The sequence below is a fragment of the Salipiger sp. H15 genome (assembly GCF_040409955.1).
Classification (GTDB): Bacteria; Pseudomonadota; Alphaproteobacteria; order Rhodobacterales; family Rhodobacteraceae; genus Salipiger.
The window spans coordinates 2090308-2201971 of record NZ_CP123384.1; the positions used below are offsets into that span (position 1 = coordinate 2090308).

Genomic DNA, 111664 nt, shown 5'->3' on the forward strand with positions numbered 1-111664 from the left:
CTGGCCAGCCGGCTGATCGAGGACCTGGACAATGACCAGGCCTTCACCAGCCGCCTGATCACCTTCGCTCCCGATGGTTCGGTGCTTGGCTCCGAGGTGGTCTGGGATGTGATCGGCTGAGCCTTCGGAGAAGTCCCGGCGCGGCCCCCGCAGGGGCCGCGCTCAACCTTCGGCGCGCAACGCGTCACATCGGTCGCTGGGCAGCTCCCGCTGCGGACGGCCGGCGCACCTCGATGCCCGGAGTTCTGACAGAGTCGTGGCCGCGGCGATGATCCGACCCCAGCGAGTGATCCCGGTTGAATGCTGATGCATGGGCAGGGTTCGACCTGGCGGGATGACGACCTCGGGCGCCGGCACCCGAAATCCGAGAGCACTCTGCGGCCGGTCCATGTTGTCGTGCTTGCGCCGTCTTTCGATGAGGATTTGCGCCTTCCTCAGCGAGTTGAAGACTTCGCAATAGGCGTTCTCCCAAGGTGACCCCGGCTCGATGTCGGCGGTCTTTGCTCCCACCGATGCGATCCGGACGCGGACCTGCTGCGCGACGAACTCGGGACCATTGTCGGATCTCGTGTACCGCGACGGGCGGTGCTGGATGACGAGATCGCTCAGGGCATCCAGGACATCGGTGGAGTTCAGCGGCCTGTCGACACGGATCGATATTGGCAACCCCAAGGATTGCGGCATGATCGCATCGGAGCAAGACCTCGAGCATTTTACCGCACGCGGAATACGCTCGACCGGCGGCAGCGCCATGCCGCTGGCGCTATGATACAAGGCACAGTCCGCCATGGTGCGGGAGGGTCTGCTCAACTCGCTCCCGAACGCCCCGTTGCCTGGGGAGCAGCGCATCCGCCCGAGCAGCGTAGCCCGTGTCACCAAGCCACACGCCTCAGCGCAGCGTGAGCGCGAGGACCATGCTGATGGTGACGAAGGATGCCACGGTCATCAGGAACAGGGCCAGCGAGGCGGATCGTTCCTCGCCTTGCGCTGCGCCTCGACCTTCCGCCGCCCCGGAAATACCCCGCGAGGATCAGCACGCGCGGGACCATGACCAGGTTCTCGACGATCATGTCGAGGGCGAGCGCCGTCTAGGCCACCTCCGGCAGGGCCATCAGCAGCACGGAATAGCCCACGAACCCGCTTTTGGCGCAGGACATGCCCATCGCGCCGAAGGTGCTCGCCAGTGGCGTCTCGCCCGCCACGCGCCGGGACCAGAGGTCGCCCGGTGCGAAGACCGGCAGCGAGCCGAAAAGCACGGCGCCGAGATAGCCGAAGTCGGCGATCTCGCCGAGCGGATGGGACGAGACGGCGCGGAAGATCAGCGCCGGAGGCGCGAGGTTCACCACGACCTTGCCGAGCGCGGCGGTATCGACCGCGGTGAAGACGCCGCGGCGCAGCGCGGCGAACCCCGTGCCGATGAGTAGGAAGATCACGCCGGTGATCGAGAGAATATCAACCCTGCCGTCCCACCACCGCGCCCCGGTTCGCCCCCGAGCGCGAGGGTTCCTTATGGACCCGGCCCGCCGGGGGCCAGCCCGAATCCGAGGCTACGGGGCAGGCCCGGGGCCGGATCAGCGGACCCCGACAGGTTTCGTGAAGAGGATCCACTCGCTCGCGTCGACGGCCCAGTCGCCCTTGACCACCGGGCGGCGGGCGATCTCCCGGTACCCCTTCGCCGCGTAGAGGCGCAGCGCCTCCTCGTGCGAATCCTCGGCGATCAGGCTGATGCTGTCGTGCCCCGCGGCGGCGGCGATGGTCTCGGCATGGGCGAGGAGCGCGCTGCCGAGGCCCTTGCCGCGAAATTCCTCGTAGGTGGCAAGGACGTTGAGGTACCACGAGCCGGGCGCCAGCGCCTCGAGCTCGAGCAGCGGCACGAAGATCGGCGGCGTGTCCGGGTCGATCGGGCCGGGCTCGGTCTCGGCGGCATAGCCGAGCAGGCAGGCCCCGACGGCGCCCTCCACCTCGGCGAGCCAGGCATTGCGATAGGAGAAGTTCCCCGTCTCGCGCGCCGCGCGCTCCTCTCCGTAGGCCCAGGGATCGCCCTCGGGGCCCACGGATTTTCGCCAGAAATGCAGCGGCAGGTCGTCCGCCGCCATGTTGATGAAGCGCACAAGATGCGCGGCATCCGATGCCTCGGCCCTGCGGATGTCCATGCTCGTTCCCCGTTCCAGATCGCGCCCGTCGCGCGCGCAAGTCATGGGCGATTTCGCGGTCGCTCGCCAGCCTCTTCGGTGATTGCGCACCCGCGCCCTTCGTCCGGCTTGCGCGGCGCCCACGGGCCGCCTACCAAGTGCGTGACCCAACGAGGCGCCTTGCGAGGACAGACATGAGCACCACGGTTTTCCGCTTTCCCGAACCGGGCCCCGAGCCCATCACCACCGATCTCGAGGGCTGGGTGAAGACCGAGGGGGAGCCCACCATGCGCTACTGGGTGCAGCACAGCTCGCTCGACGGCAGCATGATCTCGGGCACCTGGGAGGCGACGACCGGCACCTGGCACGCGACCTACCAGTTCTACGAGTTCGTCCACCTGATCGAGGGCCGCATCACCATCACCCCCGACGGCGGCGCGCCGGTGACGCTGACCCCCGGCGACGCCTTCGTCGTCGAGCCGAGCTTCCGCGGCACCTGGACCATCGAGGAACCGGTGCGCAAGCACTTCGCCATCAAGCTGAAATAGCCACGGACCCTGCCGCGGTGGCCCGCCCGGCCCCCTGACCGGGGCCGGGGGCGGCGCCGCGGCGGCCCCTCCCGGGATACGCCCATGACGACCGCCGACCTGACGACCGCCGACCTGATCCTGACCAATGCCCGCGTCCTGACCATGGACCCGGATCATCCGCGGGCCGAGGCCGTGGCGCTTTCCGGCGACCGCATCCTCGCCGTGGGCAGCGCCGCGGAGATCGCCGCGCTCGCCGGGCCGGACACGCGGATCCTCGACGCGGGCGGGCGCACGGTGCTGCCCGGCTTCTTCGAGGGGCACCTGCACGTCGGGCTCGGCGGCGCCGACCTCACGCACCTGCACATCGGCCATCTGCACGGGGCCGAGGCGGTCGGCGCGGCCTTCCGCGGCTTTGCCGGGGCGAACCCGGACATGCCGCTGCTCATGGCGCAGGAGGCGCATTACGGCATCCTCGACAAACCCGCGACGCGCCACGACCTCGACGCGATGATCGCCGATCGGCCCATCGCGATGATGTCGCCCGACCTGCACACGGTCTGGGCCAATACCGCCGCGCTCGAGGCCGCGGGGCTGCTGCACGGCGCCGAGATGCCGCATGGCCACGAGGTGGTCATGGGCGCGGACGGGCTCGCCACCGGCGAGTTGCGCGAGTTCGAGGCCTTCGGCCCGGTGATCGCCTTTGCCGGGGAGGGGCGCATCAACCTCGGCATCGCCACCGGCGAGGAACCCGACCCTCGGCCCGGCGCGGCCGAGCGCGCCGCCGACAAGGCGCTCCTGCTGAAGGGCATGCTGCACTGCGCCGCCCATGGCGTGACCAGCCTCGTCAACATGGACGGCAACCGTTACACGCTCGAGCTGCTCGCCGAGATGCAGGCCGAGGGCGCGCTGCCGCTGCGGGTCAAGGTGCCGTTCCACTTCAAGCCGCACATGGATCTGGACGCGCTCGAGCGCGCCTCGGCCATGGCGGAGGATTTTGGCGATGACTGGATCAGCTCCGGCTTCGTCAAGATGTTCATGGACGGGGTGATCGACAGCCGGACGGCCTACATGCTGCGGGATTACCCCGACCAGCCCGGCCACCGCTCCGAGCCGCTCTTCGCGCCGGAGCGCTTCGCCGAGATCGCCACCGAGATCGACCGGCGCGGCCTGCAGATCGCGGTCCATGCCATCGGCGACGGCGCGGTGCGGGCGGTGATCGACGGCTACGAGGCGGCCCGCGCCGCCAACGGGTCGCGCGACAGCCGCCACCGCATCGAGCATATCGAGTTGATCGACCCGGCCGACATTCCCCGGCTCGGCGCGTTTGGCATCACCGCCAGCCTGCAGCCGCCGCACGCGCCGGGGGCGATGGACTTCCCGCTGCAGCCGACGCTGTCGCGGATCGGCGCGGCGCGCCTTGCCGATGCCTTCAACTGGCGCAGCCTTGCCGAGGCGGGCGCGCCCATCGCCTTCTCGAGCGACTGGCCGGTGGCCGACGTCTCGGTGCTGCGCGGCATCGCGGCGGCCCTGACGCGCGCGCCCTTCGAGGGGGCCCGCGACGAGCGGCTCTCGCTGGCCGAGACGCTGCACGCCTACACGGCCGGCGGCGCCTGGGCCGCGCATCGCGACCACGTGACGGGGACGCTGCGCCCCGGGCTCGCCGCCGACCTCGTGATGCTGGGCGGCGACATCGAGGCGACCGAGCCCGCGCGGATCGCCGACCTCGGCGTGGTCCTGACGATCTGCGGCGGCCGCGTCATCCACGATGCGGAGGCCGGGGCCGGAACCGCCGCCGCGTCCTAGGCGCCGGATCCTTCCTGCAGGCCGGCCAGTACCCGCAGCGCCGCATCGCAGTGCTCCTCGGGCACGAAGACATGGTCGTGGTGACAGGCCGCGACCATGTTGCAGGGGATGCCCTGCGCCGCGAGCGCGCCCGACACCGCCGCCGTGAGCCCGACGCCCTCGAGCGAGGAATAGACGTTGAGCGTGATGCAGCACATCGGAACGATCTGCGGAACGGCCTGCGCCGGGCGATCCGCCAGAACCCGCTCCACGATCTCCAGCGGCAGGATCAGCGACAGCCCCTCGCGCTCGCGGAAGAGGCACAGCGCGTCCCGGATAAGCGCCTCGCCGAGGGCGGGGTCTTCGGTGCTGAAATAGGCGAAGCGCCCGGGCCTTTTCTCGGGCGACATGCCGGCAATCATCTCGGAGGCGGAGGCAACGACTTTCGGCATGGGGTCTCCTCGGGCGGCGTCACGTTGCGATGTGCTGATCTTCAGCGGAGCGGGCGCCACGCAGGGGCGTCCGCAGGCAGACCGAACCTTGGCAGCATCGGCCCCGGAAACAAGCGCCTCGATGCAACCGGTCCGCCGTCTGGCCCTCGGAAGCGCCACGGAACCCTGTCGCACCGGCGCTCCGCCGGGCGGCGATCATGTAAGCCAGAGTTTACCGCTTCGATCTTCATGCCTCGCGCCGCAGCCCCGCGATTCCGCCGGCAACAAACCGCCGAGCCTTTCGAAAAGGCAGTCCGGGCGCGTGATTTCCGTTCCAGATGACGTAGTTATGCCAAGAATGCCTGCTCAATGGGCAAGGATGAAAGCTGACCCAGCGGCCTGCTTCCAGGGTCGACCGCAAGGAGACAAGACATGCTGAAGTTTCTGAAAATTGGCGTTTCCACGCTTGTTCTGTCCACCTTCGTCGTGGCCCCGGTGGTCATGGTCGTGACCGCCGATCACGCCTACGCGAAGAATGATGGCAACAACGGCAATGGCGGCGGCAACGGCGGCGGCAAGAGCAGCAGCAGCGATCGCGGCAACGGCGGCGGCAACGGCATGTCGGCCTCGGCGCGGGACAATGCCGGGCAGGGCGGCAAGAGCCTCGGCCAGGGCATCAAGGGCGATGTCGCCAGCCTCGGGCGCAGCCTCAAGGCCGGGATCGGCGGCATCTTCGGCGAGCCGGCGAAGGGCAACTCCGCGACACGCCGCGCGACCGAGACGGGCGTCCGGGCGACCGGGACCGGCAGCCGCCGCGTCTCGCGCGCGCCCACCGAAGAGGCGCCGGTGACCTCGGTCCGTCCGCCCGAGCAGGTCGCCTCGCGGCTGAAGGGTCCGATGCATCCCAGCAACCTCGGCAAGCTCAACGGCGCGCTCAACTCCAGCCCGCGGGCGAAGGAGGCGCATATCGCCAACGGCAACTATGGCATCGGGGCAGGGCCTGTGGGGCTCGCGGCGGCGCTCGCCGTGGCCGATTACGACCTTGACCGGGCGCTGGCCTCGCGCGACGCGATCGTTGCGGCAGAGGACACGCTGGCGCTGGCCGAGGCCTTCGACCTCGTGGCGAACCGGCCCACCGAGGCAGAGATCGCCGACGCGCAGGACGTGCTCGCCGATCCCGAGGCGACCGACGAAGCGAAGGCGCTGGCGCAGGAGGTGCTCGACTACCCCGACACGAGCGCCGCGGAGGCGGTGATCGACGGGCAGGAGCAGCCCACCGAGGCCGAGCTGGCCGCGGCGCGCGAGGTGATCGACGCGGGCGTGACCACCGGGCCGGATTACGACACCGCCGCGCTGTCGGTGCTCGAGATCGAGGACGCGATCCTGTCGGGCACGGGCAGTGAGCTGACCGGGGAGGAGGCGGGCGCGCTTCTCGACGCCATCCGCGCCTCCAACCCGGACCCCGAGACCGTCGGCGCGGCGCTCGAACGCCAGGCGGCGCGGGGGACCGGGATCGGGGGCGAGGTCGAGCCCGAGGACGAGCTCGTGCCGGACGAGACCGAGGCGCCGGTGGTGATCATCGTCGACGACGCCGAGGCGCCCGCCCCCGACGAGGCCTCCGACGAGGACACCGTCGCCGGGCTCTGACCGGCACGGCGGCACCCCGGAGGCGTTGCCCTCGGAGAGACCAGCAAGGGCGCCCACCGGCGCCCTTTCTTTTTGCGCCGGTCGGTTTCCAATTGGGTTGGAATTTGGATCGTGTTTCGTTTTGGCTTTTAACGACCCTGCGCGTCGAATTGGCAGCCGCGCACCGGGCCCTGCCGGAATTGAATGGAGATTTGCGTCTCGACTGGAATGTGCAAACATCCCGGTATCTTGGCCTTCGCGCGCAGCGCGCTATTTGGGGATGCGGCAGATTTCCAGAATTTATGTTCCGACCACAGGGTCCGAAGACTGGCGGCAATTCCTCGCGGATCCCGCGACGCAATGGCGACGCGGCTATTCCGCGATGGCCGCGGCTCTTTCCTGGGAGGCGGCCGGCGGCGCATTGCCCGGCGAGATTTCAATGCTCCTTGGCGGCAATGCCGAACTCCTCCTCGCCCTGCCGGAACACAAGGTCTCCCTGCCCGGCGGGGGGCGCGCGAGCCAGTGCGATGTCTTCGCGCTGGTCAGGGCTTCGGGGGAGACCGTCGCGCTCGCGGTCGAGGCCAAGGTCGACGAGCCCTTCGGCCCGACGGTCGGCGCGTGGCTGGACGGGGCGAGCGCGGGCAGGCTCGGGCGGATGGCGTTCCTCTGCGAGTTGCTCGGCCTCGAAAATCCGCCGCCTGACCGGCTCCGCTACCAGCTGCTGCACCGGACCGCGGCGGCGGTCGTCGAGGCAGGGCGCTTCAAGACCGACCGGGCGGCGATGATCGTCCAGTCCTTCTCGCCCGAGCGCCGCTGGTTCGAGGATTTCGCCGCCTTCTGCGAGGCGCTGGGGCAGCCCGTGGACCCGTCCGGGGCCGCGCGCGTCACCCTTCCGTCGGGACTGCCGCTCCTGCTGGGCTGGGCGAGCGGATCGGAAGCCTTTCTCTAGCGCCTGCATCGCCGGGCAGAGCGGCTCCCCGTCCCGCGGGCCGCCGCCTCAGCCGTCGCGGTCCGGCGTCGCGAGGTCGTTGATCAGCAGCAGCTCTGCGGTGATGCAGATCCGGTTCTCGTGCGGCCGCAGCACGCCGCTCATCGGCGCCCCGTCGAAGCCGACAGAGGCGGCGTTGAGGATGACGCTGTCTCCGGTCAGCCGCCCGCAGCGCAGCAGCACCTCGGTGGCGTAGCTCTCGAGCCAGCCGGCCTCGAAGCTGGTGTTGACGAGGCTGCCGATGCCCTCGATCCGCGCCCGGCCCAGCGTCTCGCCCGCCGCCACCAGCAGCGCGTGCGGATCCTCGTTCGGGCGCAGCGTGCAGAGAAGGGCGGGATGGCCCTCCGCCTCGATGCCGCAGGGCACCGGGGTGAAGAGATCGAAGCCGGTCTCGGGATCGGGCCGCACCTCGAGCGCGGCGCCCGTGAGGCCCCAGCCGGTGGCGACGGTCTCTTCCGCCAGCACCGAGTCCGGGGCCAGCAGGTGACCCATGCGCAGCGGCTCCTCCCCGGCGGACCAGAGCCCGTGGCAGTGCAGGAAGGGCGCGCCGTTCTTCGTGCCGAGATGCAGTCCGGCCTCGGAAAGCCGGGCGTGCTGCAGCCGGTGCGTCGCGCTGTACCAGGCGGCGCGCCCGTCGCCGGGGGCGGGGGCGGGGATGACGTAGTCGAGCCGCTCGAACGCCGCCCCCGCGAGCCGCAGGTAGCCGGCGCTGAACCCCGCCTCGGCAAAGCCCTGCACCACCGCCTGCTCGAAGCTGACGCCCGCCGCCAGCCGCAGCTGCACCGGCGCGGCGCGGCAGGGCCGGGCGGCAAAGCGCGCCTCGGCGCGCGGGCCGGGATGGCCGAGGCGCTGGATCGGGCTCATCGCGCGGCGCTCTTTTCCGGCGCCTGCGGCACCGGCAGGTCGCCGCGCGCCAGAAGCTGCTCGCGGATCATCTTCTTGGTGATCTTGCCATAGGCGCTCTTCGGCATCTCGTCCCAGAAGACCACGTGGCGGGGCATCTTGTAGCGGGCGATCTTCGGCCCCAGCCAGTCGAGCAGCGCCTCGGGGGCCACGCCCCGGCCGCGTGCGACGCAGACGGCGACGCCGATCTCGCCCCAGACCGGGTCGGGCATACCGAGCACCGCGACCTCCGAGACCTCGGGGTGCAGCAGGATCTTCTCCTCGATCTCGCGAGGGTAGATGTTGGACCCGCCCGAGATGTACATGTCCGAGGCGCGGCCCGTCAGGTAGACGAAGCCCTCGGCATCCATGTGGCCCAGATCGCCGGTCAGGAACCAGCCGTTCCGGAAGCTCTTGGCATTGGCCTCGGGGTTGTCGAAGTACCCGGCAAAGACGGCGGGGCCGATGACGGCGATCTCGCCGGTCCCGCCCGGCGCGACCTCGCGGCCCTCGGCGTCCTGGATCTGCACCTGCATCCCTGTGCGGGCAAAGCCGCAGGAGCCGATGCGCATCGCGGCATCGTCCGCCGAGTGATGCGCGGGCGGCAGCACGGTGATGTTGCCGGTGACCTCGCCAAGGCCGAAATACTGCACCAGCTTCGGCCCCAGCACCTGAAGCGCGCGCACCTGGTCGGCGCGGTACATCGGCGCGCCCGCGTAGATCATGTAACGCAGGCTCGAATGGTCGTGCTGGTGGACGGACGGGTGCTCGACCAGCAGCTTGACGATGGTCGGCACGGTGAAGAGGTTGCTGACCTTCCACTTCGCCACCAGCCCCCAGATCTCGTCGGGGTCGAACTTGGCGCCAGCGGGCAGGATCGTCTTCACCCCGTGCGCCACCTGCGCCAGCTGGTGGATGCCCGCGCCGTGCGAGAGGGGCGCCACGACGATCGAGGCGTCCTCGGGCCCGGTGCCGGGCATCAGGTCGCAGAGGTGGTTGGTCACGACAAAGGCCATCTGGCCGTGCGTCAGCACCGCCGCCTTGGGCCGCCCGGTGGTGCCGGAGGTGAAGAAGAACCAGCAGGGATCGTCGCGGTGCACCTCGGCGGCGGCCGGGCGCTGTCCGAAGTGCTCGGCCACCAGCGCCTCGTAGCTCTCGCCCAGCCCTTCGCCGATGCCGACGGTGAAGCCGAGCCCGTCGCAGGCCGCCGCGTGTTCGGGGAACTCGGTGCCGCAGAGCATGCCCTTGGCCTGCGAGCTCTGCGCGAGGAAGGCGATGTCCTCGGGCGACTGGCGGAAGTTGGCGGGCACCCAGACCGCGCCGATGCGCCAGCAGGCGAACATCGCCTCGAACATCTGGTTGTTGTTGGCCGACTGCACCAGCAGCCGGTCGCCCTTCTTCAGCCCGTACTTGCCGGAAAGCGCGGCGGCAAACGCGGCGGAGCGCGCCTCCATCTCTTCCCAGCTCCAGGTCTGCGCGCCCCAGACGAAACCCACGTCCCGCGGATGCCGCCGGGCGCTTTCGGTCAGGAAGTTCGCGAGGTTCATCACCCGCGTCGAGGCGGGGGGCAGGCCCCCCGAGAGGTCGATGGTCATTTCACCCGCTCCAGGATCGACACGTAGTTGGTCACCGCCGCGCCGCCCATGTTGAAGACGCCGGCGATCTCGGCGCCGGGGATCTGCATCTCGCCCGCCTCGTTCGCCAGCTGCATCGCCGCCATGACGTGCAGCGACACGCCCGTGGCGCCGATCGGGTGGCCCTTGGACTTCAGCCCGCCCGAGGCGTTGACCGGCAGCTTGCCGTCCCTGGCGGTGATGCCCTCGCGGATCACCCGCCCGCCCTGGCCGCGCTCGGCAAGGCCCATGGCCTCGTATTCCAGCATCTCGGCGATGGTGAAGCAGTCGTGGGTCTCGACCAGCGAGAGGTCATCGAGGGTCAGTCCCGAGGTCTCGAAGGCCTGCGCCCAGGCCCGGCGGGCGCCGGCGAATTCCAGCACGTCGCGGCGCGACAGGGCCATGATCTCGTTGACGTGGCTGCGCGCGCGGAAGGCGATGGCGCGCTGCATCCCGGCGGCGGTCTCGGCATCCGCCAGCACCAGCACCGCCGCCCCGTCCGAGACCAGCGAGCAGTCGGTGCGGCGCAGCGGCCCCGCGACGATCGGGTTCCTGTCCGACACGGTGTTGCAGAAGGCGGTGCCGAAATCCTTGCGCATGTGCGCAAGCGGGTTGGCCATGCCGTTCGAATGGTTCTTCGCGGCGATCATCGCAAGCTCTTCGCTCTTGTCGCCGTAGCGCTGGAAGTAGCTGCCGGCGATCTGGCCGAAGAGCCCGGCGAAGCCGCCGCTGATCCCCGCCTCTTCCTTGCAGTAGCTGGCACCCAGAAGGATGTCGCCGACCTCCACCGTGGGCGTCGCGGTCATCTTCTCGGCCCCGACGACCAGCGCGATGCGGCCGCGCCCGGCGGCGATGAAGTCCATCGCGCCGTGCAGCGCGGCGGAGCCGGTGGCGCAGGCGTTCTCGTAGCGCGTGGCGGGGGTATGGGCGAAACGCTCATCCCCCATGGCAACCAGCGCGCCCTGGAAATCCTGCTGCGAGAAGCCGTTGTTGAACACGCCGACGAAGATCCCGTCGACGTCCTCGGCGCTGATCCCGGCGTGCTCGAGCGCCTCGGCCACGGCGGCGGCCATCAGGCTCTCGGTGTCGGGATGCTCGGACTTGCCGAAGGGCGTGTGGCCCCAGCCGACGATCTGTGGGTCTTGCATGATGTCCTCCTCAAATGCGGGTCCGCGCGGCGTAGAGCTGCGCGAGGGTTGTCTCGATGGTGCGCGCCGCGTCGCGGAGCTGCGCGACCAGCTCCTCGCGGCGCGGCTGCTGCATGCGGCTTTCGATGGCGGCGAGCGAGAGCGCGCCCACCAGCGCGCCGTCGGGGCGGCGCAGCGCGACGCCGAGGCCCCAGGAATCGGGGATCACCAGCCCGGGGTTCAGCGCGTAGCCGCTCGCCCGGGTCTGCGCGACGCGGGTGCGAATCTCCTCGGGCTGCAGCATCGGGTAGTCCTGCGCCAGCCGCCCGGCATTGGCGTCGAGCGCGGCATCGACCTCGGCATCGGGCAGGGCCGCGAGCATCGCAAGCGAGCCCGCACCTACGCCGAGAGGGTGCAGCCGCCCGGTCATCAGCGCGTAGGTGCGGATCGGGTAGGTGCCCTCCTCGCGGTGCAGGCAGAGCGCCGAGAAACCGCGCCGCACCGACAGGAAGGCGGCGTCGCCGGTGGTCTGCGCCAGCCGCGCCAGCGTCTCGTAGGACAGCTCCAGCAGCCCGTGCCGATGCGCCGCGAAGGTCCCGAGAATGTAGGATTCTTCGCCGAGGAAGTAGCGCCGGGTCGCGGCGTTCTGCTCGACCATGCCGTTGCGGATCAGCGCCAGCATCAGGCGGCGCACGGTGGGCTTGTTGAGCCCCGATTCCGCCACCAGCTCGCCGAGGCTCGCGCCCTCCAGCGGGCGGCGTCCGACCATGCCGAGAAGCGCCAGCGCGCGGTCCACGCTCTGGCTTCCGGCGAGGGTACCGGGGCTGCTGTCTGACTTGGGGTGTTCCATAATATGGACCATGTAGGTCCGTCTCCTCCCACGAGACTTCGAAAAGTTGCTGTGCAATATTTTGTTCCTTTCGGAATATTGCAAGTTCTTCTTGTCCGTGGCAATGAAACTGTTCCATGATGTGGATCGTCGTGCGGGGCAGGGAGGTCGCGCAGGGCGGGGCCGACGGCGGCCCGAGACTCCTGGGAGGACAGAATGACTTTCGCGAAACTGGGCACCACCGCCCTCGCAACCGTGCTCGCGGGCGCGCTGATGGTCGGCGCAGCCGCCGCCGAGACCCTGCGCCTGTCGCACAACACCGGCGACACCACCACCTGGCAGAAGGGCGCCGACAAGTTCGCCGAGCTGCTCGCCGAGGCGACCGGCGGTGACATCACCGTGCGCGTCTTCCCGAACGCGCAGCTCGCCGGCGGCGACCAGATGCGCCAGGCCGAGATGGTCGGCCGCGGCGCGCTCGATCTCGTGGTGACCTCGGCGATCAACGTGACCCCGCTGGTGCCCGAGATGGCGGCCTTCTCGCTGCCCTATCTCTATGCCGACTACGACCAGGTTGACGCGACCACCCAGGGCGAGCCCGGCGCCAAGCTGGCCGAGATCCTCAAGGGCAAGGGCATCGTCGTGCTCGCCTGGGGCGAGAACGGCTTCCGCGAGGTGACCAACAACACCCGCCCGATCCACGGCCCGGACGACATGAAGGGCCTCAACATGCGCGTCGCCGGCCCGATGTACATCGACGTGATGAACGCGCTCGGCGCCAACCCGCAGCAGATGCAATGGGGCGAGACGATGACCGCGCTGCAGCAGGGCGTGGTCGACGGCCAGGAGAACCCGATCGGCGCGGTGATCATCCCGCAGCAGGTCTACGAGGTGCAGAAGTACCTGACGACGTGGCATTATTCCTACGACCCGATCTTCATCGGCATCAGCCAGAAGAAATGGGACAGCTACGACGCCGAGACCCAGGCCAAGCTGAAGACCGCCGCCGAGGAGGCGATGACCTACCAGCGCGAGATCAGCCGCGAGGCCACCGCGACGGGCATCGACTTCCTGCGCGAGAAGGGCATGGAGGTCTACGAGCCCTCCGCCGAGGAGCTGGCCGCCTTCAAGGCCGCGACCCAGCCCGCCTTCGACGCCTGGGCCGAGAAGGTCGGCCCCGAGCTGGTGCAGAGCTTCCAGTCGGCGATCAACGGCAACTGATCCGAACCTTCCAAGGCGTGTCCCCGCGGGGACACGCCTTTTCCTCCGTCCGATCCAAGGGAGGGGCAATGGCCTTCATCCTGCGCGAGGCCGAGAAGATCATCTGCGCGGTGCTCTTCCTGGCCATGACCTTTCTCGGCTTTGCCAACGTGGTGGTGCGCTACGGCACCCATTACTCGCTGGCCGCCACCGAGGAGCTGCTGACCAACGGCTTCCTGCTGCTGACCATCTTCGGCGCCGCCATCGCCGCGCGGCGCGGCGAGCACCTCGCCGTGGGGCTGGTGCATGACATGCTGCCGCGCCCGGCGCGCCGCGTGGTCTTCGCGCTCTCGGTGCTGGCCTCGGCGCTGCTGCTGCTGCTCTCGGCCTGGTTCTCCTGGCAGGCGATGACCAACCTCATGGGCAACGGGATGCGCTCCTACGGTCTGCAGATCCCGGCGTGGTACTACCAGGCCGCCGTGCCCTTCGGCTTCGCACTGGTGCTGATCCGCTACCTGCAGCACGCATGGGTGGTCTGGCGCACCGGCGAGGACCACGAGGTGATCCCCGATGTTTGACCTCTTCCCCGGACTTCCCGCAGGCACCGAGATGGTGATCCTGTTCTTCATCCTGCTGGCGCTGCGCGTGCCGGTGGCCTTCTCGCTCGGCCTCTCGGCGATCTACGCCATGTGGCAGATCGGCTTCGGCCTCGAGCTGGCGGGCGACCTCATCGCCACCGGCATCACCAAGTTCTCGCTGCTGGCCATTCCCTTCTTCATCCTCGCGGGCACGCTGATGGGCTCGCTCGGCATCGCCGAGCGGATGATCCGCTTCTTCCGCGTGCTGATCGGCGCAACTCCGGGTGGCATGGGCGTCGTCGGTACAACCGTCTGCCTCTTCTGGGGCGCGGTGAGCGGCTCGGGCCCGGCCTCGGTCGCCGCCATCGGCCCGATGATCATCAAGGGCATGGAAGAGGACGGCTATCCCAAGGCCTATGCCGCGGGCCTCGTCTGCACCGGCGCGGCGCTGTCGATCGTCATCCCGCCCTCGATCGGGCTGGTGATCTACGGTGTGATCGCCGAGACCTCGATCTCGCAGCTCTTCCTTGCCGCGATCGTGCCGGGGATCTTCCTCGGGCTGATGATGCTGCTGACGCTGCCCTTCGCCAAGCCGCAGTCCGGCCGCGCCGCCGCGCTCGAGAAGCTGAGCCCGATGCCGCACGCGGACAAGCCCTATGGCCAGCGCCTGTGGCTGTCGTTCAAGGACAGTTTTTGGGGGCTGATGACCCCGGTCGTCATCCTTGGCGGCATCTACTCCGGCGTCTTCACCCCCACCGAGGCGGCGCTGGTCGCCACGGTCTACGCGCTGCTGGTCGGCGGGCTGATCTACCGCACGTTGACCCTGAGCGGGCTCTACACCTCGCTCACCAATGCCGCGGCCTCCTCGGCGACGGTGATGCTGGTCGTCGCCTATGCCAGCCTCTTCGGCTGGGTGGTGACGGTCGAGGATCTCGTCGGCACCTATTCGCAGGCGCTGCTGGGCCTTTCCGGCAACGAGGGCGTGATCCTGCTGGTCATCATGGTCATCCTGCTGATCGCGGGCATGTTCATGGACGCAGTGACGGTCATGTTCATCTGCCTGCCGATCTTCATGCCGGTGGTGCGCGAGCTTGGCTGGGACCCGGTCTGGTTCGGCGTGCTGGTGATGGTGAACCTTGCCATCGGCCTCATCACGCCGCCGGTCGGCATCAACCTCTACGTCGCCGCCAACGTCACGCGCCTGCCGATCGAGCGGGTGGCCCGCGGTGCCATGCCCTTCCTGCTGGTCTGCCTGATCGGGCTGGCGGTGATCGGCGCTTTCCCGCAACTTTCGCTCGGCCTGCTCGGCCCCGCCAACTGAGGAGCATTCCATGTCCCAGAAGACAGCCCCCAAGACCGCGATCGTCACCGGCGCCGCGCGCGGCATCGGGCTTGCGACCACGAAGCAGTTCCTCGCCGAGGGCCGAAAGGTCGCGATGATCGACCGCGACGCCGAGGTTCTGATGGCCGAGGCCGGGCAGCTCGAGAACGTGCTGCCGGTGGTCTGCGACGTCTCGCAGCCCGAACAGGTGGCGGCGATGATCGCCGAGGTGGCGAAGGAATTCGGCCGCATCGACGCGCTGGTCAACAACGCCGGCGTCGCCGATTTCGGCCCGATCGAGGAGACCACCTTCGAGCGCTGGCGGACAGTCATGTCGACCAACCTCGACGGCGTGTTCCTCTGCTCGCAGGCGGCGATCCCGCACCTCAAGGACGTGCAGGGCGCCATCGTCAACATCGCCTCGATCTCGGGCCTGCGCGCCTCGACTCTGCGGGTGGCCTACGGCACCTCCAAGGCGGGGGTGATCCAGCTGACGCAGCAGCAGGCGGCGGAACTCGGGGAATACGGCATCCGCGCCAATTGCGTCGCGCCGGGCCCGGTTCGGACGAAGCTTGCCATGGCGGTGCATTCCCCCGAGATCATCGCCGCCTACCACGACGCGATCCCGCTCAACCGCTACGGCTCGGAGGACGAGATCGCGAGCGTGATCGTCTTCCTCTGCTCGGACAAGGCGAGCTACGTGACCGGGCAGACCATCGCCTCGGACGGCGGCTTCCAGTCGACCGGCGTCGGCCTTCCGGCGCTGCGCAGCTGACCCAGCGCCTGCCCCGCGGGACGCGCCGCGGGGCAGGGTGCTCTTACTCTGCGGTCTCGTGCGGCGCGGCGACTTCCTCCGCTCTGCCGCCGATCACCGCCTGCCGCCTGAGCGCGCGCAGCTGCGCCTCGGAATAGCCGAGCTTCTCGCGCAGCACCTCGGCGGTGTCCTCTCCCAGCAGCGACGGCGCCCGCGCGCCCGAGGGTCCGGCCCCGTCGAAACGGATCGGGCTGGTGACGAGCCGCAGCGGGCCGATCTCTGGGTGCTCCACCGTCTCGATCAGCCCGTGCGCCGCGACATGCTCCTGCTCGAGCGCCTCGGCGATCGAAAGGATCGGCGCGTTCGGCACGTCGAATTCCGACAGCCGGTCGAGCCAGTGCGCGGTGCTCTCGCGGCCCATCTCGGCAAGGATGATCGGCTCGAGCGCCGCGCGGTTCCTCAGCCGCGCCTCGTAGGCCGCGAAGCGCGGATCCTCGATCAATTCGGGCCGCCCGATGCAGCGGGCGAAGTTGTGCCAGAACCGCTCGGTCAGGCAGGCGACGATGACATGCCCGTCGGCGGTGGCGAAGGAGCCGTAGGGCACGATGCTGGGGTGCTGCGTGCCCACCGGCTGCGGGCTCTGGCCGCTGACGAAGTAGATCTGCGACAGGTACCCCTGCATGGCGATGAGGCTGTCGAGCATGGCAACCTCGACATGCCGCCCGTGGCCGGTGACGTGCCGCTCGTGCAGCGCCGCCAGCACCCCGAAGAGCGAGAAGATGCTCCCCGCCATGTCGCCGAGCGGCAGGCCGAGCTTGTTCGGCGCCTGCCCGGGCTCGCGGTTCACGCTCATCACGCCGGACAGCGCCTGCGCCACGATGTCGAAGGCGGGCTTGTTGCCATGCGGGCTGTCCTTCCCGAAGCCGGTGATCGAGCAATAGATCAGCTTGGGGTTGTCAGCCTTCAGCGCCGCGTAGCCGAGGCCGAGCCGGTCCATCACGCCGGGCCGGAAGTTCTCGAGCAAGATGTCGCTCTGCGCCGCCAGTTCCTTGGCGATGCGGATGCCCTCGGGGCTCTTGAGGTCGAGCGCGACGCTCTTCTTGCTGCGGTTGAGCGCGATGTAGTAGTGGCTCAGCCCCCCGACGAAGGGCGGGAAGGCGCGGGTCTCGTCGCCGCGTTCCAGCGGCTCGATCTTGATCACCTCGGCGCCGAGATCGGCCAGCACCATGCTGGCATAGGGCCCCGACAGGATGCGCGAGAAGTCGAGCACGCGGACGCCGGCAAGCGGGCCGCTGCGGGTGTCGGTCTGGGGGGCGCTCATGCGTCTGCTCCTGCTCTTGCGGATATCTTCATCACCGCCGTGGCGGTCGCGATCGGAGTGTCGCCGCGCAGCACCTCGCCGTCGACGAAAATCAGCGAGCGGGTCTGGTGGCGGATCTCGGCGCGGGTCTCGAGGAAATCCCCGGCCTTTGCCGCGCCGAGAAAGCGGGTGTCCATCTGCACGGTGACCGTGGGCTGGCGATCAGCGGCGTTCCAGGCGGCGATGGCGATCACCTGGTCGAGCAGCGTGGTCAGCACGCCGCCATGGATGGAGCCGATCGGGTTGGCGTGCATCTCGTTGGTCTGCAGGCCGAAACGGGGGCGGGCGTCGCGCACCACCGGCCGCAGTAGCGGGCCGACGAGGCTGGCGAAACCCTTGATCTTCACGATCTCCCAGTCGTCGAGGGACAGCGGGGCGTCAGCCATGGCTCAGGCTCCCACCGCGATCTGCGTATGCTGCAGCTCGTCGCGGATCTGCTGCATCGCCCGCACGAGGCGCGGCACCTCGCCGTCCTTCAGTCGCTCGGAGATGCCGATGGCGACGAGCGAGCGGATCATCCGCCCGTCGGCGCCGAAGACCGGCACCGCGACGACCGTCACGCCCGAGATGTAGAGGCCCTGGTCGACGGCAAAGCCCTGCGCCTTCGCCTCGGCCACCTGCGCGCGCCAGTCCTCGAAGCTGGGCGGGTGATCCCAGACGAGGCGCGAGAATTTTTCCCGCAGGCGCTCCTCGGGCATCTCGGCATAGGCGGCGAAAAGCCGGCCGGTGGCGCTGATCAGCGCCGGGAAGCGGCTGCCGAGGTCGACCTGCAGGCGGAAGGGCATCGACGACTGCGAGAGCGCGACCACCACCATCTGCGACGGCTCGGCGAGCTGCGTGGCGATGCCGGTGACCCCGAACTCCTGCGACAGGGCCGAGAGCCGGGGCTGCACCAGCGCCGAGAAGCTGTTGCGCTGAAGCGCGGCGCGGGCCAGCGGCAGGATGCCGATTCCGATCGAGTAGCGCTTCGTCGCCGAATCGAAATCCACCAGCCCCTCGTCCTGCAGCACGCGCAGGATGTGCAGGCAGGTGGAGGGGATCAGCCCCAGCTCGCGGGCGATGGGATTGACCCCCACGGGCTCGGGCGAACGGCCAAGAAACCTCAATATTGCAATGGCTCGGGTGACGGCGGGCACCTGCCTCTTGCTGCTTGTCTTGCTGTCGTCCTCGGCCATCTGACCCTCCCGTTTCGGCGGCATTTTGTTGTCTATATACAATAAGAATAGCGTATTGACAATAATTCGTCCCGATCCCTACCCTTGTCAACGAGGGGGACGCAAAAAGCGCGGCCCGCTCGGAGGAGAGGCTGGGAGGCAGGATCGGATGACCCGACTGACGGATTTCACGTCCTACGCGGACGCTCAGGCGCAGTACTCGAAAGCGGGTCTGTGGGAGCTGTTCGACGGCACGCGGGAGCGGTTCAACATCGCGCATGAGTGCATCGACCGGCACATGACCGGCGAGGCAGTGGCGCTGCGGATCGCCCATGCGGATGGCCGGGACGAGATCGTCAGCTTTGCCGAACTCTCCCGCCGCTCGTCGCAGATCGCGCATTTCCTGACGGCGCGCGGCGTGAAGAAGGGCGAGCGGGTCGCGGTGATGATCGAGCCCTCGCTGCCCTTCTACTGCGCGCTTTTCGGCGCGATGAAGGCCGGGGCGGTGGCGGTGCCGATGTTCACGCTCTTCGGTCCGGACGGCATCCGCCTGCGGGTCGCCGACTGCGCGCCGACGGTGTTCTTCACCAATGCCGAGAAGGCCCCCGAGGCCGAGGAGGGCGGCGCGCGGAACGTCATCGTCGCGGACGCGGCGTTCCTCGACAGCCTCGAGGGTCTGCCCGGGACCTTCGACTGGGACACGGCGGGAGACGATCTGGCGGTGCTGCAATACACCTCGGGCACGACCCGGCTGCTGCCCGCGGCGGTGCATCACTCGCACCGATCCATCGTCACGCTGATGGTCGCGGCGCTCTATGCCACCGGCATCCGGCCCGGCGACCGCTTCTTCTGCCCGTCCTCTCCGGCATGGGGCCACGGGCTCTGGCACGGCACGCTGGCGCCGCTCGCCATGGGCGTCTCGACCGGCACCTTCTCGGGCAAGTTCGACCCGGTGCGGCTGCTGAAGGCGCTGCAGGATTTCCGCATCACCAACCTCACCGCCGCCGCGACGCATTACCGAATGATGCGCAACTCGGGCGAGGCGGAGAACTACACCTACGCCTTCGAGAAGCTCTCGTTCACCGGCGAGCCCATCGACAGCGAGACCGCGGCCTATGTCGAGCGCGTCTTCGGCACCAAGGTCCGCTCGATGTACGGCACGACCGAGATCGGCGTGATCATCGCCAACTATCCGGGCGCCGACGATCTCGAGGTGCGCGACGGGGCCATGGGCAAGGCGGTGCCGGGGGTCGAGGTCGAGGTGCAGCGGGGCGACGGCACGCGCTGCGATCCCGGCGAGACCGGCGAGTTGATGGTCAGGAAGGGCGGGCAGTGGTTCCCGACCAAGGACCTCGGCCGGGTCGATGCGGACGGCTATTTCTACCACGGCGGCCGCGCCGACGACGTCATCATCTCGGCCGGCTGGACCATCGGTGCGATCGAGGTCGAGGACGCCATCCTCAGCCACCCGGCGGTGGCCGAATGCGGCGTCATCGGCGCGCCCGACAGCCTGCGCGGGCAGGTGGTCAAGGCCTACATCATTCTCAAGGGCGCCCCCGAGGAGGGGCTGGCGAAGGCCATCCAGGACCATGTCCGCGCCCGGCTCGCCCGCCATGAATACCCGCGACAGATCGAATTCGTCGCCGAGCTGCCGAAGACCCCGGCCGGCAAGGTGAACCGCAAGATCCTCAGGGATCTTCAGGCCAGCACGCTCGCGGCCGCCGGCTGACCGGCCCGCCGCGCCCATTTTTCTAGGAGGAACAAGATGAACGACATGACCCGCAAGTTTCCGAAGATCACCGAGGAGGGCCTCGACGATCTGCGCAAGCGCATCGGCGTGAAGATCGAGAAGACGGTCGAGCCCTGGTGCTACGAGGCGACCCGCGACAACATCCGCCACTACGCCCATGGCATCGGCGACGACAACCCGCTGTGGTGCGATCCCGAATATGCCAGGACCACCAAGTATGGCGACGTGATCGCTCTGCCGAGCTTCCTCTTCTCCACCAGCCGGATCATCTCGGGCTACGTCGGCGGGCTGCCGGGCGTGCACGCCATGTGGTCGGGCGCGAACTGGACCTGGCACAAGGTCATCCCGCGCAACACCGAGTTCCGCACCGAGGCCTACCTCAAGGACCTCGTCGAGCATGACACGCGCTTTGCCGGCAAGGCGGTGCAGCAGATCTACCACGTCGATTTCTACGACGCGAAGACCGGCGACATGCTGGCCGAGGCCGACAGCTGGTGCTTCCGCACCGACCGCGACGCCGCGCGCGAGAACGGCACCAAGTACACCGAGGCCAAGGCCAAGGGCCGCCGCGTCTACACCGAGGAAGAGCTGCGCGAGTACTACAAGTACTACGAGCAGGAAGAGATCCGCGGCGCCGAGACCCGCTACTGGGACGACGTGGCCGAGGGCGACGAGCTGCCGACCATGGTCAAGGGTCCGATGACCGCGACCGGCTTCATCGCCTATGCGCAGGGCTGGGGCGGGCTTTATATCCGCGCCAACAAGCTCGCGTGGCAGTTGCAGCAGAAGCACCCCTCGGCCGGGATCAAGAACCGCTTCGGCATTCCCGATTGCCCCGAGCGCGTGCATTGGGAAGAAGAGTTTGCGCTCGAGGTCGGCGCGCCCGGTGCCTATGACTACGGCCCCGAGCGGACCTCGTGGCTGACGCACCAGGTGACCAACTGGATGGGCGACGACGGCTTCCTGCGGCAGGCGAAATGCCAGGTCCGCCGGCACAACCCCGAGGGCGACATCATCCTGATCCACGGCTCGGTGGTGCGCAAATACGAGGAGGACGGCCGCTACCTGCTGGAGATCCAGCAGCGCGCCGAGCAGCAGGACGGCGAGATGTCGGCGATCGGCTCGGCCGTCGTCGAGCTGCCGAAACGCTAAGGGGCCCGCGCCCCCGCCGGGACACCCGGTGCGTCAACCATCTGGGAGGCAAGGTTGAACGTCATTGGCACCATCCTGAGAAAACTCGAGGACACCCTGCACCTGCTGGGGTGCCTCGGCCTGCTGGTCGTGGTCGCGCTGATCAACGCGGACATCCTGATGCGGCTGGTCCTGCACAAGCCCGTGCAGATCCAGTTCGAGCTCACCGAGCTCTACCTGATGCCCGCGCTCGCCACGCTCTCGCTGTCGCGGGTGTTCCGCGACGGCGGGCACCTGGCGCTCGACTTCGTGCCGGAACACCTGCCCGGACTGCTGGGGACCGTCATCGACAAGCTGCGCCTGCTGCTGCCGGCGCTGTTCTTCGGCCTCGTCACCTGGATGTCCGGGAAATTCGCGCTGCATGCGTTCCAGAGCGGCGAGGTCGAGTACGGGGTGGTCGATTGGCCCCTCGGCTGGGCCTACGCCATCGTGCCGCTTGGCTGCGGCGTGCTGGTGCTGCGGCTGATCTACGATGCGCTGTCGCGGGAGGCGGCGGCGCAAATCTGATTTTGTCATAGGGAGGAGGACAAGATGAAGATGACCAACAAGGTGGTGGCTGCCATCGTCGGGGCGCTTGCGCTGGCGGGCGGTCATGTCAGCGCCGAAACGCTGCGGCTCGGGGACTTCCAGTCCACCAGCCACATCGTCTCGGTCGAGGGGACGACGAAATGGATGGCCGCGGTCGAAGAGGCGACCGGCGGCAAGCTGTCGTTCGAGCATTTCCCCGCCGAGCAGGCGGCGAAGTCGAAGGCGCAGCTCGACGCGGTGAAGAGCGGCATTCTCGACGCCGCTCTGCTCGGCACGACCTACCATACCGACGAGCTGCCGCTGAACTCGGTGGTCGGCCTGCCGGGCTATTACGGCACGGCCGAGCAGGGCACCCGCGCGGTGCAGGCGATGCTGGCCGAGGGGCCGATGCGCGACGAGCTGCTGGCCGCCGGCGTGACGCCGATCTTCGGCTTCGTGCTGCCGCCCTATCAGGTGCTGGCCAAGCAGCGGCTCGGCATGCCGAGCGACTGGGAGGCGCTGGACGTGCGCACCTCGGGCGCGACGCAGGCGATGACCGCGCGCGGCCTTGGTGCCGTCGGCATCTCGATCCCCGGGCCGGAAGTCTACACCGCCGTCGAGCGCGGCCGTCTCGACGCCGTCCTGTTCCCGCTCGCCTCGGTGCCGGGCTACAAGCTCAACGAGGTGGTGAGCCACATTTCCACCAACGGCTCCTTCGGCGGCTACAGCTTCGTCATGGTGGTCCGCAGCGATCTTTATGACAGCCTCGCCCCCGAGGTGCAGGACGCCATGAAGACCGCCGGCGACGAGATCGCCCTGCACGTCGCCAAGGCGCAGGACGACAGCGTCGGCGAGCTGATCGCCACCTGGAAGTCCGAGGGCATCGACACCTACGAGTTCACCGACGAGGAACTCGCGGCGCTGCGTGCCGGCATGGAGCTGGTGACCGAGGACTGGGTGGGCCGCATGGGCGGCGAGAAGGGGCAGGAGGTGCTGGACCGGTACACCGAGCTGACCAGCCAGTAACCGCTTCGCATTTCCCGGAACGACCGGGGCGGCCGGCCAAGGCGCCGGCTGCCCTTCTCAGGAGCCCGTGCCCGCTTCATGCTGACCTTCCTTGCCATCCTCGTGCTGCTGGCCCTGTTCATGGCCATGCGCATCCCGATCGCCTTTGCCATGGGGCTGAGCGGCTTCATCGGGCTTGCCCTGCAACTCGGGCTGCGCCCGGCCATGGCGGTGCTCGAGCGCACCTTCTTCGACAGCTCGTCCTCCTTCATCCTCGTCGCCATTCCGCTCTTCATCCTGATGGCCGAGCTGCTGACCGCCGGCGACGTGACGCGCCGCGCGATCCTTGCCTGCCAGGGCTGGATCGGCCACGTGAAGGGCGGGCTTGCGATGGCCACGGTCGGCGCCTCGGTGATCCTTGCCGCGCTGGTCGGCAGCTCTACCGCCTCGACCGCCGCCATGGCCGCCTCGGCCTTTCCCGAGATGCGCAGCCACAACTACTCGCAGCGGCTTGCCGCCGCCGTCGTCTCGGTTGGCGGCACGCTCGCGGTGGTGGTGCCGCCCTCGATCGTGCTGGTGGTCTACGGCGTGCTGACCGAGACCTCGATCGGCAAGCTCTTCATCGCCGGGATCATCCCCGGCCTGCTGACCGCCTGCGGCCTTGCCGTGGTCATCAAGCTCATCGCCCACACCACCGACCAGGCGCCGAAGGGCGCGCCCTTCGAGCTTGGCAAGGCGGTGAAGGCCAGCCGCCACGTGCTGCCGATGATCCTGCTGATGGTGCTGGTGATCGGGGCGATCTACGGCGGCATTGCCTCGCCCTCGGAGGCCGCGGCGCTGGGCGTCATGGGCTCGCTGATCATCGTGATCTTCCAGCGCTCGCTGTCCTTCGTGAACTTCAACCGCTCGGTCTCGGGGGCGATCCGCGCGACGGTGATGATCGTCGCGATCGTCGCCTGCTCGGCGATCTTCTCGAACTACCTCGCCTTCACCCGCATCACCCATGCGCTGCTGGAATTCGTCGCGACGACGAGCCTGCCGCCCGCGGCGATCATGGCGATCATCGTGCTGATCCTGCTGGTCATGGGCATGTTCATGGACCAGCTGGCGATCCTGTCGCTGGCGATGCCGCTGGCCTTCCCGACCGCCATGGCGCTCGATTTCGACCCGGTGTGGTTCGGCATCGTGGTGACCAAGACGGTGGAGATCGGGTTGCTGACCCCGCCGTTGGGGCTCAACGCCTATGTCGCGGCAGCGCAGACCGGGGTGCCGCTCGGCAAGATCTTCCGCGGGCTCCTGCCCTTCCTCGCGATGGAGATCGTGATCCTGCTCGTTCTGCTCTGCTTCCCGCAGATCACCCTCTGGCTGCCGGGCCTGATGCTGCGCTGAGTGCCTGCCGCGCGGCGACCGATGGACGGTGCCGCGCGGCAGGGCCGGGAAGGTGGGCCCGGCGTCAGGCTGGAATGCTGGCGCCGGCTTCCCGATCCTGCGGGCTCTGGGGCAGGCGGGCCTCGATCCAGGCGACGATGTCGCCCAGCACCTCCTCCTTGCCGATGTCGTTGAGCAGGTCGTGGTAATGGCCCTCGTAGAGCTTCAGCGTCTTGTCCGCCGAGCCGGCATGGGCGTGGAAATACTCGCTGCCATGGCAGACGGTCGCGTGGTCGTCGGTGCCGTGCAGGATCAGCACCGGCAGGGTGATCTGCTCGAAACTGTCGTGCAACCGCTCGTCGGCGCGCACCAGCGCCGCCACGGTCGCCGCGGGCTGGGTCTCGCCCCTGGTGAGCGGATCGGCCTCGAGCACGGCCAGCGCGTCCGGATCGCGGGTGAAATCCTGCATCTTCAGCTTCAGCACGCCGAGCTTCGGCGACAGGTGGCTGAGCCCCTTGATCGCCGAGAGCACGAAGCCGGGGGCGGGCACCTGGAAGGCGAAGCTCTCGCAGATCAGACCGTCGATCTCGTCCTGGTGGTCAAGCGCGAAGCTGCAGGAGATGACGCCCCCGGCGCTGTGCCCGAGCAGGAAGAGCGGCAGCCCCGGATGGCGCTCGTGCGCGATGTGGATGAGCCCGCGCAGGTCGGCCACGTACTCGGCGATGTCCTCGACATAGAAACGCTCGCCATCGGAAAGCCCGCGCCCGCGCAGGTCGAGCGCGTGGACGGTGAAGCCGAGCGCCGCGAGCCGCTCGCCGGTCCAGCCGTACTGGCCGCCGTGCGAGTTGACCCCGTGGCAGATCACCACGATGGCGCGCGGCGGGCCGCCCGCCTCCCAGGTGCGCATGTGGATGCGCAGCCCGTCCGTCGATGCGAAGTCTTCCTCGGTCATTCGTCCCTCTCCCTGATGCGTGGCCGGCCGGGGTTCCCGGGGCCTGTCCTCTGCCGGTCAAGCGCCTCTCGGGGCCCGGCGCGGGCGTTCCGGGAATCGGCGGAACGCGGTTGCGCCACAGGGTAGGCAGGCCGAGGCGGGCCGTATTGAAGGCTTGTCCGCGTGCTATCACGCGGCCTTGCCGGGGTGGCGGGAGCGCCCGTGCGCGGCATTTTCCGATGGAAATCCCGCAACCCATGCTACCCTGCGCGCGGCGGCTCCGGCGTGAACCGGGCCCCGCACCTCCCCGTGCCGCGCCCGCGGCGCACGAAGACCCCCGAACTTCGCAGCGACTTCCGACCCTTCTTCCGCATGCCGCCCCGCACCGCCCGCTTTTCGGTCGCGGCTGCGCGGCGGGCGGCGCAGACACGAGGCAGAGATGACCGGACCGGCGACAGGATTGACGACTGAGCGACCCCGCGAGGGCGCGCCCTCAGGCCCGAAGGGCGCGTGATGGACACGCTCGGGCAGGACCTGCGGCAGATGCAGCGGATGCCGCTGCACGCCGAGCACGTCGCCGCGTTGCGCGCCACCGGGGACGAGGTGCATTTTGCCGCCGGAGAGATCGTCGCCGCGCTCGGCGCGCCCGCCGACCTCTTCCTCTACGTGCTCGAGGGCGAGATCGAGGTGCTCGACCCCTATGCCGAAACCCGGCTCTTTGCCTCGACGATCGGCGCGGCGCAGTTCACCGGCGAGATTTCCTTTCTCGGTGGCGGGGTGCACGCGCTGCCGATGCGCGCCGCGCGGGACACCCGGGCGATCGCGGTGAAGCGCGAGGCCATGCTGCGGCTGATGGCCGAGGTGCCCGAGCTGTCGGACATCGTGATCACCGTCTTCGCCGCGCGGCGCAGGCTGCTGCTCGAGCAGAAGGCGACCGGGCTCACGCTGATCGGGGCGGACCGCGACGACACGCTGCGCCGGATCGAGGAATTCGCCGGGCGGAACCGCATCCCGGCACGCTCCTTCGACCTTGGCTGCCCCGATGCCGAGGCGGTGGCCCGCGACTGCGGCATCGCGCCGGGTGTTCCGGCGGTGGTCTTCGGCAAGGGCGAGGTCATCGAGGATCCGACCCCGCTTAGGGTCGCGCAGCGGCTGGGGCTCGACCTTCAGGCGGACCCCGGCGAGGTTTTCGATATGCTGATCGTCGGCGGCGGCCCGGCCGGGGTCTCGGTGGCGGTCTATGCCGGGGCCGAGGGGCTGCGGGCGCTGGTGATCGAGGATCTGGCGGTGGGCGGGCAGGCGGGCACCTCGAGCCGGATCGAGAATTACATGGGCTTTCCCACCGGGATCAGCGGCGCCGACCTCGTCTGGCGCGGCGAGGTGCAGGCGCTGAAGTTCGGCACCCGCTTTGCCATGCCGCGCCGGGTCGTGGGGATCGAGCGGCAGGAGGACGGGCAGTTCTGCGTCACGCTCGACTGCAGGACGCGGATCTGCGCCCGGGCGGTGGTGGTGGCGACGGGGGTGCAGTACCGCCAGCTGCCGGTGCCGGGCCTCGCGCGCTTTGCCGGGCGCGGCGTCTACCACGCGGCGACCGAGATCGAGGCCCGGCACTGCCGCGGCGCCGCGGTCGTGGTCATCGGCGGCGGCAATTCCGCCGGGCAGGCGGCGATGTTCCTGTCGCGCGCCGCCAGCCACGTGCACGTGCTGGTGCGCGGACCGTCGCTGGCGGAGTCGATGTCGGACTACCTGTCGAGCCGCCTTGCCGCCGATCCGCGCATCACCGTGCATCTCGGCGCCTCGCTCTGCGGCATCCACGGCGAGGAGCGGCTGGAAGAGGTCGAGGCGGATTGCCGCGACAGCGGGCGCTGGCGCATCCCGGTCTGCGCCGTCTTCGTCATGGCGGGGGCTGCGCCCAACTGCGAATGGCTGGGCGAGATGGTGACGCTCGACCCGCGCGGCTTCATCGTGACCGGGGCGGCGGCGGGGCGCGAGCTTTCCTTCGAGACCTCGCAGCCCGGGGTCTTCGCCGTCGGCGACATCCGCGCGGGCTCGGTCAAGCGCGTGGCCTCGGCGGTGGGCGAGGGCTCGGTCGTGGTCTCCGAGGTCTGGCGCTACCTCGCGGCGGAGGACGGCGCGGCGGGCTGAGGCCTCGGAGGCCGTGCCGCGCGGGGCGGGTTCGCATTTGGCCGTCAGGTGGTCGCGGCGGTCGAGAGGGGCGCCATGTCACCCTGGCAATGCAGCGGCATGGCCCGGCCGGTGCAGCGTTTGGGTCGACCCGCAGGGAGGAGGAGAGCAGGCCGACCCGGTCGCAAAACGAGGCCCGTGGAGGGCCCCGCGTCGACTGGTCCGGTGCCTCGGGAGGAGGAGTGAGGCGACCGGATGGGTGCTATCTACAAATCGCGCGGGCGTCTTCAACCTCCGCGGGCAAGAATTCACCAATCTGTCATGAATTCCGTAGGGTTGCCCCGCGGAAACGCGCAAACTTTGGGCATTCGCGGCGCGCCCCGGCGGGGCAAGGACGGCGAGGCGCCGGTTTCAGGCGGCTTTCCACTTGATCGAGCAGCCCATGGAGGGGATCTGCTCGATCGGACCGGCGCCGGTGCGGGCCACCTGAAGCATCGCCTCGTAGAGGTCGCGGCGGGTGTCCCCGGGCGCGGCCTCCTTGCGCGAGGCGTCGAGCCGGCCGCGGTACTGAAGCCCGAGGTGAGCGTCGAAGCCGAAGAAGTCCGGGGTGCAGGCGGCGCCGTAGGCACGGGCGACCTGCTGGCTCTCGTCATGGAGATAGGGGAAGGGAAAGTCCTTCTCCCGCGCCATCTTCCGCATGTTCACGAAACTGTCGGCGGGGTAGCTTTGCGCGTCGTTGGAACTGATCGCGACGACGCCGATGCCCTGTTGCTGCAGATCGCGCGCGTCGCGCAGGATGCGATCCAGAACCGCCAGCACGTAGGGGCAGTGGTTGCAGATGAACATGACCAGCGTGCCCTTCGGGCCCCGGATGTCCTCGAGGCCGTAGGTCCTGCCGTCGGTGCCGGGCAGGGAGAAGCCGGGCGCGACCCAGCCGAAATCGCAGACGGGCGGAGAGACGGGCATGGCGAGGCTCCTCGGATCAGGCGGCGTCCTGCGCCCCGGTCGCGGCGGCGCGGATGGCGCGGATGTTCTGACCATATGGGGCGGGGTTGGCCACCGATCCACCCCGGAACACCGCCGAGCCCGCCACCAGCACGTCGGCCCCGGCCCGGGTCACCAGCGGCGCGGTCGAGGGATCGACGCCGCCGTCGATCTCGATGTGGATCTCGCGATCACCGATCATCTCGCGCAGCTTGCGGACCTGCGCGACCTGGCTGTGGATGAACTTCTGCCCGCCGAAGCCGGGGTTCACGGTCATCAGGCAGACGAGGTCGCAGAGGTCGAGCAGCGGCGCGGCGGCCTCGACCGGCGTGCCGGGGTTGAGCGCGAGGCCGGCTTTCGCTCCGCTGGCGCGGATCGCCTGCAGTGTGCGGTGGGTGTGCGCCCCGGCCTCGAGATGGGCGGTGATGACATCCGCGCCCGCCTCGGCAAAGGCCTCGATGTAGGGATCCACCGGCGCGATCATCAGGTGCACGTCCATCACGGTCGAGATGTGCGGGCGGATCGCCTTCACCAGCGGCGGGCCGAAGGTGAGGTTGGGCACGAAATGCCCGTCCATCACGTCGACGTGGATCCAGTCCGCGCCCTGCGCCTCGACGGCGCGGATCTCGGCGCCGAAATTGGCGAAATCGGCGGAGAGGATCGACGGGGCGATCTTCACGGTGCGGTCGAAGCTCATCGGGCGGTTCCTTCTGCTGCGGGGTCGGGGGGCGCTGCCCCCGTCCGCGTGCCGCGGACTCCCCCGGGATATTTCCGACATGTGGAAGCCGTCATTCGGCCGCCTGTTGCAGGCGGCGGTCACTGCCCAGCCCGCCGCGGAACACGCGCGAGCCGCGCAGGTCGGCCTCGGTGATGGTCGAGAGCTCCTCGGCGCCGAGCGGGCCCTTCGCCTCGTTGAAGAGCCGGTTGGCCTGGCGCAGCCGGGCGCGGTCGAGCGCGTTGCGGATCGAGCGGGCATTGGCGAAATGCGGCTGGTGGCGGCGGGCGGCGATGTACTCGGCCATGGCGGCGCGGGCGGGCGCGTCGAAGCCGTAGTTCTGCGCGCCGAGCATAATCCCGGCGATGCGCAGGAGCTCGTCGTCGCTGTAGTCGGGGAACTCGATGTGATGGGCGATGCGCGAGCGGAAGCCGGGGTTGCTCTCGAAGAAGCGGTCCATGCGGTCGGCGTAGCCGGCGAGGATCACCACGAGGTCGTCGCGGTTGTTCTCCATCACCTGCAGCAGGATCTCGATCGCCTCCTGGCCGTAGTCGCGCTCGTTCTCGGGGCGGTAGAGGTAATAGGCCTCGTCGATGAAGAGCACGCCGCCCATGGCCTTCTTCAGCACCTCCTTGGTCTTGGGGGCGGTGTGGCCGATGTACTGGCCGACGAGATCGTCGCGGGTGACGGTGACGAGGTGGCCCTTGCGCACGTAGCCGAGCCGGTGGAGCAGGTCGGCCATCTTCAGCGCCACGGTGGTCTTGCCGGTGCCGGGGTTGCCGGTGAAGGACATGTGCAGGGTCGGCGTCTCGGTGGCGAGGCCCATCTGCCGGCGCGCCTTGTCCACGAGGAGCAGCGCGGCGGTCTCGCGGATGCGCGCCTTGACCGGGGCGAGGCCGATCATCGCCGCGTCGAGCTCGGCCAGCACCTCGCGCACGCCGCTTTCCTCGAAGGCGGCGGCAAGGTCGACGGTGGCGGGGCGCGCGGGGGCCGGGGTGGCTGCGGCCACGGTGTCGGGGGCGGTCTGCGGGGTCTCGGTCATCTCGGGCTCCGGGCTGAGGGGACGGCGGGAGGGGGGCGCCCCGGCATGGGGGGACGGGGCGCCCGGGCACCGCACCCGGGGAGAGGTCCCGGGCGCGGGGATGGCTCAGGCGTAGCGGCGGCCCTCGGGTTCGCGCATGGCGTAGCTCTCGATCGTGTAGCGCACGATCCGGCCCTCGCCCTCCTGCCGCACGACGCGGAAGCCGGGCTCGTCGGCGGGACGGTTCACGATGAAGCTCATGCGGATCGACTCCCAGCCGGCGGTGCTGTCGAAGGCGATGACGCGGATGTATTTCCCGCCATGCTCCTTGCGGCACTCATTGACCTCGAAGACCACGGCGGCGGCGTCGCGGTTGTCGAACATCGGGTGGCCCCACATCTCCCAGTAGGTGTTCCTCGGGTGCGGATCGTCGGTGTACTCGACCGACACGGCCCAGCCCTTGTCGATGGCGTATTGGGCCTGCGCGTGGATGTCGTCATCCGTCAGGTCGGGCAGGAAGCTGAACTGTCCTTGTCTCAGGCGCATCGGGTCTCTCCTTTGGCGGTCTGGCTCTGCCGGGGCGGCAGCGTGGCGGGGTTCGGGGCCGAGGGCGCGTGCGCCAGCGGCAGGGGCGGGGCGGCGCCCGGGGCGAGGGGCAGGCGGCTCATGCCGAGACCTCGGGGGTGGGCGCGAAGTCGGGCGCGTCGGTGGAGGCGTAGTTGAAGCTGACGTCCTTCCAGGTATCGAGCGCCTGCTTGAGCGGGGTGCAGGTGCGCGCGGCGTCGCGCAGGATGTCCGGCCCCTCGTTCCAGATGTCGCGCCCGGCGTTGCGGGCGAAGACCATCGCCTCGAGCGCGACGCGGTTGGCGGTGGCCCCGGCCTCGATCCCGTGCGGGTGGCCGATCGTGCCGCCGCCGAACTGCAGCACCACGTCCTCGCCGAGATAGGTCAGCAGCTGGTGCATCTGCCCGGCGTGGATGCCGCCCGAGGCGACCGGCATCATCTTGTTGAGCGAGGCCCAGTCCTGGTCGAAGAAGATGCCGTTCTCGAGCGCCATCGGGTTCCGCTCCTCGCGGAAGATGTCGTAGAAACCCTTGGTGGTGGCGGGATCGCCCTCGAGCTTGCCGACGACCGTGCCCGCGTGCAGGTGGTCGACCCCGGCAAGGCGCATCCACTTGGCGATGACGCGGAAGCTGACCCCGTGGCTGCGCTGGCGGGTGTAGGTCGAGTGCCCGGCGCGGTGCAGGTGCAGGATCATGTCGTTGTCGCGCGCCCATTTCGCCATGGACTGGATCGCGGTGTAGCCGATGACGAGGTCGATCATGACGATGACGCTGCCCAGCGACTTGGCGAACTCGGCGCGGGCGTACATCTCCTCCATCGTGCCGGCGGTCACGTTGAGGTAGGTGCCCTTCACCTCGCCGGTGGCGGCCGAGGCGCGGTTCACCGCCTCCATGCAGTAGAGGAAGCGGTCGCGCCAGTGCATGAAGGGTTGCGAGTTGATGTTCTCGTCGTCCTTGGTGAAGTCGAGCCCGCCCTTCAGCGCCTCGTAGACGACGCGGCCGTAGTTGCGGCCCGAGAGGCCGAGCTTGGGCTTGACGGTGGCACCCAGCAGCGGGCGGCCGTAGGCGTTGAGCCGCTCGCGCTCGACCACGATGCCGGTGGCAGGGCCCTGGAAGGTCTTCACGTAGGCGACCGGCAGGCGCATGTCCTCGAGGCGCAGCGCCTTCAGCGGCTTGAAGCCGAAGACGTTGCCGATGATCGAGGCGGTGAGGTTGGCGATGCTGCCCGGCTCGAAGAGGTCGAGGTCGTAGGCGATGTAGGCGAAGAACTCGCCCTCGGAATTCGGCACCGGATCGACGCGGTAGGCCTTGGCGCGGTACTTCTCGCAGGCGGTGAGCCGGTCGGTCCAGACCACGGTCCAGGTGGCGGTGGAGCTCTCGCCGGCGACCGCGGCGGCGGCCTCGACCGGGTCCACGCCCTCCTGCGGGGTGATCCGGAAGAGCGCGATGATGTCGGTGTCGCCGGGGGTGTAGTCCGGCTCCCAGTAGCCCATCTGGGCGTATTTCATCACGCCGGCGGCGTAGCGCTTCTTGGCGTCGGTGACTGTGGACATGTCGTTCATCGGGGGGTCCTCCTCAGGAAAGTCAGGCCGCGCGGTCGGCGGCGATGCGGGGGGCGAGCGCGCCGCTGGCGTAGCGGCGGGCCATGTCGTCGAGGCTGATCGGGGTGATCCTGCCGGCCTGCCCGGCGGTGCCGAAGCGCTCGAAGCGGTCGGTGCAGAGCGCCTCGAGTTCCTTCATCGCCGGGATCATGAACTTGCGCGGGTCGAACTCCTCGGGCTTGTCCATCGCCACCTTGCGGAACTGCCCGGTCATCGCCATGCGGCAGTCGGTGTCGATGTTCACCTTGCGCACGCCCATGCGGATGCCGCGCTCGATCTCCTCGACGGGCACGCCGTAGGTCTGCGGCATGTGCCCGCCGCTCTGGTTGATGAGATCCTGCAGGTGCTGCGGCACCGAGCTCGAGCCGTGCATCACCAGATGCGTGTCGGGCAGCTTCTCGTGGATCGCGGCGATGGTCTTCATCGAAAGGATGTCGCCGTCGGGCGCGCGGGTGAACTTGTAGGCGCCGTGGCTGGTGCCGCAGGCGATGGCGAGCGCGTCGCATTGCGTGGCAAGCACGAAGTCCACCGCCTGCTCGGGATCGGTCAGCAGCTGCGAATGGTCGAGCTTGCCTTCCGCGCCCGAGCCGTCCTCGGCCGCCGCCTCGCCGGTCTCGAGCGAGCCGAGCACGCCCAGTTCCCCCTCGACGCTGGCGCCGACCGCATGGGCGGCGCGGGTGACGCGGGCGGTGATCTCGACGTTGTAGTCGTAGGAGGCCGGGGTCTTCATGTCCTCCTCGAGCGAGCCGTCCATCATCACCGAGGTGAAGCCGTGGCGGATCGCCGAGAGGCAGGTGGCGTCGTTGTTGCCGTGGTCCTGGTGCAGCACGATCGGGTTGCGCGGGAACATCTCCGAGAGCGCCTCGACCATGTGGCGCAGCATGATGTCACCGGCGTAGCTGCGCGCGCCGCGGCTCGCCTGCAGGATCACCGGCGCATCGCAGGCCTCGGCCGCGCGCAGGATCGCGAGCCCCTGTTCCATGTTGTTGATGTTGAAGGCGGGCACGCCGTAGCCCTGTTCGGCGGCGTGGTCGAGAAGCTGTCTCAAGGTGATGAGTGCCATGGGTCTCCTCCCTTCCGGCGGTCAGGCGTCTTGCAGCGAGGCGGAGGCCTCGGCGCCGATGAGCTTGCCCATCGCCACGGCGGTGTCCGCCATGCGGTTGGAGAAGCCCCATTCGTTGTCGTACCAAGACAGGATCCGCACCATCCGCCCGGCCATGACGCGGGTCTGGTCCATGTGGAACACCGAGCTGTGCGGGTCGTGGTTGAAGTCAGTCGAGACGTTGGGCCGGTCGGTGTAGCCGAGCACGCCCCTGAGCGGCCCGTCGGCGGCGGCGCGGATCGCGGCGTTGACTTCTTCGGCGGTGGTGTCGCGGGCGGCCTCGAAGACGAGGTCGACCACCGAGACGTTCGGCGTCGGCACCCGGATCGCCACCCCGTCGAGCCGGCCGTTGAGTTCCGGCAGCACGAGGCCCACCGCCTTGGCGGCGCCGGTGCTGGTGGGGATCATCGACAGCGCCGCGGCGCGGGCGCGGTAGAGGTCCTTGTGCATCGTGTCGAGCGTCGGCTGGTCGCCGGTGTAGCTGTGGATCGTGGTCATGAAGCCCTTTTCGATGCCTATGGCGTCGTTGAGGGCCTTGGCGACGGGTGAGAGGCAGTTGGTGGTGCAGGAGGCGTTCGAGACGACGACGTGCTCGGGGCGCAGCTCGCGGTGGTTGACGCCGTAGACCACGGTCTTGTCCGCGCCCGAGGCGGGGGCCGAGACCAGCACGCGCTTCGAGCCGTTCTGCAGGTGCAGCGCCGCCTTGTCGCGGTCGGTGAAGAGCCCGGTGCATTCGAGCGCCACGTCGACGCCGTCCCAGGGCAGTTCGGCGGGATTGCGCAGCGCGGTCACCTCGATCGGACCGCGGCCTAGGTCGATGGTGCTGCCGCTGACCGTCACCTCGCCGGGGAAGCGGCCGTGCACGCTGTCGTAGCGCAGCAGGTGGGCGTTGGTCTCGACCGGTCCGAGGTCGTTGATCGCGACCACCTCGATGTCGGTGCGGCCCTGTTCCACGATGGCGCGGAGCACGTTTCTCCCGATACGGCCGAAGCCGCTTATGGCAACCCTGACTGTCATCCCTGATCCTTTTCCTGATCTATTGCAGGTTCTTGGCGAGGCGGGTGACCGCCTCCGCGGTGATGCCGAAATGGCGGTAGAGCTCGGGTGCGGGCGCCGAGGCACCAAAGCTGGTCATGCCGACGAAGCCGTCCCCGGGGCGCAGGAGCTGGCACCAGCCCTGCCGGATGGCGGCCTCGATGCCGATGCGCGGGGCCTCGCCAAGCACCTCGGCGCGGTAGTCGGGCGCCTGCTCTTCGAAGAGCTCGAAGCAGGGGGCGGAGACGACGGCGGCCTGGATGCCTTCGCTTGCCAGCGCCTCGGCGGCGGCGAGTGCCAGCTCGACCTCCGAGCCGGTGGCGATCAGCGTCACGTCGCGCTTCGGCGCCTCCTTCAGCACGTAGACGCCGCGGGCGGTGAGGTTGGCCTCGACATGGCGGGTGCGCACCGTCGGCAGGTTCTGCCGCGACAGGCACAGCACCGAGGGGGTGCTGTCCTGCTCCATCGCCAGCGCCCAGGCCTCGGCGGTCTCGACCGCGTCGGCGGGGCGGAAGACCAGCATGTTCGGCATGGCCCGCAGGCTGGCGATGGTCTCGACCGGCTGGTGCGTGGGCCCATCCTCGCCGAGGCCGATGCTGTCATGGGTCATCACGTAGGCGACCGGCACGCCCATCAGGGCCGAGAGGCGCATCGCCGGGCGGCAGTAGTCGGCGAAGGCGAGGAAAGTGCCGCCGTAGGGCTTCAGCCCGCCATGCAGCGCGATGCCGTTCATCGCCGCGGCCATGCCATGCTCGCGGATGCCGTAGTGGATGTAGTCGCCCGCGTAGTCGGCGGCAGTCACCGCGCGCATCCCCTTGGTGCGGGTGTTGTTCGAGCCGGTCAGGTCCGCCGAGCCGCCGACCGTGTTGGGCAGCGTGCCGTTGACCACCTCGAGCGCCATCTCGCTGGCCTTGCGGGTGGCGACCTTGGGCGCGTCCTGCGAGAGCCGGTGCTTGTAGGCGCAGATGGCGGCGTCGAGCGCGGCGCGGTCGACGGGGGCAAAGGTGGCGCGGAAGGCCTCGGCCTGCGGGTCATCCCCGAGCCGGCGGAGCCAGGCCCGCCGCGCCTCGCCACCACGCGCGGCCACGGCACGCCAGGCGGCGGTGACCTCGGGCGGGATGTCGAAGGCCGGGAGGGACCAGTCGAGCACCTCGCGGGCGGCGGCGATCTCTTCGGCGCCCAGCGGGGCGCCATGCACGTCATGCGAGCCCTGCTTGTTGGGCGCGCCGTAGCCGATGATCGTCCTGCAGGCGATCATCGAGGGGCGGTCGTCGGCGCGGGCCATCTCGATGGCGGCGGCGATGGCCTCCTTGTCGTGGCCGTCGACGGCCTGCACGTGCCAACCCGCGGCGCGGAACCGCGCCTGCTGGTCGGTCGAGGTGGAAAGCCCGGTGCTGCCGTCGATGGTGATGCGGTTGTCGTCCCAGAAGAGGATCAGCCGCGACAGGCTCAGGTGGCCGGCAAGGTCGATCGCCTCGTGGCTGATCCCCTCCATCAGGCAGCCGTCGCCGGAGATGACATAGGTGTAGTGATCCACCAGCGCGTCGCCGAAGCGGGCGTTCAGCATCCGCTCGGCCAGCGCCATGCCGACGGCGGTCGAGATGCCCTGTCCGAGCGGGCCGGTGGTGGTCTCGATGCCCTTTGCATGGCCGTATTCCGGGTGGCCCGCGGTGCGCGATCCAAGCTGGCGGAAGCGCCGGATCTCGTCCATCGGCATGTCGTCGTAGCCGAGCAGGTGGTGGATCGCGTAGACCAGCATCGAGCCGTGCCCGGCGCTCATCACGAAGCGGTCGCGGTCGGGCCAGCGGTCGTTCTTCGGGTCGAGCGTGATGAAGCGGTTGAACAGCACCGCCGCCACGTCGGCCATGCCCATCGGGGCGCCAGGATGGCCCGAGTTCGCCTGCTGCACCGCGTCCATGGTGAGCACCCGGATGGCATTGGCCATGAGGTCCTCGGTGGCGGTCACCTTGGTCTGAACGTTCATGTCGTCTCCTCCAATCAGGCGCGCTTGCTCTCGGTGACGAGGCGCTGGACCATGGGCGTGAAGATCAGCTGCATCGCGAGATCCATCTTGCCGCCGGGGATCACGATGGAATTGGCGCGGCTCATCCAGCTGTTCTGGATCATCGAGGTGAGGTAGGGAAAATCGATCCCCCTCGGGTTGCGGAAGCGGATCACCACCAGGCTCTCGTCGGCGGTGGGGATCCAGCGGGCGATGAACGGGTCCGAGGTGTCGACCACCGGCACGCGCTGGAAGTTCACGTCAGTCTGGATGAACTGCGGGCAGATGCAGTGCACGTAGGCGTGCATCCGGCGCAGGATCGTGTCGGTGACCGCCTCGGTGGTGTAGCCGCGGCTGGCCTTGTCGCGGTGGATCTTCTGGATCCACTCGAGGTTGATGACCGGCACCACGCCGATCTTGAGGTCCGCCAGCGCCGCGAGGTTCACCTCGTCATTGGCCACCGCGCCGTGCAGACCCTCGTAGAAGAGCAGGTCGCTGCCCTCGTCGAAGCTTTCCCAGTCGGTGAAGGTGCCGGGGGCGGTGCCCCAGCGCGCCGCCTCGTCGTCGTCGTGCACGTAGTGGCGGGTGCGGCCGGTGCCGGTCTCGCCATAGCCGCGGAAGATGCTCTCGAGCTCGCCGAGCTCGTTGGCGTCGAAGGAGAAATGCGAGAAGGTCTCGTCCCCGGCGGCCTTGCGGGCATCGAGCTCGGCCTTCATGTCGGCGCGGTTGTAGCGGTGGAAGGCGTCGCCCTCGATGCTCACCGCGGTGATCCCCTCGCGCCGGAAGATCTGGTCGAAGGTCGTCTTGACCGTGGTCGTGCCGGCGCCCGAGGAGCCGGTGACGGAGATGATGGGGTGCTTCTTGCTCATGGGTTCGGTCGTTCCGTGAAACTCGGGACAGGGCGGCGGGCGAAAGGCTCAGGCGCGGAACAGGCCGCGGTTGCCGAAGAGGGCAGAGACCTCCTGGTCGGGCAGGTCGTGGTAGGCGGCGACGTGGTCGACCTTGCCCGCCGAGCCGAAGACGAAGGGCGTGCGGGCGTGCAGCGTCTCGGGGATCAGGTCGAGGATGCGGGTGGTGCCGTCGGTGGCGCGGCCCTGCGCTGCCTCGATCAAGAGCGCGATCGGGGCGCATTCGTAGACCATGCGCAGCCGGCCGGCCTCGTAGCCGGGGCGGGCGTCGGACGGGTAGAGAAACAGCCCGCCGCGCATCAGGATGCGGTGGGTCTCGGCGACCAGCGAGGCGATCCAGCGCATGTTGAAGTTGCAGGCGCGCGGCCCCTCGGCCCCGGCGAGGCAATCGTCGATATAGGCGCGGATCGGCTTCGACCAGTGCCGGTAGTTCGAGGCGTTGATCGCGAACTCGGTGCTGGCGCCGTCGACGGTGACGGCATCGCCGAGCAGGGTGAAACGCCCGGTCTCGGGGTCGAGGATGTGGTGCTGCAGCCGGTCGCCGAAGCTCAGCATCAGCATCACCTGCGGGCCGTAGATCACGTAGCCGGCGGCCAGTTGTTCATGCCCGGGGCGGAGGAAGGTCTCCGCCCCGGTCTCGCGGGCGGCACGGAGGGAGAAGATCGTGCCGATGGAGACATTGGTCTCGATGTTGGAAGAACCGTCGAGCGGGTCGATGGCCAGCGCCAGCGTGCCCTCGGGATCGATGAGCAGCGCCTCGTCGCGCTCTTCCGAGGCGTACCAGCGCACGCCGGTGCCGCGCATCGCGGCGGCGAAGGCCTCGTCGGCGAGCACGTCGAGCGCCTTCTGCGCGTCGCCGTCGGCGTTGGCGCCGACATGGGCGGCCATCTGCCCTGCCAGCGGGCCGCGGGCGATCCTTCGGGCAAGGTCGCGGGAAACCCGGCCAAGGGCTTCGAGCGCCGGGCGCAGGACAGCCGGGATCGGCGCCTCCGCGGGGAAAGCTTGGGTGTCGGTCATCAAGGCCTCCTCCTCCTCGACGCGTGACTTGCCCTTGATCTTGGCGGCGCGGCCTTGTTAGAAAAATTTAAAATTTCTGACTGACGTTTAGGAAAATTCTAATGCGCCGTCTGGCCTCGCTGACGCTGAAACAGCTGCGTGCTCTGGAAGCGGTTGAAAGAACTGGATCAATTTCCCGGGCTGCCGAAGAGCTGGGGCTGTCGGCCCCGGCGGTCCACAGCCAGCTGAAGGCGCTTGATACGACTTTCGGATGCGTCCTGTTGACGCGGGAAGGGGCGGGGAAATTCACCGCGACGCCGGAGGGCGCGGCGCTGCTGCAGGCCTGGGCCAGCTCCGAGGCGAGTTTTCGCCGCGCGCTGCAGCGAATCGACGCGCTGCAGAAGGGCATGGCAGGCAGCGTGGTGCTGGGTGTGGTCTCGACCGGGAAATACTTCGCCCCCGGCATCGTCGCGCGGCTGCGCAAGGCCTGCCCGGGGATCGAGATCGTGCTCGAGGTCGGCAACCGCGATGCCATCGTGGCGGCGCTGCACGACCGGGCGCTCGACCTCGCGATCATGGGACGCCCCCCGCGCGAGCCCGCCGTCGAGGCGCTGTCGATCGGCGATCACCCGCACGTGCTGATCGCGTCGCCCGATCACCCGCTCGCCACCGCCGCGACGATCACGCCGGAGGACGTGCTGGAAGAGACCATCCTGATGCGCGAGCCCGGCTCCGGCACGCGCATCCTCGCGACGCGCTTTCTCGACCGGATCGGCGAGGGCAAGCCCTATGCGCGGTCCGAGATGAACTCGAACGAGACGATCAAGCAGGCGGTGATCGCGGGGCTTGGGATCGCGCTCATCTCCTATCACACCGTCGCCGAGGAGCTGCGCAGCGGCCGGCTTGCGACGATCGACCTGCCGGGCCTGCCGATCGTGCGCCACTGGTTCCTGCTGCACCGCGCCGACATGCCGGTGACCGGGGCGGCGCGCACGGTGTGGGATTTCATCGCGGCCGAGCGCGCAGGCTTCCTGCCGAGCTGGCCGCCCTCGGCCTGAGCTGGCGGCGGGCAGGGCGTGCCCCGGCGCGACAAGGTCGCGCCGGGGATGGTTTGGGTCAGAACGACTTGGTGAGCGAGACGTTGAAGGTCCGGGGCTCGCCGCGGAAGTTGAACACCGAGGTGCTGCCGACGCGGGCGTAATATTCCTCGTCGAAGACGTTATCCACGCCGGCGCGCAGCACCAGACCGTTGTCGAAGCTCTTCGAGGTCATCAGGTCCACCGTGCCGTAGCTCGGGGCCTCGATGCCGCGCGACGAGAACTCGGACATCCAGGTGACCTGACCGCCGAAGCTCCAGCCCGCCAGCGCGCCCTCCTGCACGTCATAGGAGCCGGAGAGCTTGACCATGTGCTCGGGCGTGTAGGTCGAGAAATTCTCGCCCTCGCTCTCGCCGTTAAGGTACTCGGTCCAGGTGTAGGTGTAGCCCGCCGCGAGGTGGATGTTCTCGGTGACCTCGCCCGCGACGCCGAGCTCGAAGCCCGAGGACGAGACCTCTTCCTCGGCGACGTAATAGTCCTCGCCGATCACCTGCACCGGGCGGTTGACCTCGCGCAGGTCGAAGATCGCCGCCGAGACGTCGAGCCCGTAGGCCAGCCGCGCCTTCACGCCGATCTCGACCTGCTGGCCCTCGACCGGGTCGAGCAGGTCGCCGCCCTTGTCCACCTCGGACTGCGGGATGAAGATCTCGGAGTAGCTTGCGTAGAGCGTGATGTTCGGGGTCAGGTCATAGGTCAGCCCGCCGAAGGGGGTAAGCTGGGCCTGGACGTCGTACTCCTCGGTCGCGACCGCGCCGGACGAGAGGGTGGTCGTGTCCACCGTGCCCTCGTACCAGCTCAGCCGCGCGCCGCCGATGAAGGTGAGCGCCTCGGTCGGCGAGAGCCGGAGCTGCGAGTAGAGGCCGGTGGAGTCCGTCTCGGTCCGGGTCTTGGTGGAATAGTCCACGTCGGGTCTTGCCACCGAGGAACTGTCCCAGTCGTCGAGATCCCAGCTGCCCGAGATCGTCCCGCGCGCCTGGTACATGGTGTTGTCGGTCTTCTGCCAGTCCGCCCCGACGATCGCCACGCCGTCCCAGCCGCCGAGCATGAAGGGCAGTTCGGTATGCAGGTCGAGCGCGAGGCTGTCCTGCTCGAAGTCGCGCGCGAGCCAGGCAAGGCGCGAGACGGTGTTGTCCTCGGCGGCGTTGGTGCCCGCGTAGGCGTAGAGGAAGTTCGCCTCCTGGTGCGAGTTGCGCAGCGAGAACTTCACCCGCCCGCCATTGTCGAAGAAATGCTCCGCCGCGACGACGGCATCGGTGGTCGCGTTGTCGAACTCGTTCCAGTCCATCGCCGTGGTGGCATCGACATCGGTCCAGATCAGCGAGTTGTCGGCATAGGTCGGCAGGCCGTTGAAGGGCGCGATGTCGCGCTCCATGTGGCTGAGCGAGAAGGTCAGCCTGGTGTCGGGGGTCACGTCCCAGGCCAGCGTGCCATAGAGCGAGGTGACGGCGTTCTCGGTCTCGTCGATGAAGCCGTCGCCCGCGCCGTAGGCCGCCACGAAGCGGCCGCGCAGCGTGCCGTCGGCGTTGAGCGCACGCGACACGTCGACCTCGGCGCGGGCCTGGCCGTTGGAATCCGCCGAGATCGTGCCGTAGCCCTTGAGCTCCTTCGAGGTGGCCTGCTTGAGGCGCATGTTGATCGACCCGGCGGGCTCGCCGGTGCCGATGAAGAGGCCCGCCGGACCTTTCAGCACCTCGACGTGGTCGACGATCGAGAGGTCGGGCTGGGTGCCGTAGATCGAGCTGACCGGGGCCGGGAGCCCGTCGAAGTAGAGGTAGTCGAACTCGTAGCCGCGCGAGAAGATCGACGACCGGCCGGTGTCGTTGTTCAGGATCATGATGCCCGGCGTGTCGGCCAGCGCCTCCTCGAGCGCGGTGTAGCCCGCGTCCTCGATGACCTTGCGGGTCACGACCCAGGTGGATTGCGGCACCTCGCGCGGGGTCATCGTGGCCTTTTCGCCGACCGAGATGAGGTCGGTCGTGTAGCTGTTGCTGCCCTCGGTCTCGTAGCTCGCGCCGTCGAAGGCGATCTCGCCGAGGTAGACGTCGTCCTGCGCGAAGACAGGCGTCGAGAGGGCCGTCGAGAGCAGCAGAGCTACCTTCGCCGGCATGCAAGTGCGCGGAATCATGTGTCCCTCATATCTGAGTATTTTTATAAGTTTAGTATTTTGCTTGGTTACTAGCCGAGGGATTTGACGCCGTCCAGCATCAATCGCGCAGGCCCCGCCGGGAGGGCCGGCGGGGCCGTTGGGTCTTCAGGACATCGGTCTGGGAGAGGCGCCCCGGGCTCAGGCGACGGGCGTCACGGGTGCCAGCGCGACATGTGCTGCCGCTGGCGCTCGGTCAGGCCGTTGCGGAAGAGCTGCTCGTAATACTCTTCCTCGACGTGGTGCGCCTGCAGCCAGATGCCGGGGGCGTGGATCGCCTCGCAATGGGCGGGGAAGCGGCCGTGGGTCTCGTGGATGTAGGTGCAGATGTCGCGGCAGCAGGCGATGACGTCCTGCTCGTATTCCGCCGCCTCGCGCAGGTAGCGCGCGCCGAAATCGCCCTTGTAGATGCGCTCGAAGATGCCCGCGTCTTTGTAGAGCCCGCCCGGGCCGAACTTGCCCGCGACCACCGTGTCCACCGCCTCGGCCATCGAGGCGTAGTTGGGCGGGCACTTGCACCTGATGAGAGCCTCGCCCTGATGGGTCAGCCCGACCGCGTGGCTGCGCACGTGCCTCATGGCGCGCACCGGCAGGGTGTGCCAGCGCAGCAGGTCCATGAAGCGCCACTTCGGCGAGACGTAGTCGAAACCGAGCATGGTGCCGAACCGGCCGCGGAACTTCGGATCGCCCATCAGCACCGGCGGCGAGATCGCCCCGTGAATCCACCCGCCGAGCCCCAGCGCCTCGGTCGTCAGGAAGAGGTTCTGCACCAGCAGGCTCGCCTCGATCTCGGTGCGCATCTGGTAGACCGCGCCGAGCGGCAGCTTGATGTCCTTGTTGAGAAAGCCGTTCCTGATCCACTTCTTTGTCCCGGCGGGGCGGTAGAAGTTGCGGTCGTCGATGAGCGCGGGCCGGGCCTTCTCGGGCTGGGTCAGCAGGTACATCAGCCCGTTGATGTACTGGTGCGAGAGGTCGACGACCGGGAAGAACACCGTGGTGCCGGGCCGGTTCGACAGGAAACGGTTGGAATCGAGATAGGCCGGGAAGTCGCGCATCCCCGTCGGCACGTCGATGCGCCGGTCGAGGAGCCGGACCTTGGCGGCCTCGGCGCGGGACAGAAGCGCCGCCTCGGACCAGGGGTCGATGCCCTCCTCGGGCGGGGGCAGGTGGCGGATGAAATAGGTGCCTTCGTCGTTGATCATGAAGAAATAGGTGCCCTGCGCATTGTCGGGGCTGCCCGCGGTGCGCCCCTCCATCACGAGGTTCGGCTTTGACATGATCGGATCGCCGGTCTCGTCGTCCTGCCACGGCCGGTCGGGCATGGTGAGCCCGGTGGCCCCGGTGGCCGCGATGAGGATCGCCTCTTCAAGCTTGCTCAGCGGCACCGGCTCGGCTTTCGACGTGTAGGAGGCCGAGCCCGCGGGCACGTCGTAGCCGCGCGGCACGCGCCGGGTGCGCCGCGACCAGAGCACGCGGGCGAGGGGCTCCTGCAGGAAGGCGGCGAGGCCGGACTGGGGGTGATCGTGGTCCTTCATGACGGCGCCCTCCTAGACCGTCCGCCACGGCGCAAAGGCGGTGGCGTCGCGCGGCAGCACCGGCCCCAGCTCGGGACAGTGGCGCAGGATCACGCTGGTCATGGAATTGCGCTCGATCCAGTCCATGCCGAGCGGCGAGTAGATCTCGGGCCGGAAGTCCACCGTCAGGAAGCGATCCGACTGCAACCGGCGCGAGGCCATGAGGATGAAGATGCGGAAGGCGGTGTCGGAGAAGCCGAAGCCGGTGGGCGGCGCCTCGCCGAGCAGGCCGACGACCGTATCGACGTGGTCGAGCTGGCCGTAGATCTCGCGGCAGAGCCGGTTGGTCTCGGGGTCCGGGGTCAGGTCATCCCAAGACTTGATTTCCGGCATGTGCAGCCCGCGGCGGAAGCCGTTGTAGCGCGGCACCTTGCGCACCCGCGTGCGCATGATGTCCACCACCGACAGGTCGATCACCTCGCCCTCGCGCTCGAAATGCTGCAGCGAGCGGGGGAAGTTGTGCAGGGTGATCGCCCCGGGATGGGCGGTGCCGAAGGAGTAGAGCGCGTCGCGCAGCCCGATGGCGCGCATCTCGTCGTCGGCCTGCGCTCCCTGGATGTCGAGGAAGCCCCGGCGCAGCCGCTGCTTCCCGGTGCCGTAGTCGTAGAAGATGTAATCGTCGGGGATGAGAGGGTGCATCCGGTAGACCGTGGCGAACTCCTCGGTCAGCGAGTAGGGCGCGGCGTGGTGGTCGGGCATGGTCCGGGGGATGCCCTTCAGCGCGTGCACGTCGGTCAGCCAGATGCCGAGCTTCGTCAGCCAGTCGCCCGAGGGCGGGCCGTACCAGTTGGTCTTCATGCCGATGTCGAGCGCCTCGGTGCCGAGGATGGCGGGCGTCCATTCCACCGTGTGGATCTTGGCGATCAGAGCCGAGACGATCAGCCGGGCGGTCTGGTAGAGCCGCTCGTCGTCCCAGTGCGGGTAGGCGCGTCCGAGCTCGCCCACCAGCACGTTGTGCTCGCGCGCGAAGAGCGTGTGCATCACGGACAGCCCCATCCACCAGCTCTCGTTGAAGCCGGTCATCGACATGCCGTTCACGTCCTCGGGCAGGTAGCCCTTCTCGTTGAGCCTGATCCGCGGCCCGTCGCGCAGCGAGCGGGCGCGCTCGGGATCGGCGCCGTAGACCTCCGATCCGTCCCACCAGTGCGAGGTGGTGTTGGTGAAGACCCAGTCCGACGACGGATGGGGCACGTTGCCCGAGATGCGCATCTCGCGCCCCGGGGTGTCGCCGGGACGCGAGGCCCAGTCGGGATACTTGCCGGGGATCGGCACGACCAGGTCCTGCTCGCCCAGCTTGCGCCGCTGGTGCGCCACCCAGTCATGCACCTGGAACTGGATCCAGGCGGCGGCGAGGATGTTGAGCGTGCGCGCCGGGATGAAGGCCTTGCGGTCCATCAGCTCGCGGCAGACGGTGACGGCGTTGGGCTCGTCGGGGGGGATCGTCTCGAGCGGCATGTTGCGCCCGAAGGTCGCGCCGACCGCGCCCATGCGCGGATCGCTCAGGTCATTGGCGCGCCCGTCGTAGGTGCGGAAGGCGCGCTCCTCCGGCAGCGGGGCGACGGGCAGGGCGCGGGCCGAGGGCGGGGCCTCGCGCGGCTCGGTGTCGACGAGGTTCTGCGCGCGCAGGTCGTAGCGCAGCGCGTCGAGGTTGAGCAGGCTGGTCCGCAGCCGCATCCGGTGCCACGGCACACGGGTGTTGAGCTTGCGCAGCAGCCACCGCGTGCCGCCGCCGAACATGCGGTTCTGCAGCGGCGGGCGCTCGGACCGCCAGCGCATCGCGCTGCGGTGATGCAGCGAGGCGTCGTAGACCGCCTTGCGCGCGCGGTTGAGGTGGCCGAGTGGGCGGAACTCCTCGGTGGTGTTCCACGGGTTGAACCCGCCGTCGTCCAGCGCCCGCTGCTCGGCGATCGCATCGGGAGCGGTCAGGTCGCGCCGGGGCAGGGTCAGCGTGGCGGCAAGGATCGGCGGGCTGTCGCGCTCGGTCCAGTCCTGCGCCGCGTCCTCGATCGGGGTGAGGCTTTCGGTGACGAAGCGCTGCAGGTAGAGCTCGAAGGTGACGTCCCCCGCCGCGATGCGCTGGGCGAACTCGGCCGAGAGCCGGCCCGCACCATGGGCGGGGAAGGCCCCGGGCGTGCCGCGCGCGGGCTTGAAGGCGTAGCGCACCGCTTCGTCGCCCCAGCGGATCGCGCCGCGGCTCCAGTAGCTTTCGAGCGCGACGCTGTCGCAGGGCCGCAGCGCCTCGCGCACGTTGCCGAGCATCCGCCGCACCTCGCTGACCCCGAGCGTCCGGCAGAGCCCGGCGAGCCCCGCCGCCCGCGACAGCCCGCCGCCCGAGACGGCATGGGCGAAATGCACGAACTGGTGCGCGTCGCGGGCGTGCGGCACCGGCCAGTTGGTGGCGAGCAGGTCGTGGTGCTCGGTCTCCGAGACCGCGATGCGCAGCGCAAGCCCGCGCAGGTCCTTCTCCTCGTCGGATTTCGCGAAGGAGGCGGCATTGGAGAAACGCACGCTGGCGGGATAGCTGGCTCCGGGCCGGGCGAAGCCGACGCGCAGGTCCTCGGGCAGCGCCTGCGAGAAGGTGAGCGTCCCGCCGGAGAAGGCGGCGATCGACTTGGCGTGGAAGGCGCGGTCGACGCGCCGCGCCTTGCCCGCCTTGCGCGACTTCAGCTGCGCGTCGAGCATGAGATCGGCCAGCTTCAGGAACTCCGCCCGTTCCGCCTCGGGCGAGCCGCCACGGTAGGTTTCCGCCCATTTCACCCGTCCGGCCGAAAGGCCGCCATCGCCACCGTCAGACACCGATCCGCTCCCTTATGCCGTGCCAGATCGCCGCGAGGATGCCCTCGGGGTCCGGGCTGTAATGGGGCAGGGCAAGCCGGGTGATCCGCGCGTCGATCAGCGTCGGCCGGCCGGAGGCGATGGCCCTGCGGAATGCCTCCTCGAAGTCTTCCTCGTCCTCGACCCGGAAGCCCTCGGCGCCGCAGGCATGGGCGTAGGCCACCCAGTCGGGGGTCTCGAATTCGGTCAGCGCCGTGTCGAAGAAGGCCGAGAGCTGGTAGAGCTTGATCAGCTTGAACTCGCCGTCGTTGAAGATCACCCAGACCACGGGGATGTTGTGGGTGACGGCGGTCATCAGCTCGAAGCCCATCATCAGGTAGCAGCCGTCGCCCACCGCGGCGACCACCGGGCGCGAGGGATCGGCGAACTTCGCCCCCAGCGCGCCGCAGACGCCGATGCCCATCGGCCCGTAGGTGCCGGGCTTGCGGAAGTTCTGCCCCTCGCGCATCTCGAGGTAGTAGCCGCACCAGGCCGCGTGGGCGCCCGCGTCGGCCAGCACCACGCCGCGCGGCGGCAGGTTGCGCGAGATCGCCTGCACCATGCGCCCCGGATGCAGCCCCTTGTGCACGCCGATCACGAAGCGCTCGTCGTAATCCTTCGGGCGGTAGTCGATTTCCGGGCGGTGCCCGACGCTGGCGTCGAGCCTTTCATGCAGCGCCGTGAGCGCCAGCTTCGCGTCGGCGACGATGGCCGCGTCGGCGCGGTAGATCTTGTCGATCTCGCCCGGGTCGATGTTGATGTGGATGAGCTGCCTGCCGTCGAAGAGCCCGTCGTCGAAGTCGAAGGTCGCGTGCTGGGCGAAGGAATTGCCGATGGCGAGCACCAGCTCGCTCTCCTCCCAGATGTCGCGCGCGGCCTTGTGGCCGCTGTCGCAGAAGATGCCGATGGCGAGCCGGTGCTGCTCGTCGACGATGCCCTTGCCATCCATGGTGGTCAGCAGCGGCAGCTCGAACCGCTCGATGAAGCGGCGCAGCGCCTCGCCGGCGCCCGAGCGGACCGCGCCGAAGCCGGCCAGCACGCAGACCCGGTCGCCGCGGTTCAGCGCGTCCTCGAGCAGGTTCCCCGCCGCCTCGAGCTGCGCCGGGTCGGGCGCGACCGGGGCGGGGCGCACGTCGATGCGGCGGAAGTTCGGCACCTCGACGCTGCGCGGGGTGATGTCCTCGGCGATGGCGATGTGTACCGGGCCGGGCCGCCCCTCGAAGGCGATGCGCACCGCGCGCTCGAGGGTGTCGACCAGCTTCGCCGGATCGGTCACGAGGAAATTCGCGGGCTTGCCGGTGGCGGGATCGGTCTTGCAGCAGGCGTCGAACATCATGTGCGAGTTCGGCGTGCGGCCGCGGCCCGAGGTCTCGTTGAGCCCGCCGCGCCCCTCCCACGCAACGGTGGAATAGCCGCTGATCGCCAGCACCGGGTAGCTGTCGGTGAGCGCGACGCAGAGCCCCGAGATCAGGTTGAAGGCCCCGGGCCCCGCGGTCGCGAAACAGACGCCCAGCCGACCCGTGAACATCGCGTAGCCGCAGGCCATGAAGGCGGCGGCCTGTTCGTTCTTGGCGATGATCGGGCGGATCCGCTTCGAGGCGTCGAGCGCGAGCATCAGCCCCGCCGCGTTCTCTCCGGCGCCGCCAAACGCAGCGTCAACGCCGATGTCCCCTAGTGCCTCAACAATCGCTTCATGGACGCGCATTGGAACCCCGTGGATCGGTAGACCGAATGGGCTGTCGTCGCGGGCGAAGACCAGCGAGTAGAGCAATAAATTCACAGCGGAAATTCCCACCACTATAGCGCGAGTCCGCCGAAAAATCCATCGCTCCGGGTGTATGGTATTCCACCACTCCGCACCGCCCGGGGGAAAGCGGCCCCCCGAGGCGGCGCGGCGCTCGTCCGGCGCGCTTTGGCACCTATGTGTTTTGACCTGAGGCCCCGCGCAGTATAATGGGACTGCAATCCAGAGAGGCATTGCTCGTGATCAGGTTCATCTTCTCCTTCTTCGGGGCCATCTTCAGCGTCATCACCCTCGGGCTGATGGCCATCGCGCTGTCCATCGGCGCGGTGTTCTGGATCTATGGCCGCGACCTGCCGAGCCACGAGAGCCTGGCGCAATACACCCCGCCGACGATCAGCCGCATCTACTCGCAGGAAGGCCGGATCATCGACGAGTTCGCGCAGGAGCGACGGCTCTTCACCCCGGCGGACCAGATCCCCGACCTGGTGAAGGAGGCCTTCATCTCGGCCGAGGACAAGAACTTCTACGAGCACCACGGCTATGACGTGCGCGGCATCGCCGCCGCCGTGGTCGACGCGGTGCGCACCCGCGGCCGCGACGTGCGCGGCGCCTCGACCATCACCCAGCAGGTGATGAAGAACTTCCTGCTCTCGGGCGACCGCAAGATCGAGCGCAAGATCAAGGAGATCATCCTCGCCGCCCGGCTCGAGGAGACGCTGAGCAAGGACAAGATCCTCGAGCTCTACCTCAACGAGATCTTCCTCGGCCAGAACTCCTACGGCGTCACGGCCGCGGCGCAGACCTATTTCAACAAGAGCCTGTCGGAACTCGCCCCGCACGAGGCGGCGATGCTGGCCTCGATGCCCAAGGCGCCCTCGGACTTCCACCCGGTGCGCAACAAGCAGCGCCTGCTCGACCGCCGCAACTACGTGCTGCGTGAGATGCTCGAGAACGGCTACATCGACGAGGCCACCTTCGAGAGCGAAGTGGCGCTGCCGCTGAAGTCGGTGCAGAACGGCGATTTCGAGCCCTACCAGGACTCGCTGCCGCCGCGCGACTACTTCACCGACGAAATCCGCCGCCAGCTGACTTCCGAGTTCGGCGAGGGCGAGTTCTTCTCGGGGGGCCTGTCGGTCCGCGCGACGCTCGATCCCGAGATGCAGGTCGAGGCGGCCAAGTCGCTGCGCATCGCGCTCGAGGATTACGACCGCAGCCTCGGCCGGTGGCGCGGCACCGGCAAGACCATCGCCGAGGACCAGCTCGGCTCGGAAGAGGCCTGGCGCGCGGCGCTGGCCGCCGTGCCCGTGGCGCGCGACATCGACCTCGACAGCCAGTGGTACCCGGCCGTGGTGCTCGATGTGGCCGACGCGCAGATGCGCCTCGGCATCGAGGGCGTCGAGGACACCGCCGAGCGCCCGACCGTGGTGCCGCGCAACGACATCAGCTGGGCCAAGGGCAGCTTCGCCGACAACTTCAAGCGCGGCGACGTGGTGCACGTGCGCGCGATGAATGACGACAAGACCGGCGAGTTCATCCGCTGGACGCTGCGCCAGGTGCCGCGGGTGCAGGGCGCCTTCATGGCGATGGACGTGAACACCGGCCGGGTGATCTCGATGCAGGGCGGGTTCAGCTACCAGAACTCGGTGTTCAACCGCGCCACCCAGGCGCTGCGCCAGCCCGGCTCGAGCTTCAAGCCCTTCGTCTACGCCGCGGCGCTGGACTCGGGCTTCGCCCCCTCGACGATCATCATCGACGCCCCGATCGAGATCAACACGCCGCAGGGCGTGTGGCGGCCGAAGAACGCCTCGAACACCTACTACGGCCCGACCCCGCTGCGCACCGGCATCGAGCAGTCGCGCAACCTGATGACCATCCGCCTCGCGCAGGAGATCGGCATGGACACGGTGGCGAACTACGCCGAGAAGTTCGGCGTCTACGACCACATGGGCCGGGTGCTGGCCAACGCGCTCGGCGCGGACGAGACCACGCTCTACAAGATGATCTCGGCCTATGCGATGTTCGCCAACGGCGGCGAGCGGGTCGAGCCGACGCTGGTCGACCGGGTGCAGGACCGCTACGGCCGCACGGTCTACAACCACGAGTACCAGAAGGGCAACGAGCGCACCTGCCTCGACTGCGCCGATCCCAACCTGCCGCCGGGCCGCGGCCCGGACATCCGCAACAACCGTGACCGGATCATGGACGCGGTCACCGCCTACCAGCTGACCTCGATGATGCAGGGCGTGGTGCAGCGCGGCACCGCGGCGCGCACGGTGAACCTGCCGGTGCCGACCGCCGGCAAGACCGGCACCACCAACGACTCCAAGGACGTGTGGTTCCTCGGCTTCACCTCGAACATCGTCGCCGGCTGCTACATCGGCTACGACACGCCACGCCCGCTCGGCCACGGTGCCTCGGGCGGCGGGCTCTGCGGGCCGGTGTTCAACCGGTTCATGCTCAAGGCGGTCGAGAAATACGGCGGCGGCCAGTTCAAGGTTCCCCCGGCCTGCAACTTCATCAACATCGACCGCTTCACCGGCGCCCGGCTCGGCCCGGACGCCAGCGGCGACAACGTGGTGGCCGAGTGCTTCCGCTCGGGCGAGGAACCGCTCTTCGGCATCCAGCTCGATGGCGGCTGGGCGATGACCGGCAATTTCGACATGATCCAGCCCGACGGCTCGACCCGTCCGCGCGAGATCACCACCTCGACCGGCCGCAAGGCGACGGTGGGGCCCAAGGCCTCGTTCGGTACGCTGAGCTCGGGCGGGCTCTACTGAGCGCAGCGCCGCATCCCGAAGACCGAGGCGGAGGGGCTGTCCCCTCCGCCTTTTGCTTTTCCGGCTGAAAGGGCGTGGAGGGGCGCTGCCCCTCTTGGCCTTCGGCCAATTCACCCCGGCGTATTTTCAAAGAGAAGAGGGGCCAGGGGGGGGGCGCCGCGCAGCCTTCCGGCTTCTTCTCTTTCCAAATACGCATGACCACCCTTGCCGCCCGCGCGGCGCGGGGGAGGCGCGCCGATGAAAAAGGCGGGGGGCTGGGCCCCCCGCCTCCGGCGGTACTTCAAGCTGAGGTTGCGCGCTCAGCGGCCGCGGATGCGCGGGTCGAGCGCGTCGCGCAGCCCGTCGCCGAGGTAGTTGACCCCGAGCACGGTGAGCGAGATCGCGATGCCGGGCAGGATCACCCGCTCGGGGAAGTCCTCCATCCGCGCCACCGCGTCGGCCAGCATCTTGCCCCAGGTCGGGAAGTCCGAGGGGAAGCCGACGCCGAGGAAGGACAGCGCGCTCTCGGTGATGATCGCCGTGGCGAGGCCGAGCGTCGCCGAGACCATGATCGGCGAGAGCACGTTCGGCAGCAGGTGGCGGGTGATGATCTGGAACGGCCGCGTGCCGATCGAGCGCGCCGCCAGCACGAACTCGCGCTCCTTCAGCGCCAGCACGTCGCCGCGCACGATGCGCGCCGTGGGCATCCACGAGGTGATGCCGACCACGGTGACGATGAGGATGAACATGCCGCCCTCGGGGCCGAAGTTCGCCCGCAGCGGCTGGCGGAACAGGGTCACCGCGACCAGGAGCAGCGGCAGGATCGGCAGCGACAGGAAGAGGTCCGTCAGGCGCATCAGCGGGCCGTCGAGCTTGCGGAAGTAGCCGGCCAGCACGCCGATCCCGGCGCCGATCACCAGCGACAGGATCATCGCCGCCCAGCCCACCGCCATCGAGGCGCGCCCGCCGGCGATCAGCTGCGAGAGGTTGTCGCGGCCGAGCTGGTCCGAGCCCAGCGGATGCGCCCAGCTGGTCTTCGCCGTGCCGTCCCAGAGCGTGGTGTAGATCGGCCGCATGTCCTTGGCGCGGATGTCGAGCGCCTGCGGATCGAGCGTCCAGAGATAGGGCCCGAGCAGCACGCCCAAGGTGATGAAGAGCAGGAAGAAGGCCCCGACCATCGCGCCCTTGTGCTTGCGGAACTGGCTCCAGACGTCCTTCCACTTGGAGCGCGGCGGCTTGTCCGGTCCCTTGTCGCGCAGGGCCTCGATCGGGGCGGGGGAGGCGGGAACGGGCTCAGTCATAGCGGATCCTCGGGTCGAGAAGGCCGTAGAGGATGTCGGCGATCAGGTTGAACAGAACGATCAGCACGGCGAAGATGAAGGTCAGCGTCATCACCATCGGCAGGTCGTTGGCAAAGAGCGCGGTGATCAGCAGCTGGCCGATCCCGTTCACCTTGAAGACGTTCTCGGTGATGATCGCGCCGCCGAAGATCGAGGGCACGCCGAGCGCGATGACGGTGATCACCGGGATCATCGAGTTGCGCAGCACGTGCACCATGACCACCACGGCCTCCGAAAGGCCCTTGGCGCGGGCGGTGCGCACGTAGTCCTGGTTGAGGTTGTCGAGCATCGAGGCGCGCATGTAGCGCGACAGCTGCGCGGTGGTCTGGAAGGCCAGCACCATGACCGGCATGATCATCTGCACGATCTGGAACTTGAAGCTCGCCCAGTCGCGGACCACGTGGGTGGTGTCGTAGATCGACGGGAACCAGCCGAGGTAGACCGAGAAGATCACGATCAGCAGAGGGCCGGTGAAGAACGGCGGGATCGAGAAGCCGACCATGGTGATGAAGGTGCCGGCCTGGTCGAAGACCGAGTATTGCCGGTAGGCCGAGTAGATGCCGATGGGCAGGGCGATGAGCACGCCGACCACGTAGCTGAGGCCGACCACCCAGAGCGTCTGCGGGATGCGCTGCAGCACGATGTCCATCACCGGCGAGCGGGTCTGCCAGGAGATCACCCGCAGCTGGCCGTTGTAGAGATGCGTGTCGGGCAGCCAGCCGAGCAGCCAGCTGTCGCGGGTGAGCCAGTCGATGAAGATCTTGGGCTCGATCCAGAAGACCTGCACCAGCCATTTCCAGTATTGCACCAGCGCCGGCTCGCCGACACCGAGCGCGTCGCGCATCTTCTGCTTCACCTCGGGGGGCACGGTCAGCGGCACCTGCGCCATGGGATCGCCCGGCGCGAGCTGCAGCAGCATGAAGATCACGAAGCTGATGAAGAGCAGCGTCGGGACCGAAAGGACGAGGCGGCGGATCGCGTAGGTCAGCATGGGCGGACCTTTCGGATGGGGGCGCGGGCGGGGCGGCGCCGCGTGTGCGGCGGCAATGTCCGGCACCGGGCGTGGCTGCGGGCTGTGTGCGTCATGAATTCCGTGTCATTGCTGTTGGACCCGTGCGGCGGCACCGGCTGTCGCCGCGAGGCGCCGTGGGCCGGGAAGGAGGACCGGCCCGAGGGGCCGAGGTCGGGGTTCCGGAGAGGTGAGGTCACGGGCAGACCTTCCAGAAGGGGCACGCCCCCGCGCCGGGCGCGGGGACGTGCGGGTCACGGGGTCAGCCCTTGATGCGGAACCAGTCGGCCGCGTTCCACAGCTCGCTGTCCCAGGTGTTCAGGATCACACCGCCGAGCGTGTTGGAATGCGCCGAGACGCGGCCACGGTCGACCAGCGGAACGATGGTCATCGTGTCCTTGGTGATGATCTCGTTCAGCTTCTTGGCGATCTCGCCGCGCTTCTCGAGCTCGCCGGTCTTGGCCAGATCGTCGAGCAGCGCGTCGTATTCCTCGTTGCAGAAGCGGTTGATGTTCTCGCCCTGCCACTGCGACGACGGCTTCGGCTCGTTGCCGCAGCGGTACATCTGCAGGTAGGACTGCGGGTCGGTGCCGTCGAAGTTGTTCGCGTACATCTCGACGTCGGCGTAGAACTTCTGGAAGGTGTCGGGCGAGCCCGGGTCACCGCCGAAGTAGACCGAGGCGTCGATGTTGCGCAGTTCGGTCTCGACGCCGATCTGGCGCCACCAATCCTTGATCAGCGCCTGGAAGTCCTGGCGGACGGCGTTGGTCGAGGTCTGGTAGAGCAGGCTCAGCTTCATGCCGTCCTTCTCGCGGATGCCGTCACCGTCGCTGTCGGTCCAGCCGGCTTCCTCGAGCAGCGCCTTGGCGCCATCGAGGTCCTGGGTGAGGCACTCGGTGTTCGGCGAGGCGTAGAGCTCGGGCGCGGGCACGAGGTTGCAGGTGGCGCGGCCGGCCTGGCCGTAGCCGACCTCGGTCAGCAGGTTGCGGTCGATCGCCATCGACAGCGCCTTGCGGACCTTGAAGTCCGACAGGATCGGGTGCGGATGCGCCACGGTCGAACGCTCGCCCTCGGGCAGGTTCGGCGAGGGGTCCGTCATGTTCATCTCGAGCCGTTCGACCAGGGTGCCGAAGGCCGAGACCGGGGTGCCGGCGCCGCCCTGTGCCATCGAGGCAAGGACGTCGGGTGCGAGCTGCAGGTTCCAGGCGTAGTCGAACTCGCCGGTCTGCAGCACCGCGCGGGCCGCCGATTCCGCGTCGCCGCCGCCCTTGAGCGTGGCGGTCGCGAAGGCGGGCTTGGCCGGGTCACGGTAGTTGGGGTTGGCCGAGAGCGAGATCACGTCGTTCGGCTTGAACTCGTCGACCTTGAACGGGCCGGTGCCGATCGGGTTGAAGTTGGCCTCGGTGCAGGTCGATGCCGCGGCGCCGACGCAGTTCTCGAACTGCGCCTTCTGCAGGATCGGGGACTGGCCGCCCATGAACGGGCCGTAGGGGTTCGGCATGGCCTCGTCGAAATTCACGATCACGGTCAGGTCGTCCGGCGTGTCGATCGAGGTGATGTGGTCGAACTTGGCGAGCTGCGCGCAGCCGCCGTCGGGGCTCATGCAGTAGTCGGCGGTGAATTTCACGTCGGCCGAGGTCACCGGGGTGCCGTCGGACCACAGCAGGCCGGACTTCAGCTTCCAGGTGATCGACTTCAGGTCGGCGGCCACGCCGCCGTTCTCGACGGTCGGGATCTCTTCGGCCAGGAAGGGAACCAGTGCACCGGTCTCGGTGTAGCGACCGAGGGGCTCGAGGACCAGCGACGAGGCCTCGATGTCCTTGGTGCCGCTCGACAGGTAGGGCGTCATGATCGACGGCGCCTGCCAGTAGATGATGTTCACGTGCCCGTCCGAGCCGCGCTCCGCCATGGCGGCGGCGGGGGCCAGCACGAAGCTGGCTGCGGCCCCGAGGAGAAGGGTCTTCAGTTTCATAGGTCACTCCCTGTTATCGACCTAAGACCGGTTGGTCTCTTCTTTGTTGCAGCGGGAAAAACGCCAAGTGACGGACCCTTGGGGTTCGATGTTCACATGGCCTCATCCCGCTTGCCGGTCATCGAAACAGAACGGGCGCAAAAAGCAAGCATTGCCTTAGGGTCAGCACGCGCTTGGGTTTGACAGGTCACCGAACCTGCCCTTAGCGTTTGCAGTGACCCATACGGAGAGGCCCTGATGCTGGACAACCCCATCGCGCGGATCGAGCGCCTGCGCGTCGAATTCGAGACAAAAGACGGTCCCGTCGCGGGTGTCGAGGACGTGAGCTTCGACATCGGGCCGGGCGAAACCGTCTGCGTCGTCGGGGAATCCGGTTCCGGCAAGTCGGTCAGTTCGCTGTCGCTGATGCGGCTGATCGAGTTCGGCGGCGGCGAGATCGCCAACGGGCGCCTAATTTTTGATCGCAAGGACGGCGGCGAGACCGACCTTGCCCAGGCCTCGCAGGAGGTCATGCGCGACATCCGCGGCAACGAGATCGGGATGATCTTCCAGGAGCCGATGACCGCGCTGAACCCGGTCTTCACCGTCGAGCGCCAGCTGACCGAGGGGCTGCGCGTGCACCGCGGCATGAGCAAGGAGCAGGCAAAGGCCCGCGCGCTTGAACTCATGCAGCAGGTCCGCATCCCCGAGCCCGAGCGGCGCCTCAAGCAATATCCGCACGAGCTTTCGGGCGGCATGCGCCAGCGCGTGGTGATCGCCATGGCCATGGCCTGCAAGCCGCGCCTGCTGATCGCCGACGAGCCGACCACCGCGCTCGACGTGACCATCCAGGCCGAGATCCTCGCGCTGATGGACCGGCTCAAGCGCGAGACCGGCACCTCGGTGATGTTCATCACCCACGACATGGCCGTGGTCGCGCAGATGGCCGACCGGGTGGTCGTCATGTTCCGCGGCCGCAAGGTCGAGGAGGGCACCGTCGAGGACATCTTCGAGCGGCCGCAGCACCCCTACACCCAGGCGCTGCTCGCCGCCGTGCCGAAGCTCGGCGAGATGCGCGGCAAGCCGCTGCCCGAGCCGATGCGCCTTCTGGGCCGCGAGCAGGACGAGATCATGCCGATCCCCGGCACCGACACGCCGCTGCTGCAGGTCGAGGGGCTGACCACGCGCTTCCCGGTGAAGGGCGGCTTCTTCCGCCAGACCGTGTCGAACGTGCATGCGGTCGAGGACGTGAGCTTCACCGTCAACAAGGGCCAGACGCTGAGCCTCGTCGGCGAATCCGGCTGCGGCAAGTCGACCTGCGGGCGCTCGATCCTGCGCCTCGTCGAGCCGATCAAGGGCAGGGTGGTGCTCGACGGCGTCGACGTGATGGGGCTTGGGCCGAACATGCTGCGCGACGCGCGGCGCGAGATGCAGATGATCTTCCAGGACCCCTTCGCCTCGCTCAATCCGCAGATGAACCTCGCCGACCAAGTGGCTGAGCCGATGCGCAATTTCGGCTCGCACAAGGGGTCCGAGATGACCGACCGCGTGGCCATGCTCTTCGACCGGGTCGAGCTGCCGCGCAGCTTCATGCGCCGCTTCCCGCACGAGCTGTCGGGCGGCCAGCGCCAGCGCATCGCCATCGCCCGGGCGCTTGCGCTCAACCCCAAGCTGATCGTCGCGGACGAGGCGGTCTCGGCGCTCGACGTGTCGGTGCAGGCGCAGGTGGTGAACCTGATGATGGAGCTTCAGGCCGATCTCGGCCTCTCCTACCTCTTCATCAGCCACGACATGGCGGTGGTCGAGCGGGTGAGCCACAAGGTGGGGGTCATGTACCTCGGCCGGATCGTCGAGATCGGCCCGCGCGCGGCGGTTTTCGAGAACCCGCAGCACCCCTACACCAAGGCCCTGATGTCCGCCGTTCCGATCGCCGATCCGCACCGGCGGAAGACCGAGAAGGACCTCAATTTCAAGCCGATCCCGTCGCCCATTCACCCGGTCGGTTACGAGCCCGAGCCCAACGTGTACAAACAGGTCGGGCACGATCATTTCGTACTCACATCGGCGTCCGGCTACTAAGGGTTGTGGTTTCGCGGCGGCATTTCTCTGCCGACCGAGAGAAAAATAGACTTGGATGTGGATCCCCGGTCGTGGGATGATTATGCACGATAGAACGAAGCACAGACTCGAATCTGTGCCAGGCCCGAGAGCAGAAGGCTAAGAACAAGCGTGCAGACAGACGTCGCCAGCGGCAACATCGATGGTGTCGGGACGACACTGAAACCCTTCCAGTTCCGGGGGCGGTTCCTGACCGCCCTGGCCCTGCGCCTCAGCACGGCGCCGGACGCGCGGTTCTACGAGATGCTGGCCGACCGGCTGGAGAAGACCCCGAACTTCTTCACCGACGCGCCGGTGATCATCGACCTCGAGCAGTCGCAGGCGCAGATCACCGCCGAGGCGCTGACCGAGCTGGTCGCCGACCTGCGCCGCCGCGAGCTTGCGGTGTTCGGCGTGCAGGGCGGGGACGAGGCGCTGCGCGCCGCCGCCGCCGGGCTCGGCCTGATCACGGTGACCGGGGGGCGTGACGCGCCGCTGCGCGGGGCGCTGCCGAGCTCCGAGCAGAAGCGCCCGAGCCGGGTCTTCCCGGACCGTGCCGCCGCGCCGGAGTCCCAGCCCGAGCCGGAGCCCGCGCCGGCCCCGCAGCGGCTGGCGCCGGAGAACAAGATCGTGACCATGCCGGTGCGCTCGGGCCAGACCGTGATCGCCGACAAGGGCGACCTGACCGTGGTCGGCCCGGTGAGCTCGGGTGCCGAGCTCTTCGCCGCCGGCAACATCCACGTCTACGGCCGCATGCGCGGCCGCGCCTTCGCCGGCATCGACGGCGACGAGAACGCCCGCATCTTCTGCCAGTCCCTCGACGCGGAACTGCTGGCCATCGCCGGTCTCTACCGGACCTCGGACAGCCTCGGCGCCGACGTGCGTCACAAGATGGTGCAGATTTACCTCGAGGACGAACGGCTGATCGTCGCGCCGTTCGCATGACCTCGGCATTCAACAGGAGCCGCCAGTGAGCAAAGTTATCGTTGTGACCTCGGGCAAGGGTGGCGTGGGCAAGACCACGTCCTCCGCTGCCATCAGCGCGGGCCTCGCATCGCGCGGGCACCGCACCGTCGTGATCGACTTCGACGTGGGTCTGCGCAACCTCGACATGATCATGGGATGCGAGCGCCGCGTGGTGTTCGACTTCATCAACGTGATCCAGGGCGATGCCAAGCTGAACCAGGCGCTGATCCGCGACCGCCGGCTCGACAACCTCTACGTGCTGCCGACCTCGCAGACCCGCGACAAGGACGCGCTCACGCAGGAAGGCGTCGAGAAGGTGCTGAACGAGCTGCGCCAGGAGTTCGACTACATCATCTGCGACAGCCCCGCGGGCATCGAGCGCGGCGCGCAGCTGGCCATGTACTACGCCGACGAGGCCGTGGTCGTGACCAACCCCGAGGTTTCCTCGGTGCGTGACAGCGACCGGATGCTGGGCCTGCTCAGCTCCAAGACCGCCCGCGCCGAGCGCGGCGAGGAAGAGCAGATCAAGAGCCACCTGCTGCTCACCCGCTTCGACCCGAAACGCTCGGGCGACGGCGAGATGATGTCGGTCGAGGACGTGCTCGAGATCCTCGCGATCCCGCTGGTGGGCGTGATCCCGGAAAGCCCCGCGGTGCTGCGCGCGTCGAACGTCGGCGTGCCGGTCATCCTGAACGAGAAGTGCCGTGCGGCCACCGCCTACGAGGAAGCCGTCGCGCGCCTCGACGGCGAGGACCTGCCGATGAAGATCGAGGGTGAGAAGGTTCCGGGTCTGATGTCCCGTCTCTTCGGGAGGACCGCATGAATCTTTTCGGCTTCACCTTCAACCGCAAACCGAGATCCTCGGCCCAGGCCAAGGAACGCCTGCAGATCCTTCTCGCGCACGAGCGCGGGTCGGGTCCCAGCGCGGACTTCCTGCCGCTGCTGCAGCGCGACATCGTCGAAGCGATCAAGCGCTACGTGCAGGTGAGTGACGATGCCGTTGGAATCCGCATGGATTCCATCGGCGACGTCTCCAGCCTCGAGATCAACATCGAGCTGCCGTCCGATCCGAAGGCCGAGGCGAAGACCGAGGCCAAGGCGGACAAGCCGGAGCAGAAAGCAGCGGCGAAGGGCTGAGGCCCCTCGCCGTTCCTGCATCTTGCGCGGACCTGTTGCCGGGGCGGCCCCTGCCGCCGCGGATGCCCGGCGGGCCTTTGCCGCCGGTCGGTGATGACCCCGTGTGCCGAGGGCGCGCTCTCTTTCCCGTAGCGTGCCCATGGCGCGCGCCCGGAACCAGCGGGGCTCTGCCCCCGCCCGCCGAGGCGGACGTCCCGGGGATATTTCCGCCTGACGGACGGGGCGGGCGTTTCGCCCTTGCCCCCGTTTCGCGTTTTCGGTAGCCCCGGCGCTTTCCAGGCCTTGGGAGCGTGCCATGTCTGCGAGCGGCGACTGTCTTGCGATCGATTTCGGAACCTCCAACTCCGCGGCGGGCATCGTCGAGGACGGCGCGGTGCGCCTGCTGCAGATCGAGGCCGGGGCCGAGACCCTGCCCACCGCCGTGTTCTTCCCCGAGGAGGGCGGCATGCGCATCGGCATGGCCGCCTCGGAGGCGCTGATCGCCGGCGAGGAGGGGCGCTACATGCGCGCGCTGAAGAGCGTGCTCGGCACCGCGCTCTTCCATGAAAAGCGGCTGATCGGCGGCAAGCGCCGGACGCTGGCCGAGATCGTCACCGCCTTCCTTGCCGAGGTGAAGGCGCGGGCCGAGGCGCAGGCGGGGCGGCAGTTCACCCGCGCGCTCTCGGGCCGGCCGGTGCATTTCCACTCGGGCGACGCCGAGCGCGACGCGCGGGCCGAGGAAGACCTGCGCGGCTGCTACCTCGCCGCGGGCTTCAAGAGCGTCGAGATGATGTTCGAGCCGGAGGCGGCGGCGCTCGCGAGCCGCATCGCCGAGGGCACGGGCGGCACTGGGCTCATCGTCGACATCGGCGGCGGCACCTCGGACTTCACCGTCTTCCGCAGCGCCGGTGACGGCATCGCCATCTCGGCCAGCCACGGCATCCGGCTCGGCGGCACGGATTTCGACCACGCGGTCTCGATGCGCCATGCCATGCCGCTGCTGGGGCTCGGCGGCGCGCTGCGGCGGGATTTCGGCGAGGGGCTGCTGCCGGTGCCGAACGCGCTTTACGTGGACCTTTCGACCTGGGCGAAGATCCCCTTCCTCTACAACCGCGACACCGAGCGCGCGGTCGAGGACATGCTGCGCCACGCGGTCGAGCCGAAGCCGATGCAGCGCCTGCAGGCGGTGATCACCGACGAGCTCGGCCACGAACTGGCCTTCGCCGTGGAGCGCGGCAAGATCGCCGCGAATTCCGGCACGGCCGGATCCGAGATCGGCATGGGGATGATCGAGCCCGGGCTCGGCGCGCGGGTCACGCCGGGCACGCTCAACGCCGCGCTCGGCGAGGCGCGCGAGGCGCTGCGCATGGCGATCTACGAGACGCTGATGCTGGCGCAGGTCTCGCCGATGCAGGTTGACAGCGTGGTGCTGGTGGGCGGCTCGAGCCTCATGGCGCTGGTCGCGGACGAGGCGCGGGCGGTCTGCCCGGGTGCGGCGCTGCACCGCTCCGAGGCCTTCACCGCGGTGGTGGACGGGCTGGCCTGGGCGACCGCGGGTCGGGGCGTGGCGCGCGGCTGAAGAACGGGCAGTTGCGCCGCGCCCGGGGCGAAAGCCGGGGCGGGGTCCCGCGGCCCCCTTGTGGCCGGCGCGCAGGCAGGCTTAGGTCGGCGCCGAAGACAGACCAAGGACGCCGCATGACCCCCCGCCTTTCCCCGCGCGAGCTTCTGGAGAAGCTCGTTTCCTTTCCCACCGTCAGCACCGGCAGCAACCTCGACCTGATCGGTTGGACCGAGGACTACCTCGCCAGCCACGGCATCGCGAGCCACCGCCACGCCAAGCCCTCGGAGCCCGATCTGAAGGCGGCGCTCTTTGCCCACGTGGGGCCCGAGGAGGAGGGCGGCGTGGTGCTCTCGGGGCACACCGACGTGGTGCCGGTCGAGGGGCAGGACTGGAGCTCGGACCCCTGGGTGCTGACCGAGCGCGACGGGCGGCTCTACGGGCGCGGATCGACCGACATGAAGGCCTTTGACGCGCTGGCGATCTGGGCGATGGTCGAGGCGCGGCACCGCGGCGTCAGGCGGCCGCTGCAGCTGGCGTTCAGCTACGACGAGGAAATCGGCTGCGCCGGGGCGATCGACCTCGTCGCCGCGATGCAGGGCGTGGTGCCCAAGGCCAGCGCGGTGATCGTCGGCGAGCCCACGATGCTGAAGCCGGTGACCGGCCACAAGGGCGGCATCAGCTTCGACGTGCATGTCCACGGCTTCGAGGTGCACAGCTCGATCCTCGAGACCGGCGTCTCGGCGATCATGTGGGGCGCGAAGCTGATCGACTGGTGCAACGCGGTGAACGCCGAGAACGCCGCGGCCGCGCCGGGGCCGGTGGCGGCGCTCTTCACGCCGCCCTACACCAACGTCCACGTCGGGCAGATCCGCGGTGGCACGGCGCAGAACATCACCGCCAAGGACTGCTGGTTCCCGCTGGGCTTCCGCGTCGTGCCGGGCGAGGACCCGGACCACTGGCGCGGGCGGCTGCTCGACAAGGTGGCCGAGCTCAACGCCGAGATGCAGGCGGTGCGCCCCGAGGCGTGGATCGAGGTGAAGGGGGCCTTCAACCTGCCGCCCTTCGCGCCCACCGAGGGCAACCGCGCCGAGGAGATGGTGCGCCAGATCACTGGCGACAACGCCAGGCGCCATGTCAGCTACGGCACAGAGGCGAGCCATTTCCAGGCGGGCGGCTACGACGTTGTCGTCTGCGGGCCGGGCGACATCGGCATTGCACACCAGCCGGACGAGTCGATCGCGGTCTCGCAGCTCGAGGCCGGGCAGGCCTTCATGGAGAAGCTCCTGGAGCGGCTGGCATGAGCGTTACCTTTCCCCTTCCCGAGGTGATCCCGGCGGAACACGCGGGCGATCTGCCCGAGGTCGCCGACCTCGTGGTCATCGGCGGCGGCGTCATCGGCACCTGCACGGCGCTCTTCGCCAACCGCGCGGGGCTCAAGGTGGTGCTGCTCGAGAAGGGCCGCATCGCCGCCGAGCAGAGCTCGCGCAACTGGGGCTGGATCCGGGTGCAGGGGCGCGACCTTGCCGAGATCCCCGTGGCCATGGAGGCGCAGCGGCTCTGGCAGGAGCTGGACCAGCTCTGCGAGGGGCGGCTCGGCACCCGCACCGTGGGCGTCGGCTACCTTGCCAAGACCGAGGCCGAGATGGGGAATTTCGCGGGCTGGCTCGAGCAGGCGAAACCGCTCGGCGTCAGCTCGGAGCTGCTGGGCGCGGCCGAGACCAAGGCGCTGACCGGGGCCACCGACAGCCCCTGGGTCGGCATGCTGCACACGCCCACCGACATGAAGGGCGAGCCCTGGGTGGCGGTGCCGGAACTGGCGCGGCTCGCCGCCTCCGAGGGCGTCATCGTGCGCGAGCGCTGCGCGGTCCGCGGGCTCGAGCGCAGCGGCGGGGCAGTCACCGGGGTGGTCACCGAGGCGGGCACGGTGCGCTGCGCGCAGGCGGTGCTCGCGGGCGGGGCCTGGTCCGGGCTCTTCCTGCGCCGCCACGGGGTGAGCCTGCCGCAGCTCTCGGTGCGCTCCACCGCCATGGCCACCGCGCCGCTGCCGCAGGTGGCGAACAAGGCGGCGGTGGACGACGTGCTGGCCTTCCGCCCGCGCGCCGACGGCGGCTACACGCTGGCGCCCTCGGCCTTCTCCGAGCTCTTCCTCGGCCCCGACGCGCTGCGCCACGCGCGGCCCTACCTCGCGCTCGCCCGGCAGGGCAGCTTCGACGTGCATTTCCGCGCCAAGGCCCCGGCGGGCTATCCCGATGCCTGGGGCACGCCGCGCAGCTGGCGCGACGACGAGGAGAGCCCCTTCGAGCGGATGCGCATCCTCTCGCCCGCGCCCAACGCCGGCCGGGTCGCAACGACCCGCGCGCAGTTCGCGCAGCATTTCCCGCAGATGGGCGACGTGCCGCTGCAGGCCAGCTGGGCGGGGATGATCGACGTGATGCCCGACGTCGTGCCGGTGGTGGACCAGGTGGCGCAGATCCCCGGGCTGATCGTCGCCACGGGCATGTGCGGGCACGGCTTCGGCATCGGGCCGGGTTTCGGCCGGGTGGTCGCCGACATGGTGCTTGGGCGGGATCCGGGCCACGACCTGACGCGCTTCCGCCTGTCGCGCTTCACCGACGGCAGCAAGCTGGTGCCGGGGCCGAACCTCTAGCGGCGACACCAGCCCCGGGGGAGGGCGCGCCATACGCGCTTCCCTCGGGTCACGCCCCGCCGCCGCTTGCCTCGGCGCGGAGCCGGTGGCAGGCTCCGGCCAAAATATGATCAAACAACAGGGACCTGCTGACATGCCCGTCAAGAACCGTTTCGCCGAGCTCCAGTCCGAGATCACCACCTGGCGCCGCGACATCCACGAGAACCCCGAGATCCTCTTCGAGACCCACCGCACCTCGGCGCTGGTGGCGGCAAAGCTGCGCGAGTTCGGCTGCGACGAGGTGGTCGAGGGGATCGGCCGCACCGGCGTCGTCGGCGTGATCAAGGGCAAGGCCGGCGGCTCGGGCAAGGTCATCGGCCTGCGCGCCGACATGGACGCGCTGCCCATCCTCGAGGACACCGGGCTCGACTACGCCTCGAAGACCCCCGGCGCGATGCATGCCTGCGGCCACGATGGCCACACCGCGATGCTGCTCGGCGCCGCGAAATACCTCGCCGAGACCCGCAACTTCGACGGCACCGCCGTGGTGATCTTCCAGCCCGCCGAGGAGGGCGGCGGCGGCGGCAAGGAGATGTGCGACGACGGCATGATGGACCGCTGGAACATCCAGGAGGTCTACGGCATGCACAACTGGCCGGGCATGCCGGTCGGCAGCTTCTCGATCCGTCCGGGCGCCTTCTTTGCCGCGACCGACGTCTTCGAGGTGACCGTCGAGGGCAAGGGCGGCCACGCCGCCAAGCCGCACGAGACGCTCGACCCCACCGTCGCCTCGGCGCAGATCGTCACCGCGCTGCAGACCATCGCCGCGCGCAACGCCAACCCGGTGACCGAGATGGTCGTCTCGGTGACCAGCTTCGAGACCTCGTCGAAGGCGTTCAACGTGATTCCGCAGCGCGTCACGCTGCGCGGCACGGTGCGCACGCTGGCGCCCGAGAACCGCGACCTCGCCGAGAAACGCATCTCGGAAATCTGCACCGGAATGGCGACCGCGCTCGGCTGCGTGGCGACGGTGGACTACACCCGCAACTACCCGGTGATGGTGAACTCCGAGGAGCAGACCGAGTTCGCCGCCGACGTGGCCCGCGCGGTGTCGGGCAACTGCCACGACGCGCCGCTGGTCATGGGCGGCGAGGATTTCGCCTTCATGCTCGAGGAGCGCCCGGGTGCTTACATCCTCGTCGGCAACGGCGACACGGCGGCGGTGCACCATCCCAAGTACAACTTCAACGACGAGGCGATCCCGGCCGGCTGCTCCTGGTGGGCAGAGATCATCGAGCGCCGGATGCCCGCGGCCTGACCGCGCGCCCGGGACGGCCACGCGCCGTCCCGGGCCCCCTTTGCCGGAGGGCCCTCATTGCCCTGCCGGAGCGCACCGCCGCGGTGCCGGTTTTCCCCCGAGAGACATCTTCCGACAGACCCGTCGACCCGGCAGCCGCATGGCCGGCCGCCGGGCCCGTTGGCCTGCGCGTTTCCGCGGTGAGGATTATTTTGCCCGGGTAATATTGCGCTGAAATAAACCCGGGTATAAATAACGGGCATCCAGCTGCGGAGATAGCCCATGACCAACCGACTCGACGCCCGTCTCACCGCCTTCCGCGGCCATGACCTGCTGATCCGCGGGGGAAGCCTCGAGGTCGCGCTTGCCGTCAGGGACGCGATGGCCGGGGATCCTTCGGCGCAGGTGCTTGTCTTCGACGACGCCAATGGCCGGGTGGTGGACCTCGACCTGCGCGGCGACGAGGACGAGATCGCCGCCCGCCTCGCGGCGCCGCTGCCGAGCCCGCGCGGGCGTTACCGGTCGCCCGACGTGGAGGCCCCCGAGGACGAGGCGGCCACGAAGGGGCGCGGGCGTCCGCGGCTCGGCGTGGTCTCGCGCGAGGTCACGCTGCTGCCGCGGCACTGGGACTGGCTCGCGGCGCAGCGCGGCGGCGCCTCGGCGACGCTGCGGCGGCTGGTCGACGAGGCGCGCCGGGCCGAGGGGGACGCGGCGCAGCGCAAGGCGGGGCAGGAGGCGGCCTACGCCTTCCTGCAGGCGATCGCCGGGGACCTTCCGGGCTACGAGGAGGCGGTCCGCGCGCTCTTCGCCGGCGACCGGGCGGGCCTCGAGCAACGCCTCGCGGACTGGCCCGAGGCGATCCGCAGCCATGCGCTGCGGCTTGCCTTCGGCGGTGATGCGGAGGAGGGCTGAGCATGGGCATGGTGATGGCAAACGGGCTCGACCTGTCCTACGACGCGTTCGGCGCGGCGGAGGATCCGGCGCTGCTGCTGGTCAGCGGGCTCGGCACCCAGAGGATCCGCTGGGGCGATGGGTTCTGCGCAGCGCTGGCCGGGCGGGGCTACCACGTCATCAGGTATGACAACCGCGATGCCGGACTTTCGACCCACCTGCACGGCGCTCCGGTGCCCGACCTCGGCGCGGTGATCGCGGCGCTGCGGGCGGGGCGGGCGCCGGAGATCCCCTACGGGCTCGGGGACATGGCGGCGGACGCGGTGGCGCTGCTCGACGCGCTGGCGATCCCGCGGGCGCATGTGGTCGGGCGCTCGATGGGCGGGATGATCGCGCAAGTCCTCGCCTGCGAGCACCCGGGCCGGGTGCGCTCGCTCACCTCGGTCATGTCGGGCACCGGCAACCCGGACCTGCCGCAGGCGGCACCGGACGTCATGGCGCTGATGTCCGCGCCGAGGCCCGATCCGGCGCTGGACCCCGAGGGCTACGTGGCCGCCAGCCTCGCCTTCGCCCGGCGCATCGCCGGGACCGGCGCGCCTTTCGACGCGGCGCATCACCGCTGGCTGGTGCTCGAGGAGGCGCGGCGCGGGCATGATCCGGCGGGGGCGGCGCGGCAGCTGGCGGCCATGGTGGCGACCGGCGACCGGCGGGCGCGACTCGCCGGGATCACCGTGCCGACGCTGGTGATCCACGGCACCGACGATCCGCTGATCCCGCCCGCCTGCGGCGCGGACACCGCCGCCGCGATCCCCGGCGCCGGGCTCATGCTGGTCGAGGGCATGGGGCACGACCTGCCCGCGGCCCTCGACGAGCGGATCGTCTCGGCCATCGACCGCACCGCGCGGCGCGCCGCCTGACCGGGACCCGCACTGCGGATCCTTCCGGGATAATCTCGACTGGAGGGAAGGGGATAGGCGTGTCCCGCCCGGCCGCGGCTCAGAGCGGGCGGCCGGTCACCGACATGCCGCGGGCGAGGTAGCCACAGGCCTCGTTGATGCCTGCCGAGCAGGCGACGGTGAGCACTTCAGCCTCGGTCGGCTGTTTCGCGGCGCAGGCCGCCAGCGCCAGCAGCGCGGCGCCGAGGATGGCAAGTCGCATCATGGCCCTGTCCTTCTTTACCTGATGAAGCCCGAGTCCGGGCCGCATTGCAAGCGCCCGTGGTACCTCAACGCGCGTCCGGCGAAAAGGCCTCATCCCAAAGACGCAGCAGCCGGTCGCGGGTGCTGCGGTCGAGCGCCAGCAGCAGCGGCGGCGCCAGCGCGATGAGCCGGCGCGCGCTTGGCAGGAGGCTCGTCTCGGCGGGGTCGGTGGCGGCGATGAGCCCGAGATCGCGCAGCATCTCCTGCGCCTCGGCCGAGAGCAGGAAGTCGAGCAGCCGCTCCGCCGCCTCGGGGTGGGGCGCGTCCCGCGGGATCATGTAGGCGCGCGACATCATCAGCGTGTAGTCCTCGGGCAGGATGATCCCGACATTGTCGGCGGCGCGCGCCGCAGCATAGGAGCCGAGCACGTTGTAGGCGATGTAGTAGCGCCCCTCGGAGACCCCGTCGATGATCGCCAGCGAGCAGCAGGTGGCGATGGCCCCCACGCGCGAGAAGGCCTCGAGCATGGCGCCGAAGGTGGTGGCCTCGAGGCTGTCGGCATGGGCGAAGAGATAGCCGAGGCCGGAATCCTCGATGTCGTAGGTGGCGATGCGGCTGCGCAGCAACTCGGGCTTCCTGCGCATCAGGTCGAGCAGGGCGAAGCGCGTGCGCGGCACGTCCGCGGCCTCCAGCACCTCGGTGTTGTAGATGATCACCGCCGGCTCCTCGGTGAGGCCCCAGAGCTCGTCGCGCCAACGCCGCTGGTCGGGCAGCGCGGCGGTGGCGGGCGAGCGGTAGGGATGGGCGCAGGCGGCGTTGACCAGCCAGAGCATCTGGTGGACCCCCGAGGAGAAGACCGCGTCGGCGGGCTCGGCGCGGCCGGTGCAGGCGGCGCGGCTGTTGCTGAAGAGGCTGTTCGAGCCCCATTGCTCGTAGAGCACCGACAGGTCCGGGTTGCGTTCGGTGAAACGCTCCATCACCAGGCGGATGATCGCGATGTCGGTGGTCGAGCGCAGGGTGATCCCGGTCTCGCCGCTGCCGAAGCGCGCGGTGCTTTCCTGCGCGGCGGCGCGCTGCGCCAGGGCACCGGCGAGGAGGCAGAACAGCAGGGCAAGGCAGAGGCGGCGCATCACGGGGTCTCGTCTTCCTGGGGGGCGGCGGGCAGCAGCAGCGCGATACGGAAGCCGCCTTCGGGATATTCCAGCGCGACCCGGCCGCCGAAGGCCGCGGCCACCGCGGCGACGATGGCAAGGCCGAGCCCGGCGCTGTCCTCGCGCGAGGTGGCGCTGCGCTCGAAGCGCTGGCCGAGCCGCGCGGCGATGTCCGGCTCGGGGCCGGGGCCGGCGTCCATCACCCAGAGCGCCGCCTCGGCGCCGCGGAGCTCGGCACCGATGGCGATGGGCGCGCGGCCGTGCTTCAGCGCGTTGACCAGCAGGTTCTTCGCCGCCTCGCCGACCGAGAAGGCATCGGCGCGGACCATCACCGGCTCCTCGCCGATCTCGAGCCGCAGCTCGGCGCCGGGGGCGATCAGCTCGTGGTCGCCGCGCTCGACCACCTCGAGCGCCACCTCGCGCAGGTCGAGCGGCGCGCGCGGCGCGCTCTCGGTGCGGTGGGTGACGAGGGCGCGCGACAGCAGCTGGTCGAGCAGCGCGCCGAGCGAGCGGGTGCGGGCCAGCAGCCGCGACAGCGCGCGGTCGCGCAGCACCGCGTCGGGCTGGTCCTGCATCGCCTCGGCCTGCACGCGGATCGCGGCGACCGGGGTGCGCAGCTGGTGCGCGGCGTCCGAGATGAGGTGGCGCATCCCCTCCATCTGCCGGTCGAGCCGGCCCATGAAGCGGTTCATCGCCTCGAGCATCACCGTCAGCTCGCGCGGCAGCCCCTCGGTCGGCACGGGGGTGAGGTCGTAGGGGTCGCGCCCGGCCAGATCGGCCGAGAGCGCCTCGAGCGGGCGCACCGCCGAGCGGGCGACCACCCACGAGAGCGCCAGCAGGGCGATGCCGGCGACGAGGACCGGGACCAGCGTGTCGAACATCAGCCCCACCGCCATCGCCCGCCGGGCGCGCAGCGTCTGCCCGACGGTGACCGCGATGCCGCCCGAGAAGTCGCGCTCGGCGAAGCGGCGGGTGACGCGGACGAAACGCGCGGGCTCGCCGTTGAGCCGCGCGTCGAAGAACTCGGGGCCCGAGGTGCTGCCGGTGCGGCGGGCGGGCGGGGCGATGTCGGTCTCGTCGAGCCCGGTGATCAGCGCGCCGCCGGGGCCGCGCACGGCGTAGTGGATGCGGTCGTCGGGCGCCTGCGCCAGCAGCTCGAAGGCCGAGACGGGCAGGTCGACCACCGGCCGCCCGGACTGGATGCGCACCGAGGCGGCGATGTCCTGCGCCGCGCCCAGCAGGATGCGGTCGTAGGACTGCCGCGCCGCCAGCCGGCCGTTGTAGAGCGTCGCGCCCGCCACCAGCAGCCCGCCGGCGAGCAGGATCAGCAGCACCGCCTTGAGGACGCGCGCGGCAAGGCTGGTCGGCAGCGGCAGGCCCTCAGCCATCGAGGCCGATCCGGTAGCCGATGCCGCGCTGGGTGAGGATGCTGACGCCGCTGCCCGAGAGCTTCTTGCGCAGTCGCGCGATGTAGAGCTCGATGGCGTTCACCCCCACATCCGCGTCGCCGAAGCCGTAGAGCGAGTCGTAAAGCCGGCTCTTGCTGAGGTAGTTGCCCTGGTGGCGCAGCAGCACGCCGAGCAGCGCCGCCTCGCGCGCGGTGAGATCGAGCCGCCTGCCGTCGAGCGTGGCGCTCTGCCCGGCGGGGGAATAGGCGAGCGGGCCGAGCACCACCTCGGAACCCTTCTGCTCGGCCTCGCGGCGGATCAGCGCGCGCAGCCGCGCCTCGAGCTCGCGCTGGTCGAAGGGCTTGCCGAGGTAGTCGTCGGCGCCGAGGTCGAGCGCGCTCACCCGGTCGTCGACCGAGACCAGCGCGGTCAGCATCAGCACCGGGGTGCGCGTCCCCGCGGCGCGCAGCTCGCGCAGGAAGCGCAGGCCCGATCCGTCGGGCAGGTTGATGTCGAGCACCAGCGCGTCGTAGCCCTGCACGGCAAGCGCGTCCCGCGCCGCCTCGAGGCTGCCCGCGACATCGCAGACGATGCCCGACTGCGCGAGCCGCGCGGTGACGCCCTCGGCGAGATCGCTGGCATCCTCGACCATCAGGACACGCATGGGACTCGTACCTTTCCTTTGGCCTTCCCCAAGCTGACGGTACGTACACATGCGCCGTCGGGCATCTGACAGGTTCGTGACAGCTTCGTGGCTTAGAGACACGTCTTAACCCGCAACCGGGGAGGCTGCAAAGCACAGTCGGGTTCCGCGGGGAGAAGACGGCGCCGGCGCGTATCGGTTCGGTGACCGACCATGAGGAGGATACCATGTTTATCAATGCAACCCGTGGCCTGATTGCCGCGACCGTTCTCGGCGTTTCCGCCTTTGCCGCGCAGGCGCAGGACTTCACCCCCGAGAACCCCGAGTGCATCGCGCCCGCCAACCCCGGCGGCGGATGGGACTTCACCTGCCGCCAGGTCGGCAAGGAACTCCAGGAACTCGGCCTGATCGACAAGACCATGCAGGTCGTCAACCTCGCCGGTGGCGGCGGTGGCGTGGCCTATGCCGAGGTGGTCAACAAGCGCAATGACGACAACGACCTGATCGTCGCCGCAAGCTCGGCCACCGCGACCCGCCTCGCGCAGGGCGCCTTCCCGGGCAACACCACCGACCAGGTGCGCTGGGTGGCCTCCGTCGGCGCCGACTACGGCGTGATCGCGGTTGCCGCGGACAGCGAGATCGAGACGCTACCGCAGCTGCTCGAGATGATCAAGACCGACCCGCGCTCGATCTCCGTGGCGGGCGGCTCGGCCGTCGGCGGCTGGGACCACCTGAAGGTGCTGATCGCCGCTTCGGCCTACGGCGTCGAGGACGTGCGCTCGGTCAAGTACGTCGCTTTCGACGGCGGCGGCGAGGCGGTGACCCAGCTGCTCGCAGGCTCGGTCCAGGCCTTCACCGGCGACGCGTCGGAAGCCAAGGGCTTCGTCGACTCGGGTGACATCAAGGTGATCGCGGTGCTCGCACCCGAGCGCCTGGAAGGCGATTTCGCCAAGTTCCCGACCGCCAAGGAGCAGGGCGTCGACGCCATCGGCGCGAACTGGCGCGGCTTCTATGCCCCCGGCGGCATGAGCGACGCGGCCTACGAGGCCTGGGTGAAGAAGATCAGCGATCTTTACGCCTCGGACGAGTGGAAGGCGATCATGGCCAACAACGGCATTGCCCCGCTCGACCTGCACGGCGCCGAGTTCCAGGCCTTCGTCGAGCAAAGCGTGAGCGAGATCCAGAACATCTCGCGCGAGATCGGCATCATCAAGTGACCTGATCCCACGTTCTGAGCGCCGGGCCCCCGTCACTCCGGGGGCCCGGCGACACATTCTACCCTTTCACGCTAATTACGGGGGACATCATGAGTGATCGCATCTTCGGCCTCGTCGGCCTGGCGCTCGCCATCTTCTTCGCGTGGTCCGCTCTGCAGATCGAGGAAAGCTTCCTCTCTGACTCGGTCGGTCCCAAGGCCTTTCCGCTGATCATCGCCACCATTCTCGGCATCTCGTCGATCTTCATCGCGCTCAAGCCCGATGCCGATCCCGAGTGGCCCTCGCTGGGCCGCCTCGTCGAGATCCTCGCGGCGGTCGTCGTGATGATCCTCTACGCCGAATTCCTGCCCATCGCGGGCTTCGTCATCGCCACCGCCGTCGCCTCGGCCTACCTGACCTGGCGCCTCGGCAGCCCGGTGCTGTCGTCGCTGCTGATCGGCGTGCTGACCTCGGTCGGCATCTACGTGGTCTTCCACCTGGCTCTGGGTCTGTCGCTGGCCCGCGGCCCGCTGGGCTTCTGAGGAGCGCGCCATGGACGTTCTTTCCAACCTCGGTGACGGTTTCGTCGTCGCCTTCACGCTGCAGAACCTCGGCCTCGCGCTGCTGGGCTGCTTCCTCGGCACGATCATGGGCGCGCTGCCGGGCCTCGGCCCGTCGAACGGCGTCGCGATCCTGATCCCGCTGGCCTTCACGCTGGGCCTCGGGCCGACCCCGTCGCTGATCCTGCTGACCTCGGTCTATTACGGCGCCATGTACGGCGGGCGGATCAGCTCGATCCTGCTCGGCATTCCCGGCGACGAGCCGGCGATGATGACCGTGCTCGACGGCCACCCGATGGCCAAGAAGGGCCTCGCCGGCGAGGCGCTGTCGCTTTCCGGCATCGCGTCGTTCATCGGTGCCTTCATCGCCACCTGGGGCCTGATCCTGCTGGCGCCGCAGCTGGTGAAGATCGCGCTGCTGTTCGGTCCGGCCGAGTATTTCGCGCTCTTCGCGCTGGCCTTCGCGACGCTGGGCGGGGTCTCCTCGACCAACCAGGCGAAATCGGCCTTCGCCGCCATGCTGGGCCTCGGCCTCGCGATGATCGGCGTCGACACCCAGACCGGCGTGCCGCGCTTCACCTTCGGCGAGGTGCACCTCTATGACGGTCTCGACTTCCTCGTCGCCATCGTCGGCCTCTTCGCCCTGTCGGAAGTTTTCATCTTCCTCGAGCACCGTCACGGCGGCTCGGACGCCAAGTCGGGCCAGCTGCAGCTCGGCCGCCTGACCCCGCCGATGTCGATGATCAAGCAGTGCATGCCGACCATGCTGCGCACCTCGGTCCTCGGCTTCATCGCCGGCGTGCTGCCGGGCGCGGGCGCCTCGCTGGGCTCGTTCATCTCCTACTCGATGGAGAAGCGCCTGGTGGACAAGGAAGGCACCTTCGGCAAGGGCGATCCGCGCGGCGTCGCGGCCCCCGAGGCGGGCAACAACGCCGCCGCCGGTGGCGCGCTCGTGCCGATGCTGGCGCTCGGCGTGCCGGGTTCGGGCACGACGGCCGTGCTGCTTGCCGTGCTGCTGTCGCTCAACATCACCCCCGGCCCGCTGCTCTTTGCCAACAATCCCGACGTGGTCTGGGGCCTCATCGCCGCGCTCTTCATCGCCAACTTCATGCTGCTGGCGCTGAACATCCCGATGGTGGGGATCTTCACCCGCGTGCTGATGGTGCCGCCGCGCATCCTGATGCCGGTGGTGGCGATGGTCAGCTTCGTCGGCATCTACGGCATCTCGGGCTCGAGCTTCGATCTGCTGGTGATGATCGGCTTCGGCGTGATGGGCTGGCTGCTGCGCAAGTTCGACGTGCCGCTGGTGCCGATCATCCTCGGCACGCTGCTCGGCAACACGATGGAGAACAACCTGCGCCGCGCCATCACCATCGACAACGGCAACTGGCTGACCCTCTTCGACAGCCCGCTTGCCCTGACGCTCTGGGGCATCGCGATCGTCGGCTTCATCATGCCGCTGATCGTCGGGCGGGTCGTGCGCTCCAAGATGCACGCCCGCAGCGACGAGGAGGGCGCGCTCAGCGACTGAGCCGCCGTCCACCCTGCTTGCCAGCAGCGCGCCGGTCCGTTTCCACGGGCCGGCGCTTTCCATTGGGGACTGTTTCACCCCTTGCTGCGCTGCAGCGCTAACAGCCGGCGCTGCAAGTCCCCGATCGAAAAGTAAAATGCGTCATTGTGTCGCCACGGATCCGTGATAGCCTCGAGTCAGGGAGGAACTATCATGCATCTTTTTCTGGTTGGCTTGGCCATTGGCCTTCTCATCATGTCTCCGGTGATCGCGCTGATCCTGTTTGCCGGAATCGTCACCCGCCAGGGCGAGCAGAGGACCCCGCCGTCGGGAGGCGCCCGCGCAACGGCGCGGCTGACCGGCTTCGCGGCGCGCTACGCAAAGCCCTGAGCGCCGTTCCCTGAACAACGGCTGAACAACCACGGAACACCACTGGACACGAAGAGGCCGGGCGCAGGAGGGCGCCCGGCCTCTGACGTTTTCGCGGGTCGAAACCGCCCGGGGACTCAGTCGAGCGCCTTGTCGCTGCTGCCCGCGTCGCCCTTCACCCAGTAGCCCGCCGCCTTGAGCCAGGGTGCGGGATGGCCGCGCTCGTCGAGGAAGTGCAGCTTGAGCGCCCGCGCGACCCTGGCCTCGGCGGCGATCCAGACGAAGCCCCGCCCCTCGGGCAGGGCAAGGCCGCGCGCCGCTTCGAGCAGCGCCTCCGGCTCGTGCGCCTCGGCGACCGGGCGGTGCAGCCAGTGCGCCTCCTGCGCGGCAGCGCTCTCGAAACGCTGCTCGTCCTCGGGTCCGGGCACGGCGGCGAGGGTGATCGCGGTGACCCCCGCGGGCAGTTCCTCGACCCGGCGACCGATGGCGGGCAGGGCGGTCTCGTCGCCGATCAGCAGGTACCAGTCGAAGACCGGCGCGATCACCGCCGAGCCGCGCGGTCCGCCGATCCGCAGCGTGTCGCCGGGCACGGCAGCCTCGGCCCAGGCCGTGGCAGGGCCGGCGTCGTGGGTGGCGAAGTCGAGCACCAGCGTCCCGGCCTTCGCATCGTGGCGGCGCGGGGTGTAATCGCGCATCTCGGGCTTGTCCGCCTCGGCGCCGGGGAAGAAGAGCTTGATATGGTCGTCCGCGCCAAGGCTGGTGAAGCCCTCGAGCTCCTCCCCGCCGAGCGTGACGCGGATCATGTGCGGGGTGAGGCGCTCGGTGGCCTGCACGGTAAGGGTTCGGCGCTTCAGCTCGTGCCGGTGCCGGGTGATGACGTTTTCCATGGGGTATCCTTGCTATCAGCTGTCGTCGGAGGGCGCATCGGGCGTGTCGCCCGCGATGGCCCGGGCGGTGTCTCGTAGCTGCGCGGCAAGCGTGGCGATGAGGGTCTCGTCGGCACCCTCCGCCGCGAACCGGCGGCGCAGGGCGGTCTTGATCTCGTCCATGGCGGCGACGATCTCCTTCGGCGCATTGCCGCGGTGCCAGACCGGCGGCTTGCGGGTGAGGAGCTCTTCCGCGGCGGCGCGGTTGGCCTCGACGAAGGCGGCGCCCTCGGGGGTCAGCCGGGCGCGCTTGCGGCCGCTCTCGTCGGGCTCGACCTGCGCATAGCCCATGTCCTCGAGCCACGAGAGCGTCGGGTAGATCACCCCGGGGCTGGGGGCATAGGCGCCGTCGAAGCGCTCCTCGATCGCCTTGATGAGCTCGTAGCCGTGGCGCGGCTGCTCGGCGATCATCGTCAGCACGAGGAGCCGCAGCTCGCCATATTCGAAGAAGCGCTTGCCGCGCTTGCCGCCGTGCCCGGGGCCGCGGTGGCCGCGGCCCTCGGGGCGCATGTCCTTGCCGTGTCGCATTGTCCTTCCCTCCAACGGGAGAATCTCGATATATCGTAAGATAAGATATATCGGAAATTTCGCAAGAGGGCGCCGGATCACGCTGCCGAGAGGGGCGATCCGGCGGCGCACACGTCGGCTGTCATCAAAGTTTCACTGGCCCGGGAGTGATATTTCGCATATTCGTGAAATATGGAAAAAGATATTCCCGACCGCCTCATGACCCTTGGCCACCCGCAGCGACTGGCGATCTTCCGGCTGCTCATGCGCCGCTATCCCGACCGCCTGCCCGCGGGCGAGATCGCCGAGGCGCTGGGGCTCAAGGCCAGCACGCTCTCGACCTATCTCGCGGCGCTGATGCGCGCGGGGCTGGTGACGCAGGACCGGGCAGGGACCTCGCTGCTCTACGCGATCGACATGGGGCAGGTGCAGGGCACCTTCGACTACCTGCTGCGCGACTGCTGCCGCGGCCGCCCCGAGATCTGTTCCCCGACCCCCCAATTCGCGACAGAAGGAGCCTCTCCGATGACCGACCCGGCACCGGACCGCACATATGCCGTTCTGTTCATCTGCACCGGCAATTCCGCCCGCTCGATCTTTGCCGAGACGTTGCTGCGCGAGATCGCCGGCGACCGGTTCACCGCCTATTCGGCGGGGACGCGGCCCAATTCCGAGCTGAACCCGATCGCCGTCGAGCTGCTGCGCCAGAAGGGCCATGACATCGCCCTGCTGCGCGCGAAGAGCATCGCGGAATTCTCCGGCAAGGGCGCGCCCGATCTCGATTTCGTCTTCACCGTCTGCAACCCGGCGGCCAACGAGGACTGCCCGGCCTGGGAGGGCCAGCCGATCAGCGGCCACTGGGGCATGCCCGACCCGGCGCAGGCCACCGGCACCGAGGCCGAGAAGATGCTCGCCTTCCAGCAGGCCTACGGCGCGCTCAAGCACCGGATCGAGGCCTTTTCCGCGCTGCCCATCGCCACCCTCAGCCGCATCTCGCTGCAATCGGCGGTCGACGAGATCGGCCGCAAGCCCCTGACCCATCTGGAAGACCACGCATGACCACCTACGCCCTGAACGGCCTCGGCCGCATCGGAAAGCTCGCCCTGAAGCCGCTGCTGGAGAGGGGTGCGAAGATCGCCTGGATCAACGACGCCGTGGGCGATCCGGCGATGCACGCGCACCTGCTGGAGTTCGACACGGTGCACGGGCGCTGGAACGCGGATTTCGCCCATGACGCGCAGAGCGTCACCGTGGACGGCACCCGGCTGCCCTTCGTCGGCACCGGGGATCTGTCGGCGCTGCCGCTCGAGGGGGTGGACGTGGTGATCGACTGCACGGGCGTCTTCAAGTCCGAGGCGGCGCTCGCGCCCTATTTCGCCGCGGGGGTGAAGAAGGTCGTCGTCTCGGCCCCGGTCAAGGACGGGCGAACGGCGAACATCGTCTACGGCGTCAACGAAGGCACCTATGATCCGGCCCGGCACGACATCGTCACGGCGGCCTCCTGCACCACCAACTGCCTTGCCCCGGTGGTGAAGGTGATCCATGAGAACATCGGCATAAGGCACGGGTCGATCACGACAATCCACGACGTGACCAACACCCAGACCATCGTCGACCGGCCCGCCAAGGACCTGCGCCGGGCGCGCTCGGCGCTGAATTCGCTGGTCCCCACGACCACAGGCTCGGCCACCGCGATCACGCTGATCTACCCCGAGCTCAAGGGGCGCCTGAACGGCCACGCGGTGCGCGTGCCGCTGCTCAACGCCTCGCTCACCGACTGCGTCTTCGAGGTCGAACGGGCGACCAGCGCCGCGGAGGTCAACGCGCTCTTCGAGGCGGCGTCGAAGGGCGCGCTAAAGGGCATCCTCGGCTACGAGGAACGCCCGCTGGTCTCGTCGGATTACACCAACGACACGCGCAGCTCGATCATCGACGCGCCCTCCACGATGGTGGTGGCTGGCACGCAGGTGAAGGTCTACGCCTGGTACGACAACGAGATGGGCTACGCGCACCGGCTGGTGGACGTGGCGCTGATGGTCGGGGGGCGGCTGTGAGCGAGGCTGCGCGCGAAAGGCCCGAGGGGCTCTCGGCCTACATCGCCGTCACCGCCGCCTACTGGGCCTTCATGCTCACCGACGGCGCGCTCAGGATGCTGGTGCTGCTGCATTTCCACGGGCTCGGCTTCAGCGCGGTGCAGCTGGCCTATCTCTTCGTGCTCTATGAGATCGCGGGGATGGTGACCAACCTCTCGGCGGGCTGGATCGCGGCGCGGTTCGGGCTCACCTCGACGCTCTACGCGGGGCTCGGGCTGCAGGTGGCGGCGCTGCTGGCGCTGACGCAGCTCGATCCGTCGTGGAGCGTTGCCGCCTCGGTTGCCTTCGTCATGTGCGTGCAGGGCGCGTCGGGCGTGGCCAAGGACCTGGCGAAGATGTCGTCGAAATCGGCGGTGAAGCTGCTCGCCCCGTCCGAAGGCGGCGGGCTCTTCCGCTGGGTGGCGCTGCTCACCGGCTCGAAGAACGCGGTCAAGGGGCTGGGCTTCCTGCTCGGCGCGGTGCTGCTGGCGGGGCTCGGCTTCAAGTGGGCGGTGCTGGCGATGGCACTGGTGCTGGGGGTGATCCTCATGGCGGTCTGCATCTTCATGCCGGGCGGGCTGCCGAAGGGCCGCAAGGGGGCGAAATTCTCCGAGGTCTTCTCGAAATCGCCCAACGTGAACTGGCTCTCGGCGGCGCGGGTGTTCCTCTTCGGGGCGCGCGACGTGTGGTTCGTGGTGGGCATCCCGATCTACTTCTACGCCGTGCTCTCGGACGGGTCCGAGGCGGGCAACCGCGCGGCCTTCTTCATGATCGGCACCTTCATGGCGCTCTGGGTGATCCTCTACGGCGCGGTGCAGGCGGGCGCGCCGTGCATCCTGCGCGCGGGGTCGCGCCCCGAGGCCGAGCTGATCCGCGCCGCGCGGGGCTGGGCGCTGCTGCTCTTCGTGGTGCCCGCCGCGCTGACGCTGGCGGTGCTGCTCGCGGGAGGGCCGCAGCCGTGGCTGACCGCGCTGCTGGTGATCGGGCTGCTGGTCTTCGGGGCGATCTTCGCGGTCAACTCGTCGCTGCATTCCTACCTGATCCTTGCCTTCACGAAATCCGAGCGGGTGACCATGGACGTCGGCTTCTACTACATGGCCAATGCCGCGGGGCGGCTGATCGGCACGCTGCTGTCGGGGCTGACCTACCAGCTGGGAGGCCTGCCGCTGGTGCTGGGCACGGCGGCGGCCATGGTGGCGCTGGCGGCGCTGATCTCGGGCAGGCTGCAGGCGATGCCGGCGGAGGCGGCGGCATGAGCGGGTTCGAGCGATACCTCAGCCTCTGGGTGGCGCTGGCCATGGCGGGCGGGATCGTCATCGGCGCGGCGGTCCCGGCACTGGTCGAGGCCATCGCCGCGGCGGAAGTGGCCCGCGTCAACCTCGTGGTCGCGGTGCTGATCTGGGCCATGGTTTACCCGATGATGGTCGGCGTCGACCCCGGCGCGCTGAAGGACGCGCTGCGCCAGCCGAAGGGGCTGGCGATCACGCTGGCGGTCAACTGGCTGGTCAAGCCCTTCACCATGGCGCTGCTGGCGGTGCTCTTCTTCGACCACGTCTTCGCGCCCTGGATCGCGCCCGAGGACGCGGCGCAATACACCGCCGGGCTCATCCTGCTGGGCGCGGCGCCCTGCACGGCGATGGTCTTCGTCTGGTCGCAGCTGACCCGCGGCGACGCGAACTACACGCTGCTGCAGGTCTCGGTGAACGACGTGGTGATGGTCTTCGCCTTCGCGCCCATCGTCGCCTTCCTGCTCGGCGTCACCGACATCGAGGTGCCCTGGCAGACGCTGCTGCTGTCGGTGGTGCTCTTCGTGCTGCTGCCGCTGCTGGCGGGGGGCTGGACACGGCGCAGGCTCGGCACGCCGGAGCGCATCGCGGATTTCCAGGCGCGGGTGAAGCCGTGGTCGGTGATCGGCCTCATCGCGACGGTGGCGATCCTCTTCGGCCTGCAGGGGCAGGTGATCCTGAGCCGGCCCGGGGTGATCGGGCTCATCGCGGTGCCGATCCTGATCCAGTCCTACGGCATCTTCGCGCTGGCCTATCTCGCCGCCTGGCTGCTGCGCGTGCCGCACCGGATCGCCGCGCCCTGCGCGCTGATCGGCACGTCGAACTTCTTCGAGCTGGCGGTGGCGGTGGCGATCTCGCTCTTCGGGCTCGGCTCGGGGGCGGCGCTGGCGACGGTGGTCGGCGTTCTGGTCGAGGTGCCGGTGATGCTGTCGCTGGTGGGCTTTGCCAACCGCACGCGGCAGGGCTTCCCCGAGGCGGGGTGAGCCAAGAGGAAAGGCCCGGGCAGGGGGCCCGGGCCTTTCGCGGTTCCTCGCTTGGTCAGACCACCGGGGGCGTGCGGCCGCGGTGGATTTTCTCGCGCAGGCCCTGGATGATCTTGTAGAAGACCGGGCCGAAGATCGCCCCCAGCACCGCCGAGGCGATGGCCCCGCCGAACACCGCAAGGCCGAGCGACACCCGGCTCGCCGAGCCCGCGCCCGAGGCGATGACCAGCGGATAGACCCCGACCGCGAAGGCCAGCACCGTCATCATCACCGGCCGGAAGCGCAGCCGCGCCGCCTGCATGGCGCTGTCGTGCAGCTCGAGCTCCGCCGCCTCGCGTTGCTGCTTGCCGAACTCGACGATGAGGATCGCCGTCTTCGCCGCCAGCGCGATCAGCATCAGCAGGCCGATCTGCCCGTAGAGGCTCAGCGGCTGGCCCGCGATCTTCAGCGAGACCAGCGCCCCCAGCACCGCGAAGGGCACCGTCAGCAGCACCGCGACGGGGGTCAGGAAGCTTTCGTAGAGCGCCGCGAGGAAGAGGAAGGTGAACACCAGGCTCAGCCCCAGCGCGATCGGCACCGCGTTGCCCGAGGCCCGTTCCTCGCGCGAGGAGCCGGTCCATTCGTAGCGGAAGCCCTCGGGCAGGGCGGTCCCGGCGACCTCCTCGAAGGTGGTCATCGCGTCGCCGGTGCTGAAGCCGCCGGCGGCGTTGGGAATGCCGGTGACCGTCGCCGAGTTGTAGGTGTTGTAGCGGTAGAGCACGTCCGGGCCGATGGTCGGCACCGGGTTGACCACGGTCGAGAGCGGCACCATGCCGCCATCGCGGTTGCGCACGTAGAGCGTGTCGAAGGCGCGCTCGTTCTGCCGGAACTCGGCGTCGGCCTGGATCATCACCTTGTAGGACTGGCCGAAGACGTTGAAGTCGTTGATGTAGAGCGCGCCAAGCTGGGCCTGCAGGGTCAGGAAGATGTCCGAGATCTGCACGCCGAGCGTCTTGGCCCGGATCCGGTCGATGTCGAGGAAGAGCTGCGGCGCGTCGGCCTTGAAGGTGGAATAGGCCATCGCGATCTGCTCGGCGCCGTTGGCGGGCGCAAGGAAGGACTGCAGCGCGGCGGTCATCTCCTCGGGCCCGCGGCCCTGCGTGTCCTCGAGCACGAACGACAGGCCCTCGACCGCGCCGATGCCGGGCAGTGCGGGGGCGCCGAAGATGATCGTCTTGGCCTCGGGCATGTCGGCGAACTGCTGCGTGAACTTGCGCTGCAGGAAGGCCTGGCTGCTCTCGACCGTCGTGCGCTCCTTCCACTCCTTGAGCTTGACGATGATCATCCCGGCATTGGATTGCAGCGCCGAGTTGAGGATCGAGTAGCCGTTCACCGACAGCACGTTCTCGACCGCCTCGTCCTCTCCCAGCGCCTCGGTCAGCCGGTCCATGATCTTCTCGGTCCGGTTCAGCGAGGCGCCCGAGGGCAGCTGCACGTCGACCATGAAGAAGCCCTTGTCCTCGGCCGGGATGAAGCTGGTCGGCGTGGTAGTGAAGAGCGAGTACATGGCGAAGAACAGCGCCGCCACGATGGCGATGGCGATGATCGCGTTGCGGGCTAGGAAGTCGACGATCCCCGTGTAGATGCGGGTGATCCAGTCGAAGCCCTTGTTGAAGCCGCGGATGAGGAAGTTCGGGTGCATCCCCGGCTTCATCAGCACCGAGGCGAGCGCCGGGCTGAGCGTCAGCGCGTTGACCATCGAGATCAGCACCGAGACGGTGAGCGTCGCGCCGAACTGGCTGAACATACGCCCGGTGATCCCCGGCAGCAGCAGCGTCGGCCCGAAGACCGCCGCCAGCACCAGCGAGGTCGCGACGATCGGCCCCGTCACCTCGGCCATGGCGCGTTTCGTCGCCTCGACCGAGCCGATCTCGGGGTTCTCGTGCAGGATGCGCTCGACGTTCTCGACCACGATGATCGCGTCGTCCACCACCAGTGCGATGGCGAGGATGAGCGCGAACAGTGTCACCGTGTTGATCGTCATGCCGAAGGCGTAGAGCACCGCCAGCGTGCCGATGATCGAGACCGGCACGGCGATGGTCGGAATGAGCGTCGCGCGCACCGAGCCGAGGAAGATGTAGGTCACCGCCACAACCAGCAGGATGGTGAAAATCATGGTGATCACCGTCTCTTCCAGCGAGGCCTCGATGAACAGCGTGGTGTCGTGGCCGATGACGTAGTCGACCCCCTCGGGGAAGTACTGCTTCAGTTCCTCCATCTTCTCGCGCACCGCCTCGGCGACGTCGAGCGAGTTGGCCTCGCTCAGCTTGTAGATCGCCATCAGCACGCCGGGCTTGTTGTTGAACTCGCCGTAGCCCTTGTAGGCAAAGGCGCCGAGCTCGATCCGCGCCACGTCGCGCAATCGCACCACCGAGCCCGCGTCATTCGCCGACAGGACGATGTCGCCGAACTCCTCCTCGGTCTCGAGCCGGCCCTTGGTGGTCAGCACGTACTGGAACTGCGTGTTCTCGGCCGCCGGGGCGGCGCCGAGCGAGCCCACGGCCGCCTGCACGTTCTGCTCCTTCACGGCGAGGACGATCTCGTTCACCGTGAGGTTGTGGTTGGCCATCTTCACCGGGTCGAGCCAGGCGCGCATGCCGTAGTCCAGCGCGCCGATGTTCTCGGCCGCGCCGACGCCGGGGATGCGGGCCAGTTCGCCCTCGATGTTGATCGAGGCGTAGTTCGACAGGAAGAGCCCGTCGAAGCGCCCGTCGGGCGAGATGATGTCGACCACCATCAGGATGTCGGGGTTGCGCTTGCGCACGCGGATGCCGCGCTGGCGCACCTCGGCGGGCAGCGAGGGCTCGGCCAGCGCCACGCGGTTCTGAACGTCGACCTGCGCGAGGTCGGCATCGACGCCGGTCTCGAAGGTCACGGTGAGCGTGTAGCTGCCGTCAGAGGCGGCCTTGGATTCCATGTAGGCCATGCCCTCGGCACCGTTCACCTCGTCCTCGATGGGCGCGGCGACGGCCTGCAGCAGGGTCTCGGCGTCGGCACCGGGGTAGTTGGCGCGCACCACGACCTTGGGCGAGGTGATGTCGGGATACTGGTCGATGGGCATGACCTTGAGGGTCAGCAGACCGAACAGCGTGATGAGCATGGAAATGACGAAGGCGAACTTGGGCCGCCGGATGAAAAATAAAGGTCCCATGAAATTCTCCGCTGCCGGGGCTCAGCTCTCGTAGGGTTTCGGCGTGACGGCGAGGCCCGGGCGCATGCTCTGCAACCCTTCGACGACCACCTGCTCGCCATCCGCGAGACCTTCCATCACCGTCCAGTTGGCATCGCTGCGCACGCCGACGCGGATGTTGCGCCGCTCGACGGTCTTGTCGGCGCCCACGACCCAGACGAAATAACCCTGCTGGTCGACGCTCACCGCGCGCTGCGGGATCAGCGGCGCCTTGACCGGCTCGATCACCTCGCCGCGGATCGTTACGTTCTGGCCCGGCAGCAGCACGCCGTCGGGATTGGGAAAGAGCACCCGGGCGGCGATGGTGCCGGTGCTGGCGGCGCCGGTGTTGTCCCAGTTCTCGAAGGTGCCCTTCTCGGGGTAGACCTCGCCGCCGGGAAGGATGGCCTGCAGCTCGAGCGGGGGGATCTTGCCGCCGGCCTCCTCGATCTCGAGCCGCTTGGCAAGGAAGCCGAAGTAGTTCGACTGGTCGACCAGCCCGACCGCGTAGATCGGGTCGAGCGAGACGATGGTGGCGATGAAGGGCGGCTGCGTGGGATCGCCCACGGTGAAGAGATCGCCCACCGAGTAGCTGGTGGCCGAGATGCGGCCGCTGAACGGCGCGTAGATCTTGGTGTCGGCGAGGTTTTCCTCGGCCTGCGCGATCTGCGCGCTGGCCACGTCGACCTGCGCCTGCGCGACGTCGGACTGGGCCTGCGCGTATTCCACCTCGCGCTTCGAGACGGTGTTGCTCTTGGAAAGCTGGGTGGCGCGGTCGAGATCGAGATCGGCCTTGATCGCCGAGGCCTCGGCCTGCTTCAGCGCGGCATGGGCCTGCGCGAGGGCGATGCGGTAGTCGGTCTCGTCCATCTCGACCAGCAGGTCGCCCTCGTTGACCAGCGCGCCGGGCGTGATGTGCATCGCGGTGATCCGCGCCTGCACGGTGGGCCGGATCGACGCGGTGTTCAGCGCCTCGATGCGGGCGGGATGGGTGAAGGAGGGGCGGATGCTCTGGGTCTGCACGGTCTGGACCAGAACCGTCGGGCCCGCGGCCTCGGCATCGGCCTGTGCAAGGGCGGGGGATGTGGAGGTCGCGGTGAGAATAAACGCGCACAAGGACACAGCCGAAAACGACTCAAATAGCCTAATGAACATATCAATGGTCCTTCCAAGGACGGATCTATGCGCCTGAGTTTACACGAAATGAGGGAAATGGCGACAACTGACACATCCATGTCGCGACCTTTCGCCAATGGCCCGAAATGCGCGGCTCAAAAGCGAGGCAGACCCCGCGCGCCGGTGGTGGCGAAAGCGGCATCCGCGGGCGTCCTGATTTCTGTCATACGAAAACGTTGACTGTTATCATACAAGTCAGCCATAAACGCCGCATAACGTCATACGCATCTACAGGGAGGAGATGAAATGATGACCTACGGCACCAAGGCAAGGATGGCATTGGTCGCGGCCACAGCGCTGTGCGGCATGCTGGCCGGGGCGGCCCAGGCGGAGACCTGGCGCGCCTGGGCGATTCACCCGGAGGATTATCCCAACGTCGTCGCGCTGCAGCAGTTCGCCGACGAGGTGACCGCGAAGACCGAGGGCCGCATCGAGCCCACCGTCTACGCCAACGGCGTGCTCGGCGCGCAGCCCGACGCGATCGAACAGGTCCGCGCGGGCGCCATCGCGGTGGGCAACTTCAACATGGGCCCGATGGGCGAGATCGTTCCGGCGACCAACGTGCTGTCGCTGCCCTTCGTGTTCCGCGACGTCGATCACATGCACAAGGTGATGGACGGCGAGATCGGCAAGCGCTTCTCGGACGCGCTCTCCGGCGAGGGGCTCGTCGCCCTGTCGTGGATGGATAGCGGCTCGCGCTCCTTCTACAACACCAAGCACGCGATCCAGACGCCCGCCGACATGGAAGGCCTGAAGTTCCGCGTGATGAACAACGACCTCTACGTGCAGATGGTCGACCAGCTCGGCGGCAACGCCACGCCCATGGCCTATGGCGAGGTCTACCAGTCGCTGAAGACCGGCGTGATCGACGGGGCCGAGAACAACTACCCGTCCTTCGAGAGCTCGAACCACTACGAGGTGGCGAAGTTCTACTCGATCACCAACCACCTGATCATCCCCGAGTGCATCTGCGTCTCGACCAAGGTCTGGGACAAGGTCTCGGACGAGGACAAGGCCGTGGTCACCGCGGCGGCGGTCTCGGCGGCGGAACTGCAGCGCAAGCTCTGGGCCGAGCGCGAGGAAGTGTCGAAGCAGAAGGTGATCGACAGCGGCGTGGCGGTGAACGAGGTCACCGATGCCGAGGCGTTCCAGACCGCGATGGAGCCGGTCTACGCCAAGTTCATCGAGACCAACCCCGACCTGGAAAGCCTGATCCGCGACATCCAGTCGGTCGAGTGAGCTGACCTGAGGCGTGTCCCCGCGGGGACACGCCCTTTCCGGGGACCATCATGGCACAGAACCACGCGGCCGGGGCAGGGGCCGTCTTTCGCCTGCTCGATCTCTTCGCGCGGATCTGCGTGACCGTGGCCGGGACCGGCCTCGTCTTCCTGATCGTCATCTTCGGCTGGCTGGTCTGGGGACGCTACATCATGAACGACACCCCCACCTGGGTCGAGCAGCTGGCGCTGCTCCTCGTGGTCTGGATCACCTTCCTCGGCGGGGCCGCGGGGGTCTGGAGCCGCACCCACCTGTCGGTGGACTTCCTGCGCGACGCCTTCCCGGGCCCGGTCGCGCTCGCGCTGAAGTGGCTGGCCCTTGTCGGCGTGCTGGTCTTCGCGCTCTGCCTCGGCTGGCAGGGATACATCCTTGCCGAGAACACCTGGGCCCGCACCGTGCCGATGCTCGGCATCTCCGAGGGCATGCGTGCCGTGCCAATGGCCATCTGCGGCGCGCTGAGCGCGCTTTTCACCCTCTATCAAATGGCCGAGCTGGCAAAGGGTCGCGGGTACTGACATGGGACTGACACTTCTCTTCGGCCTCTTCTTCCTCGGCCTCGTCTGCGGCATGCCGGTGGCCTTCGCGCTCGGCCTCGCGGCGGTGGGCGGCTTCGTCTACGAGGGGCTGCCGCTCTTCATCGCCTTCCAGCGCGTGCTCTCGGGCATCTCGGTCTTCTCGCTGCTGGCCATCCCCTTCTTCATCTTCGCGGGCGAGCTGATGATGCACGGCGGCATCGCCGGGCGGCTGGTGCGGCTGGCCTCCTCGGCGGTCGGCTCGATGAAGGGCGGGCTCGGCGTGGTCAACGTCGCCTCCTCGATGCTCTTCGGCGGCATCTCGGGCTCGGCGGTGGCGGACACCTCGGCGCTCGGCTCGATCCTCATCCCGGTGATGAAGGAAAAGGGCTATGACCCCGACTACGCGGTGAACGTCACGGTGACCTCCTCGGTCGCGGGCGTGGTGATCCCGCCCTCGCACAACATGATCCTCTTTGCCGTGGCGGCGGGGGGCGTGTCGGTGTCGAAGCTGTTCATCGCGGGCGTGATCCCCGGGATCCTGATGTGCCTCTGCCTCGGCATCGTGGCCTATCTCGTGGCCGTGCGCCGCGGCTACCCGGCCGAGACTTTCCCCGGCTGGAAGGCGCTCGGCACCTCCTTCGTCGTCGCCCTGCCGGGGCTGATGACCGCGATCATCGTCGTCGGCGGCGTGCTCTCGGGGGTGATGACGGTGACCGAGTCCGGCGCCTTCGGGGCGATCTGGGCGATCCTTGTCACCACCTTCGTCTACCGGGAGTTGAGCTGGGCGGGCTTCAAGACCGCCGTCGTCAGCTCGGTGCGCACCACGGCGCTGGTGATGCTGCTGGTGGCGACGGCCTCGGCCTTCTCCTACCTGCTGACCCTCTACCGGGTGCCCGAGCTGCTGGCGCACGCGGTGACCGGCATCTCCGACAACCCCTTCGTGATCCTGCTGCTGCTCAACCTCATCCTGCTCGTGCTCGGCATGATCATGGACATGGCGGCGCTGATCCTGATCTGCACCCCGATCTTCCTGCCCGTCGCGGTGGGGCTCGGCATGGACCCGGTGCAGTTCGGCGTGATCATGATGATGAACCTCGGCCTCGGCCTCTGCACCCCGCCGGTGGGCGCCTGCCTCTTCGTCGGCTGCGTCGTCGGCGGCGTGCGGATCGAACACGCCGTCAGGACGATCCTGCCCTTCTACGCGGCGATCTTCGTGGCGCTGATGCTGGTGACCTACGTACCGGCCTTCTCGCTGTTCCTGCCCGGCCTCATGGAGTGAAGAACATGTTGAAACGCATCCTGATCACCGGCGCCGCGGGCCAGCTCGGCAGCACCCTGCGCGAGACGCTGAAACCCCATGCCGAGAGCCTGCGCCTGTCGGACATCACCGGCATCAGCGATCTCGGCCCGAACGAGGAGTTCGTGCAGTGCGACATCGCCGACGGCGAGGCGGTCAAGGCGCTCGTCGAGGGCTGCGACGCCATCGTGCACCTCGGCGGCATCTCGGTGGAGAAGAGTTTTGACCTGATCGAGGCGGCCAACCTGCGCGGCGTCTACAACCTCTACGAGGCGGCGCGGCTCCACGGCATGCCGCGGATCATCTTCGCGAGCTCGAACCACACCATCGGCTACTACCCGCAGGACGCGCGGCTGAGGCACACTGACCCGTTCCGGCCTGACAGCCTCTACGGCGTTTCGAAGATTTTCGGCGAGGCGGTCGCCAGCCTCTACCACGACAAGTTCGGGCAGGAGAGCGCGCTGGTGCGCATCGGCTCCTGCACCCCCAAGCCCGAGAACTGGCGGATGCTTTCCACATGGCTCAGCCCGCGCGACTTCACCTCGCTGATCGTGGCCGCCTTCACCGCGCCGCGGCTCGGCTGCACGGTGGTCTGGGGGCAATCGGCCAACTCCATGGGATGGTGGGACAATTCCCACGCCGCCTTCCTCGGATGGGTGCCGCAGGACAACGCGCAGGACTACGCCGACGAGATCCGCCGGAGCGTTCCGCGCCCCGGCCCCGACGAGGCGGTGGCGAAATACCAGGGCGGCGTCTTCACCGACGAGCCGATCCACCAGAGCTGACACGACACCAACAGGACCAAGGCCCGCAGGCGCGCGCCCCCCAAGAGTTCTAAAGCAAGAGGACCCACGCATGGACCCGCAACAGATCAAGCAAGCACTCGGCTCCGGCCTGCTTTCCTTCCCCGTCACGCCCTTCGACGCCGACAACAGGTTCGCCGCCGATCCCTACCAGAAACACGTCGAGTGGCTCGCGGGCTTCGATGCGCCGGTGCTCTTTGCCGCCGGCGGCACGGGCGAGTTCTTCTCGCTGACCCCCGACGAGATCCCCGCCATCGTGAAGGCCGCCAAGGAAAGCGCCGGCAAGACCGCGATCGTCTCGGGCTGCGGCTACGGCACCGAGATCGCCAGCGGCATCGCCCGCTCGGTCGAGAAGGCGGGGGCGGACGGCATCCTGCTGCTGCCGCACTACCTCATCGACGCGCCGCAGGAAGGGCTCTTCGAGCACGTCAAGGCGGTGTGCAATTCGACCGGCATGGGCGTCATGGTCTACAACCGCGACAACGCCGTGCTGCAGGCCGACACGCTGGCGCGGCTCTGCGACGCCTGCCCGAACCTCGTCGGCTTCAAGGACGGCACCGGCGACATCGGCCTCGTGCGGCAGATCACCGCCAAGATGGGCGACCGGCTGATCTACCTCGGCGGCATGCCGACGGCGGAGCTTTTTGCCGAGGCCTATCTCGGCGCGGGCTTCACCACCTACAGCTCGGCGGTGTTCAACTTCGTCCCGGCGCTGGCCAACAGGTTCTACACCGCGCTGCGTGCCGGCGACCGCGCCACTTGCGAAGCGATCCTGAAGAGCTTCTTCTACCCGTTCATGGAGCTGCGCTCGCGCCGCAAGGGCTATGCCGTCTCGGCGGTCAAGGCGGGCGTGCGCCTCGTCGGCTTCGACGCGGGCAAGGTCCGTCCGCCGCTGTCCGATCTGACCGGCGAGGAGGAAGCGATCCTCAAGGCGCTCATCGACGCGCACCAGTAAGGCAAGGAAAGACCCATGAAGATCACCGACATCCGCACGCACCTTCTGGAACACAGGCTCGAGACCGCCTTCGAAAGCGCCTCGATGCGCTTCGACAAGCGGGTGCATCTGCTGGTCGAGGTGATCTGCGACGACGGCACCACGGGCTGGGGCGAATGCCTCGGCCCGGCGGGCCCGAACCGCGCCATGGTCGAGGCCTACAAGCCCTGGCTGCTGGGCAAGGACCCGCTCGAGACCGAGAAGCACTGGGCGGTGCTCTACAACGCGCTGCGCGACCAGGGGCAGCGGGGGATCTCGGTCTGTGCGCTTTCGGGCATCGACATCGCGCTCTGGGACATCAAGGGCAAGCATTTCGGCGTGCCGGTCTCCACGCTGCTCGGCGGGCGCTTCCGCGAGAAGGTGCGCTGCTACGCCACCGGCTCGTTCAAGCGCGACGGGGTGGACCGGGTCTCGGACAATGCCGAGGAGATGGGTGGCCACGCGGCGGCCGGTTTCCACGCGGTGAAGATCAAGATCGGCTTCGATCCGGCCGAGGACCTGCGGGTCATCGCGGCGGTGCGCGAGGCGATCGGGCCCGACACGCGGCTGATGATCGACGGCAACCACGGCTATGACGTGATCGAGGCGGTGCGGGTCGGCAACGCCGCCGCCGAATACGGCATCGACTGGTTCGAGGAGCCGGTGATCCCCGAGCAGCTGGATGCCTATGCCGAGGTGCGCGCGCGCCAGCCGATCCCGGTGGCGGGAGGCGAAACCTGGCACACGCGCTGGGGCTTTGCCGAGCCGATGCGCCGCCGGGTGATCGACATCGCCCAGCCCGACCTCTGCGGGGTGGGGGGCTTCACCGAGGCGAAACGCGTGGCCGACATGGCGACCCTGCACGGGGTGCGCGTGGTGCCGCACGTCTGGGGCACGGCGGTGCAGATCGCCGCGGCGCTGCAGTTCATGGCGGCGATGGTGCCCGACCCGGTGCGCAACAACCCGATCGAGCCGATCATGGAGTTCGACCGCACCCACAACCCGTTCCGGCAGGCGGTGGTGACGAAACCCGTCGAGCACGAGAACGGCTGGGTCAGTATTCCGGGCGGCCCCGGCCTCGGGATCGAGATCGACCGGGATGCGCTGAAGGAATTCGCGCCCAAGGGATGACGCGAGGAGCCGGGCGCGCGCCTGCCCGGCGGCCTTCGGCCATTGCTCCGGGCGGATCAGCGCATCGGCGATGCCACACATTTTGAAGAGGTTTCCATGATCGACCGCAAGCTCACCGGCGCCAAGCCGAAGACCCGGATGCCGAAGGGCGCCTGCGACACGCAGATGCACATGTACCTGCCGGGCTACGCCTGGCGCGCGGATGGCAAGGGCGTGCCCGCCGAGCCGCTGCCGACGCCCGAGATGTACCGCAAGGCAATGGACTGGCTCGGGCTCGACCGGGTGGTGATCACCCAGGGCAACGGCCACCACATGGACAATTCGAGCCTGCTCGCCTGCGTCGCCGAGATGGGCGACTGCGCGCGCGGCGTCGCGGTGATCACCGGCGAGACCCCGGATGCCGAGATGGCGCGGCTCGCCGAGGGCGGCATCGTCGGCGCGCGGATCATGGACCTGCCCGGCGGGGCGGTGGGGCTTTCGCAGCTCGAGGAGGTGGACGCGCGCGCCCATGCGGCGGGCTGGATGATGGCGGTGCAGTTCGACGGCACCGCGCTGCCCGAGCTCGAGCCGCGCCTTGCGGCGCTGAAATCGCGCTGGGTGCTCGACCACCACGGCAAGATCTTCGGCGGCGTCACCCCGGAGCATGTCGCGGTGATCAAGCGCCTCATCGACGAAGGCAACTGCTGGTACAAGTTCGCCGGCTGCTACGAGGCCACCACGACCTCCGGCCCCGACTATCCCGACATCGCCGCGCTCAGCCGCGAGATCGGCGCCCACGCGCCCGGGCGCATCGTCTGGGGCACCAACTGGCCGCACAATGCCGCCAGCACCACCGAGGACTACCCCGACGACGCGCATCTGCTGGATCTCGCCATGGGCTGGCTGCCGGACGAGGCGGCGCAGCGGCAGGTGCTGGTGGAAAATCCGCAGGAGCTCTATGGTTTTCCGCAGGTAAGCTAGGGAGACAGCATGGCCCGGATACTCTGCTACGGCGACAGCCTGACCTGGGGCCATGACCAGGACAACGGCGCGCTGCGCCACGCGATCCCCGACCTCTGGCCCTCGGTGCTGGCCGGGGCGCTGCCCGGGGCCACGGTGCTCGCCGACGGGGTCGGCGGGCGCACCACCTCCTTCGACGACCACACCGCGCCCTGCGACCGCAACGCGGTGCGCACGCTGCCGGTGGCGCTCTCGGCGCACATGCCGCTCGACGCCGTGGTGATCATGCTGGGGACCAATGACCTCAAGCCGAAGTTCGGCGGGGTGGCGCTCAGCGCGCAGCAGGGGATGCGGCGGCTCATCCAGCTGGTGCGGGGCTTTCCCTACAACCCCGCGAGCGCGGTGCCGAAGGTGCTGATCGTCGCGCCGCCGCTCTGCATCGCGCCCGCGCAGGGCGCGCTCGACAGCCCGATCCGTGCCGAGCAGTCGGCGCTCTTCGCGCCGCTCTACGCGGCGCTCGCCGAGGAGATGGGGGTGGCCTTCTTCGATGCCGGGACCGTGGCGCAGGCCTCGCCGGTCGATGGCATCCACCTCGACGCGGCGCACACCCGGGCCATCGGCGCGGCACTGGCGGGGCCGGTGCGCGCGCTTCTGGGGCTCTGACGGATCAGGCCCGGAATCAGGCGGGCGTGCGGGCGGAGAGCCGCTGCGCCGCCGCCATCATCAGCGGGCCGACCCCCTTGGCATCATCCTCGACGATGTCCTCGCTGAGGTAATACTCGCGCGAGCCGTCGCGCATCTTGCCGTCGAAGCCGCCAAGCCCCGCGACGTGGCAGATGCGGGTGAAGCGGGTGACGCCGCCCTCGGTCTCGAGCCGCGTCTCGACCAGCGCATCATAAGCGCGCTGCCCGGGTTCGAACCACTCGCCAAGGCCGAGCTCGGTGCCGCGCATCAGCGCGTAGGCGAACATCGCCGACGCCGAGCTTTCCTCGTAATTGCCCACCAGATCCGGCGCGTCGAGCACCTGCGGCCAGAGGCCCGACGCCGCCTGCTGGCGCACCACGGCATTCAGCAGATCGGCGGTCTGGCGCTTCGGCGCGCGGTCGGGGACCAGCGCGCAGATATCGACGAGAGCCATGGCCAGCCAGCCCACCGCGCGGGCCCAGACGGCGGCCGACTGGCCGGTCTCGGGGTCTGCCCAGCCCTGCACCTTTGCCGCGTCATAGCCATGCACGTAGAGCCCGGCGGGGCCACGGGTCAGCTCGAGCGCGCGGGTGAGCTGCGCCAGCGCGTCCTCGACCAGCGCGGGCTGTTTCGTGCGCAGCCCGTACTCGATCTGGAAGGGCAGGCCCATGTAGAGCCCGTCGAGCCAGACCTGCTGCGGGTAGCGCTGCTTGTGCCAGTAGTTGCCCGCCGCGGTCCGCGGATGGCGCGAGAGCTGCTCGGCAAGGTGCCCGGCGGCGGCCATGTAGCGCGGATCGTCGGTCTCGTCGGCGAGGTGGAAGAGGCAGCGCCCGGCGAGGATGTGGTCGATGTTGAACTCGTCGATCCGGTAGCCGGCGAGCGCGCCGTCCGGGCCGATCTGCGCGTCGGTGAGGCGCTTCAGGTGGTCCCACCAGCGCGCCTCGCCCGTCGCCTCGTGCAGCAGGCTAAGGCCCCGGTAGATGCAGCCGTCCTCGTAGCACCAGTTGCCGTCCTTGTAATGGCTGTAGCGGGCCGCGAAGGCGTCGAAGTAGTCCAGAACGGTGGGAACGGTCATGGCAATGCGGGGCTCCGGTTGAGGAAGTCTTCGGTGCTGAGCGGGGCGTCGTCGGGGCGCAGGTCGCCCTCGATCAGCGCGTGTTCGGCCAGCACGCCGGCGTGGTGAAGGGCGCGCACGCCATCGGCCATGACCGGCGGCTCGGCGCGGGCGGCGGGGTCATGCGAGACGAGCGTGATGTTCGACAGGCGGATCGGCCCGATCGGCGCCTCGGGCAGGCCGAGGAAGGCGCCGAGCGCATGGGCAAGGCCGCGGACCTCGACATCCTCTACGGTGATCCGTCCGATGCGCGGGGTCAGCGGGGTGATCGCGGCGGGCGCGCGCGACTGCACCCAGTCCGCGTGGCCATCGTGGTCGCAGAAGTAATGCGCGTTGGCCGAGAAGGCGGTGAGCACCCCGTCCATCGAGACGTTGCGCATGGCGATGCGGGCGATCTCGCCGCCGCGGCCGCGCCGGGTCTTCAGCCGCAACCCGCGGTCGGTGCCGACCATCTCGCAGTCGCAGACGGTCACGTCGGTGACGCTGCCCGACATCTCGGAGCCGATGACGCAGCCGCCGTGGCCGCGCTCCATCAGGCAGTGCTGCACGGTGATGCGGCGGGTGGGGCGCAGGTGGTCCTCCTCGCCCCTGTCGCCGCGCTTGCCGGCCTTGATCGCGATGCAGTCGTCGCCGACCGAGAAATGCGTGCCGAGGATGGTGACGTCCTCGCACATGTCGGGATCGAAGCCGTCGGTGTTGGGGCTGTCATGCGGCGCCTGGATCGACAGGCACGCGGCGAAGAGGTCGCGGCAGCCCTGCGGGTGGATGGTCCAGCTGGGCGCGTTGCGGATGGTGAATCCGACGAGCCGGGTCGCCTCGGCGTCGATGAGGTGCAGCCCGCGCGGGCGGCGGGCGCCCTCGCGCGTCTCCTTGGGCCAGCTCCACCAGTCGCCGCGGTCGCCGCCACCGTCGAGCGTGCCGAGGCCCTCGATGGTGACATTGCGGGTGCGGACGGCATGCAGCGGGGCGCGGAAACAGGCGGCGGGCAGCCCTTCCCACGAGCCCAGCATCGCGCCGTCCGCATCGCGCGCGGGCAGGATCGGCCAGCCGCTGCGGTCCGCGGGGGCGGCGAGCACGGCGCCTTCGGAAAGGTGCAGGATCATGTCCGAGCGCAGCTCGACCGGGCCGCAGATCCAGCGGCCGGGAGGGACGATAAGGGTGCCGCCCTCGGGCAGTGCGGCGATGGCGCGGGCGAAGGCGGCGGCGTTCTCGGCCGCGGCGCCCGCGGTGTCGGGCAGGTCGGGGCGGGCGCCGAAGCCCGGGACCTCGAGTGCGCCGGGGCAGGGGGCGGTGCTGAAGCGCAGCGTCTCGCCGCCGCAGTCGAAGTCGTAGTCGCAACCCGGCTCCAGCGGTCCCAGAGCCAGCACCACGCGCGCGGCCACGCCCTCGGCCACGGTCACGCCGTCCCGGCTCAGCCGCCAGGGGCGTGCGGGGTCGAGCGTGAAGCGGGCGGGCGGCGGTGCAAGGCACAGCACGGCCATGCGCGGGGTCACCGCGGCGCAACGGAGGGTCATGGAACGGGCTTTCGTCCTGGTGGGGAGAGGGGGCGGCCCCGAGTGGTGGGGCCGCCCCGTGGGAGGATCTGCGGGAGGTATCAGGTCAGTCGAACTGGCTCAGCACGTCGTTGGCGCCCTCGATGATGTAGGCGGCGGCATCCTCGGCGCTGACCTGCCCGTAGGCGAATTCCTCGAGCGTATCGACGAAGGTCGCGCGCAGTTCGGGGTGCTCGTTGAACGGCGAGACGGCAGGGCCCTCGGAGGCCATCATGATCTCGTGCGCCTTGAGCAGCTCGGGCTGGATCGCGCCGGCGGCTTCGAGCCGCTCGAGCGCCACCTTCGAGGCCGGCAGGCCGCGGGTGTCGCCAAGCGCGTCGATGCCCTCGGGCTCGTTGACGAGGCAGTTGAGGATCTCAGCCGCGGCCTCGGGGTTCTTCGAGTTCTTCGAGATCGAGAGCAGCATCGAGGGCTTGCGGTAGACGCCCTGCGTCACGGCATCCTCGAAGGTCACCATCGGCACGGGCGTCAGCACCTCGCCCTCGGCCAGCGGGTCGGAGAACTTGAAGTAGGTGCTGTCCCACTCGTAGGAGCCGGCGATCTTGCCCTCGGCCCAGGCGGGTTTCTCGTAGAGCTTCACGTTGCCCTCGGCGGCCTCGTCCTGGCGCGACTGGATGGCGCCGGTGTCGACCATGCGCTGGTAGAACTCGATGCCCGCGGTCAGCTCCTCCGGGGTCCAGGCGACGCGGTTCGTCGCGGGATCGACCATGTCCTTGCCGGTCTTCTGGGTGACGGCGAGCGAGACCAGCAGCTGCGCGCTTTCCGAGACGGCGTTGAACAGGCGGTAGTCCTCGCCTTCCTTGTCGCGCAGCGCCTCGGCGGCGCCGAAGAACTCTTCCCAGGTGGTCGGCGGGGTCAGGCCCGCCTCTTCGAGCGTGGTGGTGTTGAAGAAGAAGACCCGGCCGGTGGTCGAGACCGGGATGCCCTGCACGTGGCCCTTGACGGTCACGCCGTCGAGGTCGGTCTGCGGGTATTGCGAGAGGTCCACGGCGCCGAGATCCTTGAGATCGGCAAAGCCGGTGCCATCGCGCGAGAAGAGCGGCAGCCAGGGCCAGTTCACCTGCATGAGGTCGGCCTCGGTGCCGCCTGCCATCTGCGTGGTCAGCTTCTCGAGGTAGCCGGCGAAACCGGTGAACTCGGGGGCGATGGTGTGGCCGTACTTGGCGCCGCAGGCCTTCAGCGCCTCCTGCGTGGCGACGTGGCGCGAGTCGCCACCCCACCAGCTCATCCGCAGGTCGGCAGCGTTCGCCGCCGACAGGGCACAGGGGACCAGCGCGCTGGCGAGCAGGGCCGTCTTGATCGACTTCTTCATGGTGAAAACCTCCTCCAAGTTTTCGGGTCAGCCCGCGAGGGGCAGGGAAACGTTGCGGCCGCTCTGGCGGTCGAAGATGTGGGCGTGGCCAAGATCGGGGGTCAGGCGGATGCGCTCGTCCGAGCGGTCGAGCGCGTCGTATTCGGCCGCGCCCGCGACCGTGGTGATCTCCTTGCCCTCGAGCAGGGCGTGCAGGTAGACCTCGTGGCCCATGAACTCGGCCGAGCGCAGCCGGGCGGTGAGCCCGTTGCCGGCCGAGAGCTTCATGTGCTGCGGGCGGATGCCGAGCGCGGCCTCCTGGGGCTTGGACTGCATGCGGTTCAGCACCGCCTCGTCGAGCGCGATCACCTGCCCGCCGAGGCGGAAGTCGGTGCCCTCGATCTCGCCGTCGATCACGTTCATCTCGGGCGAGCCGATGAAGCCCGCGACGAAGAGGTTGGCGGGGCGGTCGTAAAGCTCCTTGGGCGTGGCGACCTGCATGATGTGGCCGTCCTTCATCACGCAGATGCGGTCGCCCATGGTCATCGCCTCGGTCTGGTCGTGGGTCACGTAGACCACCGTCGAGGGGCGGCCCTCGGCTTTCAGGCGCTTGTGCAGGTCGGTGATCCGCACCCGCATCGAGGCGCGCAGCTTGGCGTCGAGGTTCGAGAGCGGCTCGTCGAAGAGGAAAACCTCGGGCTTCTTGATCAGCGCCCGGCCGAGCGCGACGCGCTGTGCCTGCCCGCCGGAAAGCTGCTTCGGCAGGCGGTCGAGCAGCGGCTCGATCTCGAGGATGCGGGCGACCTCCTGCACGGCGGCCTCGCGCTCGGCCTTCGGCACATGCGCGAGGCGCAGGCCGAAGGCGAGGTTGGAGCGAACCTTCATGTGCGGGTAGAGCGCGTAGTTCTGGAACACCATGGCGATGCGGCGCTTGCCCGGGGGCAGGGCGTTGACGATGCGGTCGCCGATGCGGATCTCGCCCGAGGTCACCTCCTCGAGCCCGGCGATCATCCGCAGCGTGGTGGACTTGGCGCAGCCCGAGGGGCCGACCAGCACCATGAACTCGCCCTCTTCCACGTCGAGGTCGATCCCGTGCACCGCCTTGAAGCCGCCGCCGTAGACCTTCTCGAGCTTGTTGAGTTGCAGACGTGCCATTGGATTATCCTTTCACCCCACCGGCCGAGAGGCCTTCGATGAAGTATTTCTGAGCCATGAAGAACACGACGAGCGCCGGCGTGATGGTGAGCACGGACATCGCGAGGATGCGGTTCCATTCGAACGCCTCGGTCGTGTCGATCGAGAGTTTCAGCGCCAGGCTGACCGGGTACTTGTCGACCGAGCTGATGTAGATCAGCGGGCCGAGGAAGTCGTTCATCGTCCACATGAACTGGAAGAGGCACACCGAGATCAGCGCCGGGGCCAGCATCGGCACGACGATGAACACCAGCGTCTGCCAGGAGTTGGCACCATCGACCCGCGCCGCCTCTTCCATGTCGCCTGGGATGGCGCGCAGGAACTGCACCAGCATGAAGACGAAGAAGGCGTCGCCGGCAAAGGCGGAGGGCACCCAGAGCGGCAGGAAGCTGTCGAGCCAGCCGAGGTCGCGGAAGAGGATGTACTGCGGGATGCGGGTGACCACGTTGGGCAGCAGCAGGATCGCGATGACCGACCCGAACAGCAGCTTCTTCAGCGGGAAGTCGAAGCGGGCGAAGCCGTAGGCCACCATGGTGCAGCTGATCGCCGTGCCGATCACCTTGGGGATGATGATCAGGAAGGAGTTCAGGAAGAACCGCCCGAAGGTGTAGGGGGTCGAGGTCTCCCAGCCCTTCACATAGCCCTCGGCGGTGGGATGCTGCGGGATGAAGCCCGGGTTGGCGAAGATCTCGGCATTCGTCTTGAAGGACGCGCCCACCAGCCAGATCAGCGGGTAGAGCATCAGGAGCCCGACGCCGAAGAGGACGATGTAGCGCACCGCGGCCGAGATGCGGGCCTTGCGGATCTGCCGGGCGTTGGCGGCGCGGGCCTCGGCGAGGCTGTCGGCGGCGGCGCTCATGACGTCGGATGCATGGGTGATGTCGGTCATGTTCAGCTCCGCTTGTCGCCGGCGTAGTAGACCCACTTCTTCGAGGACCAGAAGGCCGCGAGGGTCAGCACCATGATGATCACGAAGAGCACCCAGGCGAGGGTCGAGGCATAGCCCATGTCGAAGCGGCGGAAGGCCTCGTCGTAGATGTACATCGGCAGCAGGTAGGTGGATTTCAGCGGGCCGCCCTGGGTGATGATGTAGGGGCCGTTGAACTCCTGGAACGCCTGGACCATCTGCATGATCAGGTTGAAGAAGATCACCGGGGTGATGAGCGGGATGGTGATGAAGATGAAGCAGTGCGCCTTGCTCGCGCCGTCGATCTCGGCCGCCTCGTAGAGCGACTTGTCGATCGACTGCAGCGCCGCGAGGAAGATCACCATGGCCGAGCCGAACTGCCAGCAGCGCAGCAGCGTGATGGTGAAGAGCGCGTTCTGCGGATCGCCGAACCAGTTCACCGCCTCGAAGCCGAGCCCGGTGAGGATCATGTTCACCAGCCCTTCGGAGGCGAAGATGTAGCGCCACAGCACCGCGATGGCGATCGACCCGCCGAGGATCGAGGGCACGTAGAAGGCGGTGCGGAAGAAGTTGATGAACTTCAGCTTGTAATTGAGGATGTAGGCGATGAAGAGCGCGAAGGCGAGCTTCAGCGGCACGGTGGTGAACACGTAGATCAGCGTCACCGTCAGCGAGCGGCGGAAGGTCCGGTCCTTGGTGAACAGGTGGATGTAGTTCTCCAGTCCCGTCCATCTTGGCGCCGACATGAGATTGTAGTCGGTGAAGCTGAGATAGAGCGATGCCCCGAAGGGGATCATCGTGAAGACCAGAAGTCCGATGATGTAGGGCGAAAGGTAGCCAAGCCCCAGCACGCGCTTGCGCGTCATGGCCGGCCCCCCTTGCCGCGGCCTGCCGTAACGGCAGCCGACTTCGGCGAAATATGCATGTGTCCTCCCGAACTGTGCGCAGATCGCCCATGTTCCAGCGTCACCGCATCCCCTCCTCGGGGCGGGCGCGTGACAGGCGGCCCAGTACAGTTGTATGATGAATTCATGGCAGATGGCGAGGCGGGATTGAATTCACCAGGATGGCGAAAAAGATGGACGAAATCGGAGGTTCAATTCTCGACCGCGTGCCGCCCACGGCGCTGACCCTGACCCTCACCCGGTCGGCGATCCGCATGCAGCATTCGAAGCTCTGGCGGATCGTGAAGGACAACCCGGTCGAGGATCTGGTCATCGCGCTGGAGGGGCGGGGCGAGTACATCGTCGGCTCCGAGCGGCTGTCGCTGGAGCCGGGCGAGGCCATGCTTCTGCGCCGGGGCGAGAGTTTCACCGGCTGGAGCGAGGGGCCGGGGCTCTACACCGGGCTGGCGCAGCATTTCACCCTGGGCATCTACGGCGGCACCGACCTCGTGGCGCAGATGGGCCTGCGCCGGAAGGTGCGGCTCAGCCGCTGGGACGAGCTGGCGCCGCTGGTGCGCAGCTACCGCGAGAGCGCGCCGGCGAACTCGGTGACGCTGATGCAGCACCACCTCTTCATGGTCTTCCTGATCGCCTTCGTCGACGATGCCTTCCTCGGCTGGCGGCAGGGCGGGGCGGTGCCGCTCGACGGGGCGGCGGCGATCGACCTCGCGGTGATGAAGGCGGCGGCGCAGATCTCGACCGCGCCGCTAGATCCCGAGGTGGCGGCGCTGGCGGTCGAGGCGGCGCCCTACAACGACGACTACTTCCACCGCGCCTTCCGCGACCGGCTCGGGCGCACGCCGCGCCAGTACCAGGAATATTGCCGGATGGAGCGCGCCATGTCGCTGCTCGAGCGCGGCATGAGCCCGTCGCAGGTGGCGGGCGAGATCGGCTACCCGGACCCCTACTATTTCAGCCGCGCCTTCAAGCGGCAGATGGGGATCAGCCCGCGCGGCCACCAGCAGCGGGTGAAGCGCGCGCAGGACGGGCAGGTCATGGGCATGGACGAGCGCGACCAGGCCCGGGCGCTGGGGCAGGCCTGACCGCCCCGCGCCTCAGAGGAAGTCGTCGCGCCGCGGCGTGAAGCAGTCGATGAGCCGCCCCGCCTCGTGGCATTCGCAGCCGTGCTTGGCGTTCGACGGGATGACGAAACTGTCGCCCGGCTTCACCTCGAAGCTCTCGTCGCCGAGGAAGAAGGTGAAGCGCCCGCTCTCGCAATAGGTGGACTGCACGTGCGGGTGATGGTGCATCGCGCCCTTGGCACCCTTCTCGAAGCGGAACGAGACCACCATCAGCTCGGGGCTGTCGGCAAGCACCTGGCGGGCGACGCCGGTGTCGGGGAAGGCGACGGGGAAATTGGACATGGGTCTCTCCGGGGTCGCTGCGGCGGCCTAGTGGCCGGTCTTGCGCAGCAGGTTGCGGTAGCGCGACTGCGCGCCCTTGAGGTGCAGGCGCATGGCCAGCCGCGCGGCGCTCTCGTCGCCGTCGATGATCGCGCCGACGATGGCCTCGTGCTCGGCGTCGATCGCCTGCAGGTAGGGTTTGGTCGCGGCATCCTGCGCGTCGTTCAGCGCGTGGCGCGGGATGAGGCTCGCGCCGATCATCGACAGGAAGTCGCGGAAGCGCGGGTTGTTGGTGGCGTCGGCGATGGCGAGGTGCAGCTCGAAATCCGCGAGCGCGGTCGACTCGCCCGCGGCGGCAAGGCCGCGCAGGGTGCCAAGCGCCTTGAGGATCACCTCCTCCTGCGCCGGCGAGCGACGCAGCGCGGCAAGCCCCGCGGCCTCGACCTCGACCGCGGTGCGCAGCTCGAGCATCTCGATCATCGAGGAGATGCGCACGAAGTCGATGTTCTGGAACGGCAGGTCGAGCTCGGGGCGCTGGTCGAGCACGAAGACCCCGGCGCCCTGGCGCGGCTCGACCAGCCCGTCGTAGCGCAGCGAGGCCACCGCCTCGCGCACCACGGTGCGGCTGACCTCGAATTCCTGGGTCATCTTCGCCTCGCTCGGCAGGCGGCTGCCGGGGGCGTACTGGCCGCCCTCGATCTGCGCCCGCAGCCGGTCGCGCACCTGTTCGACAAGCGTCTTGCCGGTGCCACGGGAAGGGCGGGCCGTCCTGACTTTCTGCTCGCTCACGTCTCTGGTCTTCCCGTTCACTGCTGGCCTTTACCCATATTACAGCTTTCGTGAACCCTGTCCACGTCAAGCGGCGCCCGGGCGCGGCGTGATGCCCGGCAGTGCAGGGACGGCCCCGCGGCGCCATCACGCGAAACCCGGAAATTCCTGCGCAGAGTGGCCGCCCGGGCCCGGAAGCGGCGCGGCGGACAAGGCACCGGCGGCGGAGATCCTACGTCCGGGCGATGTTGTATGATAACATCTTGAAGGCCTGCCGCATCCGTGGTTCCTTTGCCGCGACCGGCGGGACGGAGGACGACACCGCCGCACGACCTATTGGGAGAGAGCACATGCTGACCGTCGAAACCCGCCACGCCATCCATCCGACCCAGGCCCGCGACATGTGGACCGAGGAACTGCGCGAGCACTTCCTTGCAGAGGGCATGTTCCGCACCGGCGAAATCCGCCTGATCTACACCCACTACGACCGCTTCGTCATGGGCGGCGCGGTGCCCGGCGAGGGGGCCCTGACGCTCGACGTGGTGGCCGAGACCAAGACCCCGAACTTCCTCGATCGCCGCGAGATGGGCATCGTCAACATCGGCGAGGCGGGCACGGTCGAGGCCGGCGGGCAGGTCTACGAGATGGGCCGCGGCGACGTGCTCTACCTCGGCATGGGATCGGGCGCGGTGACCTTCTCGGGCGCGGGGCGGTTCTACATCACCTCCTGCCCGGCGCATCACACCTACCCGTCGAAGCTGATCACCCTCGCCGACTGCGTCGAGGTGAAGATGGGCGCGTCCGAGACCTCGAACAAGCGCACCATCAAGCAGTTCATCCACCCGCAGGTGATGGAGAGCTGCCAGCTGATCCTCGGCTACACCGCGCTGGAAGAGGGCTCGGTCTGGAACACCATCCCCAGCCACATCCACGACCGCCGCATGGAGGCCTACCTCTACTGGGGCATGGACGAGGACAGCCGCGTGCTGCACCTGATGGGCGAGCCCGACGAGACGCGCCACATCTTCGTCGCCAACGAGGAGGGCGTGGTCAGCCCGAGCTGGTCGATCCACTCGGGCGCGGGCATCGGCAAGTACACCTTCATCTGGGCGATGGCAGGCGACAACGTCGATTACACCGACATGGACTTCATCCAGCCCAGGGACCTGCGCTGATGGCGGGGCTCTTCTCGCTCGAGGGCCGGCGCGCGCTGGTGACCGGCGCCAACACCGGCATCGGCCAGGCCATCGCTGTGACGCTCGCGGCGCAGGGGGCCGCGGTGACCTGCGTCGGGCGGCGGGCCTGCGACGAGACGGTTGGGATCATCGAGGCGGCGGGCGGCACGGCGGACAGCCTGCTGCTCGACTTCGCCGATCCCATGGCGGCGAAGGACGTCTTCAAGGACGCGGGCTACTCGATGCTGGTCAACAACGCCGGGATCATCCGCCGCGCCGACAGCGTGGACTACTCGGAAGAGGACTGGGACGCGGTCATCGACGTCAACATGAAGGCGGTCTTCTTCACCTGCCAGGCCTTCGGCCGCGAGCTGATCGCCAAGGGGCAGGAGGGCGCGGTGGTCAACATCGCCTCGCTGCTCTCGTTCCAGGGCGGCATCCGGGTGCCGGCCTACACCGCCTCGAAGCACGGGGTCGCGGGGATCACCAAGATCCTCGCCAATGAATGGGCGCCGCACGGGATCACCGTCAACGCCATCGCGCCGGGCTACATCGCGACCAACAACACCAGCGCGCTGCGCGAGGATCCCGAGCGCTCCGAGGCCATCCTCGCGCGCATCCCCGCCGGGCGCTGGGGCGATCCCGAGGACATCGGCGGCACCGCCGCCTACCTCTGCTCGCGCGCGGCGCGCTACGTGACCGGCGCGGTGCTCAACGTCGACGGCGGCTGGCTGGCGCGCTGACCCGGCGTCTGTGCCCGCGGCACGGGCGGGACCGCCTCCGGCGGGCGTATTTGGAAAGAGAAGAAGGGGAGGGCGCGGGCTCTCCCCTTCGTCTTTCGCGGTGGCCTGCTTGCCGGTCCATGGGGCCGGCGGCGGCGCGGCGCGCGTCAGGCGCTACTCCGAGGAGGGCGGCGGCAGCAGGTCGATGTCCTCGCCGGTGAGCTCGCGGCGCATCATCTGCAGCGTGACGTTGTCCGGGTTGCGCCCCAGCGCCTCGGTGAGCAGCGTGCCGCCCCGCGCCTCGTCGCCCATGGCGAAGGCGATGCGCACCTGCATGATCCAGGCGTCGGCCAGCTGCGGGTCGAGCCGCGTCGCCTCGCCGAAGGCCTCGGCGGCGGCGGGCAGGTTGCGCATCACCAGCGCCATGCCGCCCATCTGCAGGTGGGTTTCCGGGAAGTCGAGCCGGCTCGCCATCGAGGCCTGCCATTCGCCGAAGGCGTTGCGCAGCGCGCTCTCGTAGCGCGGCGGCATGGCGGCGATCTGCGCGTCGAGCAGCGACTGGGCCGCCGCCATGCGCACCGAGCGCGACGGATCGCTCAGCGAGGCCATGATCCGCGGCGCGCGTTCCATCGCCGGGGCGGCGCGCTGCAGCCGCACGGCGGCGGCGCGCACCAGCGGGTCGGGGTCGCGCAGCAGCGCCTCGAGCGCCGCGGCCTCGGCGGGATCGCCGGCCTGCTCGAGCAGGTAGAGCGCCGTGGCGCGGACGATCCCGGCCATGTCGCCGTCCTGCGACAGGCTGCGCAGCTCGGGCGCGGCGCGGGCGGGATCGCGGCGGCCATGGGCGAGGACCTGGCCGTAATGCGGCCCGCGATGGGTGCTTTCGGGGAACCACTCTTCGAGTTTGGCGGCGGCCCACGCCGGGTCCCGGTCCGCATGGCAGGTGGTGCAGGCGTCGGGCGCGCCGGTCTCGGCGTCGAGGTCGGGGCGCGGGATGCGGAAGGAATGGTCCGCCCGCCAGTCGTTGCCCATGTAGACGCGCTCGACCATGTGGCAATTCTTGCACTCAGCCCCCGCCGAGCCCTCGGGGTGATGCGTGTGCTCGGGCCCGTCGAAGACCTTGAGCGGCAGCGAGGGGAACTCGGGGTTGCCGGCCGGGCTGTGGCACTGGGCGCAGACCGCGTTGCCCTCGGCGATGAGTTCCGCCTCGTGCGGCTGGTGGCAGTTCGTGCAGCTCACCCCCTTGGCGTACATCTTCGATTGCAGGAAGGAGCCGTAGACATAGACCTCGTCGAGGATCTGCCCGTCGGCCTCGTAGGCGCCCTCGCGCAGCAGCGAGAGGTTGTAGCTGTCGTGGTAGGGCGTGCCGGGCACCGGGTTGCCCTCGGTGTAGGGCTCGCGCCGCGAGTGGCAGCCGGCGCATTGCTCGATCATCTGCGCGGGCTCGGACATGTCGACGGGGAAGCCGTGGGCCGGGGGCGGGGCCTCCTGGGTGGTCTGGTAGCGCGTCGCCCAGTCGACATGCGCCGAGCCGGGGCCGTGGCAGGCCTCGCAGCCGACGCCGATCTCGACCTCGGTGGAGGCGAAGCTGCGGGTCTGCGGGTCGAAATTGGCCTCGAACCCGGTGGCGTGGCAGGCGGCGCAGCGGCTGTTCCAGGTCTTGTAGGGGCCGGTCCAGTGCAGCCCGTCGTCGGGGGCGTAGTTCTGCGCGGGGTAGAGGTGGAACCAGCCGCCCTTCTCGGTGTCCCAGACCACGTCGAAGCTCTGCAGCCGGCCGGGCTCGGTCTCGAGGATGTATTGCTGCAGCGGCTCGACGCCGATCACCGAATGCACGTCATACTCGGTGGTCACCCCGTCGCGTTCGGTGACGCTGACATGGGGCCTGCCCTCGGCGGTGAGGCTGAAGCGCGCGCTCATCTCGCCGAGCGTGAACTCGGTGCCGTCGAAGTTGGCCCTGATGTTGTCCGGGGTCGGCGCGGTCCAGGCAAGCTGGTGGTGCGAGCCCTTCCAGGCCTCGCCGACGGCCTCGTGGCAGGTGATGCAGCGCTCCGAGCCGAGATACGCCTGCGATGCGGGACGCTCCTGCGCGGCAGCGGGGAGCGGCAGGAGCGACAGCGCGAGCGGCAGGAGAAGGGCGGCGAGGCGAAGGGGCATGGATGCGGATCCGGATCAAAAAATTTCTGGCAGAAAAAACACTTGCGGCGCGGGGCGCCTTGGGGCCGATCCTTTCGGAGGCGGGGCGGCGCGTCAAGCCTCGGCGCTGCCGCAGGGTCAGTCGAGCGTGATGATCAGCTGCCAGTCGCCGCCCGCGCCGCTGCGGTCGGCAAGGCGGATCAGCAGGTCGCCGCCCTCGGGCAGGACGACCGAGACCGGCGTGCCGGCATCGCCGCGCGCGAGCAGCGTCGCGGGCCGCACGAAGGCGGCGAGGGCGATGTTCCCCGGCGCGTCGAGGCGCAGCGAGATGGCCTCGTCGGGCGCGGCGCGGGTGACGAGGTCGAGGATCTCTCCGGGGGCGAGCGCGCCCTCGACGAGGCCGGGGCCGAGCTCGAGTTCGCGCAGCTGGGTGGCGGGGACGGCGGGGCTGCTCAGCGCCGCCGGATCGGCGCCGGCGAAGGGCGCGAGATAGCCGCCAGCCACCCAGCCCGCGCGCGCGCCGTCGAGGCTCTGGACCTGGCACCAGGGCTCGGGCTCGGCGAGGCAGCCGAGGTTGCGCAGCAGCTGGCCGGGCTCGAGCTGGGCGAGCACCGGGGACGTGGTCGAGGGCGCGTCGCGCAGCCGCAGCGTGCCGCCGCTGGTGACGAAGACGAAGGCGGTCTCGGGCAGGGGCGGGACGGTCTGCGCCTGCAGCGCCGGCGGCAGGCCGAGGACGAGCGCGAGGAGCGCGGCGCGGGGGGTCATGGCCGGCGTGCCCCCTGCGGCTGGGGCGAGCGCAGCAGCCCGCTCTCCATGATGACGAAGCCCGGGCGGGAGCGCCGGTCGGGGGTGGCGGCAATGTCGGAGATCACCAGCGTGAGCCCGGGATGGGCATAGGCCAGCAGCCGCTCGCGGCTGGCATCGCTCAGCACCAGCCGGTCGAGGATGCTGGATTCCGGTTGCAGCGGGTGCTCGGGGTCGGGCTGGTGGGTGACGCCCAGCCAGCGCAGCTTGCCCTGCTCGGCGGCGCTGAGGATCAGCACGTGCTCGCCGAGGGGGCGGTCGTCGTCGAGCAGGAAGCTCTCGGTCAGCAGCTCGATCCCGTCGCGCAGCAGGGTGATGCGGCGGTCGGGCGAGGTGACGAGCGCGGTGGTGATCGGGTAGGGCGAGGCCCCGTCCTCCTCCTCGGGCCAGTCGTCGGGCCAGTCGGAGGGGCGGTGCGGCGTCTCGAGCTCGCGCACCGCGCCTTCGAGCTCGGCCTGGCTCAGTTGGGCGAGCACGAAGCCGGGATGGATCACCTCCCAGGGATCGCTGCTGTGGCCGGCGACGATCACCGGCGTGCCGATATGGGTGACGCCGTAGAGCAGTTCCGAGAACGCGGTCGGCAGGCGCACGCAGCCATGCGAGGCCGGGTAGCCGGGCAGGTTGCCCGCGTGCAGCGCGATCCCGTCCCAGGTGAGCCGCTGCATGTTGGGCATCGGCGCCTCGTTGTAGATCGACGAGCGGTGGTCCACGTCCTTCTGCAGGATGGTGAAGACGCCGGTGGGGGTCTCGTGCCCCTCCATGCCGCTGGTGCAGGTCGAGACGGCGATGCGGATGCCGTTGCGGTAGACATGCACCTTCTGCTCGGGCAGCGAGACGATGATCGCCACCGGGCCGCGCGGCGCGCGCTCGGGGTGCCAGGTGAACTCGCCCGGCATCATGCGCTCGATCTCCATGGGGAGTTCCTGCGCGCGGAGCGCGGGGCCGGTCGCAAGCGCCGCGACGCCGCCGCCGAGCAGGCTGCGGCGGCTCAGCATGGGCGGGCCACGGAACGGATCGGCAGGGCGGGGGCGGGGCGTCGGGGGGAAACGGGGCAGGTCATCAGGTCCGGTGGTCTCGGGCAGGTCGGGGAAGCGCGCGGCGCAGGAGCGCCACGAGCGCGATGTTGACGAGCGGCGCGAGGGCGGCGAGCCAGGGCCAGAGCGGCTCGGCGAAGCCGTCGATCATCCGGTTCCAGGGCAGGCCCAGCGGGATGAGGTAGGCCCCGGCGAGCGGGTCCCGCTCGACCCCGAAGAGGCCGAGCTGGCCGAGCAGGAAGATGGCCAGCGCCGCCCCGTAGGCCAGGATCAGCCCCCAGAGCAGGATGCCTGCCATTCCCCGCATCGGTCGGGTCCCCGCGCCGTGCCCGTCGCGTCGCCGCGCGGATCAGCTGCCGGCCATGGTCGCCACGGCGCTCACCTCGCCGGTGGTGTCGTCGGTGCGCGCGACGCAATCCCAGCGGGCACGGTCCGCGCCGACGCCGGCCTGCACCGAGAACCCGCCATCCTCGGCGAAGCCCGAGCCGGTCATCTCGATGTCCTTGGTGCCCGCGGCATCGCCGATGGCGCGCAGGCAGGCGGATTCCGCCTCGGTGGCCGGGCGCGTGGTGGCCGCGGTCTCCTTGCCGCCGCCGCAGGCGGAAAGCGTGGCCAGAGCGGTGAGGCCGAGCGCGGCCAGTGCGATCTTGTCCAGTCTTTTCATTTTGTTAAGTCTCCCTGTTTGGTACGTGACATGCCCGTCCCTCCTCCGGGCGGGCGGTGGTGTTGCCCCGCGCGCGGCCGGGCCGCCGCGGGGTCTGCGGGAACCGGGGCGTCAGCGCGCGGCGCCGCGCAGCAGGCGGACGATGAGGATCAGGATGATCGCGCCGATCACCGCAGCGATGATCGACGGGATCAGCCCGGCGCCGAAGGACACGCCGATCATCGGGAAGAGCCAGCCCGCGACCAGCGCGCCGCCGATGCCGAGGATGATGTCCATGACGATACCCGATCCGCCGCCCTTCATGATGACGCTGGCGAGCCAGCCGACGATGGCGCCGATGACCAGGGTGATCAGCAGCCCGACCAGCGCGTTGCCGCCCGCGGCGGCGACGTCTCCCGCCGTTTCCTGTGCGAGGGCTGGCGAACCGGCCAGGGCCGTGAGGGTGAGGATGTGGAGCTTTCTCATCTTGTCGTCTCCTTGGATGTGGGCGCGCGCAGCGCACCGGGGCGTGTCCCGTGGCTGGTCCTGCGGCGGCGCACATCGCGGCGCGGCAGGAGACTGGCGGGGGGTGAAGATGCGGAGGGGAGGGAGAGGTGGGGCGTCGCTGCGGTGGCGCAACGCCGGGAGGGGGCCGCGATGCACTGCGTCTGGCAATCCGCGGAGCGAGGCGTGTCGGGACATGCTGCAGTCAACGTCGTCCACCCTGGAAGCAGTCCCGGTGCGATGCGCCCTGTCGGCGGCTCTTCCCTGACAGGGCGGTGCGGCACCGGGGAACTGGGTAAAATGCTTGATTCGAAAGAAAATCGGACCGGATAACGAGAGCAGGTTACCGGAAATGCCCGGATTAATATCATACATTCTATAAACATCTTTCCCCGGCAAAACTCTGCCGGGGCCGCCTTCCGGGGAACCGCCGCCCGCCGCCTTAGTTGAGGGGGCAGCCACGCAGCACGGAGGGGCAGATGAGCAGCAAGCAGCAGAACCGCAAGCCGAAGGACACGGGGCAGGCGCGGGAGCGCGCGAAGTCCGGCGGTATCTCCAGCTCGGGCGCGGCCGAGCCGGTCATGCAGATGCCCCGCCGCACCGAGGCCTTTGCCCGGCTCGCGCGGCGGGTCGACGAGGAGGCGCTGGTGCTGCGCCCGCGCGATCTGACGGGACAGGCGCGGCGGCTGCACCTGCGCAGCACGATCATCGAGGATCACGCGGTGCGCATCGACCAGAAGGCGTCGGGGGCCGACGAGAAGTTCCGGCTACTGGCGGGCTCGCTCTTCGCCTTCTTCCGCGGCACCTCGCTGCTGTTTCACCGCGACATGGCCGGGGATGACGCGCGGATGCCGACGGTGCTCTGCCTCGGCGACGTGCACCCGGGCAACTTCGGCGTCATGCCCAATGCCGACAACGTGCCGATCTTCGGGGTCAACGATTTCGATGACGTGATCTACGGGCCGTTCGTCTGGGATCTCAAGCGCGGCACGGTCGGCTTCATGATCGCCGCAGAGGAGCAGGGCGGGCTCGGGCGCGGCAGGCAGCGCAAGATCGCGAAGTCCTTCCTGAAGGGCTACCGCGAGGGCATGGAGTTCTTTGCCGAGCACAACACCGAGCTTGGCGTCGAGATGCGCGAGGACAATTGCCCGAAGATCATCCGCCCGCTCTTCGGCAAGTCGTCGCGCTCGCGGCGGGACTGGCTGGCGGGGCGCTATCTGGACGAAAACGGCCGGGGCTTTCGCGCCAGCGCCGAACTGACGCCGGTGAGCAGCCGGGTCGAGGAGTTCCAGCAACTTGTCACCGCGCTGGCGAAGCAGAAGGGCATCGAGGCGGGCGGGCGGCACGGCCCGCTGCGGGTCAAGGACGTGGCGATGCGGCACGGGCAGGGCACCGCCTCGCTCGGGCTGCCACGCTTCTACGTGCTGCTCGAGGGGCCCTCGGAGGATGCCAGCGACGACGTCATCATCGAGTTCAAGAAGGCCCGCCGCTCGGCGCTCGAGGGGCTGGTGCCGGCGCATGACTTCGATGCGGGCGAGCAGGGCGACCGCATCGCGCATGGCCAGTCGGTGCACCTTGCGCAGGGCGACGTGTTCTACGGCAATGTCGAGATCGAGGGCGAGAGCTTCATGTCGCGCGAGCGCGCGCCGTTCCGCAACGATGCCGACCTCGACGAGCTGTCGAAGAAGCAGTGGAAGCGCTACGCCCGCGCCTGTGGCCGGGCGCTGGCGCAGGCCCATGCGCGCTCGGACGACCTCGGGCAGCTCGACTACGACATCGAGCCGGCGATCCTGCAGGCGATGGAGCCCGCCGCGCTCTTCATCGACGACATCCTGTGCTTTGCCGAGGAGGCGGTGGCGCGCCTGCGCCGGGATCACGAGATGTTCCGCCGCGACCTGAGCCTCGGCGCCTTCGAGGTGACCGAGAAGCGCTACCGCTGACGTCAGACCATCGGCGTCAGACCATCGAGACCAGCGCCGCGCAGACCAGCTCGCGGTCGTAGCGGCCGGGCTCGTCGGTGACCAGCGGCAGGCGGTGGCAGGGGATGCCGTGGCGCTCGGTGACCTCGGCGCAGGCGGCATGGTCCTCGGAGCTGTCGCAGAGCACGTGGGTCATCAGTCGCGCGGCGGGGGTCTCCATCCCTGCGTCGGCGCGCAGCGGCGCGAGGATCGCCGCGACCCGCTCGGCAAGGCTCAGCCCCAGCGCCTCGGGATCGTGGCCGAGGCTGGGGATGTAGACCTTGGGCACCTCGCAGCGCGCGATGGTGCGCCCGACGCCGGCGGGCAGCAGGTTGGCGATGACCGAAGAGAACAGGCTCCCCGGCGGGTAGCAGATGAGATCGGCCTGCCGGATCAGCTTGCGATTGCGCTTGGGCAGCGGCACCGAGCCGGAGGGGATCTCCCTGCCGTGCTCGCTGAGGAAGAGCCGCGCGATGGGGCTGTCGATCGGCGGCGCCTCCTTGCCGCTGATCTGCCGCTGGCCGTGGATCTGCCGCCCGTCGACCAACTCGACCCCGAGCTGCAGGTTGCAGTCCACCACGCCGCGCACCGTGCCGCGCACGTCGACCATCTTGGACATCAGGAACAGCACCGGCTCCAGCAGCCGTCCGTGCGCGAGGTAGCCGCCGGCAAGGATGAGGTTGCCGATGCTGGCATTGCGGAAGTCGAAATCCATCGGCGCGGCGACGAGGAACTCACGCAGGAAGTCGCGGATCAGCAGGCCGATCGGGCTCGAGACCGCCTTCACCAGCGGGTGCCGGCCGGCGACCATCGCCTCGACCTCGGCGCGCAGCGGCGCGTTCTGCGCGTCCTTGGGCATGCGGTGGCTGAACAGGCGGAAGATGTCGGGCTGACCAAGGTCGCTCTCGTCGGCGAGCGCCATGAGGCGGCTGCGCAGGTCGCCCACCGCGGGCATGTCGAAGGCCTCGCGCAGCACCTGGCTGCTGCCGCCGCTGTCGAAGGGGGTGATGAGATGCGCGGAGTTGTAGGTGTAGCGCTTCAGCGCGCGCGAGACCTGGGTGAGCGCGCTGCCGCCGCTGAAGAACAGGATCCGCGGCCCGAGGTGCGGCGCGCTGAGCGAGCGCGCGACGCGCAGGTCATCGGGCAGCTGCGCGCTGCGCCTGAGGGTGATCTTGGTCATCCGGCCACTCGTCCTGGTCTTCGCCTTGCCATGCGGCTTGCGGACTTTGCCAGAGCGCGCGCGCGCTGCGAAGGGGCCACTCGCGGCGGCGGCGGATTTTTTCCCTGTCAGGCTTGGGAGTTGCCGGGAACGCGAGGGCTCAGCTGGCCGGGTCGTACATGAACTCGCGCAATTCCTGCGGGCAGCGGCAGGCGACGGCGATCCTGCGGGCCCAGTCCTCGGCCTCGGCGCGCGTCGGGAGTTCCAGAATGGTGAAGCCGCCGTCGAGATGGCTGCCGCGGTAGATCTCGTCGGAAATCTCGCCGTCGGCGTAGACCCGCACCGGCGCCACCGTCTCGTTTATGCCGCCGCCAAAGACGTAGACCCCGGCGGCCTTGGCCTCTTCGATCACCGCCCGCGCGGCGGCAGCGACGATCGGATACTCTTCGTCCGAGAGCATCAGCGCGGCGCTGGGAAAGGAGATCAGGTACTTGGTCATGAGGTACGATGCCCTGCCGCGGGCCACGGCACAAGCACGGCGCGCAGGCAGGTGCGCGGCGCGGCGCCCGGAATGGCAAAAGGCCGCCCAGCGGGCGGCCCTTGCGTGATGTCGGTCGCGGGGCTGTCTCAGCCGCGCTCGGCGATGGCGTTCAGCGTCGGGCGCATGCCGTCGAGCGCGTAGCCTGCCTGCGCGGTGGCCGCGAGGATGTCGTCGGTCGGCTGCTTGCCTGCCTGGCCCATGGCCCAGACCGTCGCGCAGCGGGTGCCCGAGCGGCAGTAGGCGAAGACCGGACCCGGCGCGTTCTCGATCAGCGCGGCCTGCTCGGCCACGAGGTCGAGCGTCAGCCCGTCATGGGTCACCGGCAGCACCGCGAACTCCATGCCGGCGGCGCGCACGGCGGCCCCGATGGTCTCGGCCTGCAGCTCGGGCGGCACCTCGCCGTCGGGCCGGTTGCAGATGACCAGGGTGAAGCCAGCCTCGGCCAGGGCGGGCACATCCTCCACCGCGATCTGCGGCGAGACGGTGTAGCGGGGGGTGATGCGGTTCAGATCCATGGCGAACGGTTATTCCGCCGCCACGGGCTTGTCGAGTCTCCTGCGCAGGGCAGGGGCCACGAACATGCCGGTGAGCATCGAGGCGACAAAGACGTAGAGCGCCGGGCCGCCGTAGCTGAGCGAGGCGATGGACGGCCCCGGGCAAAGCCCGGCGAGCCCCCAGCCGATGCCGAAGAGCACCGAGCCGATCACCAGCTTGCGGTCGATCTCGGTTCCGGGCTTCGGCGGCAGCGGCGTGCCGAGCGCCGAGCGGCTGCGGTTGCGCACGAAGAGCCAGGCCAGCGCCATCGGGATCATCGCGCCGCCCATGACGAAGGCGAGCGTCGGGTCCCAGTTGCCGAAGACGTCGAGCCAGCCCTGCACCTTGGCGGTGTCGGTCATGCCCGACAGGTGCAGGCCCGCGCCGAAGAAGCCGCCCGCGATCAGGGCGAAGAGGAGGCGGGCCGGAGAGGAATTGCCCATGTCAGATCACTCCCAGGAGGTGGCGGAAGATCACCACGCCGACACCGCCGGCGAGGATGTAGCAGCAGGTGGCGACGAAG

103 protein-coding genes and 1 pseudogene (2 of these 104 running past the window's edge) are annotated in these 111664 nt (G+C 69.1%); 47 read left to right on the forward strand and 57 right to left on the reverse strand.

What is annotated here, in order from left to right; genetic code table 11:
• On the forward strand, nt 1–120 hold the final stretch of the coding sequence (locus PVT71_RS10190; protein WP_353471673.1) for an Ig-like domain-containing protein. It extends 9210 nt beyond the left edge of the window; 120 of the gene's 9330 nt are visible here — the last part of the coding sequence; the start codon falls outside the window, past its left edge; the stop codon is at nt 118–120.
• Between the two features lie 216 nt (nt 121–336).
• Here the strand turns inward: PVT71_RS10190 and PVT71_RS10195 are convergent.
• From PVT71_RS10195 to PVT71_RS10205, 3 genes and pseudogenes are all read right to left on the reverse strand, one after another.
• A pseudogene (locus PVT71_RS10195) lies at nt 337–660 on the reverse strand (IS3 family transposase); the annotation flags it as partial.
• Between the two features lie 428 nt (nt 661–1088).
• Nucleotides 1089–1433: a hypothetical protein gene (locus PVT71_RS10200; RefSeq protein WP_353471674.1), complete on the reverse strand. Its 345-nt coding sequence runs from the start codon at nt 1431–1433 to the stop codon at nt 1089–1091.
• 138 nt (nt 1434–1571) lie between these two features.
• On the reverse strand, nt 1572–2153 hold the full coding sequence (locus PVT71_RS10205) for a GNAT family N-acetyltransferase (RefSeq protein WP_353471675.1): 582 nt from the start codon (nt 2151–2153) through the stop codon (nt 1572–1574).
• A 173-nt stretch (nt 2154–2326) separates the two neighbouring features.
• Between PVT71_RS10205 and PVT71_RS10210 the strand changes: the two genes are divergently transcribed.
• Both PVT71_RS10210 and PVT71_RS10215 read left to right on the forward strand, forming a co-directional pair.
• Nucleotides 2327–2680 (forward strand): cupin domain-containing protein, encoded by a 354-nt coding sequence (locus tag PVT71_RS10210; protein WP_353471676.1) that lies wholly within the window; start codon nt 2327–2329, stop codon nt 2678–2680.
• Nucleotides 2681–2764: 84 nt separating this feature from the next.
• Nucleotides 2765–4465, forward strand: a complete 1701-nt coding sequence (locus PVT71_RS10215; RefSeq protein ID WP_353471677.1) for an amidohydrolase — start codon at nt 2765–2767, stop codon at nt 4463–4465.
• Here PVT71_RS10215 and PVT71_RS10220 read toward each other — a convergent pair.
• Nucleotides 4462–4896 (reverse strand): ACT domain-containing protein, encoded by a 435-nt coding sequence (locus tag PVT71_RS10220; RefSeq protein WP_353471678.1) that lies wholly within the window; start codon nt 4894–4896, stop codon nt 4462–4464. The two genes, PVT71_RS10215 and PVT71_RS10220, sit on opposite strands and share 4 nt — an antisense overlap.
• A gap of 411 nt (nt 4897–5307) precedes the next feature.
• Here PVT71_RS10220 and PVT71_RS10225 point away from each other — a divergent pair, with 411 nt between their 5' ends.
• Both PVT71_RS10225 and PVT71_RS10230 read left to right on the forward strand, forming a co-directional pair.
• Nucleotides 5308–6522 carry a hypothetical protein gene (locus tag PVT71_RS10225; RefSeq protein ID WP_353471679.1) on the forward strand — a complete coding sequence of 405 codons (1215 nt, stop codon included), beginning with the start codon at nt 5308–5310 and terminating at the stop codon, nt 6520–6522.
• A gap of 259 nt (nt 6523–6781) precedes the next feature.
• A complete protein-coding gene (locus PVT71_RS10230; RefSeq protein ID WP_353471680.1) occupies nt 6782–7450 on the forward strand; it encodes a hypothetical protein in 669 nt (222 codons plus the stop codon).
• Between the two features lie 48 nt (nt 7451–7498).
• Here the strand turns inward: PVT71_RS10230 and PVT71_RS10235 are convergent, their stop codons facing one another.
• Genes PVT71_RS10235 through PVT71_RS10250 form a run of 4 tightly spaced genes read right to left on the reverse strand, consistent with a single transcriptional unit; the run spans nt 7499 to nt 11973 of the window.
• Nucleotides 7499–8353 carry a hypothetical protein gene (locus tag PVT71_RS10235; RefSeq protein WP_353471681.1) on the reverse strand — a complete coding sequence of 285 codons (855 nt, stop codon included), beginning with the start codon at nt 8351–8353 and terminating at the stop codon, nt 7499–7501.
• Nucleotides 8350–9966, reverse strand: coding sequence for an acyl-CoA synthetase (locus tag PVT71_RS10240; RefSeq protein ID WP_353471682.1), 1617 nt, complete (start codon nt 9964–9966; stop codon nt 8350–8352). The genes PVT71_RS10235 and PVT71_RS10240 overlap by 4 nt, the downstream gene beginning before the upstream one ends.
• Entirely contained in the window at nt 9963–11132 is a 1170-nt protein-coding gene (locus PVT71_RS10245; protein ID WP_353471683.1) for an acetyl-CoA acetyltransferase, read from the reverse strand. Before PVT71_RS10245 ends, PVT71_RS10240 begins: the two co-directional genes overlap by 4 nt.
• Nucleotides 11133–11142: 10 nt before the next feature.
• Nucleotides 11143–11973, reverse strand: a complete 831-nt coding sequence (locus tag PVT71_RS10250) for an IclR family transcriptional regulator (RefSeq protein WP_353471684.1) — start codon at nt 11971–11973, stop codon at nt 11143–11145.
• 183 nt (nt 11974–12156) lie between these two features.
• Here PVT71_RS10250 and PVT71_RS10255 point away from each other — a divergent pair, with 183 nt between their 5' ends.
• From PVT71_RS10255 to PVT71_RS10270, 4 genes are all read left to right on the forward strand, one after another.
• Nucleotides 12157–13158: a DctP family TRAP transporter solute-binding subunit gene (locus tag PVT71_RS10255; protein ID WP_353471685.1), complete on the forward strand. Its 1002-nt coding sequence runs from the start codon at nt 12157–12159 to the stop codon at nt 13156–13158.
• Between the two features lie 68 nt (nt 13159–13226).
• Nucleotides 13227–13715 (forward strand): TRAP transporter small permease, encoded by a 489-nt coding sequence (locus PVT71_RS10260; protein WP_353471686.1) that lies wholly within the window; start codon nt 13227–13229, stop codon nt 13713–13715.
• Nucleotides 13708–15036 carry a TRAP transporter large permease gene (locus tag PVT71_RS10265; protein WP_353471687.1) on the forward strand — a complete coding sequence of 443 codons (1329 nt, stop codon included), beginning with the start codon at nt 13708–13710 and terminating at the stop codon, nt 15034–15036. Before PVT71_RS10260 ends, PVT71_RS10265 begins: the two co-directional genes overlap by 8 nt.
• Before the next feature lie 10 nt (nt 15037–15046).
• Nucleotides 15047–15811 carry an SDR family oxidoreductase gene (locus PVT71_RS10270; protein WP_353471688.1) on the forward strand — a complete coding sequence of 255 codons (765 nt, stop codon included), beginning with the start codon at nt 15047–15049 and terminating at the stop codon, nt 15809–15811.
• 43 nt (nt 15812–15854) lie between these two features.
• On the opposite strand, the gene PVT71_RS10275 is transcribed toward PVT71_RS10270, so the two are convergent.
• Genes PVT71_RS10275 through PVT71_RS10285 form a run of 3 tightly spaced genes read right to left on the reverse strand, consistent with a single transcriptional unit; the run spans nt 15855 to nt 18325 of the window.
• Complete coding sequence (locus PVT71_RS10275) at nt 15855–17111, reverse strand: CaiB/BaiF CoA-transferase family protein (protein WP_353471689.1); 1257 nt, start codon at nt 17109–17111, stop codon at nt 15855–15857.
• Entirely contained in the window at nt 17108–17536 is a 429-nt protein-coding gene (locus PVT71_RS10280) for a PaaI family thioesterase (protein WP_353471690.1), read from the reverse strand. Before PVT71_RS10280 ends, PVT71_RS10275 begins: the two co-directional genes overlap by 4 nt.
• Before the next feature lie 3 nt (nt 17537–17539).
• On the reverse strand, nt 17540–18325 hold the full coding sequence (locus PVT71_RS10285; RefSeq protein WP_353471691.1) for an IclR family transcriptional regulator: 786 nt from the start codon (nt 18323–18325) through the stop codon (nt 17540–17542).
• 148 nt (nt 18326–18473) lie between these two features.
• Here PVT71_RS10285 and PVT71_RS10290 point away from each other — a divergent pair, with 148 nt between their 5' ends.
• The 5 genes from PVT71_RS10290 (at nt 18474) to PVT71_RS10310 (ending at nt 24146) form a co-directional block, all read left to right on the forward strand.
• Nucleotides 18474–20033: an AMP-binding protein gene (locus PVT71_RS10290; RefSeq protein ID WP_353471692.1), complete on the forward strand. Its 1560-nt coding sequence runs from the start codon at nt 18474–18476 to the stop codon at nt 20031–20033.
• A 36-nt stretch (nt 20034–20069) separates the two neighbouring features.
• Nucleotides 20070–21206, forward strand: coding sequence for a MaoC family dehydratase N-terminal domain-containing protein (locus PVT71_RS10295; protein ID WP_353471693.1), 1137 nt, complete (start codon nt 20070–20072; stop codon nt 21204–21206).
• A 54-nt stretch (nt 21207–21260) separates the two neighbouring features.
• Nucleotides 21261–21752, forward strand: coding sequence for a TRAP transporter small permease (locus PVT71_RS10300; protein WP_353471694.1), 492 nt, complete (start codon nt 21261–21263; stop codon nt 21750–21752).
• A 24-nt stretch (nt 21753–21776) separates the two neighbouring features.
• A complete protein-coding gene (gene dctP / locus PVT71_RS10305; RefSeq protein ID WP_353471695.1) occupies nt 21777–22778 on the forward strand; it encodes a TRAP transporter substrate-binding protein DctP in 1002 nt (333 codons plus the stop codon).
• Nucleotides 22779–22856: 78 nt separating this feature from the next.
• Nucleotides 22857–24146: a TRAP transporter large permease gene (locus PVT71_RS10310; RefSeq protein WP_353471696.1), complete on the forward strand. Its 1290-nt coding sequence runs from the start codon at nt 22857–22859 to the stop codon at nt 24144–24146.
• A gap of 64 nt (nt 24147–24210) precedes the next feature.
• On the opposite strand, the gene PVT71_RS10315 is transcribed toward PVT71_RS10310, so the two are convergent.
• Nucleotides 24211–25077: a lysophospholipase gene (locus PVT71_RS10315; protein WP_353471697.1), complete on the reverse strand. Its 867-nt coding sequence runs from the start codon at nt 25075–25077 to the stop codon at nt 24211–24213.
• Nucleotides 25078–25569: 492 nt separating this feature from the next.
• On the opposite strand from PVT71_RS10315, the gene PVT71_RS10320 reads away from it, so the two are divergent.
• Nucleotides 25570–27201, forward strand: coding sequence for an FAD-dependent oxidoreductase (locus PVT71_RS10320; protein ID WP_353471698.1), 1632 nt, complete (start codon nt 25570–25572; stop codon nt 27199–27201).
• A gap of 390 nt (nt 27202–27591) precedes the next feature.
• Here PVT71_RS10320 and PVT71_RS10325 read toward each other — a convergent pair whose 3' ends face one another.
• The 11 genes from PVT71_RS10325 to PVT71_RS10375 form a co-directional block, all read right to left on the reverse strand.
• Nucleotides 27592–28146 (reverse strand): thioredoxin family protein, encoded by a 555-nt coding sequence (locus PVT71_RS10325; protein WP_353471699.1) that lies wholly within the window; start codon nt 28144–28146, stop codon nt 27592–27594.
• A gap of 16 nt (nt 28147–28162) precedes the next feature.
• Complete coding sequence (gene rpe, locus PVT71_RS10330) at nt 28163–28861, reverse strand: ribulose-phosphate 3-epimerase (protein WP_353471700.1); 699 nt, start codon at nt 28859–28861, stop codon at nt 28163–28165.
• Between the two features lie 91 nt (nt 28862–28952).
• Nucleotides 28953–29921 (reverse strand): CbbX protein, encoded by a 969-nt coding sequence (gene cbbX / locus PVT71_RS10335; RefSeq protein ID WP_353471701.1) that lies wholly within the window; start codon nt 29919–29921, stop codon nt 28953–28955.
• A gap of 105 nt (nt 29922–30026) precedes the next feature.
• Nucleotides 30027–30446, reverse strand: coding sequence for a ribulose bisphosphate carboxylase small subunit (locus PVT71_RS10340; RefSeq protein ID WP_353471702.1), 420 nt, complete (start codon nt 30444–30446; stop codon nt 30027–30029).
• The gene (locus PVT71_RS10345; RefSeq protein WP_353471703.1) at nt 30437–30568 is read right to left on the reverse strand and encodes a hypothetical protein; all 132 of its coding nucleotides are present in this window, start codon (nt 30566–30568) and stop codon (nt 30437–30439) included. The genes PVT71_RS10340 and PVT71_RS10345 overlap by 10 nt, the downstream gene beginning before the upstream one ends.
• Complete coding sequence (locus tag PVT71_RS10350; protein WP_353471704.1) at nt 30565–32025, reverse strand: form I ribulose bisphosphate carboxylase large subunit; 1461 nt, start codon at nt 32023–32025, stop codon at nt 30565–30567. Before PVT71_RS10350 ends, PVT71_RS10345 begins: the two co-directional genes overlap by 4 nt.
• 22 nt (nt 32026–32047) lie before the next feature.
• Nucleotides 32048–33127 (reverse strand): class II fructose-bisphosphate aldolase, encoded by a 1080-nt coding sequence (gene fba, locus PVT71_RS10355; protein ID WP_353471705.1) that lies wholly within the window; start codon nt 33125–33127, stop codon nt 32048–32050.
• A 21-nt stretch (nt 33128–33148) separates the two neighbouring features.
• Nucleotides 33149–34183, reverse strand: coding sequence for a type I glyceraldehyde-3-phosphate dehydrogenase (gap, locus tag PVT71_RS10360; protein WP_353471706.1), 1035 nt, complete (start codon nt 34181–34183; stop codon nt 33149–33151).
• A 19-nt stretch (nt 34184–34202) separates the two neighbouring features.
• Complete coding sequence (gene tkt / locus PVT71_RS10365; protein ID WP_353471707.1) at nt 34203–36185, reverse strand: transketolase; 1983 nt, start codon at nt 36183–36185, stop codon at nt 34203–34205.
• A 14-nt stretch (nt 36186–36199) separates the two neighbouring features.
• Complete coding sequence (locus PVT71_RS10370) at nt 36200–37072, reverse strand: phosphoribulokinase (RefSeq protein ID WP_353471708.1); 873 nt, start codon at nt 37070–37072, stop codon at nt 36200–36202.
• Nucleotides 37073–37120: 48 nt separating this feature from the next.
• On the reverse strand, nt 37121–38128 hold the full coding sequence (locus tag PVT71_RS10375) for a class 1 fructose-bisphosphatase (protein ID WP_353471709.1): 1008 nt from the start codon (nt 38126–38128) through the stop codon (nt 37121–37123).
• Nucleotides 38129–38229: 101 nt separating this feature from the next.
• Here PVT71_RS10375 and cbbR point away from each other — a divergent pair, with 101 nt between their 5' ends.
• On the forward strand, nt 38230–39165 hold the full coding sequence (gene cbbR, locus PVT71_RS10380) for a LysR family regulator CbbR (RefSeq protein ID WP_353471710.1): 936 nt from the start codon (nt 38230–38232) through the stop codon (nt 39163–39165).
• Nucleotides 39166–39223: 58 nt separating this feature from the next.
• On the opposite strand, the gene PVT71_RS10385 is transcribed toward cbbR, so the two are convergent.
• The 4 genes from PVT71_RS10385 to PVT71_RS10400 all read right to left on the reverse strand — a co-directional run bounded on the left by PVT71_RS10385 (nt 39224) and on the right by PVT71_RS10400 (nt 47713).
• Complete coding sequence (locus tag PVT71_RS10385; protein WP_353471711.1) at nt 39224–41329, reverse strand: TonB-dependent siderophore receptor; 2106 nt, start codon at nt 41327–41329, stop codon at nt 39224–39226.
• A gap of 173 nt (nt 41330–41502) precedes the next feature.
• Nucleotides 41503–42882, reverse strand: coding sequence for a hypothetical protein (locus tag PVT71_RS10390; protein ID WP_353471712.1), 1380 nt, complete (start codon nt 42880–42882; stop codon nt 41503–41505).
• 12 nt (nt 42883–42894) lie between these two features.
• The gene (locus PVT71_RS10395; protein ID WP_353471713.1) at nt 42895–45717 is read right to left on the reverse strand and encodes a peroxidase family protein; all 2823 of its coding nucleotides are present in this window, start codon (nt 45715–45717) and stop codon (nt 42895–42897) included.
• Nucleotides 45710–47713 carry a thiamine pyrophosphate-binding protein gene (locus tag PVT71_RS10400; RefSeq protein WP_353471714.1) on the reverse strand — a complete coding sequence of 668 codons (2004 nt, stop codon included), beginning with the start codon at nt 47711–47713 and terminating at the stop codon, nt 45710–45712. Before PVT71_RS10400 ends, PVT71_RS10395 begins: the two co-directional genes overlap by 8 nt.
• A gap of 5 nt (nt 47714–47718) precedes the next feature.
• On the opposite strand from PVT71_RS10400, the gene PVT71_RS10405 reads away from it, so the two are divergent.
• Entirely contained in the window at nt 47719–50256 is a 2538-nt protein-coding gene (locus PVT71_RS10405) for a penicillin-binding protein 1A (RefSeq protein WP_353471715.1), read from the forward strand.
• A gap of 299 nt (nt 50257–50555) precedes the next feature.
• Here the strand turns inward: PVT71_RS10405 and PVT71_RS10410 are convergent, their stop codons facing one another.
• The 3 genes from PVT71_RS10410 to PVT71_RS10420 form a co-directional block, all read right to left on the reverse strand.
• Nucleotides 50556–51536, reverse strand: coding sequence for an ABC transporter permease (locus PVT71_RS10410; protein ID WP_353471716.1), 981 nt, complete (start codon nt 51534–51536; stop codon nt 50556–50558).
• Nucleotides 51529–52566, reverse strand: coding sequence for an ABC transporter permease (locus PVT71_RS10415; RefSeq protein WP_353471717.1), 1038 nt, complete (start codon nt 52564–52566; stop codon nt 51529–51531). Before PVT71_RS10415 ends, PVT71_RS10410 begins: the two co-directional genes overlap by 8 nt.
• Nucleotides 52567–52846: 280 nt before the next feature.
• Nucleotides 52847–54556 (reverse strand): peptide ABC transporter substrate-binding protein, encoded by a 1710-nt coding sequence (locus tag PVT71_RS10420; RefSeq protein ID WP_353471718.1) that lies wholly within the window; start codon nt 54554–54556, stop codon nt 52847–52849.
• A gap of 237 nt (nt 54557–54793) precedes the next feature.
• On the opposite strand from PVT71_RS10420, the gene PVT71_RS10425 reads away from it, so the two are divergent.
• The 10 genes from PVT71_RS10425 to PVT71_RS10470 all read left to right on the forward strand — a co-directional run bounded on the left by PVT71_RS10425 (nt 54794) and on the right by PVT71_RS10470 (nt 66006).
• Nucleotides 54794–56614, forward strand: a complete 1821-nt coding sequence (locus PVT71_RS10425; RefSeq protein ID WP_353471719.1) for an ABC transporter ATP-binding protein — start codon at nt 54794–54796, stop codon at nt 56612–56614.
• A gap of 150 nt (nt 56615–56764) precedes the next feature.
• Nucleotides 56765–57577 carry a septum site-determining protein MinC gene (gene minC, locus PVT71_RS10430; protein WP_353471720.1) on the forward strand — a complete coding sequence of 271 codons (813 nt, stop codon included), beginning with the start codon at nt 56765–56767 and terminating at the stop codon, nt 57575–57577.
• A gap of 25 nt (nt 57578–57602) precedes the next feature.
• Entirely contained in the window at nt 57603–58421 is an 819-nt protein-coding gene (minD, locus tag PVT71_RS10435) for a septum site-determining protein MinD (RefSeq protein ID WP_353471721.1), read from the forward strand.
• Entirely contained in the window at nt 58418–58735 is a 318-nt protein-coding gene (minE, locus tag PVT71_RS10440; protein WP_353471722.1) for a cell division topological specificity factor MinE, read from the forward strand. The genes minD and minE overlap by 4 nt, the downstream gene beginning before the upstream one ends.
• Nucleotides 58736–59030: 295 nt before the next feature.
• A complete protein-coding gene (locus PVT71_RS10445; protein WP_353471723.1) occupies nt 59031–60293 on the forward strand; it encodes an Hsp70 family protein in 1263 nt (420 codons plus the stop codon).
• Nucleotides 60294–60409: 116 nt separating this feature from the next.
• Nucleotides 60410–61576 (forward strand): acetylornithine deacetylase, encoded by a 1167-nt coding sequence (argE, locus tag PVT71_RS10450; RefSeq protein ID WP_353471724.1) that lies wholly within the window; start codon nt 60410–60412, stop codon nt 61574–61576.
• Nucleotides 61573–62922: an FAD-binding oxidoreductase gene (locus PVT71_RS10455; protein ID WP_353471725.1), complete on the forward strand. Its 1350-nt coding sequence runs from the start codon at nt 61573–61575 to the stop codon at nt 62920–62922. The genes argE and PVT71_RS10455 overlap by 4 nt, the downstream gene beginning before the upstream one ends.
• A 133-nt stretch (nt 62923–63055) precedes the next feature.
• A complete protein-coding gene (locus tag PVT71_RS10460; RefSeq protein WP_353471726.1) occupies nt 63056–64219 on the forward strand; it encodes a M20 aminoacylase family protein in 1164 nt (387 codons plus the stop codon).
• 261 nt (nt 64220–64480) lie between these two features.
• A complete protein-coding gene (locus tag PVT71_RS10465) occupies nt 64481–65110 on the forward strand; it encodes a DUF2239 family protein (RefSeq protein WP_353471727.1) in 630 nt (209 codons plus the stop codon).
• A 2-nt stretch (nt 65111–65112) separates the two neighbouring features.
• The gene (locus PVT71_RS10470; RefSeq protein WP_353471728.1) at nt 65113–66006 is read left to right on the forward strand and encodes an alpha/beta fold hydrolase; all 894 of its coding nucleotides are present in this window, start codon (nt 65113–65115) and stop codon (nt 66004–66006) included.
• 79 nt (nt 66007–66085) lie between these two features.
• Here the strand turns inward: PVT71_RS10470 and PVT71_RS10475 are convergent, their stop codons facing one another.
• From PVT71_RS10475 to PVT71_RS10490, 4 genes are all read right to left on the reverse strand, one after another.
• Complete coding sequence (locus PVT71_RS10475) at nt 66086–66250, reverse strand: hypothetical protein (protein ID WP_353471729.1); 165 nt, start codon at nt 66248–66250, stop codon at nt 66086–66088.
• Between the two features lie 64 nt (nt 66251–66314).
• A complete protein-coding gene (locus tag PVT71_RS10480; RefSeq protein ID WP_353471730.1) occupies nt 66315–67358 on the reverse strand; it encodes an extracellular solute-binding protein in 1044 nt (347 codons plus the stop codon).
• Nucleotides 67358–68767, reverse strand: a complete 1410-nt coding sequence (locus tag PVT71_RS10485; RefSeq protein ID WP_353471732.1) for a sensor histidine kinase N-terminal domain-containing protein — start codon at nt 68765–68767, stop codon at nt 67358–67360. Before PVT71_RS10485 ends, PVT71_RS10480 begins: the two co-directional genes overlap by 1 nt.
• Nucleotides 68760–69431: a response regulator transcription factor gene (locus tag PVT71_RS10490; RefSeq protein WP_353471733.1), complete on the reverse strand. Its 672-nt coding sequence runs from the start codon at nt 69429–69431 to the stop codon at nt 68760–68762. The genes PVT71_RS10485 and PVT71_RS10490 overlap by 8 nt, the downstream gene beginning before the upstream one ends.
• A 206-nt stretch (nt 69432–69637) precedes the next feature.
• Between PVT71_RS10490 and PVT71_RS10495 the strand changes: the two genes are divergently transcribed.
• The 4 genes from PVT71_RS10495 to PVT71_RS10510 all read left to right on the forward strand — a co-directional run bounded on the left by PVT71_RS10495 (nt 69638) and on the right by PVT71_RS10510 (nt 73066).
• A complete protein-coding gene (locus tag PVT71_RS10495; protein WP_353471734.1) occupies nt 69638–70627 on the forward strand; it encodes a tripartite tricarboxylate transporter substrate-binding protein in 990 nt (329 codons plus the stop codon).
• An 89-nt stretch (nt 70628–70716) separates the two neighbouring features.
• Complete coding sequence (locus PVT71_RS10500) at nt 70717–71148, forward strand: tripartite tricarboxylate transporter TctB family protein (RefSeq protein WP_353471735.1); 432 nt, start codon at nt 70717–70719, stop codon at nt 71146–71148.
• A gap of 10 nt (nt 71149–71158) precedes the next feature.
• The gene (locus tag PVT71_RS10505) at nt 71159–72697 is read left to right on the forward strand and encodes a tripartite tricarboxylate transporter permease (RefSeq protein WP_353471736.1); all 1539 of its coding nucleotides are present in this window, start codon (nt 71159–71161) and stop codon (nt 72695–72697) included.
• Between the two features lie 192 nt (nt 72698–72889).
• Complete coding sequence (locus PVT71_RS10510; RefSeq protein WP_353471737.1) at nt 72890–73066, forward strand: hypothetical protein; 177 nt, start codon at nt 72890–72892, stop codon at nt 73064–73066.
• Nucleotides 73067–73182: 116 nt separating this feature from the next.
• Here PVT71_RS10510 and PVT71_RS10515 read toward each other — a convergent pair whose 3' ends face one another.
• Nucleotides 73183–73932: a siderophore-interacting protein gene (locus PVT71_RS10515; RefSeq protein WP_353471738.1), complete on the reverse strand. Its 750-nt coding sequence runs from the start codon at nt 73930–73932 to the stop codon at nt 73183–73185.
• Between the two features lie 15 nt (nt 73933–73947).
• Nucleotides 73948–74499: a PadR family transcriptional regulator gene (locus PVT71_RS10520; RefSeq protein WP_353471739.1), complete on the reverse strand. Its 552-nt coding sequence runs from the start codon at nt 74497–74499 to the stop codon at nt 73948–73950.
• Nucleotides 74500–74670: 171 nt separating this feature from the next.
• Here PVT71_RS10520 and PVT71_RS10525 point away from each other — a divergent pair, with 171 nt between their 5' ends.
• The 4 genes from PVT71_RS10525 (at nt 74671) to arsB (ending at nt 78819) form a co-directional block, all read left to right on the forward strand.
• The gene (locus tag PVT71_RS10525) at nt 74671–75537 is read left to right on the forward strand and encodes a helix-turn-helix domain-containing protein (protein ID WP_353471740.1); all 867 of its coding nucleotides are present in this window, start codon (nt 74671–74673) and stop codon (nt 75535–75537) included.
• Nucleotides 75534–76532, forward strand: a complete 999-nt coding sequence (locus PVT71_RS10530) for an ArsJ-associated glyceraldehyde-3-phosphate dehydrogenase (RefSeq protein ID WP_353471741.1) — start codon at nt 75534–75536, stop codon at nt 76530–76532. The genes PVT71_RS10525 and PVT71_RS10530 overlap by 4 nt, the downstream gene beginning before the upstream one ends.
• A 71-nt stretch (nt 76533–76603) precedes the next feature.
• A complete protein-coding gene (gene arsJ / locus PVT71_RS10535; RefSeq protein ID WP_353473867.1) occupies nt 76604–77806 on the forward strand; it encodes an organoarsenical effux MFS transporter ArsJ in 1203 nt (400 codons plus the stop codon).
• Nucleotides 77803–78819: an ACR3 family arsenite efflux transporter gene (arsB, locus tag PVT71_RS10540; RefSeq protein ID WP_353471742.1), complete on the forward strand. Its 1017-nt coding sequence runs from the start codon at nt 77803–77805 to the stop codon at nt 78817–78819. The genes arsJ and arsB overlap by 4 nt, the downstream gene beginning before the upstream one ends.
• Nucleotides 78820–78874: 55 nt before the next feature.
• Here arsB and PVT71_RS10545 read toward each other — a convergent pair whose 3' ends face one another.
• Nucleotides 78875–82009, reverse strand: coding sequence for an efflux RND transporter permease subunit (locus PVT71_RS10545; protein ID WP_353471743.1), 3135 nt, complete (start codon nt 82007–82009; stop codon nt 78875–78877).
• Between the two features lie 21 nt (nt 82010–82030).
• The gene (locus PVT71_RS10550) at nt 82031–83143 is read right to left on the reverse strand and encodes an efflux RND transporter periplasmic adaptor subunit (protein ID WP_353471744.1); all 1113 of its coding nucleotides are present in this window, start codon (nt 83141–83143) and stop codon (nt 82031–82033) included.
• A gap of 309 nt (nt 83144–83452) precedes the next feature.
• Here PVT71_RS10550 and PVT71_RS10555 point away from each other — a divergent pair, with 309 nt between their 5' ends.
• The 8 genes from PVT71_RS10555 (at nt 83453) to PVT71_RS10590 (ending at nt 90802) form a co-directional block, all read left to right on the forward strand.
• On the forward strand, nt 83453–84442 hold the full coding sequence (locus PVT71_RS10555; protein WP_353471745.1) for a TRAP transporter substrate-binding protein: 990 nt from the start codon (nt 83453–83455) through the stop codon (nt 84440–84442).
• Nucleotides 84443–84492: 50 nt separating this feature from the next.
• Nucleotides 84493–84996 (forward strand): TRAP transporter small permease, encoded by a 504-nt coding sequence (locus PVT71_RS10560; RefSeq protein ID WP_353471746.1) that lies wholly within the window; start codon nt 84493–84495, stop codon nt 84994–84996.
• Between the two features lies 1 nt (nt 84997).
• The gene (locus PVT71_RS10565; RefSeq protein WP_353471747.1) at nt 84998–86275 is read left to right on the forward strand and encodes a TRAP transporter large permease; all 1278 of its coding nucleotides are present in this window, start codon (nt 84998–85000) and stop codon (nt 86273–86275) included.
• Nucleotides 86276–86280: 5 nt separating this feature from the next.
• Nucleotides 86281–87078 carry an NAD(P)-dependent oxidoreductase gene (locus PVT71_RS10570; RefSeq protein WP_353471748.1) on the forward strand — a complete coding sequence of 266 codons (798 nt, stop codon included), beginning with the start codon at nt 86281–86283 and terminating at the stop codon, nt 87076–87078.
• A 70-nt stretch (nt 87079–87148) separates the two neighbouring features.
• Nucleotides 87149–88051, forward strand: coding sequence for a 5-dehydro-4-deoxyglucarate dehydratase (gene kdgD / locus PVT71_RS10575; RefSeq protein WP_353471749.1), 903 nt, complete (start codon nt 87149–87151; stop codon nt 88049–88051).
• 15 nt (nt 88052–88066) lie between these two features.
• The gene (locus PVT71_RS10580; RefSeq protein ID WP_353471750.1) at nt 88067–89200 is read left to right on the forward strand and encodes a mandelate racemase/muconate lactonizing enzyme family protein; all 1134 of its coding nucleotides are present in this window, start codon (nt 88067–88069) and stop codon (nt 89198–89200) included.
• A 96-nt stretch (nt 89201–89296) separates the two neighbouring features.
• Nucleotides 89297–90160, forward strand: a complete 864-nt coding sequence (locus tag PVT71_RS10585; RefSeq protein ID WP_353471751.1) for an amidohydrolase family protein — start codon at nt 89297–89299, stop codon at nt 90158–90160.
• 9 nt (nt 90161–90169) lie between these two features.
• A complete protein-coding gene (locus tag PVT71_RS10590; protein WP_353471752.1) occupies nt 90170–90802 on the forward strand; it encodes an SGNH/GDSL hydrolase family protein in 633 nt (210 codons plus the stop codon).
• A gap of 16 nt (nt 90803–90818) precedes the next feature.
• Here the strand turns inward: PVT71_RS10590 and PVT71_RS10595 are convergent, their stop codons facing one another.
• The 6 genes from PVT71_RS10595 to PVT71_RS10620 all read right to left on the reverse strand — a co-directional run bounded on the left by PVT71_RS10595 (nt 90819) and on the right by PVT71_RS10620 (nt 97748).
• On the reverse strand, nt 90819–91898 hold the full coding sequence (locus tag PVT71_RS10595; protein WP_353471753.1) for a glycoside hydrolase family 88 protein: 1080 nt from the start codon (nt 91896–91898) through the stop codon (nt 90819–90821).
• Nucleotides 91895–93451 (reverse strand): glycoside hydrolase family 28 protein, encoded by a 1557-nt coding sequence (locus PVT71_RS10600; protein ID WP_353471754.1) that lies wholly within the window; start codon nt 93449–93451, stop codon nt 91895–91897. The genes PVT71_RS10595 and PVT71_RS10600 overlap by 4 nt, the downstream gene beginning before the upstream one ends.
• An 85-nt stretch (nt 93452–93536) precedes the next feature.
• A complete protein-coding gene (locus tag PVT71_RS10605) occupies nt 93537–94802 on the reverse strand; it encodes an ABC transporter substrate-binding protein (protein WP_353471755.1) in 1266 nt (421 codons plus the stop codon).
• 27 nt (nt 94803–94829) lie between these two features.
• Nucleotides 94830–95936, reverse strand: coding sequence for a sn-glycerol-3-phosphate ABC transporter ATP-binding protein UgpC (gene ugpC / locus PVT71_RS10610; RefSeq protein ID WP_353471756.1), 1107 nt, complete (start codon nt 95934–95936; stop codon nt 94830–94832).
• A gap of 4 nt (nt 95937–95940) precedes the next feature.
• On the reverse strand, nt 95941–96834 hold the full coding sequence (locus tag PVT71_RS10615) for a carbohydrate ABC transporter permease (RefSeq protein WP_353473868.1): 894 nt from the start codon (nt 96832–96834) through the stop codon (nt 95941–95943).
• A 32-nt stretch (nt 96835–96866) separates the two neighbouring features.
• Nucleotides 96867–97748 carry a sugar ABC transporter permease gene (locus PVT71_RS10620; RefSeq protein WP_353471757.1) on the reverse strand — a complete coding sequence of 294 codons (882 nt, stop codon included), beginning with the start codon at nt 97746–97748 and terminating at the stop codon, nt 96867–96869.
• Nucleotides 97749–97960: 212 nt separating this feature from the next.
• On the opposite strand from PVT71_RS10620, the gene PVT71_RS10625 reads away from it, so the two are divergent.
• The gene (locus PVT71_RS10625; RefSeq protein ID WP_353471758.1) at nt 97961–98869 is read left to right on the forward strand and encodes a helix-turn-helix transcriptional regulator; all 909 of its coding nucleotides are present in this window, start codon (nt 97961–97963) and stop codon (nt 98867–98869) included.
• Nucleotides 98870–98881: 12 nt separating this feature from the next.
• Here PVT71_RS10625 and PVT71_RS10630 read toward each other — a convergent pair whose 3' ends face one another.
• Both PVT71_RS10630 and PVT71_RS10635 read right to left on the reverse strand, forming a co-directional pair.
• Nucleotides 98882–99190: a cupin domain-containing protein gene (locus PVT71_RS10630; protein ID WP_353471759.1), complete on the reverse strand. Its 309-nt coding sequence runs from the start codon at nt 99188–99190 to the stop codon at nt 98882–98884.
• Nucleotides 99191–99217: 27 nt separating this feature from the next.
• Nucleotides 99218–99958, reverse strand: a complete 741-nt coding sequence (locus tag PVT71_RS10635; protein ID WP_353471760.1) for a FadR/GntR family transcriptional regulator — start codon at nt 99956–99958, stop codon at nt 99218–99220.
• Between the two features lie 329 nt (nt 99959–100287).
• Between PVT71_RS10635 and kduI the strand changes: the two genes are divergently transcribed.
• On the forward strand, nt 100288–101112 hold the full coding sequence (gene kduI / locus PVT71_RS10640; RefSeq protein WP_353471761.1) for a 5-dehydro-4-deoxy-D-glucuronate isomerase: 825 nt from the start codon (nt 100288–100290) through the stop codon (nt 101110–101112).
• Complete coding sequence (gene kduD, locus PVT71_RS10645; protein ID WP_353471762.1) at nt 101112–101855, forward strand: 2-dehydro-3-deoxy-D-gluconate 5-dehydrogenase KduD; 744 nt, start codon at nt 101112–101114, stop codon at nt 101853–101855. The genes kduI and kduD overlap by 1 nt, the downstream gene beginning before the upstream one ends.
• 153 nt (nt 101856–102008) lie before the next feature.
• Here kduD and PVT71_RS10650 read toward each other — a convergent pair whose 3' ends face one another.
• The 6 genes from PVT71_RS10650 to PVT71_RS10675 form a co-directional block, all read right to left on the reverse strand.
• Entirely contained in the window at nt 102009–103985 is a 1977-nt protein-coding gene (locus tag PVT71_RS10650) for a multiheme c-type cytochrome (RefSeq protein ID WP_353471763.1), read from the reverse strand.
• A gap of 117 nt (nt 103986–104102) precedes the next feature.
• Nucleotides 104103–104729 (reverse strand): SH3 domain-containing protein, encoded by a 627-nt coding sequence (locus PVT71_RS10655; RefSeq protein ID WP_353471764.1) that lies wholly within the window; start codon nt 104727–104729, stop codon nt 104103–104105.
• The gene (locus PVT71_RS10660; protein ID WP_353471765.1) at nt 104726–105763 is read right to left on the reverse strand and encodes a L,D-transpeptidase; all 1038 of its coding nucleotides are present in this window, start codon (nt 105761–105763) and stop codon (nt 104726–104728) included. Before PVT71_RS10660 ends, PVT71_RS10655 begins: the two co-directional genes overlap by 4 nt.
• A gap of 64 nt (nt 105764–105827) precedes the next feature.
• Nucleotides 105828–106109 (reverse strand): hypothetical protein, encoded by a 282-nt coding sequence (locus tag PVT71_RS10665; protein ID WP_353471766.1) that lies wholly within the window; start codon nt 106107–106109, stop codon nt 105828–105830.
• Nucleotides 106110–106151: 42 nt separating this feature from the next.
• A complete protein-coding gene (locus tag PVT71_RS10670) occupies nt 106152–106466 on the reverse strand; it encodes a hypothetical protein (RefSeq protein ID WP_353471767.1) in 315 nt (104 codons plus the stop codon).
• Nucleotides 106467–106577: 111 nt separating this feature from the next.
• Nucleotides 106578–106931: a GlsB/YeaQ/YmgE family stress response membrane protein gene (locus tag PVT71_RS10675; RefSeq protein ID WP_353471768.1), complete on the reverse strand. Its 354-nt coding sequence runs from the start codon at nt 106929–106931 to the stop codon at nt 106578–106580.
• A gap of 497 nt (nt 106932–107428) precedes the next feature.
• Here PVT71_RS10675 and PVT71_RS10680 point away from each other — a divergent pair, with 497 nt between their 5' ends.
• A complete protein-coding gene (locus PVT71_RS10680; protein ID WP_353471769.1) occupies nt 107429–108889 on the forward strand; it encodes a DUF2252 family protein in 1461 nt (486 codons plus the stop codon).
• Nucleotides 108890–108905: 16 nt separating this feature from the next.
• On the opposite strand, the gene PVT71_RS10685 is transcribed toward PVT71_RS10680, so the two are convergent.
• From PVT71_RS10685 to PVT71_RS10705, 5 genes are all read right to left on the reverse strand, one after another.
• On the reverse strand, nt 108906–110087 hold the full coding sequence (locus tag PVT71_RS10685) for a GAK system CofD-like protein (RefSeq protein WP_353471770.1): 1182 nt from the start codon (nt 110085–110087) through the stop codon (nt 108906–108908).
• A 139-nt stretch (nt 110088–110226) separates the two neighbouring features.
• Complete coding sequence (locus PVT71_RS10690) at nt 110227–110565, reverse strand: hypothetical protein (RefSeq protein WP_353471771.1); 339 nt, start codon at nt 110563–110565, stop codon at nt 110227–110229.
• Nucleotides 110566–110693: 128 nt separating this feature from the next.
• Nucleotides 110694–111122, reverse strand: a complete 429-nt coding sequence (locus PVT71_RS10695; protein ID WP_353471772.1) for a TIGR01244 family sulfur transferase — start codon at nt 111120–111122, stop codon at nt 110694–110696.
• 9 nt (nt 111123–111131) lie between these two features.
• Complete coding sequence (locus PVT71_RS10700; RefSeq protein ID WP_353471773.1) at nt 111132–111584, reverse strand: DUF6691 family protein; 453 nt, start codon at nt 111582–111584, stop codon at nt 111132–111134.
• Nucleotide 111585: 1 nt separating this feature from the next.
• Nucleotides 111586–111664: the end of a YeeE/YedE thiosulfate transporter family protein gene (locus PVT71_RS10705; protein ID WP_353471774.1), read on the reverse strand. The gene runs 347 nt beyond the window's last position; only the last 79 of its 426 coding nucleotides appear in the window; its start codon lies beyond the right edge, outside the window; the stop codon is at nt 111586–111588.

What these genes read in the sequence shown, in the direction of transcription:
- PVT71_RS10545 (WP_353471743.1), bottom strand. Translation starts at nt 82,009, where the DNA reads ATGGGACCTTTATTTTTCATCCGGCGGCCCAAGTTCGCCTTCGTCATT.
- PVT71_RS10680 (WP_353471769.1), top strand. Translation starts at nt 107,429, where the DNA reads ATGAGCAGCAAGCAGCAGAACCGCAAGCCGAAGGACACGGGGCAGGCG.
- PVT71_RS10320 (WP_353471698.1), top strand. Translation starts at nt 25,570, where the DNA reads ATGGACACGCTCGGGCAGGACCTGCGGCAGATGCAGCGGATGCCGCTG.
- PVT71_RS10700 (WP_353471773.1), bottom strand. Translation starts at nt 111,584, where the DNA reads ATGGGCAATTCCTCTCCGGCCCGCCTCCTCTTCGCCCTGATCGCGGGC.
- PVT71_RS10445 (WP_353471723.1), top strand. Translation starts at nt 59,031, where the DNA reads ATGTCTGCGAGCGGCGACTGTCTTGCGATCGATTTCGGAACCTCCAAC.
- PVT71_RS10675 (WP_353471768.1), bottom strand. Translation starts at nt 106,931, where the DNA reads ATGAGAAAGCTCCACATCCTCACCCTCACGGCCCTGGCCGGTTCGCCA.
- PVT71_RS10660 (WP_353471765.1), bottom strand. Translation starts at nt 105,763, where the DNA reads ATGCTGAGCCGCCGCAGCCTGCTCGGCGGCGGCGTCGCGGCGCTTGCG.
- PVT71_RS10620 (WP_353471757.1), bottom strand. Translation starts at nt 97,748, where the DNA reads ATGACGCGCAAGCGCGTGCTGGGGCTTGGCTACCTTTCGCCCTACATC.
- PVT71_RS10690 (WP_353471771.1), bottom strand. Translation starts at nt 110,565, where the DNA reads ATGACCAAGTACCTGATCTCCTTTCCCAGCGCCGCGCTGATGCTCTCG.
- ugpC (WP_353471756.1), bottom strand. Translation starts at nt 95,936, where the DNA reads ATGGCACGTCTGCAACTCAACAAGCTCGAGAAGGTCTACGGCGGCGGC.
- PVT71_RS10375 (WP_353471709.1), bottom strand. Translation starts at nt 38,128, where the DNA reads ATGACCGACACCCAAGCTTTCCCCGCGGAGGCGCCGATCCCGGCTGTC.
- PVT71_RS10370 (WP_353471708.1), bottom strand. Translation starts at nt 37,072, where the DNA reads ATGAGCAAGAAGCACCCCATCATCTCCGTCACCGGCTCCTCGGGCGCC.
- PVT71_RS10400 (WP_353471714.1), bottom strand. Translation starts at nt 47,713, where the DNA reads ATGCCTCTCTGGATTGCAGTCCCATTATACTGCGCGGGGCCTCAGGTC.
- PVT71_RS10530 (WP_353471741.1), top strand. Translation starts at nt 75,534, where the DNA reads ATGACCACCTACGCCCTGAACGGCCTCGGCCGCATCGGAAAGCTCGCC.
- PVT71_RS10245 (WP_353471683.1), bottom strand. Translation starts at nt 11,132, where the DNA reads ATGCAAGACCCACAGATCGTCGGCTGGGGCCACACGCCCTTCGGCAAG.
- kdgD (WP_353471749.1), top strand. Translation starts at nt 87,149, where the DNA reads ATGGACCCGCAACAGATCAAGCAAGCACTCGGCTCCGGCCTGCTTTCC.
- PVT71_RS10460 (WP_353471726.1), top strand. Translation starts at nt 63,056, where the DNA reads ATGCCCGTCAAGAACCGTTTCGCCGAGCTCCAGTCCGAGATCACCACC.
- argE (WP_353471724.1), top strand. Translation starts at nt 60,410, where the DNA reads ATGACCCCCCGCCTTTCCCCGCGCGAGCTTCTGGAGAAGCTCGTTTCC.
- PVT71_RS10665 (WP_353471766.1), bottom strand. Translation starts at nt 106,109, where the DNA reads ATGCGGGGAATGGCAGGCATCCTGCTCTGGGGGCTGATCCTGGCCTAC.
- PVT71_RS10595 (WP_353471753.1), bottom strand. Translation starts at nt 91,898, where the DNA reads ATGACCGTTCCCACCGTTCTGGACTACTTCGACGCCTTCGCGGCCCGC.
- PVT71_RS10260 (WP_353471686.1), top strand. Translation starts at nt 13,227, where the DNA reads ATGGCCTTCATCCTGCGCGAGGCCGAGAAGATCATCTGCGCGGTGCTC.
- PVT71_RS10585 (WP_353471751.1), top strand. Translation starts at nt 89,297, where the DNA reads ATGATCGACCGCAAGCTCACCGGCGCCAAGCCGAAGACCCGGATGCCG.
- cbbR (WP_353471710.1), top strand. Translation starts at nt 38,230, where the DNA reads ATGCGCCGTCTGGCCTCGCTGACGCTGAAACAGCTGCGTGCTCTGGAA.
- PVT71_RS10325 (WP_353471699.1), bottom strand. Translation starts at nt 28,146, where the DNA reads ATGCCCGTCTCTCCGCCCGTCTGCGATTTCGGCTGGGTCGCGCCCGGC.
- PVT71_RS10670 (WP_353471767.1), bottom strand. Translation starts at nt 106,466, where the DNA reads ATGAAAAGACTGGACAAGATCGCACTGGCCGCGCTCGGCCTCACCGCT.
- PVT71_RS10525 (WP_353471740.1), top strand. Translation starts at nt 74,671, where the DNA reads ATGGAAAAAGATATTCCCGACCGCCTCATGACCCTTGGCCACCCGCAG.
- dctP (WP_353471695.1), top strand. Translation starts at nt 21,777, where the DNA reads ATGAAGATGACCAACAAGGTGGTGGCTGCCATCGTCGGGGCGCTTGCG.
- PVT71_RS10625 (WP_353471758.1), top strand. Translation starts at nt 97,961, where the DNA reads ATGGACGAAATCGGAGGTTCAATTCTCGACCGCGTGCCGCCCACGGCG.
- PVT71_RS10555 (WP_353471745.1), top strand. Translation starts at nt 83,453, where the DNA reads ATGACCTACGGCACCAAGGCAAGGATGGCATTGGTCGCGGCCACAGCG.
- PVT71_RS10570 (WP_353471748.1), top strand. Translation starts at nt 86,281, where the DNA reads ATGTTGAAACGCATCCTGATCACCGGCGCCGCGGGCCAGCTCGGCAGC.
- PVT71_RS10220 (WP_353471678.1), bottom strand. Translation starts at nt 4,896, where the DNA reads ATGCCGAAAGTCGTTGCCTCCGCCTCCGAGATGATTGCCGGCATGTCG.
- PVT71_RS10240 (WP_353471682.1), bottom strand. Translation starts at nt 9,966, where the DNA reads ATGACCATCGACCTCTCGGGGGGCCTGCCCCCCGCCTCGACGCGGGTG.
- minE (WP_353471722.1), top strand. Translation starts at nt 58,418, where the DNA reads ATGAATCTTTTCGGCTTCACCTTCAACCGCAAACCGAGATCCTCGGCC.
- PVT71_RS10410 (WP_353471716.1), bottom strand. Translation starts at nt 51,536, where the DNA reads ATGACTGAGCCCGTTCCCGCCTCCCCCGCCCCGATCGAGGCCCTGCGC.
- PVT71_RS10250 (WP_353471684.1), bottom strand. Translation starts at nt 11,973, where the DNA reads ATGGTCCATATTATGGAACACCCCAAGTCAGACAGCAGCCCCGGTACC.
- PVT71_RS10650 (WP_353471763.1), bottom strand. Translation starts at nt 103,985, where the DNA reads ATGCCCCTTCGCCTCGCCGCCCTTCTCCTGCCGCTCGCGCTGTCGCTC.
- arsB (WP_353471742.1), top strand. Translation starts at nt 77,803, where the DNA reads ATGAGCGGGTTCGAGCGATACCTCAGCCTCTGGGTGGCGCTGGCCATG.
- PVT71_RS10560 (WP_353471746.1), top strand. Translation starts at nt 84,493, where the DNA reads ATGGCACAGAACCACGCGGCCGGGGCAGGGGCCGTCTTTCGCCTGCTC.
- PVT71_RS10600 (WP_353471754.1), bottom strand. Translation starts at nt 93,451, where the DNA reads ATGACCCTCCGTTGCGCCGCGGTGACCCCGCGCATGGCCGTGCTGTGC.
- PVT71_RS10580 (WP_353471750.1), top strand. Translation starts at nt 88,067, where the DNA reads ATGAAGATCACCGACATCCGCACGCACCTTCTGGAACACAGGCTCGAG.
- PVT71_RS10515 (WP_353471738.1), bottom strand. Translation starts at nt 73,932, where the DNA reads ATGGAAAACGTCATCACCCGGCACCGGCACGAGCTGAAGCGCCGAACC.
- PVT71_RS10225 (WP_353471679.1), top strand. Translation starts at nt 5,308, where the DNA reads ATGCTGAAGTTTCTGAAAATTGGCGTTTCCACGCTTGTTCTGTCCACC.
- tkt (WP_353471707.1), bottom strand. Translation starts at nt 36,185, where the DNA reads ATGAACGTTCAGACCAAGGTGACCGCCACCGAGGACCTCATGGCCAAT.
- fba (WP_353471705.1), bottom strand. Translation starts at nt 33,127, where the DNA reads ATGGCACTCATCACCTTGAGACAGCTTCTCGACCACGCCGCCGAACAG.
- arsJ (WP_353473867.1), top strand. Translation starts at nt 76,604, where the DNA reads ATGCTCACCGACGGCGCGCTCAGGATGCTGGTGCTGCTGCATTTCCAC.
- PVT71_RS10235 (WP_353471681.1), bottom strand. Translation starts at nt 8,353, where the DNA reads ATGAGCCCGATCCAGCGCCTCGGCCATCCCGGCCCGCGCGCCGAGGCG.
- rpe (WP_353471700.1), bottom strand. Translation starts at nt 28,861, where the DNA reads ATGAGCTTCGACCGCACCGTGAAGATCGCCCCGTCGATCCTCTCCGCC.
- PVT71_RS10615 (WP_353473868.1), bottom strand. Translation starts at nt 96,834, where the DNA reads ATGAGCGCCGCCGCCGACAGCCTCGCCGAGGCCCGCGCCGCCAACGCC.
- PVT71_RS10630 (WP_353471759.1), bottom strand. Translation starts at nt 99,190, where the DNA reads ATGTCCAATTTCCCCGTCGCCTTCCCCGACACCGGCGTCGCCCGCCAG.
- PVT71_RS10215 (WP_353471677.1), top strand. Translation starts at nt 2,765, where the DNA reads ATGACGACCGCCGACCTGACGACCGCCGACCTGATCCTGACCAATGCC.
- PVT71_RS10285 (WP_353471691.1), bottom strand. Translation starts at nt 18,325, where the DNA reads ATGGCCGAGGACGACAGCAAGACAAGCAGCAAGAGGCAGGTGCCCGCC.
- PVT71_RS10270 (WP_353471688.1), top strand. Translation starts at nt 15,047, where the DNA reads ATGTCCCAGAAGACAGCCCCCAAGACCGCGATCGTCACCGGCGCCGCG.
- PVT71_RS10265 (WP_353471687.1), top strand. Translation starts at nt 13,708, where the DNA reads ATGTTTGACCTCTTCCCCGGACTTCCCGCAGGCACCGAGATGGTGATC.
- PVT71_RS10695 (WP_353471772.1), bottom strand. Translation starts at nt 111,122, where the DNA reads ATGGATCTGAACCGCATCACCCCCCGCTACACCGTCTCGCCGCAGATC.
- PVT71_RS10290 (WP_353471692.1), top strand. Translation starts at nt 18,474, where the DNA reads ATGACCCGACTGACGGATTTCACGTCCTACGCGGACGCTCAGGCGCAG.
- PVT71_RS10480 (WP_353471730.1), bottom strand. Translation starts at nt 67,358, where the DNA reads ATGCGCCGCCTCTGCCTTGCCCTGCTGTTCTGCCTCCTCGCCGGTGCC.
- PVT71_RS10425 (WP_353471719.1), top strand. Translation starts at nt 54,794, where the DNA reads ATGCTGGACAACCCCATCGCGCGGATCGAGCGCCTGCGCGTCGAATTC.
- PVT71_RS10465 (WP_353471727.1), top strand. Translation starts at nt 64,481, where the DNA reads ATGACCAACCGACTCGACGCCCGTCTCACCGCCTTCCGCGGCCATGAC.
- PVT71_RS10485 (WP_353471732.1), bottom strand. Translation starts at nt 68,767, where the DNA reads ATGGCTGAGGGCCTGCCGCTGCCGACCAGCCTTGCCGCGCGCGTCCTC.
- PVT71_RS10385 (WP_353471711.1), bottom strand. Translation starts at nt 41,329, where the DNA reads ATGATTCCGCGCACTTGCATGCCGGCGAAGGTAGCTCTGCTGCTCTCG.
- kduD (WP_353471762.1), top strand. Translation starts at nt 101,112, where the DNA reads ATGGCGGGGCTCTTCTCGCTCGAGGGCCGGCGCGCGCTGGTGACCGGC.
- PVT71_RS10340 (WP_353471702.1), bottom strand. Translation starts at nt 30,446, where the DNA reads ATGCGCCTGAGACAAGGACAGTTCAGCTTCCTGCCCGACCTGACGGAT.
- PVT71_RS10210 (WP_353471676.1), top strand. Translation starts at nt 2,327, where the DNA reads ATGAGCACCACGGTTTTCCGCTTTCCCGAACCGGGCCCCGAGCCCATC.
- PVT71_RS10565 (WP_353471747.1), top strand. Translation starts at nt 84,998, where the DNA reads ATGGGACTGACACTTCTCTTCGGCCTCTTCTTCCTCGGCCTCGTCTGC.
- PVT71_RS10475 (WP_353471729.1), bottom strand. Translation starts at nt 66,250, where the DNA reads ATGATGCGACTTGCCATCCTCGGCGCCGCGCTGCTGGCGCTGGCGGCC.
- cbbX (WP_353471701.1), bottom strand. Translation starts at nt 29,921, where the DNA reads ATGACCGAGACCCCGCAGACCGCCCCCGACACCGTGGCCGCAGCCACC.
- PVT71_RS10655 (WP_353471764.1), bottom strand. Translation starts at nt 104,729, where the DNA reads ATGACCCCCCGCGCCGCGCTCCTCGCGCTCGTCCTCGGCCTGCCGCCG.
- PVT71_RS10490 (WP_353471733.1), bottom strand. Translation starts at nt 69,431, where the DNA reads ATGCGTGTCCTGATGGTCGAGGATGCCAGCGATCTCGCCGAGGGCGTC.
- PVT71_RS10605 (WP_353471755.1), bottom strand. Translation starts at nt 94,802, where the DNA reads ATGAAGAAGTCGATCAAGACGGCCCTGCTCGCCAGCGCGCTGGTCCCC.
- PVT71_RS10685 (WP_353471770.1), bottom strand. Translation starts at nt 110,087, where the DNA reads ATGACCAAGATCACCCTCAGGCGCAGCGCGCAGCTGCCCGATGACCTG.
- PVT71_RS10345 (WP_353471703.1), bottom strand. Translation starts at nt 30,568, where the DNA reads ATGAGCCGCCTGCCCCTCGCCCCGGGCGCCGCCCCGCCCCTGCCGCTG.
- PVT71_RS10520 (WP_353471739.1), bottom strand. Translation starts at nt 74,499, where the DNA reads ATGCGACACGGCAAGGACATGCGCCCCGAGGGCCGCGGCCACCGCGGC.
- PVT71_RS10310 (WP_353471696.1), top strand. Translation starts at nt 22,857, where the DNA reads ATGCTGACCTTCCTTGCCATCCTCGTGCTGCTGGCCCTGTTCATGGCC.
- PVT71_RS10390 (WP_353471712.1), bottom strand. Translation starts at nt 42,882, where the DNA reads ATGAAGGACCACGATCACCCCCAGTCCGGCCTCGCCGCCTTCCTGCAG.
- PVT71_RS10420 (WP_353471718.1), bottom strand. Translation starts at nt 54,556, where the DNA reads ATGAAACTGAAGACCCTTCTCCTCGGGGCCGCAGCCAGCTTCGTGCTG.
- PVT71_RS10350 (WP_353471704.1), bottom strand. Translation starts at nt 32,025, where the DNA reads ATGAACGACATGTCCACAGTCACCGACGCCAAGAAGCGCTACGCCGCC.
- PVT71_RS10205 (WP_353471675.1), bottom strand. Translation starts at nt 2,153, where the DNA reads ATGGACATCCGCAGGGCCGAGGCATCGGATGCCGCGCATCTTGTGCGC.
- PVT71_RS10255 (WP_353471685.1), top strand. Translation starts at nt 12,157, where the DNA reads ATGACTTTCGCGAAACTGGGCACCACCGCCCTCGCAACCGTGCTCGCG.
- PVT71_RS10295 (WP_353471693.1), top strand. Translation starts at nt 20,070, where the DNA reads ATGAACGACATGACCCGCAAGTTTCCGAAGATCACCGAGGAGGGCCTC.
- kduI (WP_353471761.1), top strand. Translation starts at nt 100,288, where the DNA reads ATGCTGACCGTCGAAACCCGCCACGCCATCCATCCGACCCAGGCCCGC.
- PVT71_RS10415 (WP_353471717.1), bottom strand. Translation starts at nt 52,566, where the DNA reads ATGCTGACCTACGCGATCCGCCGCCTCGTCCTTTCGGTCCCGACGCTG.
- PVT71_RS10505 (WP_353471736.1), top strand. Translation starts at nt 71,159, where the DNA reads ATGGACGTTCTTTCCAACCTCGGTGACGGTTTCGTCGTCGCCTTCACG.
- PVT71_RS10590 (WP_353471752.1), top strand. Translation starts at nt 90,170, where the DNA reads ATGGCCCGGATACTCTGCTACGGCGACAGCCTGACCTGGGGCCATGAC.
- PVT71_RS10500 (WP_353471735.1), top strand. Translation starts at nt 70,717, where the DNA reads ATGAGTGATCGCATCTTCGGCCTCGTCGGCCTGGCGCTCGCCATCTTC.
- PVT71_RS10280 (WP_353471690.1), bottom strand. Translation starts at nt 17,536, where the DNA reads ATGGCTGACGCCCCGCTGTCCCTCGACGACTGGGAGATCGTGAAGATC.
- gap (WP_353471706.1), bottom strand. Translation starts at nt 34,183, where the DNA reads ATGACAGTCAGGGTTGCCATAAGCGGCTTCGGCCGTATCGGGAGAAAC.
- PVT71_RS10230 (WP_353471680.1), top strand. Translation starts at nt 6,782, where the DNA reads ATGCGGCAGATTTCCAGAATTTATGTTCCGACCACAGGGTCCGAAGAC.
- PVT71_RS10495 (WP_353471734.1), top strand. Translation starts at nt 69,638, where the DNA reads ATGTTTATCAATGCAACCCGTGGCCTGATTGCCGCGACCGTTCTCGGC.
- PVT71_RS10455 (WP_353471725.1), top strand. Translation starts at nt 61,573, where the DNA reads ATGAGCGTTACCTTTCCCCTTCCCGAGGTGATCCCGGCGGAACACGCG.
- PVT71_RS10315 (WP_353471697.1), bottom strand. Translation starts at nt 25,077, where the DNA reads ATGACCGAGGAAGACTTCGCATCGACGGACGGGCTGCGCATCCACATG.
- PVT71_RS10510 (WP_353471737.1), top strand. Translation starts at nt 72,890, where the DNA reads ATGCATCTTTTTCTGGTTGGCTTGGCCATTGGCCTTCTCATCATGTCT.
- PVT71_RS10275 (WP_353471689.1), bottom strand. Translation starts at nt 17,111, where the DNA reads ATGAGCGCCCCCCAGACCGACACCCGCAGCGGCCCGCTTGCCGGCGTC.
- PVT71_RS10470 (WP_353471728.1), top strand. Translation starts at nt 65,113, where the DNA reads ATGGGCATGGTGATGGCAAACGGGCTCGACCTGTCCTACGACGCGTTC.